Annotated in this window: 91 protein-coding genes and 6 tRNA genes (1 of these 97 running past the window's edge); 80 read left to right on the top strand and 17 right to left on the bottom strand. The window is 46.0% G+C overall.

Annotated features, from left to right (window positions below; genetic code table 11):
* Positions 1-1,449, top strand: partial view of a rubredoxin gene (locus ABIX36_RS01725; RefSeq protein ID WP_348080433.1) — the 3' portion only. The gene continues 24 nt to the left of window position 1, outside the view; 1,449 of the gene's 1,473 nt are visible here — the last part of the coding sequence; the start codon falls outside the window, past its left edge; its stop codon occupies positions 1,447-1,449.
* 11 nt (positions 1,450-1,460) lie between these two features.
* Here ABIX36_RS01725 and ABIX36_RS01720 read toward each other — a convergent pair whose 3' ends face one another.
* Positions 1,461-5,582, bottom strand: coding sequence for a two-component regulator propeller domain-containing protein (locus tag ABIX36_RS01720; protein WP_348080432.1), 4,122 nt, complete (start codon positions 5,580-5,582; stop codon positions 1,461-1,463).
* 323 nt (positions 5,583-5,905) lie between these two features.
* Here ABIX36_RS01720 and ABIX36_RS01715 point away from each other — a divergent pair, with 323 nt between their 5' ends.
* From ABIX36_RS01715 to ABIX36_RS01685, 7 genes are all read left to right on the top strand, one after another.
* Complete coding sequence (locus ABIX36_RS01715) at positions 5,906-8,878, top strand: SusC/RagA family TonB-linked outer membrane protein (protein WP_348080431.1); 2,973 nt, start codon at positions 5,906-5,908, stop codon at positions 8,876-8,878.
* Positions 8,879-8,886: 8 nt separating this feature from the next.
* On the top strand, positions 8,887-10,467 hold the full coding sequence (locus ABIX36_RS01710; RefSeq protein ID WP_348080430.1) for a RagB/SusD family nutrient uptake outer membrane protein: 1,581 nt from the start codon (positions 8,887-8,889) through the stop codon (positions 10,465-10,467).
* A gap of 19 nt (positions 10,468-10,486) precedes the next feature.
* The gene (locus tag ABIX36_RS01705; protein ID WP_348080429.1) at positions 10,487-11,560 is read left to right on the top strand and encodes a SusE domain-containing protein; all 1,074 of its coding nucleotides are present in this window, start codon (positions 10,487-10,489) and stop codon (positions 11,558-11,560) included.
* A 3-nt stretch (positions 11,561-11,563) separates the two neighbouring features.
* Entirely contained in the window at positions 11,564-12,598 is a 1,035-nt protein-coding gene (locus ABIX36_RS01700) for a glycosyl hydrolase 53 family protein (protein WP_348080428.1), read from the top strand.
* 180 nt (positions 12,599-12,778) lie between these two features.
* A complete protein-coding gene (locus ABIX36_RS01695) occupies positions 12,779-15,058 on the top strand; it encodes a membrane or secreted protein (protein WP_348080427.1) in 2,280 nt (759 codons plus the stop codon).
* A 9-nt stretch (positions 15,059-15,067) separates the two neighbouring features.
* A complete protein-coding gene (galA, locus tag ABIX36_RS01690) occupies positions 15,068-17,473 on the top strand; it encodes a beta-galactosidase GalA (RefSeq protein ID WP_348080426.1) in 2,406 nt (801 codons plus the stop codon).
* A gap of 130 nt (positions 17,474-17,603) precedes the next feature.
* A complete protein-coding gene (locus ABIX36_RS01685; protein ID WP_348080425.1) occupies positions 17,604-19,364 on the top strand; it encodes a DUF6377 domain-containing protein in 1,761 nt (586 codons plus the stop codon).
* A gap of 278 nt (positions 19,365-19,642) precedes the next feature.
* Here the strand turns inward: ABIX36_RS01685 and ABIX36_RS01680 are convergent, their stop codons facing one another.
* A complete protein-coding gene (locus ABIX36_RS01680; protein WP_348080424.1) occupies positions 19,643-21,001 on the bottom strand; it encodes an alpha-amylase family glycosyl hydrolase in 1,359 nt (452 codons plus the stop codon).
* Between the two features lie 687 nt (positions 21,002-21,688).
* Between ABIX36_RS01680 and ABIX36_RS01675 the strand changes: the two genes are divergently transcribed.
* The 6 genes from ABIX36_RS01675 (at position 21,689) to ABIX36_RS01650 (ending at position 29,994) form a co-directional block, all read left to right on the top strand.
* Entirely contained in the window at positions 21,689-24,640 is a 2,952-nt protein-coding gene (locus ABIX36_RS01675; protein ID WP_348080423.1) for a SusC/RagA family TonB-linked outer membrane protein, read from the top strand.
* 7 nt (positions 24,641-24,647) lie between these two features.
* Positions 24,648-26,132, top strand: a complete 1,485-nt coding sequence (locus ABIX36_RS01670) for a RagB/SusD family nutrient uptake outer membrane protein (RefSeq protein ID WP_348080422.1) — start codon at positions 24,648-24,650, stop codon at positions 26,130-26,132.
* 15 nt (positions 26,133-26,147) lie between these two features.
* Complete coding sequence (locus ABIX36_RS01665) at positions 26,148-27,224, top strand: SusE domain-containing protein (RefSeq protein ID WP_348080421.1); 1,077 nt, start codon at positions 26,148-26,150, stop codon at positions 27,222-27,224.
* 44 nt (positions 27,225-27,268) lie between these two features.
* Positions 27,269-28,663 (top strand): alpha-amylase family glycosyl hydrolase, encoded by a 1,395-nt coding sequence (locus ABIX36_RS01660; protein ID WP_348080420.1) that lies wholly within the window; start codon positions 27,269-27,271, stop codon positions 28,661-28,663.
* Positions 28,664-28,943: 280 nt separating this feature from the next.
* Positions 28,944-29,303: an RNA-binding protein gene (locus tag ABIX36_RS01655; RefSeq protein ID WP_348080419.1), complete on the top strand. Its 360-nt coding sequence runs from the start codon at positions 28,944-28,946 to the stop codon at positions 29,301-29,303.
* Between the two features lie 100 nt (positions 29,304-29,403).
* Entirely contained in the window at positions 29,404-29,994 is a 591-nt protein-coding gene (locus tag ABIX36_RS01650) for an RNA polymerase sigma-70 factor (RefSeq protein WP_348080418.1), read from the top strand.
* A gap of 9 nt (positions 29,995-30,003) precedes the next feature.
* On the opposite strand, the gene ABIX36_RS01645 is transcribed toward ABIX36_RS01650, so the two are convergent.
* Positions 30,004-30,801, bottom strand: coding sequence for an SDR family oxidoreductase (locus ABIX36_RS01645; RefSeq protein ID WP_348080417.1), 798 nt, complete (start codon positions 30,799-30,801; stop codon positions 30,004-30,006).
* Positions 30,802-30,894: 93 nt separating this feature from the next.
* Complete coding sequence (locus ABIX36_RS01640; RefSeq protein WP_348080416.1) at positions 30,895-31,449, bottom strand: dihydrofolate reductase family protein; 555 nt, start codon at positions 31,447-31,449, stop codon at positions 30,895-30,897.
* Between the two features lie 249 nt (positions 31,450-31,698).
* On the opposite strand from ABIX36_RS01640, the gene ABIX36_RS01635 reads away from it, so the two are divergent.
* The gene (locus ABIX36_RS01635) at positions 31,699-32,151 is read left to right on the top strand and encodes a VOC family protein (RefSeq protein WP_348080415.1); all 453 of its coding nucleotides are present in this window, start codon (positions 31,699-31,701) and stop codon (positions 32,149-32,151) included.
* Between the two features lie 96 nt (positions 32,152-32,247).
* Here ABIX36_RS01635 and ABIX36_RS01630 read toward each other — a convergent pair whose 3' ends face one another.
* A complete protein-coding gene (locus tag ABIX36_RS01630) occupies positions 32,248-32,601 on the bottom strand; it encodes a DUF4180 domain-containing protein (RefSeq protein ID WP_348080414.1) in 354 nt (117 codons plus the stop codon).
* 176 nt (positions 32,602-32,777) lie between these two features.
* Between ABIX36_RS01630 and ABIX36_RS01625 the strand changes: the two genes are divergently transcribed.
* The 6 genes from ABIX36_RS01625 to ABIX36_RS01600 all read left to right on the top strand — a co-directional run bounded on the left by ABIX36_RS01625 (position 32,778) and on the right by ABIX36_RS01600 (position 43,052).
* The gene (locus tag ABIX36_RS01625; RefSeq protein WP_348080413.1) at positions 32,778-33,707 is read left to right on the top strand and encodes a FecR domain-containing protein; all 930 of its coding nucleotides are present in this window, start codon (positions 32,778-32,780) and stop codon (positions 33,705-33,707) included.
* Between the two features lie 260 nt (positions 33,708-33,967).
* Positions 33,968-37,303 carry a TonB-dependent receptor gene (locus ABIX36_RS01620; protein WP_348080412.1) on the top strand — a complete coding sequence of 1,112 codons (3,336 nt, stop codon included), beginning with the start codon at positions 33,968-33,970 and terminating at the stop codon, positions 37,301-37,303.
* A gap of 11 nt (positions 37,304-37,314) precedes the next feature.
* On the top strand, positions 37,315-38,967 hold the full coding sequence (locus ABIX36_RS01615) for a RagB/SusD family nutrient uptake outer membrane protein (RefSeq protein WP_348080411.1): 1,653 nt from the start codon (positions 37,315-37,317) through the stop codon (positions 38,965-38,967).
* 40 nt (positions 38,968-39,007) lie between these two features.
* Positions 39,008-40,147, top strand: coding sequence for a SusE domain-containing protein (locus ABIX36_RS01610; RefSeq protein WP_348080410.1), 1,140 nt, complete (start codon positions 39,008-39,010; stop codon positions 40,145-40,147).
* Between the two features lie 63 nt (positions 40,148-40,210).
* Complete coding sequence (locus ABIX36_RS01605; RefSeq protein WP_348080409.1) at positions 40,211-41,371, top strand: glycoside hydrolase family 76 protein; 1,161 nt, start codon at positions 40,211-40,213, stop codon at positions 41,369-41,371.
* 268 nt (positions 41,372-41,639) lie between these two features.
* Positions 41,640-43,052, top strand: coding sequence for a glycoside hydrolase family 125 protein (locus ABIX36_RS01600; protein ID WP_348080408.1), 1,413 nt, complete (start codon positions 41,640-41,642; stop codon positions 43,050-43,052).
* Between the two features lie 213 nt (positions 43,053-43,265).
* Here ABIX36_RS01600 and ABIX36_RS01595 read toward each other — a convergent pair whose 3' ends face one another.
* Together ABIX36_RS01595 and ABIX36_RS01590 are read right to left on the bottom strand one after the other, a co-directional pair.
* On the bottom strand, positions 43,266-45,131 hold the full coding sequence (locus tag ABIX36_RS01595) for a sulfatase-like hydrolase/transferase (protein WP_348080407.1): 1,866 nt from the start codon (positions 45,129-45,131) through the stop codon (positions 43,266-43,268).
* A gap of 73 nt (positions 45,132-45,204) precedes the next feature.
* The gene (locus ABIX36_RS01590; protein ID WP_348080406.1) at positions 45,205-46,404 is read right to left on the bottom strand and encodes an aminotransferase class V-fold PLP-dependent enzyme; all 1,200 of its coding nucleotides are present in this window, start codon (positions 46,402-46,404) and stop codon (positions 45,205-45,207) included.
* Positions 46,405-46,489: 85 nt separating this feature from the next.
* Here ABIX36_RS01590 and ABIX36_RS01585 point away from each other — a divergent pair, with 85 nt between their 5' ends.
* From ABIX36_RS01585 to ABIX36_RS01570, 4 genes are all read left to right on the top strand, one after another.
* Positions 46,490-47,935 carry a PLP-dependent aminotransferase family protein gene (locus ABIX36_RS01585; protein ID WP_348080405.1) on the top strand — a complete coding sequence of 482 codons (1,446 nt, stop codon included), beginning with the start codon at positions 46,490-46,492 and terminating at the stop codon, positions 47,933-47,935.
* A gap of 162 nt (positions 47,936-48,097) precedes the next feature.
* Positions 48,098-49,453: an NHL repeat-containing protein gene (locus tag ABIX36_RS01580; protein WP_348080404.1), complete on the top strand. Its 1,356-nt coding sequence runs from the start codon at positions 48,098-48,100 to the stop codon at positions 49,451-49,453.
* 172 nt (positions 49,454-49,625) lie between these two features.
* Positions 49,626-50,597 carry a hypothetical protein gene (locus ABIX36_RS01575; protein ID WP_348080403.1) on the top strand — a complete coding sequence of 324 codons (972 nt, stop codon included), beginning with the start codon at positions 49,626-49,628 and terminating at the stop codon, positions 50,595-50,597.
* A gap of 6 nt (positions 50,598-50,603) precedes the next feature.
* Positions 50,604-52,208, top strand: coding sequence for an MFS transporter (locus ABIX36_RS01570; RefSeq protein WP_348080402.1), 1,605 nt, complete (start codon positions 50,604-50,606; stop codon positions 52,206-52,208).
* Between the two features lie 12 nt (positions 52,209-52,220).
* On the opposite strand, the gene ABIX36_RS01565 is transcribed toward ABIX36_RS01570, so the two are convergent.
* Entirely contained in the window at positions 52,221-53,216 is a 996-nt protein-coding gene (locus ABIX36_RS01565; RefSeq protein WP_348080401.1) for a hypothetical protein, read from the bottom strand.
* A 103-nt stretch (positions 53,217-53,319) separates the two neighbouring features.
* On the opposite strand from ABIX36_RS01565, the gene ABIX36_RS01560 reads away from it, so the two are divergent.
* The 8 genes from ABIX36_RS01560 to ABIX36_RS01525 all read left to right on the top strand — a co-directional run bounded on the left by ABIX36_RS01560 (position 53,320) and on the right by ABIX36_RS01525 (position 59,560).
* Positions 53,320-53,949 carry a hypothetical protein gene (locus ABIX36_RS01560; protein WP_348080400.1) on the top strand — a complete coding sequence of 210 codons (630 nt, stop codon included), beginning with the start codon at positions 53,320-53,322 and terminating at the stop codon, positions 53,947-53,949.
* A 15-nt stretch (positions 53,950-53,964) separates the two neighbouring features.
* On the top strand, positions 53,965-54,543 hold the full coding sequence (locus ABIX36_RS01555) for a TlpA disulfide reductase family protein (RefSeq protein WP_348080399.1): 579 nt from the start codon (positions 53,965-53,967) through the stop codon (positions 54,541-54,543).
* Positions 54,544-54,647: 104 nt separating this feature from the next.
* On the top strand, positions 54,648-55,025 hold the full coding sequence (locus ABIX36_RS01550; protein WP_348080398.1) for a transmembrane 220 family protein: 378 nt from the start codon (positions 54,648-54,650) through the stop codon (positions 55,023-55,025).
* 101 nt (positions 55,026-55,126) lie between these two features.
* Complete coding sequence (locus tag ABIX36_RS01545) at positions 55,127-56,113, top strand: aldo/keto reductase (protein ID WP_348080397.1); 987 nt, start codon at positions 55,127-55,129, stop codon at positions 56,111-56,113.
* A gap of 341 nt (positions 56,114-56,454) precedes the next feature.
* On the top strand, positions 56,455-56,808 hold the full coding sequence (locus tag ABIX36_RS01540; RefSeq protein ID WP_348080396.1) for a YciI family protein: 354 nt from the start codon (positions 56,455-56,457) through the stop codon (positions 56,806-56,808).
* Positions 56,809-56,936: 128 nt separating this feature from the next.
* Positions 56,937-58,172, top strand: coding sequence for a sigma-70 family RNA polymerase sigma factor (locus ABIX36_RS01535; RefSeq protein WP_348080395.1), 1,236 nt, complete (start codon positions 56,937-56,939; stop codon positions 58,170-58,172).
* Positions 58,173-58,264: 92 nt separating this feature from the next.
* Entirely contained in the window at positions 58,265-58,714 is a 450-nt protein-coding gene (locus ABIX36_RS01530; protein ID WP_348080394.1) for a hypothetical protein, read from the top strand.
* Between the two features lie 90 nt (positions 58,715-58,804).
* Positions 58,805-59,560, top strand: a complete 756-nt coding sequence (locus ABIX36_RS01525; RefSeq protein WP_348080393.1) for a DUF72 domain-containing protein — start codon at positions 58,805-58,807, stop codon at positions 59,558-59,560.
* Here ABIX36_RS01525 and ABIX36_RS01520 read toward each other — a convergent pair.
* Entirely contained in the window at positions 59,557-59,739 is a 183-nt protein-coding gene (locus ABIX36_RS01520) for a hypothetical protein (protein ID WP_348080392.1), read from the bottom strand. The genes ABIX36_RS01525 and ABIX36_RS01520 overlap by 4 nt on opposite strands.
* A 134-nt stretch (positions 59,740-59,873) precedes the next feature.
* On the opposite strand from ABIX36_RS01520, the gene ABIX36_RS01515 reads away from it, so the two are divergent.
* Positions 59,874-61,118: a DUF418 domain-containing protein gene (locus tag ABIX36_RS01515; protein WP_348080391.1), complete on the top strand. Its 1,245-nt coding sequence runs from the start codon at positions 59,874-59,876 to the stop codon at positions 61,116-61,118.
* On the opposite strand, the gene ABIX36_RS01510 is transcribed toward ABIX36_RS01515, so the two are convergent.
* Complete coding sequence (locus tag ABIX36_RS01510; RefSeq protein WP_348080390.1) at positions 61,115-61,420, bottom strand: hypothetical protein; 306 nt, start codon at positions 61,418-61,420, stop codon at positions 61,115-61,117. The genes ABIX36_RS01515 and ABIX36_RS01510 overlap by 4 nt on opposite strands.
* Positions 61,421-61,673: 253 nt before the next feature.
* Here ABIX36_RS01510 and ABIX36_RS01505 point away from each other — a divergent pair, with 253 nt between their 5' ends.
* The gene (locus tag ABIX36_RS01505; protein ID WP_348080389.1) at positions 61,674-62,387 is read left to right on the top strand and encodes a hypothetical protein; all 714 of its coding nucleotides are present in this window, start codon (positions 61,674-61,676) and stop codon (positions 62,385-62,387) included.
* 157 nt (positions 62,388-62,544) lie between these two features.
* On the opposite strand, the gene ABIX36_RS01500 is transcribed toward ABIX36_RS01505, so the two are convergent.
* Both ABIX36_RS01500 and ABIX36_RS01495 read right to left on the bottom strand, forming a co-directional pair.
* Positions 62,545-62,955, bottom strand: a complete 411-nt coding sequence (locus tag ABIX36_RS01500; RefSeq protein ID WP_348080388.1) for a DUF6691 family protein — start codon at positions 62,953-62,955, stop codon at positions 62,545-62,547.
* A complete protein-coding gene (locus ABIX36_RS01495; protein WP_348080387.1) occupies positions 62,952-63,512 on the bottom strand; it encodes a YeeE/YedE thiosulfate transporter family protein in 561 nt (186 codons plus the stop codon). Before ABIX36_RS01495 ends, ABIX36_RS01500 begins: the two co-directional genes overlap by 4 nt.
* Positions 63,513-63,691: 179 nt before the next feature.
* Here ABIX36_RS01495 and ABIX36_RS01490 point away from each other — a divergent pair, with 179 nt between their 5' ends.
* The 10 genes from ABIX36_RS01490 to ABIX36_RS01445 all read left to right on the top strand — a co-directional run bounded on the left by ABIX36_RS01490 (position 63,692) and on the right by ABIX36_RS01445 (position 73,220).
* The gene (locus ABIX36_RS01490; RefSeq protein ID WP_348080386.1) at positions 63,692-64,486 is read left to right on the top strand and encodes a HipA family kinase; all 795 of its coding nucleotides are present in this window, start codon (positions 63,692-63,694) and stop codon (positions 64,484-64,486) included.
* Positions 64,464-64,847 carry a DUF3037 domain-containing protein gene (locus ABIX36_RS01485; RefSeq protein WP_128531957.1) on the top strand — a complete coding sequence of 128 codons (384 nt, stop codon included), beginning with the start codon at positions 64,464-64,466 and terminating at the stop codon, positions 64,845-64,847. Before ABIX36_RS01490 ends, ABIX36_RS01485 begins: the two co-directional genes overlap by 23 nt.
* A gap of 95 nt (positions 64,848-64,942) precedes the next feature.
* A complete protein-coding gene (locus ABIX36_RS01480; RefSeq protein WP_348080385.1) occupies positions 64,943-65,410 on the top strand; it encodes a hypothetical protein in 468 nt (155 codons plus the stop codon).
* 304 nt (positions 65,411-65,714) lie between these two features.
* On the top strand, positions 65,715-66,617 hold the full coding sequence (locus tag ABIX36_RS01475) for a sugar phosphate isomerase/epimerase (RefSeq protein ID WP_348080384.1): 903 nt from the start codon (positions 65,715-65,717) through the stop codon (positions 66,615-66,617).
* A 14-nt stretch (positions 66,618-66,631) separates the two neighbouring features.
* Positions 66,632-67,480 carry a ThuA domain-containing protein gene (locus tag ABIX36_RS01470; protein ID WP_348080383.1) on the top strand — a complete coding sequence of 283 codons (849 nt, stop codon included), beginning with the start codon at positions 66,632-66,634 and terminating at the stop codon, positions 67,478-67,480.
* Positions 67,481-67,707: 227 nt separating this feature from the next.
* Complete coding sequence (locus tag ABIX36_RS01465) at positions 67,708-69,168, top strand: glycoside hydrolase family 30 protein (protein ID WP_348080382.1); 1,461 nt, start codon at positions 67,708-67,710, stop codon at positions 69,166-69,168.
* Positions 69,169-69,408: 240 nt separating this feature from the next.
* A complete protein-coding gene (locus ABIX36_RS01460; RefSeq protein WP_348080381.1) occupies positions 69,409-71,166 on the top strand; it encodes a family 43 glycosylhydrolase in 1,758 nt (585 codons plus the stop codon).
* Between the two features lie 18 nt (positions 71,167-71,184).
* Positions 71,185-71,625 carry a hypothetical protein gene (locus ABIX36_RS01455; RefSeq protein WP_348080380.1) on the top strand — a complete coding sequence of 147 codons (441 nt, stop codon included), beginning with the start codon at positions 71,185-71,187 and terminating at the stop codon, positions 71,623-71,625.
* A gap of 92 nt (positions 71,626-71,717) precedes the next feature.
* On the top strand, positions 71,718-72,218 hold the full coding sequence (locus ABIX36_RS01450; protein ID WP_348080379.1) for a hypothetical protein: 501 nt from the start codon (positions 71,718-71,720) through the stop codon (positions 72,216-72,218).
* Between the two features lie 45 nt (positions 72,219-72,263).
* Positions 72,264-73,220 carry an acetyl-CoA carboxylase carboxyltransferase subunit alpha gene (locus ABIX36_RS01445; RefSeq protein ID WP_348080378.1) on the top strand — a complete coding sequence of 319 codons (957 nt, stop codon included), beginning with the start codon at positions 72,264-72,266 and terminating at the stop codon, positions 73,218-73,220.
* Positions 73,221-73,318: 98 nt separating this feature from the next.
* Here ABIX36_RS01445 and ABIX36_RS01440 read toward each other — a convergent pair whose 3' ends face one another.
* The 3 genes from ABIX36_RS01440 to ABIX36_RS01430 all read right to left on the bottom strand — a co-directional run bounded on the left by ABIX36_RS01440 (position 73,319) and on the right by ABIX36_RS01430 (position 78,601).
* Positions 73,319-73,867 (bottom strand): hypothetical protein, encoded by a 549-nt coding sequence (locus ABIX36_RS01440; RefSeq protein WP_348080377.1) that lies wholly within the window; start codon positions 73,865-73,867, stop codon positions 73,319-73,321.
* 58 nt (positions 73,868-73,925) lie between these two features.
* Complete coding sequence (locus tag ABIX36_RS01435) at positions 73,926-75,308, bottom strand: serine hydrolase (RefSeq protein ID WP_348080376.1); 1,383 nt, start codon at positions 75,306-75,308, stop codon at positions 73,926-73,928.
* Positions 75,309-75,454: 146 nt separating this feature from the next.
* Complete coding sequence (locus tag ABIX36_RS01430) at positions 75,455-78,601, bottom strand: DUF2723 domain-containing protein (RefSeq protein ID WP_348080375.1); 3,147 nt, start codon at positions 78,599-78,601, stop codon at positions 75,455-75,457.
* 214 nt (positions 78,602-78,815) lie between these two features.
* On the opposite strand from ABIX36_RS01430, the gene ABIX36_RS01425 reads away from it, so the two are divergent.
* From ABIX36_RS01425 to ABIX36_RS01395, 7 genes are all read left to right on the top strand, one after another.
* Positions 78,816-78,886 (top strand) — tRNA-Gln (locus tag ABIX36_RS01425).
* 151 nt (positions 78,887-79,037) lie between these two features.
* On the top strand, positions 79,038-79,982 hold the full coding sequence (locus ABIX36_RS01420) for a ribose-phosphate pyrophosphokinase (RefSeq protein ID WP_348080374.1): 945 nt from the start codon (positions 79,038-79,040) through the stop codon (positions 79,980-79,982).
* A 139-nt stretch (positions 79,983-80,121) separates the two neighbouring features.
* Positions 80,122-80,706: a 50S ribosomal protein L25/general stress protein Ctc gene (locus tag ABIX36_RS01415; protein WP_348080373.1), complete on the top strand. Its 585-nt coding sequence runs from the start codon at positions 80,122-80,124 to the stop codon at positions 80,704-80,706.
* Positions 80,707-80,845: 139 nt separating this feature from the next.
* The gene (gene pth, locus ABIX36_RS01410; protein WP_348080372.1) at positions 80,846-81,406 is read left to right on the top strand and encodes an aminoacyl-tRNA hydrolase; all 561 of its coding nucleotides are present in this window, start codon (positions 80,846-80,848) and stop codon (positions 81,404-81,406) included.
* Positions 81,407-81,832: 426 nt separating this feature from the next.
* Positions 81,833-84,223 (top strand): TonB-dependent receptor, encoded by a 2,391-nt coding sequence (locus ABIX36_RS01405; RefSeq protein WP_348080371.1) that lies wholly within the window; start codon positions 81,833-81,835, stop codon positions 84,221-84,223.
* A 104-nt stretch (positions 84,224-84,327) separates the two neighbouring features.
* Positions 84,328-86,772, top strand: a complete 2,445-nt coding sequence (locus ABIX36_RS01400; protein ID WP_348080370.1) for an outer membrane beta-barrel protein — start codon at positions 84,328-84,330, stop codon at positions 86,770-86,772.
* Positions 86,773-86,926: 154 nt separating this feature from the next.
* Positions 86,927-87,271 carry a Spx/MgsR family RNA polymerase-binding regulatory protein gene (locus tag ABIX36_RS01395; protein ID WP_348080369.1) on the top strand — a complete coding sequence of 115 codons (345 nt, stop codon included), beginning with the start codon at positions 86,927-86,929 and terminating at the stop codon, positions 87,269-87,271.
* Between the two features lie 160 nt (positions 87,272-87,431).
* On the opposite strand, the gene ABIX36_RS01390 is transcribed toward ABIX36_RS01395, so the two are convergent.
* Positions 87,432-88,352, bottom strand: coding sequence for a sugar phosphate isomerase/epimerase family protein (locus ABIX36_RS01390; protein ID WP_348080368.1), 921 nt, complete (start codon positions 88,350-88,352; stop codon positions 87,432-87,434).
* Between the two features lie 458 nt (positions 88,353-88,810).
* Between ABIX36_RS01390 and ABIX36_RS01385 the strand changes: the two genes are divergently transcribed.
* The 4 genes from ABIX36_RS01385 to ABIX36_RS01370 all read left to right on the top strand — a co-directional run bounded on the left by ABIX36_RS01385 (position 88,811) and on the right by ABIX36_RS01370 (position 93,803).
* Complete coding sequence (locus tag ABIX36_RS01385; protein WP_348080367.1) at positions 88,811-89,629, top strand: SDR family NAD(P)-dependent oxidoreductase; 819 nt, start codon at positions 88,811-88,813, stop codon at positions 89,627-89,629.
* 76 nt (positions 89,630-89,705) lie between these two features.
* Positions 89,706-90,596 carry an AraC family transcriptional regulator gene (locus tag ABIX36_RS01380; RefSeq protein ID WP_348080366.1) on the top strand — a complete coding sequence of 297 codons (891 nt, stop codon included), beginning with the start codon at positions 89,706-89,708 and terminating at the stop codon, positions 90,594-90,596.
* 449 nt (positions 90,597-91,045) lie between these two features.
* Positions 91,046-93,010, top strand: a complete 1,965-nt coding sequence (locus ABIX36_RS01375) for a M1 family metallopeptidase (RefSeq protein ID WP_348080365.1) — start codon at positions 91,046-91,048, stop codon at positions 93,008-93,010.
* Positions 93,011-93,065: 55 nt separating this feature from the next.
* A complete protein-coding gene (locus tag ABIX36_RS01370) occupies positions 93,066-93,803 on the top strand; it encodes a hypothetical protein (RefSeq protein ID WP_348080364.1) in 738 nt (245 codons plus the stop codon).
* On the opposite strand, the gene ABIX36_RS01365 is transcribed toward ABIX36_RS01370, so the two are convergent.
* Positions 93,793-95,109, bottom strand: coding sequence for a HAMP domain-containing sensor histidine kinase (locus tag ABIX36_RS01365; RefSeq protein ID WP_348080363.1), 1,317 nt, complete (start codon positions 95,107-95,109; stop codon positions 93,793-93,795). The genes ABIX36_RS01370 and ABIX36_RS01365 overlap by 11 nt on opposite strands.
* A 151-nt stretch (positions 95,110-95,260) precedes the next feature.
* Here ABIX36_RS01365 and rpsU point away from each other — a divergent pair, with 151 nt between their 5' ends.
* From rpsU to rfbA, 24 genes are all read left to right on the top strand, one after another.
* Positions 95,261-95,452, top strand: coding sequence for a 30S ribosomal protein S21 (gene rpsU, locus ABIX36_RS01360; RefSeq protein ID WP_128531938.1), 192 nt, complete (start codon positions 95,261-95,263; stop codon positions 95,450-95,452).
* Between the two features lie 91 nt (positions 95,453-95,543).
* Positions 95,544-96,452, top strand: coding sequence for a tyrosine-type recombinase/integrase (locus tag ABIX36_RS01355; protein ID WP_348080362.1), 909 nt, complete (start codon positions 95,544-95,546; stop codon positions 96,450-96,452).
* A 12-nt stretch (positions 96,453-96,464) separates the two neighbouring features.
* Positions 96,465-96,812, top strand: a complete 348-nt coding sequence (gene raiA, locus ABIX36_RS01350) for a ribosome-associated translation inhibitor RaiA (RefSeq protein ID WP_348080361.1) — start codon at positions 96,465-96,467, stop codon at positions 96,810-96,812.
* A 128-nt stretch (positions 96,813-96,940) separates the two neighbouring features.
* Positions 96,941-97,168, top strand: coding sequence for a hypothetical protein (locus tag ABIX36_RS01345; protein WP_348080360.1), 228 nt, complete (start codon positions 96,941-96,943; stop codon positions 97,166-97,168).
* A 3-nt stretch (positions 97,169-97,171) separates the two neighbouring features.
* A complete protein-coding gene (locus ABIX36_RS01340) occupies positions 97,172-97,594 on the top strand; it encodes a putative toxin-antitoxin system toxin component, PIN family (RefSeq protein WP_348080359.1) in 423 nt (140 codons plus the stop codon).
* Between the two features lie 346 nt (positions 97,595-97,940).
* Positions 97,941-98,013 (top strand) — tRNA-Thr (locus ABIX36_RS01335).
* 68 nt (positions 98,014-98,081) lie between these two features.
* Positions 98,082-98,162 (top strand) — tRNA-Tyr (locus ABIX36_RS01330).
* 87 nt (positions 98,163-98,249) lie between these two features.
* Positions 98,250-98,322 (top strand) — tRNA-Gly (locus ABIX36_RS01325).
* A 94-nt stretch (positions 98,323-98,416) separates the two neighbouring features.
* Positions 98,417-98,488: transfer RNA gene (locus ABIX36_RS01320), tRNA-Thr, on the top strand.
* A 63-nt stretch (positions 98,489-98,551) separates the two neighbouring features.
* Positions 98,552-99,739, top strand: coding sequence for an elongation factor Tu (tuf, locus tag ABIX36_RS01315; RefSeq protein WP_128531935.1), 1,188 nt, complete (start codon positions 98,552-98,554; stop codon positions 99,737-99,739).
* Positions 99,740-99,862: 123 nt separating this feature from the next.
* Positions 99,863-99,933 (top strand) — tRNA-Trp (locus ABIX36_RS01310).
* A 17-nt stretch (positions 99,934-99,950) separates the two neighbouring features.
* Positions 99,951-100,145 (top strand): preprotein translocase subunit SecE, encoded by a 195-nt coding sequence (gene secE / locus ABIX36_RS01305; protein ID WP_348080358.1) that lies wholly within the window; start codon positions 99,951-99,953, stop codon positions 100,143-100,145.
* A 13-nt stretch (positions 100,146-100,158) separates the two neighbouring features.
* On the top strand, positions 100,159-100,701 hold the full coding sequence (nusG, locus tag ABIX36_RS01300; RefSeq protein WP_191188543.1) for a transcription termination/antitermination protein NusG: 543 nt from the start codon (positions 100,159-100,161) through the stop codon (positions 100,699-100,701).
* 192 nt (positions 100,702-100,893) lie between these two features.
* Entirely contained in the window at positions 100,894-101,334 is a 441-nt protein-coding gene (gene rplK, locus ABIX36_RS01295; protein ID WP_348080357.1) for a 50S ribosomal protein L11, read from the top strand.
* A 59-nt stretch (positions 101,335-101,393) separates the two neighbouring features.
* Complete coding sequence (rplA, locus tag ABIX36_RS01290) at positions 101,394-102,092, top strand: 50S ribosomal protein L1 (RefSeq protein ID WP_128531931.1); 699 nt, start codon at positions 101,394-101,396, stop codon at positions 102,090-102,092.
* Between the two features lie 2 nt (positions 102,093-102,094).
* The gene (gene rplJ / locus ABIX36_RS01285; protein ID WP_348080356.1) at positions 102,095-102,613 is read left to right on the top strand and encodes a 50S ribosomal protein L10; all 519 of its coding nucleotides are present in this window, start codon (positions 102,095-102,097) and stop codon (positions 102,611-102,613) included.
* A 61-nt stretch (positions 102,614-102,674) separates the two neighbouring features.
* Entirely contained in the window at positions 102,675-103,058 is a 384-nt protein-coding gene (gene rplL / locus ABIX36_RS01280) for a 50S ribosomal protein L7/L12 (RefSeq protein ID WP_128531929.1), read from the top strand.
* 204 nt (positions 103,059-103,262) lie between these two features.
* A complete protein-coding gene (gene rpoB, locus ABIX36_RS01275) occupies positions 103,263-107,066 on the top strand; it encodes a DNA-directed RNA polymerase subunit beta (RefSeq protein WP_348080355.1) in 3,804 nt (1,267 codons plus the stop codon).
* 114 nt (positions 107,067-107,180) lie between these two features.
* Entirely contained in the window at positions 107,181-111,467 is a 4,287-nt protein-coding gene (gene rpoC / locus ABIX36_RS01270; protein WP_348080354.1) for a DNA-directed RNA polymerase subunit beta', read from the top strand.
* A gap of 66 nt (positions 111,468-111,533) precedes the next feature.
* A complete protein-coding gene (locus tag ABIX36_RS01265) occupies positions 111,534-111,854 on the top strand; it encodes a DUF3467 domain-containing protein (protein ID WP_348080353.1) in 321 nt (106 codons plus the stop codon).
* Positions 111,855-111,930: 76 nt separating this feature from the next.
* Positions 111,931-112,314 (top strand): four helix bundle protein, encoded by a 384-nt coding sequence (locus ABIX36_RS01260; RefSeq protein ID WP_348080352.1) that lies wholly within the window; start codon positions 111,931-111,933, stop codon positions 112,312-112,314.
* A gap of 37 nt (positions 112,315-112,351) precedes the next feature.
* Positions 112,352-113,287, top strand: a complete 936-nt coding sequence (locus ABIX36_RS01255; protein WP_348080487.1) for a GDP-L-fucose synthase — start codon at positions 112,352-112,354, stop codon at positions 113,285-113,287.
* 56 nt (positions 113,288-113,343) lie between these two features.
* A complete protein-coding gene (gene rfbD / locus ABIX36_RS01250) occupies positions 113,344-114,207 on the top strand; it encodes a dTDP-4-dehydrorhamnose reductase (RefSeq protein WP_348080351.1) in 864 nt (287 codons plus the stop codon).
* Between the two features lie 13 nt (positions 114,208-114,220).
* Entirely contained in the window at positions 114,221-115,084 is an 864-nt protein-coding gene (gene rfbA, locus ABIX36_RS01245) for a glucose-1-phosphate thymidylyltransferase RfbA (protein WP_348080350.1), read from the top strand.
* Positions 115,085-115,343: the final 259 nt, after the last annotated feature.

The following is a 115,343-nucleotide window of genomic DNA, read 5'->3' as shown; positions in this document are numbered from 1 at the left end:
CAGATCAAAATAAATTTACCGGGTGGCGTAGTTGCCGCCGGTGATTTGTATGAAATATTGGTATTGGCCCAAAATGCTCATGCCACGCATATTCGGTTTGGCAACCGCCAGCAATTGTATTTCGAGATCGATGGCGATGAGCTGGAGGCTTTGGATACTGAACTGCTGAACGCCGGTGTTGATTATGAAGCGAACACCGCCGAATATCCCAACATTGTAAGCTCTTACATTGCCGACGGTATTTTTAACCAGGAGAACTGGTTGAAGGAGGGTGTTTACAAGGATGTTTTCGACTTGTTTGATTATAAGCCTCTCCTCAAAATAAACATTGTTGATAGCAGCCAAACCTTTGCTCCTTTTTTTACCGGCAACCTTAATTTTATAGCATCATCGGTAAGTAATTACTGGTATCTGCAGATCAGGTACCCTAAAACCAATGTTGTATATAGCTGGCCCTCTTTAATTTATTCTGAGGATATCCCCGCAGTAGCCAAAGCGATAGAGGAATTGATATTTGCCAATAAGCAGCTGTTTTATGATCAGCCTGAGATCAACTCATTGTTGCTGCATCAAATGGTAACTGCCGACCGTGATTTTGTGATCCAGCAGATAGATCAGCCGTTAAAACTGCCCGATTTTCAGTTACCGTATTACGAAGGTTTTAACAAGCAGGGCAACAAATACTGGCTGGGTATATATCGCCGCGATGAGCTTTTTGCTATTGAACTGTTAAAAGAAATTTGTAATTTATGTATGCAAACCCGTATAGGACAGTTATACATCAGCCCCTGGAAATCTTTACTGATCAAAAATATCGAACCCGCCGATCGCCCTTTATGGGGCAATATCCTTAATAAATACCGGGTGAATATCCGTCACGCATCCAACGAACTCAACTGGCAGGTAGAGGACCTGTGCAGCCAATGCCTGCAGCTTAAACAACAACTGGTGCGAGAATTTGAGGAGGCCGACCTGCGTACTTATCGCCTTAGCTTTGTAATAAAGCGGTCGCCAAAATCAGGTCTTTACGGGTCTATCATTATCCGCGTACGCGGCACCGATCTGTACGAAATATCCCATACGCAGGATTTTAACCCCAATACCAAGGAAGTGATCGTGTACCGCCAAGGGGTTCCGGCTAATGAACTCAGCGTACATCTGATGGCGCTTTGTAGTGAGTTTTATGCCAGGCAAAGTACGGAATTAAAGCAGGTAGCTACCATTCCCATCGACGAGGCACCCGAAGCCAAAGGTACCACCTTACATCAATGCAGCGATTGCCTAACCATTTACGATGAGGCCTATGGTGATGAGTACAACGGCATTTCGCCTGGTGTGCCATTTGCCGGTTTAACTAATTACGAATGCCCGGTTTGCGGATCGACGAAAGACGCGTTTAAACCGGTTTTAATAGAGGGAAACAAATTCTCGTATTCGGCTTCACTTTAGCGATAATACCCTTATCTCTTCAGGTCATTTAAAAACTGAGACGGCGTTTTACCAAACTCCTTTTTAAAGGCTTTGGTGAAGTAGGCCTGTGTTTGGATCCCAACGCGCATCATAATTTCGGTAAGGGAAGCATCCTCATGCGTCATAATATGGATGGCTTTGTTTAGCCTGATGGTACGGATGAATTCTACAATGGACTGGCCGGTGAGCCGCTTAATAAGCTCGTATAATTTGGTGCGGCTCATGTTAAGGTTGGCGCAGAGGTAATCAACATCCAGGTCGGGATTTTCTAACTGGGCCTCTATTACCGTCACCAGCTGGTCCATAAACTGTTTGTCTTTATTGGAGTGTACTGTTTCCTTTACTTCTGCCTGGTAATCGTGCGTGTAACGTTCTTTAAGCTGGTCGAGCTGTAGAAATACATTCCTGATGGTGAGCAGCAGCAGGTTAATGCTTACCGGTTTAGAAAAATAGAAATCGGCACCGCTTTCTATACCCTCCAGCTTTGCCTCCAGCGAATCTTTGGCGGTAAGCAGGATAAAGGGGATATGTTTGGTTTGCTCGTCCTGCTTTATCAGTTTACAAAGCTCAATGCCGTTCATATTCGGCATCATCACATCGCTGATGATCATATTTGGTGCCCGTTCATGCGCCATTGCCAGGCCTTCCTGCCCGTCTTTCGCTTCTATTACCTGGTAAATGCTGCCCAATATTTCTTTCAGGAAAGTTCGCAATTCAGTATTATCTTCCACCAGCAGGATGTACCTGACGGAAGCATTTGCACGGGGTTCAGCAACTTGCTCCTTGTGGTCGGTACCCTCTTCGGGCTGCTGCCATTCGGTGGTTACGCTTTCCAGCAGTACGGGTTTGTTTTCACTTATCCAGCGCTCGTTTGCATGGTAATCTGCTTCATCAATCGGTAGCGCTATCAAAATTTCCGTGCCCTTATTGCGTTCGCTATACACATTAATGCAGCCTTTATGCAGCAAGGTAAGCGTTTTTACAAATGCCAGCCCTATACCCGAACCCAGGTGCGTAGACGTAATGCGGTAATACCTTTGAAAGAGGTGTTTGATAGATTCGGCGGAGATACCAATGCCGGTATCGGCCACCAAAATATACATGTATTGCCTGGCCTGGTAGGCGTTGGTGATTTTCAGTTCGTTTTGGTAGGATGGCTTAAACTCACGCTCATCAAAAAATAGCTTCACGGTAATTTCGCCGCCATCGTTGGTGTACTTGAAAGCGTTATTGATAAGGTTCAGCAATATTTTTTCTAAGAGCTGCCTGTCGAAGAAGACCTCTTTGCCAGCAAGATCGAAATTTTGAAGTGTAAATTTAATATGCTTTTGTTCTGCCCAAAGGTCAAACTCGCCGGTTATCTCGTTCATAAAAACGGTGATATTGCCAGGGGTAACGTTCAGCTTCAGTACGCCAGCTTCTGCCTTGCGGAAATCCATCAGCTCGTTTATCAGGTTCATCAGGCGGGTAGCATTGCGGTACATCAGCTGGTAGGCGCGGCTTTGTTCAGGCTGGGCGCCATTCCCCATCAGTTTTTCCAGCGGGCCAAGCAACAGCGTAAGCGGAGTACGGAACTCGTGTGAAATATTGGTGAAAAACTGTAGCTGTAGTTGGTGCACCTCCTCCTTTTTCTCTTCCTCCAGTTTTTTGAGTTGCAGGTTTTGCCTGTAACGGATAACGGCATACGCTATGCCGACACTTAATAATACAACCAATGTGCGAAACCACCAGGTTAGCCACCAGGGTGGTGTTATAGTAATGGTGATAGATCTGCCGACATTGTTCCAAACACCATCGTTATTGGCCGCTTTCACGGTGAAGGTATAATCACCGGGATCGAGGTTGGTGTAGGTGGCCTGCGGTGCCGTGCCGCTGTAGTTAAAGTTTTTATCAAAGCCGGTTAGCTTGTAGGCGTATTTGTTATTCTCGGGAGCGAGGTAATTTAGCGCGGCAAAGCTGAACGAAATGCTGGATTGCAGATAATTGAGTTGGATGTGCTGCGTTAGGCTGATGTCTTTTTCCAGTGTTGAATCTTTCCCGGGTAACATCGATTTATTGAAGATCTGAAAATCGGTAATGTAAACCGGCGGCACGTAATGGTTGCTTTTAATATCCCGGGGATAGAAGGCGTTAAAACCGTTAATGCCACCGAAGAACATTTGCCCGTCCTTGGTTTTCATATAGGCGTTCACTTCAAACTCCATCGCCTGCAGGCCATCGCTGGTGTTGAATTTATTGGCGTGGCGGGTCGCTGGATTCAACTTAACCAGGCCATTAGATGTAGATACCCAAAGGTTGCCCTCCCCATCTTCGGTAAGGCCTTTTATAAAATCGTGGGCCAGGCCGGCGTCGGTAGTAAAAAGTGAGAACGCGTTTTTCTGTTTATCGTATTTGTATAAGCCGGATTGCCCTATCCATAACCCGCCGGAATGGTCGGTAAATATCACGCGTATATCGGGTTTCTTGCTCTCCTTATCAAAGTAATGTTCAAATTTCTGGCTTTGCTTACGGTAACAGTTAAGTCCGCCGTCATCAGTGCCTATCCATAAATTGCCATCAATATCTTCATTAAGGGCGACTATATTATTGCCCTGTAGTTTTGTTTTGCCTGCCGGGTCGGTTATCACACGGGTAAACTTTTTAGTTATTGGATCAAAACGGTTCAAACCGCCAAAATAAGTGCCCACCCACAACACGCCGGCCTTATCCTGGTAAACGCTCTGCACAAAATCTGAGGAGATGGAGGCGGGGTTCGCCGGGTTGTTTTTAAAACTCGTAAATGTACCAAAGGCTGCCCCCATCAGGTTTAGGCCGCCACCCCAGGTAGAGATCCAAAGGCGGTTCTGCTGGTCTTCGGTAATATCCAGCACGGCATCGCTGCCCAGGCTGGTGCCATCATTAACCCGGTGGCGATAGGTGGTAAAAGTTTGTTGCTGCTGGTTAAACAGGTTCAAGCCGCCGCCATCGGTACCCACCCATATCCTGCCGTAATGGTCTTCTTCAAAGCATTTTACATCGTTATAGCTCAGGCTGTTCGCGCCAACTTCCTGCCGGTAAACGTTGAATTTTTTAGCGCCCGGGTTATATAAGTTTACGCCGCCGCGGTGTGTGCCTATCCAGAAGTTGCTCTGCCTGTCTTCAAATATGGCAGATATGGTCCGTTGGCTCAGGCTGTAGGGTTTGGCAGGCTGGTAGGTGTATTTGGTAAAGTCCTCCGTATCGCTGTTGAACAGGTTTAAGCCACCGTTAATGGTCCCAGCCCAAATATGGCCGGCCTTGTCGCGCAGCAGGCTTAAAACCTGGTCGTTACCAAGGCTGGCAGCGTTAGCATCACTATGGCGGTAGGTTTTATACTTGCCATCCGGGTTTAACACCATTAATCCTTTGCCTTTTGTGGCAAGCCACACCTGCCCGTTTAGTCCGTCTTGAATAAAATTAATGCCCAGGCCACTATCCTTTATTTGCATGGTGAAGCTTTTGGTGCCTGGCAGGTATTTTACCAATCCGCCATCAGTCGCTATCCAAATGTTTTTTTGGTGATCCTGCAGGATGTAATTGATAGAACCCTGCAGCATGGGGCTTGTAATGTGCGAGAATTTTTTGCTGCCGCGATCAAATATATCCAGGCCTTTGTTGGTGCAGATCCAGAGGTTTTTATCCGCATCTTCTATTACAGCGTTGATGGTATTACCTGTGATGCTGTTTGCATTAGCCTGTTTTACGTAGGAGGTGAAAGATTTTGTGGTTTCGTCAAACCGGTTGAGCCCGTTTAGTGTGCCTATCCAAAGGGTGTTTTGTTTATCGGTATAGAGGCAGGTGATGTAATTATCGCTTAAGGTGCCGGTGTTGCCTTTTTCATTCCGAAATACCGTCATCCGGTAACCATCGTAGAGGTTCAGCCCGTCGCGCGTGCCTATCCAGATAAAGCCCCGGCTATCCTGGGTAATGGCTTCGATGGTACTATTTGATAAGCCCTGCTCGTAATTAATATGCTTAAAAGTGATGCCCGATGCCTGAGCAAAAGAGGAGGTTTCAGAAAACAACAATACACAGCTGGTCACTGCCACAATGCGCAGGCAAAAGCAAACTAACCGGGCTAAAATTTTAGTCATGATTTATTCTTAGTAATTGCTTTTAAGGCTAACGGGCAATCCCCATAATGGTTATTCAATTATAGGCTTTATTGCTTGATTTATTTTGAAACAGGCCCAATTAATGAACTTTTGCCGCATAAAAATGCTGATTTGGACAATTTTTAAGCTGATTTGCACAAAGCCCCGGGCATAAAGGCAGCCTATCTTGCAACTGTTTTGTAACACGCCAATTGTACCGATTTTCTTGTTTGACAATTTTTGCCGGCAATGCCATTGTTAATGCGGGGGATGAGTTCGCGGCGCTTGTTTATAAGCCGAACCAAACCAATTAAACCAATTAAATGAAAAAACTTTATCTAAAACTAACACTTTTATTAGTGTTTATTTTCACGGCGCTGTGCGTTCATGCGCAAACCGGCAGCATCAGCGGGCAGGTGCTTGATGAAACTGGGCTGCCCTTACCGGGTGCAACCGTTTCGGCGGGCGACAAGGCCACCATTACCAATACTGATGGTAAATACACGCTGACAGGTTTACCCGCCGGGAGTATTTCCGTGTCGGTAAGATTTGTGGGTTACCAGGTTTTGCAGCAAGTGGTTACCGTTAGCGGCGATACCAAATTCAACGCAAGCCTTAAGCCATCGTCTACAGGCCTTAACGAGGTAGTGGTGATCGGTTACGGTACCGTACAGAAGAAGAATCTAACAGGTGCCGTCTCTACGGTAACCTCAAAAGATTTCCAGAAAGGGAGTATCACCACGCCCGAACAACTAATAGCCGGTAAAGTGCCGGGTATCAGCATTACTTCGAATGGTGGTTCGCCGGGCTCTGGTAGTGTTATCCGGGTACGTGGCGGGGCTTCGCTATCCGCAAGTAACGATCCCTTGATTGTGATAGATGGCGTGCCGTTGAGCAACAATAGCATCTCGGGTGCATCTAACCCGTTGAGTTTGATCAACCCGAACGATATCGAAACCTTTACCGTGCTTAAAGATGCATCTGCTACGGCCATCTACGGTTCGAGAGCATCAAACGGTGTAATTTTAATTACCACTAAAAAAGGTACATCGGGTGCGCCTAAGTTTAACTTCAGCACACAGCTATCAGCCTATAAAGTTGGCAAAAAGTTGGATGTGCTTAGCCCATCTGCGTTTCGCGATTATGTAAATACCAACGGCTCTGCCGCGCAGATAGCCATGCTTGGTACAGAAAATACCGACTGGCAGGATAAGATCTACCAAACCTCATTGGGTACCGATAATAACCTGAGTGTTGCGGGTACTTATAAAGCTATCCCATTCCGTATCTCGGGCGGCTATTTAAGGCAGGTTGGTGTATTGGTTACCGATAAACTGCAACGTACCACAGGTAGCATTACTATTAACCCAAAACTGTTTGATAACCACCTGAAGATAGATGTGAACCTGAAAGGCGCTTTAACCGAAAGCCGCTTTGCAAACCAGGGCGCCATTGGCTCAGCCGTCTCCTTCGACCCAACGCAGCCGGTATACGTAAAAAACTCATTTGGTAACTATTACGAGTGGGCAAACACCAGCAGCGACGGCTCGGTTATTCCTAACCCCAACGCCCCCCGTAACCCTATCGCCTTATTAGCTCAGCGCAGCGATAACAGCCAGGTAAAACGCAGCTGCGGCAACGCCCAGTTTGATTATTCGATGCATTTTTTACCCGAGCTACATGCCAATCTAAACCTTGGGTATGATATCTCAAACGGTAAGGGTACTACCTACGTACCAGCTAACGCGGCGCAGAGTTTTGCCGTGCAGGGCCTGGATAACAACTATCAGCAAAACATCAGCAATAAAGTAGGGGAGTTTTACCTGAACTACATTAAAGATCTGAAAGGCATCAACAGTAACATTAACGTAACCGCGGGGTATGGTTACTATGACTTTTTAACCAAGATATTTTATTACCCAAGCTATAATGCCAACCATGTTGTAGTAGCGGGTTCTGAACCAGCCTTCGCGTTTGATAAACCACAAACCACGCTCATCTCTTACTATGGCCGTGCCATTTATACGTTCAATAACAAGTATATCCTGGCAGGTTCGGTACGTACCGATGGTTCATCGAGGTTTGCACCGGAGAACAGGTGGGGCGTATTCCCGTCGGCAGCTTTCACCTGGAGGATAAACCAGGAGAACTTCCTGAAGGAATCTAAAACCATCAGCGACCTGAAACTTCGTTTAAGCTACGGTGTAACCGGTCAGCAGGATGGCATTCCATACTACTCTTACCTGCCTACTTACGCGCTGAGCGTTGCCGCTGCCAAATACCAGTTAGGCGATACGTTTTACGGTATGTATGCGCCGCAGGCATACGATAAATCGATCAAATGGGAGCAAACAGCTACTTACAACGCCGGTATGGATTTTGGCTTGTTTGATGGCCGTGTAAATGGTAGTGTTGACGTTTATTTCAAAAAAACAAAGGACCTGCTGAACAATATCCCGATTCCTTTAGGTTCAAACTTTAGCAATACCATCACTACCAACGTGGGTAATATTGAAAACAAAGGTGTTGAGTTTGCCATCAACGGAGCGCTGGTAAAAAGCAGCAGCTTTAGCTGGGATGCAGGGTTTAACTTTACCTACAACGGCAACAAGATCACCAGGCTTACTAATGTAGAAAACCCTACTTACCCGGGTGTGTTAACCGGCGGTATCTCCGGCGGAACGGGCAATACGGTACAGATCAACTCGGTAGGTTATAACACTTATTCGTATTACCTGTACAAACAAGTTTACGATGCGGCGGGCAAACCCAAAGAGGGTATATATGAAGACCTTAACGGCGATAACATCATCAACGAGAAGGATCTGTACCGCTTCCAGTCTGCCGTACCTAAGTATATCTTAGGTTTCAGCACACAGTTGAGCTACAAAAAATGGTCGCTCTCTACCGTGTTGCGCGCAAACCTGGGCAACTATGTTTATAACAACGTAAAGGCCAACATCGGGGTGACACGCAACCTGCTTAACCCGGCCGGGTTCCTGGGTAACGTAAGCACCGAGATCTTTAAATCGGGCTTTGATAACAACCAGTACCTCAGCGATTATTATGTAGAGAACGGCTCGTTCCTGCGGATGGACAACTTAGGGCTATCGTACAACGCGGGTAAAATATTCGGGCCAACCAGCAAAGTTGGGCTGCGCCTGAATGCCAATTGCCAAAACGTGTTCATCGTTACCAAATACTCCGGCCTCGACCCGGAAATAAGCAGCGGTATCGATAACAATTTTTACCCGCGCCCGCGCACATTTGTATTAGGTGTTAACCTTGATTTTTAATTACGACCATGAAAAAACTTAATTATATAATAGGCTTATCCGCGCTGATCATTTTATCGGCCGGGTGCAAAAAGGACCTTAACCGGACGCCAACCAACGCCATTACTGCGGATGTGGCTTACAATACCCCAGCCGGCTACAAGCAGGTATTAGCCAAAATGTACGGCGGCTTCGCCCTAACTGGCAACGGCGGCCCCGATGCATCTGTAGGAGATGTTGCAGGGATAGACCAGGGTTCGTCAGATTTTTTACGCTTGTTTTGGAACCTGCAGGAACTAACTACAGACGAGGCGGCCATTGTTTGGAACGACCCCGGTTTGCAGGATTTCCATGTGATGAACTGGACATCCACTAACATCATGATCCGTGGCTTGTATAGCCGCAGCATGTACCACATTACAGCATGTAACGAGTTTATCCGCGAATCGGCAGAGGCAAAACTGAGCAGCCGTAATATCACCGGGACAGAGGCGGATAACATTCGCCATTACCAGGCCGAGGCACGGTTTTTACGGGCCTACGAGTATTGGGTGTTGCTGGACCTGTTTGGCAACCCGCCATTTGTAACCGAGAACGACCCGATCGGTAAATTTATCCCTTCGCAGATAAAGCGTGCAGATTTGTTCACCTATATCGAATCGGAACTGAAAGCTATTGAACCCTTATTGGTTGATGCAAAGCAAAATGAGTATGGCCGTGCCGATAAAGCCGCCGCCAACGCATTGCTGGCAAGGCTTTACCTCAATGCCGAAGTATACACCGGCCAGGCGCGTTACACCGAGGCCATTACCGCCGCGCAAAAAGTGATCAGTTCGGGTTATACTTTAAACCCCAAGTATGCTAACCTTTTCCTGGGGGACAACAACGTAAACAACCCCGAAACCATATTGGCGCTTAACTACGATGGCGTAAACTCGCAAACATACGGTGGCACCACTTACCTAATAAACGCGGCTATCAGCGCGGCGCTCGATCCAAAAACCTTCGGCGTGCCCAACGGTGGCTGGAGCGGGATGCGTGCAACAAAAAACTTACCTCTGCTATTTGCTGATTATAGCGGCGCTACTGATAAACGCGCCATGTTTGCCGCAGGCAGCATCGAGATGAACGACATTACAGTTTACACCGATGGGCTTGCGGTAACCAAATTTAAAAATATCACTTCTACGGGTACTATCCCAGCTTCGGCAAATGGCGTGTATGCCTCTACCGATTTCCCGCTGTTTCGCCTTGCGGAAATGTACCTGGTTTATGCCGAAGCGGTAAAACGCGGCGGTACCGGTGCAGAAGGGCAGGCTATTACCTACCTTAACCTGTTGCGCACCCGTGCTTATGGCAATGCCAGCGGCAACATAACCAGCTATACCCTAAACGATGTTTTGGATGAGCGTGGCCGCGAATTGTATTGGGAAGGCTTCCGTCGTTCGGATCTGATCCGTTACGGTAGGTTCACCGGTGATAATTACCTGTGGCCATGGAAAGGTGGTGCCAAAGCAGGTAAAGGTGTTGAAGCCTTCCGTGTGCTTTATCCGTTGCCTTCAACAGATATTATTGCCAACCCCAATCTTGTACAAAACGCAGGTTATTAATATTTACAGATCATAAAAGATGAAAAAGAATATATCAAAGGCATTATTTGGCGCGCTGGCGCTGCTGATTATCATCAGCGGCTGCAAACGGGACGATATACTGGTTAAATCGTCAGACGGGACAGCGCCGGCACTTACCGCTACCGCGAGCACCGTGGTGCTTAGCAGCGATAAAGCAACCACCGAAGCCGTAGCTTTCAGCTGGAACAAGGCCGATTACGGCTACAACGCGGCGGTGCAATACACCCTGCAATTAGATAAGGCAGGCAATAACTTTGCCGCACCAAAAGAGTTCTCAATAGACGCGGCGGCCAGCGTGCAAAAATTTAACGTTGCCGATCTTAACAACGCCCTGGCATTAATGGGTTATTCGGCAGGTACGGCTTCCGGCCTGGAGGTAAGGGTTAAAGCAGAACTTCGACCCGGCGTAAACACGCTTTACAGCAATGCATTAAACCTCACGGTAACCACTTATCCCATCATCATTGTTTACCCGGGGTTGTTTGTGCCCGGTTCGTACCAGGGCTGGGCCCCGGCTACCGCGCCAAAAGTGGCGTCGGTAAAAGATGACAAGGTGTACGAAGGTTATGTCGATTTCAATAACGCTACCGACTTCGCTTTCAAATACACCGAAGACGTGGAGTGGAAAGTGAACTACGGCTGGGCAAGCAGCACCAACACCGACAGCTATGCCGGCGGTACATTTGCTGCCGGTGCCAGCGGGAATTTATTTGTACCTTCTAAAGGCTATTACCTGTTAAAGGCTAACGTAAATAACAGCACCTGGAGCGCCACCAAAACATCGTTCGGTATTATTGGCGATAGCACGCCGGGCGGCTGGGATAACGATACGGACATGACTTTTAGTTCTGCCACACAAGAGTGGAAGATAACTACTAACCTTGTTGGCGGTAAAAAGATAAAATTCCGCGCGAATGACAGCTGGGATATCAATTATGGCGATAATGCGCCTGCGAATGGTTTCCTGAAGCTGAACGGCGCTGATATCACCGTGCCTGCCGATGGTAACTACACCGTTGTTTTAAATTTATCAAACCCGGGCAATTACTCGTACACCATCACCAAAAACTAAGTAATGAAGAAACTATTTATAGGAATTAGCATCATAAGCACCGCCCTTTTTGCGGGCTGCACCAAAGATATTACCGCTCCCGATTTCCCGGACGCGCCGCTTGCTGCCAACTACGCAAAAGGGGCCGACGTAAGCTGGGTAAGCCAGATGGAAGCCGGCGGCATCAAATTTTATAACAACGCCGGCACCCAGCAGGACCTGTTCCAGATCTTGAAGAATAAAGGCATCAATTCCATTCGCCTGCGGGCGTGGGTAAACCCGGCCGATGGCTGGTGCAATACGGCCGATGTGGTAGCCAAAGCACAACGAGCAAAGAACGCGGGCTTCCGTATTTTGCTCGATCTGCATTACAGCGATATCTGGGCCGATCCGGGTCACCAGGCAAAACCTGCCGCATGGGTTGGGCAGGATATTACCGCCTTAAAAGTATCTGTAAGCACTTATACCGTGAGTATAATGAACGCGTTGAAAGACAAAGGCATTACACCCGAGTGGGTACAGGTGGGTAACGAAACCAATAACGGCATGCTTTGGGAAGAAGGTAAGGCATCTGTTAACATGAAAAACTATGCCGATTTGGTACAAGCCGGCTACGCGGCGGTTAAAAGCGTAAGCAGCACCAGCAAAGTTATGGTACACGTATCTAACGGGTATGATAATGGCTTGTTCCGCTTTATATTTGATGGGCTGAAGGCAAATGGTGCCAATTGGGATGTTATCGGTATGTCGCTTTATCCAACCGCGGCCAACTGGCAAACCCTTAATACGCAATGCCTCACCAATATGAACGATATGGTAACCCGTTATGGTAAAGAGGTAATGCTGGCGGAAGTAGGGATGCCCGTTGCCGAAGCTACGGCAGCAAAAGCATTTTTAACCGATATCATTACCAAAAACAACAGCCTTGCCGGTGGTAAGGGGCTGGGTGTTTTTTATTGGGAGCCACAAGCTTACAACGGTTGGCAGGGTTACCAATTAGGCGCTTTTGATGCCACAGGTAAGCCAACAATTGCAATGGATGCATTTTTAATAAAGTAAGTACCCGCGGTATTTTGGGCATTGTATTTTTAGCATTTCAACCAACATAAAACGTTCCGATGGAACGATGGAAGCAGACCGGTATCCCAGCGGGATACATTATGGGTAGAAAAAATTAAATGATGCAGTAGCGTTCCATCGGAACGCTTTATAAATTCTTGTATTACATATAATTGGTTGATGAGATTTAAGGCTTTAATAATTGTAACCTGCTTTTACCTGCTTGGCGCGGCCACTGTTGGCCGCGCGCAAACAGGCGTGCCTAAAAATAAGGCGAACGAAATTTATATCGATGCCAACGGCGTTATCCGCTTGCAAACGGATGATAGCGAGGCAAGCTTTTTCGGCGTGAATTATACGGTACCTTTTGCATACGGCTACCGCTCGCATAAAACCCTGGGCGTAGATCTTGAAAAAGCGATAGATGCGGATGTTTATCATTTAGCCCGGCTTGGCGTAACAGCCTTTCGGGTGCATGTTTGGGATACCGAGATCAGCGATTCGCTGGGGAACCTAAAAAATAACGAACACTTACGTCTGTTTGATTACCTTCTTGCCAAACTGGAGGAGCGTGGTATCCGTACCATTATTACGCCTATAGCTTTCTGGGGTAACGGCTATCCGGACAAAGATGAGCACACCGGTAGTTTCTCTGATGTTTATGGAAAGGACAAAGCCCTCGTTAACCCAAAAGCTTTTGAAGCGCAGGAGCGTTACCTGCTGCAATTTTTTAAGCACGTAAACCCCTACACCCATAAAACATACGGGGCAGACCGCTTTGTTATTGCTACCGAAATAAACAACGAGCCGCACCACAGCGGGCCAAAAACACTGGCTACAAGTTACATTAACCGCATGATGGCGGCCATCAAAAGTACCGGTTGGACAAAGCCCGTATTCTACAATATCAGCGAGTCGCCCTGGTATGCAGATGCTGTGGCGGCCTCTACGGCCAATGGTTTCAGCTTTCAATGGTACCCAACTGGGTTGGTATCCGGGCATGAGCAGCTCGGCAACCTGTTACCGCAGGTGGATCGTTATCATATCCCTTTCGATACTATCCCGGCGTTTAAAAATAAGCCGCGCATGGTTTACGAGTTCGAATCGGGCGATGTGCTGCAACCTTATATGTACCCGGCAATGGCGCGGAGTTTTAAAACGGCGGGCTTCCAGTGGGCCACGCAGTTTGCTTACGACCCTATGGCAACCGCCTATGCCAACACCGAATACCAAACACATTATTTGAATTTGGCCTATACGCCTTCAAAAGCCATTAGCCTGCTGATAGCCGGCAAGGTGTTTAGGCAGGTGCCCATATACAAATCGTATGGAACATACCCGGCGGATACCGTTTTCGCGGCGTTCCGCGTAAGTTATAAGCAGCAACTCAGCGAAATGAACGCGCCGACGGAATTTTACTATTCTAACACTACGTCGTCGGTGCCGGTACAGGCAAAATCCCTAAGGCATGTGGCCGGGGTAGGTTCTTCTCCGGTTATAAAGTACTCTGGCAGCGGCGCTTATTTCATGGACCGTGTTTCGCCAGGCGTATGGCGGTTGGAAGTAATGCCCGATGCGGTTCGACTTCGGGACCCTTTTGAACGGACCTCTTTGGATAAAAAGGTAACTGCTATAGTTTATGGTCAGGGGCAGATGCAGATAAGTCTGGATGATTTGGGTGCTGCGTATAGCTTCGTACAAATTAATGTACCCGGCACTTCGGCTATTGCAAACGGCAAGGCTATCATGGTAAAACCCGGCGTTTACCTGCTTAAAAGAAAAGGGCTCGCGCCTACCACATTCGCTGCGAATATGAAGGTAGGTACCCTGCGGATGAACGAGTTTTACGCGCCTGCATCTCAAAATGATGGCAGCACCAAAGCAGCAAAACCCCAAAACGGGTTTTCGGCATCGACGCCCAATAATGGCTTGCAACTTTACGAACCTACCGCCAACCGCGAAACCGCTACCATCTATTCACCCGAATGGAAGAGCGATACTTATGACTATATCACCGGGCAGCAAGGTAAAAAAGTGCTCGATCTTAAACACCTGTCTGGTGCCAAAGCCGGCGGGATGGAAGTTTTTGTAAAACCGGCATTGATGGCACACAAGTCCTATTTGCAGGGGTACAGATCGATCATAATAACCGCAGGGGCGGATACGGTGATGGACCTTAAAGTTACCCTGGTGGATGAAGACGCCAATGCCTATAGCGCCATAGTGAAAATTGATAAGCAGTTAAAAGAGATCAGGGTGCCGTTAAGCTCGCTTAAGAAAGATGAGATGGTGCTGCTGCCACGGCCTTATCCCGGTTTCCAGGCATTCAGCTTCAGGTCGCCCGGCGATGCAGGTTTGCAAATCCATAAAATAGAAAAACTACAGGTGACCATTCCGGGCCTATTTCAACATAAATTTTCCGTTCAACTCGGCGAAGTACGCTTAGAAACAACCAACTAAAACCAATTAATGAATTTTTTATCACGCTGCATTTTAGGGTGCTTAGGCACTTTTTGCATCCTTACCACATCTTTCGCGCAGCAAACTACCGGGCGCAAACGCGAATCATTTAACGATGGCTGGAAGTTTCAGTTGGGCAATGCCGCTGATGTAGCTAAGGACGCCAACTATGGGTTAGCAGTCATCTTCTCCAAATCAGGAAAAGCAGAAAACACGGCTATCGCGCCAAAATTTAACGACTCTGCCTGGCGAAATGTACAGTTACCACACGATTGGGCGGTTGAACTTCCCTTTGTAAATAAAGATAACGAGAACCTGAAAGATCATGGTTACCGCCCGGTAGGCGGGCTTTTCCCGCAGAACAGTATAGGCTGGTACCGTAAAAAGTTCAATGTGGCTGCGACAGATTCGGGGAGGCGTTTCAGTATTACTTTCGATGGCATCTTTCGCGATGCCAAGGTTTGGGTGAATGGTTTTTATTTGGGCGGAAACGAAAGCGGTTACGTTGGCTTCACCCGCGATATTACCGACTACGTTAACTTTAAAACGTCAAACGTAATTGTAGTACGTGCCGACGCCACCCAGGCCGAAGGCTGGTTTTACGAAGGTGCCGGCATCTACCGCAATGTATGGCTCAACAGTTACAATAACCTGAGCATTGCCGATGATGTATTTGTGCATACCGTGGTAAACGGCAATAAGGCCAATGTTAACATTGACGCTACCGTACAAAACCAGGGGCTTAAACCAACTACAGGCAGCTTTTATGCAGAAATAACCGACAGGAACGGCAAGCTTGTGGGTAAAACGCAGCCGCAGCAATTCTCGATAGCACAATCAGTCGGTCAGTTGATCAGGCAGCAGCTTACTTTAAACGACCCTAAACTCTGGTCGATAGAACAACCTTATTTATATCACGTTAAACCCATTGTAACGGTGGATGGCAGGCAGGTTGATAGCCGCGATATCCGTTTCGGCGTACGCACAGTTGAAATAAAGGCAGACGGGGTTTTCCTAAACGGAAAATCCATCAAGATAAAAGGGACCAATAACCACCAGGATCATGCAGGACTGGGTGCGGCTTTGCCTGATTATTTGCAATATTACCGCATCGGGTTATTAAAACAAATGGGGGCGAACGCTTACCGCACCAGCCACCATGCGCCTACACCCGAATTACTGGATGCCTGCGACAGCCTGGGAATGCTGGTGCTGGATGAACAGCGTTTGCTCAACAGTTCGCCGGAGTATCTGGATCAGTTTGAAAGGTTGTTAAAGCGCGACCGCAACCACCCAAGCGTGTTTCTGTGGTCGATAGGTAACGAGGAAGGCTACGCGCAAACCAACAGCTTTGGCAAGCGTATAGCGCAAACCTTACTGGCCAAACAGGTTCAGCTCGATCCCACCCGTACAAGCACTTACGCTGCCGATCTTGCGAACGTGTACACCGGAGTTAATGAAATTATCCCGGTTAGAGGTTTTAATTACAGGCAATTCGCGGTGGCAGATTATCATAAAGACCATCCAACCCAACCTATACTCGGTACCGAAATGGGGAGTACACTTACCACAAGGGGCATTTATGTAAAAGATACCATAACAGGCTACCTGCCCGATGAAGATATCACCGCCCCATGGTGGGCCAGCAAGGCCGAAGAATGGTGGCCGCTTGCCGCTAAAAACAACTATTGGCTGGGTGGTTTTGTATGGACGGGTTTCGACTATCGCGGCGAGCCAACACCTTTTAAATGGCCAAATGTAAACTCTCATTTTGGCTTGATGGATGTTTGTGGCTTCCCCAAAAATCTTTATTACTACTACCAATCGTGGTGGAAGGATGAGGATGTGCTGCACGTTTCGCCGCATTGGAACTGGAAGGGTAAAGAGGGGCAGAAAGTGAACGTATGGGTAAACTCCAATGCCGATGATGTAGAACTGTTTTTGAATGGTAAAAGCCTCGGCAAAAAAACAATGCCCCGTAACAGCCACCTCGAATGGGATGTTGCCTATCAGCCTGGGACTTTAAAGGCTGTGGCTACCCGCAAAGGCAAAAAGATAAGCAGCCAGGTAAAAACTACGGGAGAGCCTTATCAAATTAAACTCTCACCATCTAAAAATGTGTTGCTTGCCGACGGGCGCGACGCGGTTGTAGTGAACGTAAGTGTGCTGGACAAAAATGGGCTGGAAGTGCCTGATGCCTCCAACCTGATCGAGTTTCTCTGCGAGGGCGCTACCATCATAGGCGTAGGTAACGGCGACCCCAGCAGCCACGAAGCCGACAAAATGGACGGGCAATGGAAGCGAAATTTATTTAGCGGTTATTGCCAGGTAATTATACGGGCGGGGAATACCCCGCAAAAAGTAAGCATCAAAGCAGCATCAAAAAATCTGCTGAGTGCCGAGCTTCACTATTAACCCAAAGGCATCTTACTATACTTTAAATGGTTGGCAGGCTATAATTTATTTATAGTTCGCCAGCCATTTCTGCAATTTTTAAATCGTTGCACGGCCGCGTAAATATCTCCGTAAGATTTAACTAACTTTGATGTTACAGCAAAAAAAGATGCAGCGCATAGGAAGGAAGGAAAGTCTCTTTGGAGCATATCAGCATAAGCTTATCTTATTATTTTCTTCTTTGTGTTTTATAGCTGCTACGTTGTGGGCCGGCCCCGCCAGCGCGTCCGGTGATATTGATAGTCTGCAAAAAGTATTGAACCAGGCCATCGAAAACAAAGCAAAGTACGAACAGGCCAAGCTGCGCGATATTCAGCATTTCAAAAAGGAACTGGCGGCCAACTACTCATCCTTAACGGCACGCTACAGCAATTATCAAAAGCTGTTTAATGCCTACAAATCTTTCGTACACGATTCTGCTTACGTGTATTGCCAAAAGCTGAACAACGTTGCCCACCTGCTGAACGACCCGGAGAAGGTAAATTACGCCAAGGTAAATATGGGCTTTGTGCTGGTATCTGCCGGGATGTTTAAAGAGGGGCTGGATACCCTGAATAAAGTAGACCCCAAGAAGTTAAGCGAAAGTCAGCGATACGAATACCTGTTTCTGCAGGCCCGCAGCCATTTTGATTTGGGCGATTACGATAAGATAAACGATTACTACCAAAAATACAGCACCATAGGCCTGAAGTATTGCGATTCTATCATCAGCAGTACTAAGCCGGATACTTATGAAAATTTGTCGGCCGTTGGTTTAAAGGCGTTGCGCACCGGCCAGTATAAGGCGGCGCTGGATCCCTACACCAAAATTATGCGCATTCCGCAATCGTACCAGGATAGCGCCATTAATTATAGCTGTTTAAGCTATATCTACAAGGAAATGAGCAAGCCGGAGCTATCATTAACCAATCTGATGAAGGCGGCTATTATCGATAACACGCACTCCACCAAAGAAGCCGTAGCCCTCACTAACCTCGCCGAATATTACTACCAACAAGGTGATGCCAAAACGGCGTTCACCTATATCAACAGCTCGATTGATGATGCTAATTTTTACGGGGCGAGGCATCGCGAGGCGCAGATCAGCAGTATTATGCCCATCATTCAGGCAGAGAAAATAAATGGTATAGAAAAGCAAAAGAGATCGCTCACTATATACGCGTCCATCATTACCTCGCTTATTGTGGTCGTGATTATATTTAGTTTTATTACCGCAAGGCAGCTAAAGAAACTGAGAATTGCCGACCAGGTGATCGTCAATAAAAACCAGGATCTGAATGTGGCCAATGATTCCCTCACTAAGGTGAATAAAGTGCTGGATACCACCAACCGCTCACTTTCGCGCATTAATACCAAACTGGATGAGGCGAATATTATTAAGGACGAGTACATCGGGTACTTTTTTAATATCCATTCAGATTATATTGAGAAGATAGACCGCCTGAAACGCAGTATAGACAAAAACCTGAAGGAAAAACGTTACGAAGAAGTTATGCTGGTGCTCAACCGCCTAAACACCAACTTTGAGCGCGAGAACCTTTATCACAGTTTTGATAAGGTATTCCTCAACATCTTCCCCAATTTTATTGATGATTTTAACGCGCTGTTTGATGCAGATCACCAAGTGCGTTTCCAGGAAGACCATTTGCTGAATACCGAGCTGCGCATCTTCGCCCTTATCCGCCTTGGGATAGACGAGAACGAAACCATCGCCAAGATCCTCAACTACTCTGTAAACACTATCTACACCTACAAAACCAAGGTGAAGAACCGCTCCTTTGTTCCGAACGATGAGTTTGAAGAGAAGATTATGCTTATAAAAGCGGTTAAGGAAGTACCGGATTTGAGTTGATAATCTTTTAAACTTTTTATGTAAAGACGCAATACTTTGCGGTATCTCGCTTTTGGTGCCGGAATGGATGGCAGGAGCCGTTTCAAGCGTTCCTGTGGCTGCAGTAACCCCATCGGGGTTCAAGGTCGGTAGCAGATAGATCACAGATGTTATAATCGTGCCGTAGGTACGAAACTCGCGACGTAGCGCACGTATGGCACACGAAATTTTTACCTTGGGTATTTTTACCGACATTTTGCACCTACGGCGCAACGAACTGTGGCGGTTAATCGCTGTTCCTAATTTTTCATCACCAAATAGGAGTAAGGCTCAAGCGTAATGATGCTACGTGTCGACACTTTTTTACCTGTAAAAGCATCCTTCCAGCTACTTTTCATTAAGCTTGCCGGTAGGGTATAGGTTACCGCTTTGTTGCGTAAATTACTCATCACAAATGCCTTCTCTTTACCATCCTCTTTGGTAAAAGCACAAACATCCGCGTTGCTGTACGAAGTTAAAGCACCCCTGCGGATGGCAATGCTGCTGTTTCTAAATCCTATTATTTTTTTATACTCGGCGGTTACATCGGGGTTTAGGGTCCAGTCTATTTTTTTGGTGGTAAACGGGAATAGTAAGCGGTAAGGCGTGCCTACTTCCTGGCCGTTGTATATCATGGGCACGCTTTTCATGTAGGCCACTACCACAAAGGCCGCCATCGAACCTTTTTTACCGCCAAATAGTTCCAAGGGAGTTCCGTCCGATCCATTAACATCATGGTTGGTTATGTACCGCACCATTTGCTGGCCATCTGCGGTGCTTTTATAATCAGTTTTGTTGAGGCTGTCGATAGATAGTACCGAGCGGTTATGCTCGTATATCGCTCTTAAATTGCCGAAGAAGTTAAACCCGAAGTTATAATCGAAACCGGCTTTGTAATGATCGTTTCGACCGCCTTCGGATAGCAGGAGCAGCTTATGGTTTGGAATGAGTTTCAGGGTATCAAATGTCTCTTTCCAAAAATCAAAAGGCGGCCCGTCGGCGTAATCGCAACGAAAGCCGTCCACGTTGGCGGCGAGCACCCAATATTTCATATCGCTGATCATGGCCCGTCGCATATCCTGGTTCTTAAAGTTCAGCTGTGCTACGTCGCACCAGCCCATATTCGGTGGGCTGATAATGTTACCTGTACTATCCTGCACGTACCAACTTTTGTTTTTGATCCACACATGGTCGAACGAGGTATGGTTGCCTACCCAATCCAGGATTACCGCTAAATTGCGGCGGTGCGCGCCATCTACCAGTTGGCGCAGATCGTTTAGAGGGCCAAATTCTTTGTTGATGTCCGCATAATCCCGAATGCAGTAAGGTGAGTTAACAGCCTTAAATACCCCGACCGGGTAAATGGGCATCAGGTAAATTACGTTTACACCAAGTGCTTTTATCGAATCTAAACGTTCGGTAACACCTTTAAAGTCGCCGTTTTTGCCAAATGTGCGCATGTTTACCTGGTAGATGGATACATCGCGCCTGTCGGGCACATTTTTAAAGGGCTTGCCGTATTGTGTAGGTGTTGTAAGGCTTGCCTGTGCAAACAACGCGGGTTTTGGTAAGCAAATAAATGCCGCGAGGCAGAATAGTATAAGTAAGTTTCTTTTCATAAACGTTTTGGTTGGCCGGCGCTTGCTTTACATCCGTTTTGGGGTATCGCGGTGATATTTGGTATGCCCGGCTTTAATTTAAAATGGTAATTATTGGTTATGCGATTGGATAGCGTGATACAAATGAACCGTTCAGCCAGGCAAAAATCAAGACTCGGGAAAGCCGATATAGAAATTCATGATCGAACTATAATTTCAACGTGTTGAATTATAGTGACTTATAAAAAGATTATTGATAGATTAATATGGACGATTTTTGGAGAAGCATAACACCCGGTTCGAGGAAAAACTAAAAAAGGCACTAAAAAGCCCGAAAAATCATCAAATAGACCTCGGTTCACCCAAATCGTCGGAAAACGACCGAATCCTCATCAAAACTCCCGTCAAACCACATAATAAATGATGGTTTGGGTGCCCGAAACTTATTAATATGCCCTGTTTTTTGACTATTTAAAGGATAAAAATGGGTGGTTTTATCTATATCCCGTCTGCAATTATCTATATAAATATTCATTCCGAAAATTTATAAATATTTGATTGTTAGATATTTATGGAGAAGTATTTTTCACTTTTTTTAATATCGGCTTTCCGCACCAGCGCTATTAGCTGATGCGCCCATCTATATTTGAATAAGCCGCACTGACCCAATCAGAAGGTTTATCAAACCAATTACTAAAACCAATTTCTATGAACAAAGTTTACTTATTTAAGTATGGCCTTACCGTGCTATTCCTTATTTGCACCTTAACAACTTTCGCCCAAAAAGCACGCTTTAGCGGTATTGTTGTAGATGAGCATAACCTGCCATTGCCGGGCGCTACCGTTGCGGTAAAAGAAACCGGCCAAACAACGGCTGCCGACAAAGATGGTGCCTTTGCTACCGCGAACACTACTTTACAATCCCTGACGGTAACTGTTAACTTTTTAGGGTACGATGCCGCCGAGCGTGTGCTGGTTGCCGGCCAATCTTTAAGGATCGCGCTAACCCCTAATTCGCGCTCATTGGCCGAGGTTGTGGTTGTTGGTTACGGTACGGTTAAAAAATCGGATCTCACCGGTGCTGTTTCTACCATCGGTAGTAAAGATCTTAACCCCGGGCCTATCACTAACCCTTTACAGCAATTGGCCGGTAAGGCAGCTGGTGTAAACGTTACCCAAACAGGCAGCGAGCCGGGTACTGCGCCAAACGTGCGTATCCGTGGTATTACGTCGCTTATCGGCGGTAACGATCCCTTAGTGGTGGTTGACGGTGTGCAGGGCAATATGGACCTGTTTAAACAAGTCCCACCAAGCGAAATTGAATCGGTAGATGTGCTGAAAGATGCATCTGCTACCGCTATTTACGGTTCGCGCGGTGCGCCCGGTGTTATCATTGTAACTACCAAGAAGAACCGCAACGGTAAGTCTACGGTGGAATATTCCACCAATGCATCTATCGACGTAATTGGCAAAAAGCTGGAACTGCTTAATGCTACCCAATGGTGGGAGCAGGCTCAGAATTACGGCGTACCGGCATCTGCCAATCACGGTTCCAATACCGATTGGTTTAGCCTGCTTACCCGCAACGGTTACACGCAAAACCATACCCTGGCCTTTGGCGGTGGTGCAAATAGCTTTAATTACCGCGCATCGTTAACGGCTATTTTGCAAAATGGTATTGTTATCAACTCCAACTACAAAAACTACATCGGCAGGATAACCGCTACCCAGAAAGCGTTGGACGACAGGCTTACCCTAACCATGAACCTGAACAGCGGTATTGATAATGCCCGTTACAGCCCACCAAGTATTGGCCGCGCGGCGTTTACGTCGAATCTCGTCAGCAATGCGTACGTTTCAAAACCTACCGACCCGGTGCTGAACGCGGATGGCTCGTACTATTCAGATCCTAACGTGTTCCAATACATTAACCCTTACGCGGTTGCACAAACCGTAAAGAACGATGTAAAGGCAAACAGCCTGTTTGGTAGTTTACGTGCAGATCTGCAGATCTACAAAGGCCTATCTGCCGGTTGGTTTGGTAGCTGGAGAAAAGTTGACGGCAACACAGGTTACTATTTACCGGCAGCTTCCACGGTTTCTACCGCTATAGATAACCAGGGTATTGCCAACATCAGCAACTACCACCAGGACGAAAAGCTGAACGACATTAGCCTGAGCTATAAAAAGGATTTCGGTAAGCACCATTTAGACGCGATAGCGGTTTATGAGTACCAAATCCAAATTTACAACGGTAACTTCTCGCAGGCTAAAGGTTTTATCAATGATATAGCCACCTACAACGCTTTGCAATTAGGCGACCTGAGCAAAGTTACCCCCGGCGATTTTTCTTCTTACAAGAACGATCGCAGCCTGGTATCGTACCTGGGCCGTGTAAACTACTCATTCAACAACAAATACCTTTTAACGGCCAGTTTCCGTAGGGATGGTTCATCGGTATTTGGCGCGAACAACAAGTTTGGTAACTTCCCTTCGGCTTCATTAGCCTGGAGGATTGACCAGGAAGGTTTTATGAAGAACCAGCGTGTGTTTAGCTCCCTTAAACTGCGCGGCGGTTACGGTGTTACCGGTAACCAGCAGGGCCTTGCCCCGCAAAACTCGCTGCAGTTGGTGGGCTACTCGGGCGTTACTTACTTCGGTGGGCAAAGTATCACCAACTTTGTTATCAGCCAGAATGCAAACCCCGATCTGCGTTGGGAAACCCGCAAGCAAGCCAACATCGGTATCGATTTTACCACTTTAAACGACAGGCTGAGCGGTACTATTGACGCCTACACCGCGAAAACCGATAACCTGTTATTTTACTACGCGGTACCACAGCCGCCATATCCTTATGGCAGCATCGCGGCAAATGTGGGTAGCATCCAAAACCGTGGTATCGAGCTTACTTTGAGCTACACCGCTATCAAAACAACAAATACCACGTTAACCCTTGCCGGTAACGCCTCGTACCTTAAAAATAAGGTGCTCAACTTAAGCGGCTCGATCAATGGCGTACCATTGAATACAGATTACGTGGGCTGGGGTGCAAACTCCTACCTTATAAAAGATAAACCAATTGGCAGTTACTACATTTTGCAGCACAGCGGCAAAGACGCGTCCAATGCAGAAACCGTTGTCGACCAAAATGGCGATGGCATCATCGATCAGGGGAGTCAAAGCCCGGATAGGGTGCTCGAAGGTTCGGCCTTGCCAACCTATACTTACGCGTTCACACCAAGCTTCAGGTACAAAAACTTTGATGCTTCGATGGTATGGCGTGGTTCGGGTGGTAACAAAATTTACAACGGTATCCGCCCAAGCTTCAGCTATTTCGAAAACCTTGGTAAATCAAACGTACTGGCAAGTGCCGTACCGCTTGGTTTGTTCACCTCGCAATACGGGTCCGACCTGTGGTTAGAGAATGGCGCGTTCCTGAGGTTTGAGAACTTATCCTTTGGGTACAGCATCAAAACCGATAGCAGGTTCATCAGCTCACTTCGCGTATCGTTAACCGGCCAAAACCTGGCGCTCATCACCGGCTATACCGGTGTGGATCCGGAGATCAATCTGAGTGGCGGTAACGGTTCGGGCTATGATGGCGGTATTTACCCGCGTACCCGTACTTTCTCTATTGGATTAAATGTGGTTTTTAAATAATACGATCATGAAAAAAATATTAACAGGCATTTTAATCATCGGGCTTGGTGCAGGTTGTACCAAGGTTAATGAAAATGTTTATGATAAATATCCGGCCACCACGTTTTACGGTTCTGCAAAAGGAGCAGATGTAGCGCTGGCGAATGTATATTCACAGGTTGGTGGTAACTGGGGTGGGGTTGGATATGCCGGGGCTGATAACGGCTGGTATGATCTGAACGCCATGAGCAGCGACGAACAGGTGATCCCGCACCGTAACACCGGCGATTGGCAGCTTGATTTTGCACAGCTTTACCGGCGCCAGTGGCTGCCAAACATGGGCATCATCAACAACACCTGGAACTGGCTGTATAAATCTATCTACACTGCAAATTTGGCGGTCGACCAGTTAACCAGTTCCGGCGCCGACGCTTCCAAAATAGCGGAGGCAAAAACTTTGCGCGCGTTTTTCTATTACCTGCTGATAGATGATTTTGGTTCGGTGCCTTTTTATACCGATAACAACATCACGGTTGATAAAATACCGCAGGCCAGCCGTACCGACGTGTACAATTTTGTGGTGAAGGAACTTACCGAGAACATCGATAAGCTCTCCGAAACAAAAGGCGGGGAGTATTACGGCAGGTTTAATAAATGGGCGGGCTATGCACTGCTTGCAAAAGTTTATCTGAATGCCGAGGTGTACACCGGTACCGCGCATTGGCAGGATTGCCTTAACGCCTGTAACAAAATAGCAACCGGTGGTTTCAGTTTACACCCGGGTGGCGCAAGCGCTACGAGCCCGCTGGGTTACCAGTATTACGAGCTTTTTGGCAATGTAAACCCTACAGATGAAACCATATTTTCTATCTATGTAACGGTTGATATCGTTTCGCGCAATATCCTCAGCATCCGCAGTTTGAACGGGCCGAACTTCCAGGCAACGTTTGGTTACAGCGGCTGGAATGGCTCGGTAATTCCGCAGGAGTATTACAATAAATTCGATAACGCCGATATTCGCAAAAAGCAGTTCCTGGTAGGTGCGCAATCAGGCGGTGTTAATTACTCCGAAACGGTAAGCTCTCTGGATGACCCGGGCGCTGCACCAAACGAAGGCGTGCGCGATCTGAAGTTTTATCCCGTAGCTCCAATGAACGGCGGCGGCGCATCAAACGATTTCCCAATTTACCGTTACGCCGATATTATACTGATGCAGGCCGAATGTAATGTGCGTTTAGGGAATGCTGCTGCAGCCAAACCTTTTATAGACCAGGTAAGGCAGCGTGCAGGTTTAGGCGCTTTAGCCGCTAACCCCACACTTACCGATATCTACAACGAACGAGGTTTTGAGTTGAACTGGGAAGGCCACCGCAGGCAGGATATGATACGGTTCAACACCTTCACGCTGGCACATGGTTTTGTGCCGGCCGTAGCAGATTTTAGGAAACTGTTCCCCATACCTACCGCCGCGCTGAACACCAATTCGTTGTTAAAACAAAACGCAGGTTATTAATCCCATGATATGATTATGAAAAAGTTTATATACCTCTCATTAGCAATTATTTGCTGTTTGGCTTATGGCTGTAAAAAGGATGCGGCCCTAACAAAGCTGCAAGCGGTGGCGTTTCCGTCTACCCTTACAGCATCAACAAACGCGGTAATGCTTAGCAAGGCCAACGATACCACATCGGTAGTTACGTTTTCCTGGCCGGCAGTTGCTTATCCTATTAAAGCTTCTGTTACTTATACTTTACAGATAGATGTCCCTGCCGATACCGTGGGTACGGCAGCCTGGGGAAATGCTACCAACATTACCGTTGGTAACGATGCCCTGAGCAAATCCTACAAAGGTAAGGACCTTAACGCGCTGGCCATTTCCAAAGGATTGGCAACAGGCGCGGCGGGTACGCTGGTTTTCAGGGTGCACGCTTACCAGGACCAGTACGCTTTTACCAAACCGGTTATTGTAACGGTTACGCCATACGCGGCGGCGCCTGTTATCCCGGTGCTATACATCCCGGGTGCATACCAGGGCTGGTCGCCGGGTACGGCGCCGGTTGCAGCAGCTTTAAAACCGAAGATTTACGAAGCCTATGTATACATGCCATCGGCAGATAACTACTACTTTAAGTTCACCAGCTCGCCGGATTGGGACCATATTAACTATGGCGATGCAGGCGGCGGTGCCATTACCGAAGATGGTTTGGCAGGTGGCCTGGTTTCGCCGGGGCCGGGTTATGTGCAGGTGTCTATCAACCTCAATACCAAAACATGGTCGGCAGTGCCAACTACCTGGGGCATCATAGGAGATGCAACCCCGGGCGGCTGGGGTGGCGATACGCAGATGACGTACGACCCTGCCAAGCAGGTGTGGACGCTTACCTGCGATATGCTCTCTACCGGCTCGTTCAAATTCAGGGCGAATAACCAGTGGGCGATAGATTTTGGAGTGACCAAAGAAGGCAAATTAGCTTACGCGGATAACCCGGTATTTGGTTACGACGGTAGTTTAGATAACCTCAGCGTGCCAACAAGCGGTAATTACACCATCACGCTGGATCTGCACGACCCAACCAATTACAATTACAAGCTAAAGAAAAATTAACAAACGGGGCCGCCGGTAAGGTGGCTCCTTAATTGATCAAAGAGATGAGATATACAATCAATCAAAAGATAAAAAGCGGGTTGTTGTTGCTGATGATCGTTTTCTTTAGCTTTTGCAAAAAGAACGATTACTCTACCCCGGCAATTGTACCCGATGCATCGTACCCGCAGGTTGGCACGCCTTTTACCGGCGTTGTTAACTCGCAGGATGCCATTATTTACCAGGTTAATCTGCGTGCCTTTAGTGCCGATGCCAGCTTTAAAGGCGTAACGGCAAGGTTAGATGCCATTAAGGACCTGGGCACCACCGTGCTATACCTGATGCCGGTTTATCCGGTTGGCGTGTTAAAATCTGCCGGTGGTTTGGGTTCGCCGTACTCGGTAAAAGATTACAAGGGCGTAAATACCGAATTTGGTACCCTTGCAGATCTGCAAGCCTTAGTTACCGGCGCCCACGAGCGTAACATGACCGTAATACTGGACTGGGTGGCAAATCACACCAGTTGGGATAACGCCTGGATAGCCAACAAAAGTTGGTACAAGCAAAACGCCAAAGGCGAGATCATAGAGCCACCGGGCACCGGCTGGACGGATGTTGCCCAATTAGATTACGGCAACAAGGACATGCGTGCCGCCATGATAGATGCCATGAAATATTGGGTGTACACCGCCAATATAGATGGTTTCCGTTGTGATGCCGCCGACTTTGTGCCCTTCGATTTTTGGAAACAGGCGAATGACGCGCTAAAAACCATCACCAGCCATAAACTGCTGATGCTGGCCGAAGGTACCCGCAACGACCACTTTAAAGCAGGCTTTAACCTGGTTTATGGTATGGGCTACTACTCGGGGCTGGAAAGCAAAGTGTTTGGTACCGGCGCGTCTGCTACCATGCTGCAGGATTTGAACACCAGCGAATATGCAACCTCGTTCCGTGGCTCGCAGGTAGTTAGGTACACCACCAACCACGATGTTTACAACAGCGATGGCAGCCCTGTTAATTTGTATGGTGGTAAGTCGGGCTCGCTGGCGGCATTTGTCGTAACCGCTTACATGAAAGGTGTTCCGATGATCTACACAGGCCAGGAAGTGGGCAACACCGCTGGTATGGATTTCTTTTATCACACCCCGGTAAATTGGAGCCAAAACGCGGATATTACGGCAGCTTATAAGGCTATACTAAACTTTAGAAAAGGCAGCGACGCGTTAAAGAACGGCGACCTCTCTGTAATGAGCAGCGACGACGTGGCAGCGTTCACCAAATTTACTGATAAGGAAAAAGTATTAGTGATTGATAACCTGCGCGGCACCAATGTAACCTACAGCCTGCCGGCAACCTTAAGCACCACCGGCTGGAAGGATGCCTTTACCGGTGCATCGGTTACCTTAACAAACAAAATATACCTGCAGCCATATAAATACATGGTGTTAACGCAGTAATTATTAAAGATACGATCGACGGGTTAGTTGGTTTGATTTGTAATATATAGTGCTTAATTGGTAACGCCCCGGGATGAGATCCGGGGCGTTTTTTGCTTAATTAATACTCATTGAGTTTTTTTAGCGGTCTGCAGTAAATATTTTCAATCAAACAACCGCTGATTTTGAGGATAATGCAAATACTAATAGTAAATTTGCTGCCATAACCCCCCTAATTGCACAATATGGCGCCGTACCCGGCGTATTATTTCTTTCATTTAATTGTATACGCGCTCTAAAAATGGTTAAATTATTTGTTGGCGGTTTTTCACTTGATATAACCGAATTAGAATTGGTTCAGATATTCGACCCGCATTGCAGCGTGGTTACCATCAAGATCGTTCGCGATAAAAAAACGCGCGTCTGTAAAGGCTATGCATTTTTGGAGGTTGCCACTATGGACGATGCCGAAAACGCGGCAATTCAGCTCGATGGCACCGAAATTGGCGACCGCACACTCACGGTAAATATTGTAAGGGAAGAAGATATAAAAAAGAAACCCGCGCCATCATCCTTTACCCGCAGGCCCATGTCTACCGGTTACGCCAAAACAGCGGAGAGCCAGCCGGCTGGCTTAAGACCAAGGCGCCCGAGGAAATAACTGGTGGTGCCGGTGAGGCTATAATTACAAAAATTTTCCTTTCTCAAAATAAACTTGTAATTATGCTGTACCAATTCACCAACCGTTTTTTCGTCCATTTATGCTTCCACAACAGGAATATCAAATGTGGCCCGATGCAAAATTATTAGAGTTGCTCAGGCTGGATGACCGCAAGGCATTTGAAATACTGTACAATAAATATTCGCCAAAGCTTTACTACGCCGCCTACAATTTATTCAGGGATAAAGATGTGTGCGAGGACCTGGTGCAGGAATTGTTTATAGACCTGTGGACAAAACGGAACGAGCTTAGCATCGCCTCGCTGGAGTGGTACTTAAAAGTGGCCATCAAAAACCGGGTGCTGATGTATATTCGTACGCAAAGGGCCACGCTGGATGTATCCGCCATAGAAGTACTCGCCGAGAAATACAGCGCCGACAGCAAGCTGCTGCAGCACGACATTAGCCGGGTGCTGGAAGATAACGTTGCCCAGCTGCCCGAGAAATGCCGCCAGATCTTCACCCTTAGTCGCAAAGAATACCTTAGCAATAAAGAGATAGCAACCCGCCTGGGCATCTCCATAAAAACGGTAGAAAACCAAATGACAATAGCCCTGCGCTATCTGCGCACGGGGTTAACAGATTACCTGCCGTCAATAGTGGCGATACTGATGGTGCATAAGATAAAATAAGGTTTTTATTTACAGTCTCGGCACCCTATAATTCAACCCTGCCGTTGTTCCACTGGTTACATCTATAGTTACCCCGGTAATTTTCCCCGCCATATCCGATGCCAGGAAAACGGCGGTATTGGCAATATCCGCCATTAGGGGCATCGCTTTCAGCATGGTGTCGTTTTCCATCTGGCTCAGTACGCCGCCCATCTCATCGGGGATGCTTTCGAGGGCATCTTTAAAAACTTTTGAGTCTGGCGAGCCGCCTGAACGGATATTCACCACCCGCACACCATATACGCCCAGTTCGGCAGCAAGGTTGGCCGAAAAACATTCTACAGCGGTACAGGCGACCGCGAAACCCGCGGTGAACGGATAACCTATTCCGCCAGGCGTTGCGGTAAGCGAGAGTATTACCCCGCTGCCTTGCTTCATCATGGCATTCCCCGCAGCTTTTGCGGTGAGGAAACGGGTCTGCAGGGTTTGAGTTACGGGCAGTACAAATTCATCCGTGCTGAGGCTAACAAGGGGCACACCCTGCTTTACATCTACACCCGCTAAGTTGAATGAGATATTAACTGTGCCTGCTTTTTGTATAACCGCATCCAAATGGCTGTTGATAGCGCTTTCGTCAAAGGCGTCAACCTGCGCGGCCTCGGCAAGGCCTCCCAATGCAATTATTTCGTCTGCTATTTTTTGCACCGAAGCAAGGTTACGGCCGGTTAAGAATACTCGGGCACCCGCAGCGGCAAAGGCTTTGGCTACTGCGCCACCCAGCGAGCCGCCCGCGCCGTATATTACCGCATTTTTATTTTGAAGCATCATGGTTATTGGTTTATACGAACCTAAATTAAATAATCTGTTCAAAGGGGGGCCACAGCCGATAGTAGGCGGCGGAATGTACCTCAATAATCCAAATTACTGTTTTACGTATTTAAGCGCTACACAGCCCGATTTAAAGATCTTCGACTCCACCAATTTTAAACCTAATGTCTCGGGCAGGGTAATTCCTTTTAACAACCGGGTACCTTCTCCCGCTATAAAAGGCTGAACAACAAAATGGTACTCATCAACCAGGCCAAGCGCTATAAGGTGCGAAGAAAGCGCCACGCCACCGAGCGAAATAGGCTTGCCTTCACCCTGTTTTAACTTCAATATTTCTTCCTCCGGCTTCGCCCGGCTGAGGGTGGTGTTTATGTCGTCGACGCTCTCCAGTGTTTGCGAGAAAACAAGCTTTTCTATCGAATCGAATACTTTCGCAAACTCATTAGTGGCTTTGCCCATTGATTGGGTTTTTGCAACCTCGGGCCAAAAAGGGACCATCAATTCATAAGTTTTACGCCCGTAGGCCAGCAGCCCCGTGCCCCTCAGGAGTTCTGTAAAATACTCATGTAGTTCATCATCAGCAATTCCTTTAGTGTGGTCGCAGCAGCCATCTATGGTGATGTTGGTGGCATAGATTACTTTTCTCATTTTGGTTTGATTTTGGGTGTTTGTGTAAATATCAAAAATAAAAAACTGCATCCATTGCAACGAGGGTAAACCGCGCCAAAAAAAGGGGCGTTTTAAGCCAAATTTCTTTAAGAATAGCTGTTAGTACAACGTTAGGGATGTTGTTTTGAATGATGAGTACATGGTTGCTACTTTTTCATCAGATCCTTACACCGCTTAGGCGTAAACTTTGAATAGAAATGATGACTTTTGATATAAAAAGATAAACCGATGGCAAAAAACAGGTTACTACGAATGGACAATATCGGCATCGTTGTAGAATCCCTCGATGACGCGATATCTTTTTTCACGGAGATAGGTTTGAAGCTCGAAGGGCGGGCCACGATCGAGGGAGAATGGGCCGGCCGCGTTACAGGATTGGGTTCTCAGCATGTAGAGATCGCGATGATGGTTACCCCCGATGGCCATAGCCGGCTGGAGCTCTCGCGATTTTTAACTCCACCTGTTATTTCAGATCACCGCACCGCCCCTGTGAACGCTTTGGGTTATTTACGCGCTATGTTCACTGTTGAAGACATTGACGAACTGGTGGCCAGGCTCATCAAACGTGGCGCACAACTTGTTGGCGAAGTGGTTAGGTACGAAAATTCGTATAAACTCTGCTATATCCGCGGAACCGAAGGATTGCTGATCGGTCTGGCAGAAGAACTCGGTAATAAATAAGAAGCAACTGCTTCTATCTGCCCCCGGTTTCAATTCCTTTGAAGCGGTCTCAGTAGGTTCATGTAAATTCCTGTGGCACATCGTGCCGGGCGATGGTCAGGCTATTTTAATCACTTCAGCTACGGAACTTAAAAAGTTGACCAGTTTGCCTTTATTACTTTCTAAAATGAAATCATGCATGCTTTTGCTGGAAAGCTGACTAAAATCGCCAATAATAGCAAACCGAATACGCCAATTAGAGCACTTCTGCAAAACCTCGCCTGCCAGCCCTGTTTTTAGTTCAAAAAAAGACGGAGCTAATTGATACGCGTGTATGATGATCAGATCAAAGCCCTGGTAGTAAAGGTCGGCTATAAGTTGTGCGCCATCTTCAGGCGTTTGTATCAGAATAGCATCCGAAACTAATTCAGCTATTTGGGTGCCGTTTTTGTTGTGCGTGATAATTTGCATATTAGTATTATGGTGTATTGGATGGAACGAAACTAAATAAAAATCAACAGTACCGTCAAAAGATATGATGGTAAGTGTACCATCACATCCCTACCAAAAAATATTTTAATTCTCTTTGGGGGGTAACCCTTCCAATTGCATCCTACATATATAAACCACCAATAAAGTTTACATTCTTGAAAAAACGTAACCAGGCCAGCGATAGCTCGCTGCAGGAAAAACTTGTAGAAAAATACTTTGACGGGCTGAACCTTGACGAACAAAAGGCAGCGGATCATGGTGTGGCGTTTGAGAAAGACAAAGTATACAGCCGCATCATAGCGGCTATTGATGAGCCCGTGCAACAACGCGGTTCGTCAAAAAAATGGATGGTGGCGGCATCGGTCATCGCCATTATAGGTCTGTCGGCCATCGTCTATCAATTCAGCAGTAATATTGTCAACTATCTCGACCCCATAAAAAACAAGCAGCTTATCGCTGCCAATGGCCAGGTAGTGAATTACACCCTGGCAGATGGTACCAAAGTTTGGCTTAACGGCGGCAGCAAGCTTACTTATCCCGCTAAATTCCGCGGAAACCTGCGCGAGATAACCCTGGAGGGTGAAGCGTTTTTAGAAGTTGCGCACGATGCCGAAAGATCATTCATTGTACATACAGGCGGTATCCGTACCCAGGTATTGGGTACCAGCTTTAACGTAAAAGCTTACCCCGAAGATGCTTTTGTAAAAGTTGATGTAGTTACAGGTAAGGTGGGCGTTATCCCCGCAACTGCACAAACCGTTTTCCTTACCCCGGCCGAAGAGGTTTTTATCAATAAAAAAGATAATACAGCGCTAAAAACAACGGGCGTGGATATTGCCGCACTGACCGACTGGAAAGACGGCGGGCTGGTGTTTAAAAATATGGCTCTGCAGGAAGTTTTAAATGCGTTGCAGCATCGCTACAATATCAAAATTAAGGCTGATGATAACCTTGCTAAATGTTCTATCTCGGCAAATTTCACAAATGTTTCCCTGCAGAATATCATGGTCATTATCTCTAAACTGGTGAAGGGCAAAGTTGTGCAGGAGGGCCAGGTGTACCACTTTAAAGGTAAAGGCTGCTAAAAAATTAAACCAATAATAAAAAAGTATAACCAATGACCTTTAACCTAAAAACTATGAAGACGCCAATGACATAAAAAAATAAAAAAACCCTGGTCAAAGGGATTTGAACAGGGTTGATTAAAATGCCGGGTTATTATTAAGTGTACCGTTTCGAGGTCCAATTCAGAACGATACGCTTGAATTTCAAACACTTTAATTTTCTCAAATTTATGAATATATCTCTATTTTCAAATGGAGTAGTTCGTTATGTTTTTATATTAATGAAATTTACCTCGCTTGCCTGTTTTGTTGTGTGCTTAATGTGCCTCTCGGCCATTGCAAACGACTCTTTCGGCCAGAGATTTATGGAGCAGCCGGTAACGCTTAAGTTGAAGAACGATAAGCTTACCGATGTGCTTGAGAAGATCTCTGCCGATAAACAAGTAAAATTTGCCTACGCCGATAACGTGCTGAAGCCAAGCTTCAGGGTAAATGTTAATGTAACCAACAAAAGCATTAAGCAAGTACTTGATGAGGTTTTAACTCCATTTAACCTCTCGTACAAAATTATTGACGACGTGATCGTCATCAGCGAGCGTACCGAAGCCGACGCGGTGATTGCCAAACAGGCGGCAAAGCAATTTGCCAAAATAAACGGTAAAGTAACCGACGAAACCAACCAGCCATTACCGGGCGTAAGCGTTAGGCTAAAAGGTACCAATATTGCCACCGTTACAGATATCAATGGGAACTTTGTTTTAGATGCCCCTGATGCAAACGGCACACTGGTATTCACCTTTATTGGTTTTACTGCCAAGGAAGTTCCACTTAACGGGCAAACTAATGTTAATACACAATTATTGCCGGAGCGTACTTCTCTTAATGAGGTAATTGTTGTGGGTTACGGTACGCAAAAGCGGGTAAACGTAATTGGCGCGGTAGACCAGGTATCCTCTGCAGCTATTGAGGGTAAGCCATCGGTAAACCTTACGCAGGCATTGCAGGGTACATTGCCCAATTTAACCATTCAGCAAACCAGTTCAGAACCGGGCGCATACCAAACCATCAACATTCGTGGAGTAAGCACACTGGGTAACAACAGCCCGCTCATTGTTATTGATGGTATCACCGGCGGTGATATCAACCTGCTTAACCCGCAGGATATCGAAAGCGTGTCGGTACTGAAAGACGCGGGAAGCGCCGCTATCTACGGTTCGCGCTCTGCCAACGGGGTAATTTTAGTTACCACCAAAAAAGGTAAAAAGAATTCCGGTGCAACTATCGCTTACAACGGGCAGGCAGGCGTGCAATCGCCGCATGTGGGTTACCGCCCGGTGCATAGCTTTGAGAATGCTATCCTGCGTAACGAAACCGTAGTGAACGCAGGTTTGCAGCCTATTTACAGCCCGGCCCAGATCCGCACTTACCAGGAGGCTGGCGATAACGAATGGTTTTTAGATGCTATCCTTAAAAACGCTGTGCAGCAAAGCCACAACCTCGCGCTAAGCGGTGGTGCGACTAACACAACCTACCTGGTTTCGGCCGGTGTTACAGATCAGCGGAGCAATTTGGTAGGGCCTAACTATGGTTTAAGGCGTTACAACTACCGCATGAATCTCTCTACCGAGTTCGGCAAGCTGAAATTAACCAGCATATTAGCCTACGCACGTACCGAGATAAAAGAACATTCGTACAACACTTCCACCCTGATAGTGGATGCAGGCCGTACGCCAACCTATTACAAGATCCGGGATGATAACGGCAACTACCTCACCAATGATGTATTGCAGGAATTTAATCCGCTGGGGATCCTGGAGAAAGGCGGCTACCGTAAACGCGATAACGACAACATATTTGGTAACCTGAACGCCGAACTGGCCGTGACTAAAGACTTTAAGATAAAAGGTGTTTTTGGCGGTACCTTATTGGCTAACCATGCGTTTGCCCGCGTAATACAGGTTAACTACCTGCCAAAAGGTACCTACGGTGCCGACAGGAACACGGATGATGATAACAACAAGAACCTGTTCATCAACACCCAGTTTTTGGCGCAGTACACCAAAACTTTCGCTAAGAACCATAATGTAGATGTGCTGGTAGGCGTGGCTAATGAGTCTACTAACAACACCAGCAATTTTCTGCACCTTAAATTTACCGACCCTGAATTGGGTACCCCAACAACAGGTACCATTATCGATCCATCCTCGTCGGCAAGTAATAACAATACCAACGAAAGTAGCCTGAACTCTCTTTTCGGCCGTGGAAGTTATTCGTACAAGAATAAATATTATGGCGAGGTCGATTTCAGGTTAGATGCTTCGTCACGCTTTGCCAAGCAAAACCGCAATGCATTTTTCCCGTCTATTTCCGGTGGTTACCGCTTAACCGAGGAAGACTTTATGGAAAACTACCGCAGCAAGGTGGGCGACCTTAAACTGCGTGCATCCTACGGTATTTTGGGTAACCAAAACGTTGGCGATTACCAGTTTTTGAATACCTACCAGGCATCTGCAGGCAACTATTATGGCTTTAACAACGCTGTGGTAGGTACAACCGAAATCAGGTTTGCCAACCCGGATATTCGCTGGGAGCGGGCCGCCACCTTCAATGTGGGGGTAGATGCAACCTTTTTTAATAGCGCTTTAACAGTTTCAGTAGATTACTTTAACAAAATAACCCGCGATATTTTGCTGCCACCGCGCGTACCGGGTGTTTATGGCGCGGGCCTGCCCGATTATAACGCCGGTAAGGTGCAAAACCGCGGCTGGGAGCTGAATGTGAACTACCGTGCAAAAACGGGCAACTTCAACCACTCGTTTTCCTTTAACCTGGCCGACTCTAAAAACAAAGTGCTCTTCCTCGAAGGTGGCGACCAGTTGCGCAGCTACGACGAGATGCAGATCATCAACAAAGTTGGGTTGCCTATCGGCTCGTACGTGGGTTACAAACGCGATGGTTATTTCCAGAATTTGGATGACGTTAATAACGGGCCGAAATTCTCGGGCGTAAATGTAGTCCCCGGCGATAACCGCTACGTGGATGTAAACGGAGACGGTGTTATTGATGATAACGATAAGTTTGTTTTAGGCAACGGTTTCCCGCGCTTAACATTTGGCTTTACCTATAATGTTACCTACAAATGGTTCGATCTGAACATATTTATGCAGGGGGTAGGTAAACGCAGCATGTTTGTACGCGGCGAGCAGGTAGAGCCTTTTCACTTTGGTTACTCGCAGGTAATTTACCAGCACCAGCTGGATTACTGGACCCCACAGAACCCCGATGCACGCTACCCACGCGTTGCGGCAAACGGAAGCCAAAGCAACGAGAACAACTTCCGCCGCGGCTCTGATATGTACCTGTTTGATGGTTCGTACCTGCGTGTAAAGAATGTACAATTGGGTTACACCCTGCCCGGCGGCATCGCCAAAAAAATAGGGATGAAAAAGGTTAGGGCATACCTTACCGGGCAAAACATTCTTACTTTTTCGGGCATGAAGTTCCTCGACCCCGAAACTACCGAGCTTAACGGCAACGTGCAGGCAAACGGCGCAAACAGCGGCAGGGCATACCCTACGCCAATTTATTACGGGTTTGGAATTGATGTAACGTTATAAATATTGTTATCATGAAAAAGATTAGAAATTACAATAAAACCGCGTTTTTCATCATGCTGATCATCTTTTTGTCAGCCTGTAAAAAACTCGACCTGGCACCTGCAAACAGGTTTACAGATACAAATTACTGGACCACCACCGATAAAGCCAACAGTGTTTTAAATACCGCCTATTACCAAATGTACCCCAATGATTGGTTCTTTTACAACGAGGGCGCATCTGATAATGCTTACAACGGCCGCGGTGATGCCAGCGGCGTTGCATCACTTGCAGCAGGCACTTATGATGCCTCTCTGGGTCGTTTGCGCGATGAGTGGAACTACCACTACTCGGGCATTAAAACCTGTAACATCTTTTTAGAGAATGTGGATAGGGTAACAACAATGGATGCCGCGCTTAAAACCCGCATGAAGGGCGAAGCGAGGTTTATCCGCGCTTTCCATTACTTTCAGTTAGAAACCTGGTACGGTGATGTGCCCTTGTTTGATAAGGATATATCGCTGGATGAAGCCAAAACCATCGGCCGCACGCCCAAAGCACAAGTAGTAGATTTTATATTGAAGGAGCTTGACGAAATTGCCGCAGCATTGCCGGTGAACACCGCTTACGCCGCTGCCGACCGTGGCCGCATTACTAAAGGCGCTGCTATAGCCTTAAAGGCAAGGGTATTACTTTACGATAGCCGATGGGCCGAGGTTGCCGCAACCTGCGAGCAGCTGATAGGCAATACCACCAATGGTACCTACGGTTTGTTTACTTCTTACGAGGGTTTGTTCCTTTCGCAGAACGAATACAATAACGAAGTGATATTGGATCTGCAGTATGTAGGTGGCGCGCCAAACCGCTCTTACAGCAATTTCTTTGATTTTGCACCGCTTGCCGTAGGCGCAAGGCTTAACGCGCTTGCTCCAACACAGGAGTTGGTAGACAGCTACCTGATGGCAAACGGTAAAAAACCAACGGAAGCAGGCAGTGGTTACGATGAGAACAACCCATACGTAAACCGCGACCCGCGTTTAACCAACACCATTGTGTACAACCTGTACAAATGGAAAAAACCGGACGGCTCGCTTCAAACCATTTATACCAAACCCGGCTCAGACCCTAATCCCGATGCTAACACAGGGCGTGGAACAGACGAATACGCTTCGGGCGCGGTTAGCTCGCCAACAGGTTACTACATCCGAAAGTATTATGATCCAACCGCGCTTACCAATTTCCAGTCGGGTTTAAACCTCATCATGATCCGCTACGCCGATGTGCTGCTAATGTATGCCGAAGCCAAGAACGAGCTGGGCCAGATGGATGCGGGCATTTGGGATAAAACCATTAAACCTATCCGCAACCGCGCGGGCTTTACTGATGCGGCCGCGCTTAACTTCCCTGGCGGCGCGCAAACCGCGCTGCGCGATGTGGTGCGTAACGAACGCCGCAGCGAGCTGGCTATGGAAGGCCTGAGGGTGTTTGATATCCGCAGATGGCAAACTGCCGAAGTGGTATTGAACGGCTGGGCGCATGGCGCCAAATTTGGCCCGGCATCGGTTGATAACGGTTACATCCGGGCAAACATCAGGAGCTTTGATAAAAGCAAGGCTTACTTATGGCCCATCCCGCGCGATGAGCGTAACGTTAACCCAAACCTTACACAAAACCCGGGTTGGTAATTCTTAATTATTTATAAAAACATTTATAATCGATAAGATCATGAAAAAGATATTCTATAGCCTTTTGGCTTGTATAGTTGCGGTGTTGGTGATATCAGGCTGCAAAAAAGATAAAACATTAAACCACACAAACGTATCGGCGGTAAGTACACTTTTCGCGCCGGAGAATAACAAATTTGTAAAGATAGCTTCAGGTGCATCCGGCGCGGTATCCTTTGAGTGGGAGCAGGCACATGCCGAAGATAACGGCCTTGTTTTATACGAAGTTGCCTTTGATAAAGAGGGTGGCGATTTCTCGCACCCGCTTTATTCGGCACCATCTGATGGTAACGGTTTGTACAACAAGCTAAGTCTTACTTTTAGCGACCTGAACAAGATTGCCACCAGCGCCGGTGTAAAACCACAGGAATCGGGCAAGGTGATCTGGACGGTGATGTCGTCTAAAGGTATCAACGTGCAAAAATCTGCCCAGATCCGTACCGTGGAGATCCAGCGCCCTGCCGGGTTTACCGATATCCCAACGGAATTATACCTTACAGGTACCGCTACAGAAGGCGGCGACGACCTTACAAAAGCGATTAAGATGAAACTTACCGCTCCCGGTAAATTCGAAGCATTTACTTCGTTAAAAGCGGGTACCTACCACTTTGCAGATCGTAACACAGGTACGCCGTCAACCTATTCTTACGACGGTACCAAACTAACCGAAGCGGGCAACACCACTGTAGCCGGTGCTATCAAAGTGCAGCGCATAGAGGTTGACTTTAACGTAGCATCCTTTAAAACTACCGAGGTAGTATCGGTAGGTTTATGGTTTGCTGCCGATAACAAGATCTGGTTCGACCTGCCTTACAAAGCAGCGGGCGTATGGGAAATTGATGGTGCGTCTGTTGTATTCCACCAGGAATCGTGGGGTCGCGACGAGCGTTACAAGTTCCGCTTCACCTTTAAGGATGGCGCGGGAACAAGCAGCACCCAATATTACGGCAGTACCAATTCTGATAACAACAGGCCGGATGCAGGTACAGCGGCATCGTATTTTTACATGGTGCCGGTTAACAGTAATCAGTACGATAACTGCTTTAAATTTAACGGCACTGCCGATAATAAAACCGCCGATATTAAGGTGGATTTTAGCGGTGCAGCAGGTGCTTACACCCATTCGGTTAAGGTTAACTAATTAAAGGTATTGTGTCACCAGTCCCCGGTTGCTTTATGCAATTGGGGACTTAACATCAAACAAATGAAAAATATTACCCAACATATAAGCAAACTGGCGTTGGCGGCTATAGTGCCACTGATGCTTACGTCCTGCCTCAAGGATAAGCCTTTCCCGCTGTATGGCAACAAGGCGGCGGCGGTTATAAATTACACCTGGGCCGAAACGGCCGATTCATTGCAAACGGCTACTTATACCAATTACATATCGGCCAACGGTAACTATTTTAAGCAGGATAACGGCGGTAACACCAATTACAACTATTGGCCGCAGGCGCACACGCTGGATGCTTTTACAGATGCTTACCAGCGCACCAAGAACGATATCTATAAGCAAAGGATGAAATCGTTACTGAACGGTACGCGCATTACCAACGGTAACAAATACCAGAACGAGTATTATGACGATATGGAATGGCTGGCATTGGCAAGTCTGCGCGCCTACGAGGTAACCAACGATAACGATTACCTGGATGCCGCTAACATATTGTGGACAGATATAAAAACCGGCGTGAACACCAACCAGGGTGGTGGCATAGCCTGGCGCAAGAGTCAGTTGGACTACAAGAACACCCCGGCCAATGCGCCGGCAATTATCTTCGCCTGCCGACTGTACCGCTTAAAAAACAACGCAGCCGATCTGGCTTTAGCTAAGGAGCTGTATACCTGGATGAAGGCAACCCTGGTAGACCCTGCAACGGGCATTATTTGGGATGGCATCAACGGCAACCACGATGGGCAGATCAGCAAAAACGAGTTTACCTATAACCAGGGTGTTTACATAGGCGCGGCTTTGGAATTATTCAACGTGACCAAAGACGCCAGCTATTTAGCCGATGCAACCCGTAATGCGAGCGCGACCATTGTTGATACCGATATCTCGCCGGGTGGCTTGCTGCGTTCGGAAGGGCAGGGTGATGGCGGATTATTTAAAGGTATTTTGGTACGATACCTTACCCTGTTAACGCAAAGCCCGGATATTACCCCGGCAAATAAAGATGCTTACGTAAAGTTTTTAAAATACAACGCGCAAACGCTATTTACAAAAGGTATCAAGCGCCCCGTTATGGCGGTTAGTCCCGACTGGAAATCGGCACCCCCTGCAACGGTAGACCTTACCACGCAAATTAGCGGGCTTACCATGATAGAGGCTGCGGCGAAGCTAAAGGCTGCGGGATTGTTTTAAAATATAACAAACCGCTGCCGTGAGTTTTCAACTCGTGGCGTGCATGGCCGAAGCTTTCAGCTGACGTAAGCTGGAAGCTTCGGCCATGCCAACCACGAGATACGCTATCGCTAATCACACGGTAGCAAAAAAGAACCCTCTCCTTTGGAGAGGGCAGGGTGAGGCTTCTAAAAAAGCGACTTTATTTTAAACATGGAGATTCTTCCGGGATTTGATTAATTTTCCCGGAAGTTTTTTACCCTGATAATTACTGATACATATCTATTCTATGAAAAGAAGGCAATTTATAGGCAGCACAGCCATGCTAAGTGCAGGTGTTTTAATGAGTAAGCTCTCGCTTGCCGCAGAGGCGTACCCCGTAGTAAGGGTGCCCGCATCGCAACGCAAATTTACCAGCAAAGCGGTAGAGGCAGCGATAAAGGAGTTTAAAGCAAAAGTGAAGAACCCCGAGCTGGGCTGGCTGTTTGAGAACTGTTTCCCCAACACGCTGGATACAACGGTAACTTATAAAACCGAAAACGGCAGGCCGGATACCTATGTGATAACCGGCGATATTGATGCCATGTGGCTGCGTGACAGCAGCGCCCAGGTTTGGCCTTACATTTCTTTTATTAATAAAGATGCGGAACTGAAAAACCTGGTGGCCGGTGTAATTAACCGCCAAACAAGGTGCATCAATTTCGACCCGTATGCAAATGCTTTTTACGATGATACCACCAAAGAAAGCGAGTGGAAGGATGATGTAACCAAAATGAAACCGGGGCTGCACGAACGCAAATGGGAGATCGATTCGTTATGTTACCCCATCCGCCTTGCCTATAAATACTGGAAACTAACCGGTGATACCTCACCCTTTGATGCCAACTGGAAAAAGGCAATTCAAAACGTTTTAAAAACCTTTAAAGAACAGCAGCGCAAGCACAGCGACGGGCCATATTCTTTCCAGCGTAAAACATCATGGGCAACAGATGGCGTGCCGATGAATGGTTTTGGCTACCCCGTAAAACCCGTAGGTTTGATCTGCTCATCCTTCCGCCCCAGCGACGACGCTACAGTTTACTCGTACCTTATCCCCTCCAACTTTTTTGCGGTGGTAAGCCTGAAGCAAGCTTCGGAAATGGTGAAGGTGATATCAAAAGATACCGTGTTATCGGCAGAACTTCTTGCCCTGGGCAACGAGGTAAATGCCGCGCTAAAAAAACACGCGGTAATAAACACGCCGCAATACGGCAAAGTGTATGCCTACGAGGTAAACGGTTTCCGCAGCTTTAATTTGATGGACGATGCCAACGTGCCAAGCCTGCTGGCCATGCCATATCTGGATGCCATTAAAAATACCGACCCGATTTACATCAATACCCGCAAAATGCTGTGGTCGCTCAATAACCCCTTCTTTTTTAAAGGGACGGCGGGCGAAGGCATTGGCGGCCCGCACGCGGGCAAAGATATGATATGGCCGATAAGCATTACCGTGCTGGCTTTAACCAGTAACAGCGATGCCGAAATAAAAGCAGCGATTGAGCAATTGCGCAAAACGCACGGCGGTACCGGCTTTATGCACGAATCGTTTAACAAGAATGACGCGAAGAATTTCACACGTAAATGGTTTGCCTGGGCCAATACCTTGTTTGGTGAATTACTCTGGGAAACCTACACGACCAAGCCCCGGCTACTGGCTTAATAATTAGTAACATACCCATGAACAGAATATCATTTTTAATGATACTTGGCTGTGCCTTGGCCTTTTGCGCTGGCTATGTTGGAGACCTACGCGAGGCTGGCAAATTTGAGATGAAAATAAACAGATTTAAGAATTTATAATTGGTTGGTTAATGGCGCTTTTGTGATTGGGAGCGTCCACGCTCAGGGGTGGTTCCCGGGGCGTTTTTTGTTTTTAGAATTTCATATACTCCGTAAAAACCTCCTGCAAAAAGGCTTTGCCTAACAGCAGCGTTTCATCGGTCTTAGCTTTTGGAGCTTTGGGGTTTTTAATAAAGCTGACCCGTTCACCTGCATTGTCATACGATACCGCCTGGTTGGGCAATATAAAGCCCATACCGTTATCCCAATCGAAGAAGGCAAAATCCTTTGTATACGGGTTCAGCAGGTTTTTAGACCATTTAAACTCCTTATGCGGCAGTTCTAACTGTGCCAGCAGGGTGGTGATCATATCGGTTTGATTACCCAGTTTGCTGATTTTTTTACCGCGGTATTCGGGTTTTATTGCGTCCCCAAAAAACAGCAGCGGGATATGGTATTTTGTTGGATTATAGGGTTCTGCGTTATTTAGCGGCAGGCGGTGGCCATGATCCGCCACTAAAATAAACAGGGTGTTTTTGTACCAGGGTTGCTTTTTAGCCTCATCAAAATACTCCTTCAGGCTGGCATCAGTATAGTAGGCCGTACTGCGGAATTTGTTGGGCAGGTCCTCCCCCGGGAAATGGGCTTTCACCGGCACCTCAAAAGGCTCATGGTTGCTCAGCGTTTGGATATAGCTAAAAAATGGCTCTTGTTGCTGGTTAAGATATTTAATATTGCGCTTCAGTACAATATCATCATGCGCGCCCCATTTCGAGTTCATTTCGCTGGCGGCAAAATTTCCTTTGTCAATAATATCGCTGATGCGGTGGCTCAGTAAATAGGCCTTAAAGTTCATAAAATCGCTTTCACCGCCATAAAAATAGGAAGTATGGTACCTTTTCTCCGCCAGTACATCGCTTACCGCCGGCAGGCGCTCCTGTTTAGAGTTATCGATCACCATGGTACGCGAAGCCTGTGAGGGGAAAGCACTTAATATAGCTACGATGCCCTTATCAGTACGGTCGCTGGCAGCATAAATGCTATCGAATAGAACCCCGTTTTTGATGAAATCTTCAAAGTTCGGGGCGTCTCCCTTTTCGCCGCCGAGCGATTCAATTACATCGGCTGTAAAGCTTTCTAACTGGATGATGACAATATTGGGGCGGGTGGTATTGAGGATGCTGATGGTGGTGTCTTTTTCTACCGAGTACATGCTATCCACCAGGGCGTTAGCACGGGCGGCAGGCATAAACAGGTAAGGATTACTTTGGGTTTTAACGCTTTCGAATGTGTTTTGCAGCAGGTTCCATTCGGTATTCAGCGCGCCCTGGTTAAGGATGGGTTTGTCTGAAAAGTAAACCGAACTTTGGCTGATGGGCACTAATTGCACCCCGCTGCGCACAATAACAAAGTTGATCCCAAACAGCAACAGGAAAATAAAGGGTTTGGCTATACTTGGCACCTTTGGTTTCCTGAAATTATAATCAATAATAAAATGCGACAAAACAATACCCACAATAAACAATACCGCGCCTATGGATAAGCTGATGCCGATAGGCGAGGAGCCCGTAGAGGCCATCGCTTCCGAAGGGGAAGTATATACGTTGGCAAATACCCTGAAATTTACCTTGGTACCCCACTCGCGGAAAATATTGAAATTGAGGATAGTGATGAAGCAGATGAGGAAGAGCATAAAGTACACGTAGCCCCGCAGCCAAATGGGTTTGATGTGGTATTTGGTAAACCAGTTCACGCCAAAAACAAGCAGGGGGATCAATGCAATATACCCTGCGGCAGACGCATCCATGCGGGAGCCGTACCAAAAGGTTTGTAAAATTTGGTATGGGGTGCTGCCCGTAAATTTTTCATGAAAATAAAGCTCGAACACCGCACGCGTGATGATGGCAAATACGATCCAAAAGAGGAGGAAGCGGCAAAAACTAAAAATGCTTTTTAACATCGGGCCTCAAAAATAAGTATTTAAAGCGGATGTTAAAAAGCGGTTAAGTTAAGTCCTAACTTCGTCGTGGCGATTATGACTTTGCAATGCTCTTCAACGCAGCACACATTGTCGCTATTTCTTCCTCGGTATTATAGTAATGCACCGATGCCCGCACAATGTTTGCCAGTTTATTCTTATTCATATAGATAAGCGTGGATATGGCTTTGGCCAGCGATACATTAATGCCCTGCTCCGCCAGTTTGCTTTTTACGAGGGCGCTCTCTATGCCTTCAACAGAAAAAGTTACAATCCCGCATTGCTCCGCGCCAAAATCGTGTACGGTTACACCTTCAATGTTACTAAGCTGTGCGCGCATCGTATTCGCCAAGTACTGTACCCGCTGCCATATCCTGTCGACACCGATATTTAAGGCGTATTCAATGGCTTTGCCCAGGCCAAGAGTTAAAGCGCGGTTCTTTTCGTAAAGTTCAAAACGGCGGGCATCGTTGCGGATCTTAAAATCGGTTTCGCTCACCCATTCGGCGGCAAAGCTATCCATCAGTATCAGCCTCAGTTTATTCTGCACTTCTTTTCGCACAAACAAAAAGCCTGTTCCACGAGGTGCACGCAGGTATTTACGCCCGGTTACCGATAGCATATCGCAGCCAATTTCCTTTACATCGATAGGCACCTGCCCTGCACTCTGGCAGGCATCTACCAGGTATAAAATATCGTGCTTGCGGGCTATCTTACCGATCGCCACTATCGGGATCATGCCGCCCGCAGTAGAAGGGATCTGCGTAATAGCTATCAGTTTTGTTTGTGCCGAGATCAGTTCCTCCAAAGCCTGCAGCGAAAAATTCCCCTGCTCATCGTTCGGCACCACTTTAAATACAACGCCGTGGTTTTTCCTGGCGTTCATAAAACCCATCAGGTTGGTTACATACTCCATTTCGGAGGTGATGATCTCGTCGCCGGGTTTAAAATCTATACCGTTAAATACCAGTCCCCAACCTACACTGGCACTTTCTACAATAGCAACCTCGTCCCGGTGTGCATTAATAAGCCGGGCGATGAGGTCATAAGTATTATTCAAAGTCGCCTGGTATTTGGCTTCGGTTTCGTAGCCCCCGTATTGGGCTTCTTCTTTCAGGTAATTGATCACAGTATCCGGCACCACATCGGGCGGTAATGACGCGCCGGCATTGTTAAAGTGGATAAGCGCGGCAGCGCCTTTAGTTTCTGCGCGGTATTGTTGTACTTCCTGTTTGTTTATGGGTGTAATTTTCATGGACATTAATTAAGATACAAAGTAAAGTGATGCAGGTTTGGTAAAACAGATGCAGATTTGTTAATTTTGAGCATAACAGATTCTAATGGAAATGATTATTGCTACCCCGGATGACGACTTTTTGTACGAGAAGATTGCCGCCCGTTTTGAGAATCAAGTAAAAAAAGGCTTGCTAAAACCGGGCGACAAGCTTTTGTCTGTCCGTGCGCTAAGCCGCGAGCAGGGTATCAGCATCAGCACGGCCTATAAGGCTTATGTGGAGCTGGAAAACATGGGCATGATAGAGGCGCGCCCAAAATCGGGCTACTATGTAAAATTCTCATCAGCAAGGTTCAGCAACTCCCCGGATATTAAACCCCCGCTGAAAAATACCGGACAGGTGAGCGTTACCGAAATGATAGCCATGGTGTACCAGAATATGCCCGGGGAAAGTGTTTTAAAATTATCGCGGGCGGCACCGCCATTAAACCTTATCCCGCTGGCAAAGCTAAACCGGTCCATGATCGAGGCCATCCGCAAAAGCCCAAGCGGAAACAGCAATTACGAAACCCTGCAGGGCAATATCGCTTTGCGCAAACAAATTGCAAAAAACGCTTTTAACTGGGGCGGTAATATTACCGAAGAGGATGTTGTTACCACGCAAGGCTGTATGGAAGCACTCATATTTTGCCTGCGGGCGGTTACCAAACCCGGCGATACCGTGGCCATTGAAAGCCCTACCTATTTCGGTATTTTTAATGTGATGCTCAGCCTCGACCTGAAAGTGCTGGAGATACCCGTGGCCCCCGAAACCGGGTTGGATATTGAATACCTGGAGCAGGCCATGAAAAACGTGGAAATAAAGGCCTGCCTGTTTGTAACCAATTTTAGCAACCCGGTAGGCAGTTGTATGCCCGATGAACGTAAGCAACAATTGGTTACGCTGCTCACAAAAAAGCAGATCCCCCTGATTGAGGATGATATTTACGGCGAGATCTATTTTGGTAAAACCCGCCCGCATACCTGCAAAAGTTTTGATACCGAAGGGTGGGTGATGTTGTGCTCATCGGTATCTAAATCGCTGGCGCCGGGTTACCGGGTCGGCTGGTGTATCCCGGGCAGGTTTAAAGAGCAGGTTGTTAATATTAAAATGATGCACACTATCAGCTCGGCCACGCCCACCCAGGCGGCTATCGCTTTGTTTTTTGAGGCCGGCCGCTACGATCTGCATATGCGCAACCTGCGCCGGGCCTTACACACGCAATGCCTGCGCTACATGCAGGGCATAGCCGAACATTTTCCGGCGGATACTAAAATAAGCAGGCCGCAGGGAGGCTATGCTTTGTGGATAGAACTTGATAAAGGCATCAATGCGTTTGAATTGTACCAGGCCGCTATGAGGCACAACATCAGCATTGCGCCGGGGCAGATCTTTAGCACCGATGCCCGTTTCTCAAACTTCATCCGTATCAGTTTCGGGATGCCTTATGATGAGGTAGTGGACAACAGTTTTAAGGTTTTGGGGCGACTTGTAGCTGAGAGAACAGGTTAGCGCCGTTGTGGTATGGCCGTGTGAGTTGGGTTCATAAATCTGTCATTAAATCTTATCGTCTCTCTTTAATCGACACAAAAGCCGGATTTATCGATACCAAGCCAGCGGGGTGACTGCAATCGCTTTTATTTACGCCAAATAATAAAAGCCACTACCCCCGCAATGAAAAAACTATCTACCCTTTGCAATTTCCTTATCGTAATACTAATTGCCGCACTGAGTGCGTGCAGTAAAAGCAGTGATACAGCCGTTACCCCGCCCGAACTGGTTACGGCTCCCGTTATTGTGGACGCTGCCGGTACTACGGCTTTAACCGGCGGATTTATCACAAGCGGCAGCGCAACCGCCTACGGTGTTTGCTACAGCACCAGCCACCCTCAGCCTACCCTTAGCGACCTCAATACTTCCGAAACGGTAGCTTATTCCTCATTCAGCAGCAATATTACGGCGCTTACACCCAATACCACCTATTATTTAAGAGCATATGCTACCTACGCGGGTGCTACGGCATACGGCAATGTAATACAATTTAGCACCGGGGCAGATCTGTCTGGCACATCCGGAACGGTAAGCACTTTTGCCGGCGAGGTGGCGGGCGGCTTTCTGGATGGTAGTGGGGCCGCGGCATTATTTGGCAACCCAATGGGGATTGCCACCGACGCGGCAGGTAATATTTATGTAGCCGATTCTTTTAATTCCGCTATCCGCAAAATAGGCACCGATGGTAAAGTTACCACCATAGCAGGTAACGGCAATTTAGGTTTGGTGAATGGTACCGCCGAAGTTGCGCAATTCTATTCGCCATCTGCCTTAGCGGTAGATGCCACGGGGAACGTTTATGTAGCCGATCGCGGTAACAACGCTATCAGGAAAATAACCCCGGCAGGGGTTGTGACTACCTTTGCCGGTAACGGCGAGGCCGGTTATACCGATGGTACAGGCTCCGCCGCGTATTTTAATACCCCGACAGGCATTGCGGTTGATGCAGCAGGCAATGTGTACGTCGCTGATAATGGCAACAACATCATCCGTAAAATAACCCCTGCAGGCGTGGTAACTACCATTGCGGGGAGCCGTACGGTGGGTTATGCCAACGGCGTGGGTATTTTGGCTAATTTCAACAAGCCAACCGGCATAGCGCTGGATGCCACGGGCAATATATATGTTACCGAACCACTTAACCACGCCATCAGGAAGATAAACGCGGATATGCTGGTAACCACTTTTACGGGTAGCCCTACCGGTGGTACTGTGGCATCCGCATGGCTGGGCGACCCAAATGCGTTGACCATTGATGTGAGCGGAAACTTTTGGATAAGCGATGCCAACGGGCGGATATTAAAAATAGATACCAGCAATAAAATGACGGTTGTGGCCGGCACATCGGGCACAACAGGTGCCACCAATGGCGCGGGTACTGCCGCTTTGTTTAACAACCCAACCGGCATAGCCGCAGGCACGGGCGGCAATATTTACGTAGCCGATTTTGGCAATAACCTTATTCGCCAGGTAAACTAAGTAGCCTGAAGAGCTCTAAGCGGCCTGAATGATAAGTTACCCCGTACAAAGGCAGGCCACTTATTTTTTAAATACGGTTGCTGCCTTTTATCATCTGTTTTAATAGCTATATTGGGACTTTAATTCACCCCGGTTAGGTGGCTTTTTGATAGTGCGCTATAACCGCTAAGCCATGAAAAGAAAAACGATACAAGCAGAACGATTAAATACCATTTGTTGGTTGAGTGATGATTTGGTTGACTGGATATCCGGACGTGTTTTTTACCTGGCAACCGGGGAAATTAAAAGCCTTGGGCGGTACTATCCTTTTGGCGCTGATGCCGCAATTAGTTCTTCAGATAACCAGTACACGTTTGTATATCAGCGGTTAGGAACTAAGGGCTTATTATTGAAGAACGGCGAATTAGTGAGAGAGATAAATCGCTCTTATTATTTTGCGGAGTCTTACGAATACCCGGCGGTATTTTTAACTTTTAACGGAGTAACCTACCTGGCACATTGCCCCAAAGAATATTGCCGAATAGATTTTGAAAATGCAGAAACAGGTGAACTCATTACCGATGTGCCGGGCAGAGAACCTGCAGATACATTCCATTCCCGATTGGAAAGTAGCCCCGACGGGCGCTATTTAATGACTAAAGGATGGGTTTGGCATCCGGTGGATATTGCTGAGGTTTTTAACGTAGCTGACTGTTTGCGCAACCCCTTACTATTAGACAAACCAATGTTAAGCCCAGATGTGTCTGTTGAAATAAATTCCGCGAGCTTTATAAACGATTCCCTGGTTGTTATTGGCTCTTCCGATGAATCTTTCGACGATGATCGGACAGATTTTCCTACAAAACATATAGGGATCTGGAATCTCAGCACCGACAGAATTACCTCAAAATCTAAAGTTAATGGAGAGTTCGGTAATCTCTTTGCTATTAATGAACGCTACACATGGGACTTATTCAAGTATCCAAAAGTCATTGACATTACAACCGGCGAAATTGTAGACAAAGATGATTCTGTATTTTCAGGTGAGCAAAATTCCAGCATCATAAATGAGGGCCTTCCCAAGATAGCTTATAACCGCGAAAACAAACAGATAGCTATCGCGCATAATAATACTTTAGAAATCCTCTCCACAGATTTCCGTTAAAGTAAGGTGAGCAAACCTTTATATCCTACCTTTGTACTACATATTCACCTGCCAACCAAGCATATGGCTACTGTTGCGTTAAAAAGTACCGAAGGTAAATGGATAATGGCTTCCACCATATTGGCCTCGGCAATGGCCTTTATTGATGGTACGGCCCTCAATGTAGTGTTGCCGGCCCTGCAGCAAAGCCTTAATGCCAGCGGTGCTGATCTTTTCTGGATCCTGAACGCCTACCTGCTGATATTGGCCGCCCTCATCCTCATTGGCGGCTCATTAGGCGACAGGCTGGGCCGTAAAAAGATCTTTATGATAGGCATTGCCATCTTCATAGTGGGCTCTGCCGCCTGCGGACTGGCCCCGGGTGTAACTTTTCTCATCATCTTCCGCATTATACAGGGCGTTGGCGGCGCGCTGATGATACCGGGGAGTTTATCGCTCATCTCCTCATCCATCAACCCAAAGGAACGAGGTAAGGCTATTGGTACGTGGTCGGCAGTTACTACAGTGGTAACCATGGGCGGTCCCATTTTGGGGGGTGCTTTGGCCGATGCCGGTTTGTGGCGGTATATATTCTTTATCAATATCCCCATAGGCGTGGCCGCGCTCATCTTCCTCGCCCTAAAAGTTAAGGAAAGCAGGGATGAGGACAACAATCAACCGCTCGATTTCCCCGGCGCTATCACTATAGCATTGGGTTTGGCTGCGCTTACGTTCGGTTTCCTACGCATCCCAGCCACCGGGTTCAACTGGCAGGTAGATGCCGCCTTAGGTATAGGCGTAGCAATGCTTGTGGCTTTTATCATCATCGAAAAAAAGAGCAAACACCCCATGATGCCGTTGCAGTTGTTTAGCAACCTAACCTTTAGCGGGGCCAATTTGCTGTCATTTTTCCTGTACGCCGGGCTGGGGGCGGGTATGTTATTTTTGTCGCTGAATTTGGTGCAGGTACAAGGCTACAGCCAATTACAATCGGGTCTTACCTTTTTGCCTTTTACCATCATGATGATCACCATCGCCCGCTTTGCCGGTGCGCTGGCAGATAAGCATGGCCCTCGGTTATTGCTCATTGTTGGCCCGGCTATGGCGGGCGCAGGCTTGCTCATCCTCTCTTTTGTAAAGCAAACCAATGGCCCCGGCGATTATTGGACGAGCTTTCTCCCCGGCGTTATCGTCTTCGGGCTGGGTATGTCGTTCACAGTGGCACCGCTTACCGCTTCGGTAATGGGTTCGGTAGATGATCACTTTTCGGGCACTGCATCCGGGGTGAACAACGCCATCACCCGCATTGCCAATGTTTTTGCTAACGCGATATTTGGGGCGCTGGCCGTGCTATTCTTTACGGGTGCATTGCAAAACGAAATAAACGGCATCCCGTTAAAGGCAAAAGAAAAGCAGGAGATAATAGCCGCAGGCAAAAACCTGGGCAATGCCGAAGTGCCTGAAAGTGTATCGGCCAATGATAAAAAGCGCGTTGAGCAGGCGTACCACCAGGGTTTCATCAGCGCCTACGCCAAAATTATGCGGATCTCTGCCGGCCTTGGTTTTATGGGCGCGCTGATGTCAGTAATATTCATCAGGAATAAAGCGGTGAAGAAAAGGAAAGCGGCGTAGGGTTCTGAGCGCCTACCACAACTTATCCACCATATCATACCTTTCCAGGTAATTTTCGCTGGTTGGCTGCTGGTTATAGGCCAGGTAATAAATATATTGGTTGTTTTTGTCTATCCCCGGCATCAGTTTAATAAGTGCCTTGCGTATCAGCAGGTTTTCGGCTTTAATGGCGGCGGTATCTTTCAGCTTTACCTTGGTCACATAAGTTATCTGCGGAAAGCTTCCTTCGCGTGTAGTTTTATTATTAATGCTGATGATATATGGCCGGCTGAGCAGGTCATCCACAGGGGTAGGGAATTTGTAGACCTTCGCGGCATCAACGGTTACTTTATTGTAAAAGCGGTGTACCTCTGCTTCGTTATCATAAACCCATAATTCGCTTGGCCTTAAGCTAACGATAGCCAGGTTCATGTTATTTAAAGCATCTATCAACTGGCCTTTGTTGTACTGCTCTTGGGCGGTCTTATAGAGCTCCTGGGCGTTTTTGCCATTAAACCCATAAGGCTGCATATCCATAAAGCCTATTTTCCATCCATAGCTATATTTGGCGTAGCCTATTGTTATTATCTGCTTATTAGGCACCTCCTTTTTGGCTTGGATGAAATGCATAAAATACATCTCTTGCGTCACAGCCGGGTAAATGAGGCTGTAAGCATTTACATCCTTTAATTGCGATTTAATGGTATCCGCGCCTAAGTATTTGTTTACCACATAGTATTCATCTATGCGCTTAAAGGTATCGGTAACCAGGGCGTGGCCTATGTTTTTCACCCGGGCATCGGTGCTGTTCTCAGCGATTAGTTCTTTAGAAAGTAAGCTTTCCAGCACTTCGGTATCACCCTTTTTTATGAGATCAAGGGCTTTGTCGTTCAGCTCGTGCATATCATCGCGCTTGCCCTCGCTTATATCGTTGTTTTTCCAGTAGCCGGGTTTGCTGCAACCAAGTAAAAAAATAGCCACAAACGCCATAACAAGGCGTCCGTGTAAATTAGGGGTTACGCGTATCATGTCGCTAATGTAAATAAAGGGGCGCAAACAATAAGTTTTAATTAAATAAAGGGTAGGCCTTTGGATGGCTATGGTTTCTGCCTTATCTTAGGCCTATCAAACCATGAAAAAAACACTCATCACCCTATGCCTGGCGCTTTGCTGCGTTATGGCATTCGCCCAAACTTTTGAAGGCACTATTGTTTACAAAAACAGCTATAAAAGTAAAATGCCCACGGTAACCGACCAGCAGTTTACCGATATGATGGGCACTACACAAACCTGGTCCATCAGCGGCGCGGCCTACCGGGCCGAGTTGAACGGTCAACTGGTGCAATGGCAAGTGTATGTGCCTGCCGATAATAAACTCTACACCAAAATGGCCAACTCCGCAGATGCGCTGTGGAACGATGCGGCTGAAAATAAAGATGAAGTGCTGAGTTCTGAATTACACAAGGACGTAATTGAAGTATTGGGCTACAAATGCGATGAGTTGGTGCTTACCTGTAAGTCGGGCGTGCAAAAATATTACTTCAGTAAAAAACTGGGGATAGACGCGCGTCTATTTGCCAATCACAAGTTTGGTAACTGGTACGCCATGCTAAGCCAAGCCGGTGCAGTGCCGTTGAAAACCATTGTGGATAGTCCGCAGTTTACTATTGAAAGCATCGCCACCGAAATAAAGCCTGCCAAATTAGATAACGCATTATTTGTTTTACCGGCAGGCACAACCACTTCTAAAAACCCTTATTAATAACCAGCATACAGCATGCGGAAGTTGTTAACTAAAGGGAACCTCATCAACGGGGTAATTATTATTGCCTTGTTGGTTGTTGTTTTTGTACCGCCTGCAAAAGCACTACTGATGCGGGGACTCATGAGCATCGGTTTTTTTAAGGCGGATGTTATGCAACAGGCACCAGCCGTACCTGTAATTGCCGATATAGCTTTTCAAAACGCAGCAGGGCAAACCGTTCATCTCAACCAGTTAAAAGGCAAGGTTGTTTTCCTCAATTTTTGGGCCACCTGGTGCCCTCCCTGTCGTGCCGAAATGCCATCCATCAATACCCTACACCAAAAACTTAAGGCCGATAGCAGCATTGTTTTTATAATGGTAGATGCCGATAGCCAACTGAATCTTGCCGCGCAGTTTATGACGAAATATGCCTATGACCTGCCTTTGTACCAGGTTGTAAGCGACGTGCCGCAAAGCATTTACAGCGGCAGTTTGCCAACAACCGTTATATTTAATAAGGCCGGGGAAATGGTGTTTAAACACGACGGTATGGCCAATTATGACAGCGGCGAGGTGGAAGAGTTTTTGACGAAGCTGGCCGCTGCAAAATAATAGAGCGATTACTTATCCCCGCCGGGCTATTATAAATCGACAAGGTTTGTGATAATTCGCCTTAATTTATGAAATTCGTGTCTCTTAAATCAACACCAATTATCATGAAGATATTCAACCTTGTATTCGTTTTCATATTCATCGTTTTCGCGGCCCTGCAATACAACGACCCCGACCCTTACATCTGGGTGCCTATTTATTTGTATAGCGCCGCGCTTTGCTATTTAGCTGCTCAAAAGAAATTCTACCCTAAAGCATATTTGGTTGGCGTTATTGTTTACGGCCTATACGCCGCCTACCTGTTTTTTGATAAAACCGGCGTTATCGACTGGATAACCGAGCATCACCACGAAAGCATGGTGCAAACCATGAAAGCCGAAAAACCCTGGATAGAAGAAAGCCGCGAGTTTTTTGGCCTGGTGATATTGATCGTAGTGATTGCCATTAACTGGGCGTATATGAAGCGGGTGCAAAAGCATTAGATATTTTCGGTGAGGACACCGAAAATGGGGGAGTAAGTAGCCCGTGTTCGGTGTCCTCACCGAACAAACCGATTTTTTTTATAATAACAAAATCATCTACCATGGAATACAGAGCTTTAGGAAACACAGACATTAAACTATCGGCAACCGGGCTGGGCTGCATGGGCATGAGCCATGCCTACGGCGAACCCGACGATGCGGAATCTATAGCCACATTAAACCTGGCGCTTGACCTGGGCATCAACTTTTGGGACACTGCCGATGTTTACGGAAACGGCCAAAACGAAAAACTCATTTCGCAGGTGCTAAAACCCAACCGTGATAAAGTATTCCTGGCTACCAAGTTCGGGTTCAGGGCCACGGCGGATGGTAAGCTGAGCACTTTTGACGGTTCGCCCGCTTACCTGAAAACCGCGGTAGAAGCCAGTCTTAAACGCCTGCAAACCGATGTGATAGACCTTTACTATGCCCACCGCATAGACCCGAACGTACCCGTGGAAGAAATGGTTGGCGCCATGGCCGAACTGGTGAAAGAAGGCAAGGTGAAATACATTGGCTTATCAGAGGCATCGGCGAACAGCATTCGCCGTGCACATGCGGTGCACCCTATATCTGCACTGCAAAGCGAATACTCATTACTCACCCGCGACGTGGAGGCGGAGATCCTACCGCTTTGTAAAGAGTTGGGAATCTCCTTTGTGCCTTTTAGTCCGCTTGCGCGCGGCCTAATCACCAATACCCTAAACGTGGCTGACCTGAAAGACGGCGATTTTAGAAAATCTTTACCACGTTACCAGGAGGGCCATGCCGAAAACAACCAAAGCCTTGCGCAGGGTTTCGCCCGGATTGCCGAAGGTATAGGCTGCTCGCCGGCACAACTGGCAATTGCCTGGGTACTGGCGCAGGGCGATAATATTATCCCCATCCCTGGCACCAAAAAGCGTAAATATTTGCAGGAGAACGCTGGCAGCGTAGAAGTAGAATTATCAGCCCCAAATTTAGAAGCGATAGAAGACCTGTTAAAGAAATTCCCCGATACCGGTGCGAGGTATAACGAGGGGTATTTTAAGTTTGTAGATAAGAATTGAGTGAACACGAATTTCACGAATGAGGTGAATTTTACGAATTTATTTATAGCGGTTTTTCGCGTTAGGGGTAGTAGCGGATACCGGCCCCGCGCCTAAGGCCTGTGCAGTATGAGCGGATGACCCGGCCGCAGGCAACGCCATTATTGGACGAAAGAGGAAAAACATAGGAGCAAGGACTGCTGTTTAACCGAAAGTAGACATGAATAAAGGAACAAGAACAAACAACTCAATAATTAACCACTCACCACGCAACTAATTCACCATCTCCTGTCCAATCCGGAAAAACTCACTTGTTATTGGGGTATAAACAAATATTCAAATAACATTTAAAATTAAAGATCATGAACGAGTACGCATTAATTATGAGGCACGAGGACGGGAGCAAAATTGCATCGCCCGAGCAAATGCAGGTATGGATGAAACAAACGATGGATTGGATTGGCACTATTGCGGCACAAAACAAATTTGTTGGTGGCACGGGGCTTCCTTTTGATGGCGCAAGCGTGGTGGGCCACAATGGTGTAGTAACCAACGGCCCCTTCGGCGATATTAAGGAAACCATAGGCGGTTTGATCACCGTAAGGGCAGAATCGTTGGAGGAAGCGATTGAATTTGCCAAAGGTTGCCCGGTACTGCAAGGCGAAGGCAACACCGTTGAGGTGCGAAGGATCGCAAAGAATGACGGAACGCATTAAAGAATTCCGGAGCCTCACCCTGCTTTCTCCAAGGGAGAGGGTTCTTAAGATTTTAGAGTTACAAGAAATAGAATATTAAACAACATATTTAAGTCCTCTCCTTTGGAGAGGATTTAGGTGAGGCCCTTATGCAGCAACCAGAGATCATCCCTCATCTTTTCCGTACCGAGTTCCGCAAAATAACGGCGGTACTTTGCAAGCGCTTCGGGATGGAGAATGTGAATATAGCCGAGGATATTGCAAGCGAGACCTTCCTATCCGCGCTGGAAACTTGGCCCTATAAAGGGTTGCCCGAAAACCCTACCGCCTGGCTGTACACCGTTGCCAAAAACAAGGCTAAGAATATGCTGGCGCGAAACGAGGTATTTCATAATAAAATAACGCCTTTTGTACAAGCAGAAAGGCCGGAGGGGCAGGAGCCGGAGATAGATCTTTCTCCCGAAAATATTGCCGATAGTCAGCTGCAAATGCTGTTTGCCATTTGCCTCCCGTCCATCCCGCCCGAAGCGCAAATAGGGCTGGCGCTGCGCATCCTCTGCGGTTTTGGCATAGATGAAATTGCCACGGCCTTTTTAAGTAATAAGGAAACCATTAACAAGCGCCTTTACCGCGCCAAAGAAAAGCTGCGTACCGAAAAGGTTGCCATGGAGTTCCCGCCTGAAAGCGAGGTGGCCGGCAGGCTGCAGCCTGTGCTCACCACCCTGTACTTGTTGTTTAACGAGGGCTATTATTCCGAAAGCAGCGATGAGGTCTTGCGAAATGATCTTTGCCTGGAGGCTATGCGCCTCACCCAAATGCTGGTAGCATACCCGCCTACCAACCTGCCCGATGTAAATGCGCTGTTGGCGCTGATGTGTTTCCACGCCTCGCGGTTTGACGCGCGCAGGAACAACAATGGCGAAATGGTGCTTTACCACAACCAGGATGAATCGCTGTGGAACCAGGAATTGATCAGCAAAGGCGTTTGGCATTTACGCAAAGCATCCACTGGCGACAAATTATCTAAATACCACTTCGAGGCAAGCATCGCTTACTGGCATACCATCAAAGAAGATACCGCCGAAAAATGGGAGAACATTCTGCAATTATTTAATCAACTGCTGATGATGGAGTATTCTCCCATCGCGGCGCTAAACCGTACTTACGCGCTCTCCAAGGTTCGCGGCAACGAGGCTGCTATTATGGAAGCCGAAAAGTTGCAGCTTAACAATAACCAATATTACTTTACTCTGCTGGGTGAGCTCTATAAAAGTATCGACCCGCAAAAAGCCCTTGAAAATTTACAGCAGGCCTTAAAGCTTGCCAAAACACAGGCGGATAAGCAACTGATACAGGAGCGGATCGATTATTTAGCGAGCCATTGAGCCATTGAGCCATTTACAGCAGGCAATAATTACACAGCGCTTAAAAACCTTCAAAAGCTATTTTGTACTTTTGGCGCATAACGTCATCGCCCATGAACCACTTTTTTATTCGCTCCGGTAAACTATTAGCTGTTACCGCTCTTATTGCTGTTTCGGCATGTAATAACGCATCAAAAACCGCCGAAACCAAAACCGATAGCACTGCAGCCGTTGCTACGGTGCCTGCCGCTACAGGCCAAACAGGAACACTTATCGGGGCATGGCATGATGAAGCTATTAAATCAGAAAAAGGCGAATCGATAGCTTATGAACTCATCAGCTCGGGCGATAAAACGTATATACAGGCCATTACCTTTGTAGGTAATAATTTGAAACTGAACGATACCCCGCCCATCACCCCATCGGCCTCTGAATTAAAAAAGGACGGCGATAAATATACCAGTGTTGAACGCCCATCCGAATACTACCAAATAGATAAAGCCGGCGACCTACTCATTTACGACGGCACCGAAATGGTGGCCAAGTGTAAAAAGTTGATATAATGGCTCCGGATTTTACGAGTAGGCTGCGGGCGTAATTTCCGAAATTAGCGTCCGTTCCAAACAAAACGCTGCCGCCCTTATTAATCTTAAATGGAAAATAAGGGTAAATACTATTCTGGCACCAGCGGGCTGGTATTGCCGGTACCTAATAAACTATCGTATCCACCCGGGTATCAGGACAAAAGCAGGCTCGCCTATTACGGCTCACTATTCAACAGCATAGAGGTAAACAGCTCTTTTTATAAAGTACCCATGGCTGCTACCGTGCGCAAATGGGCAGAAAACGTGCCCGACAGGTTTAAATTCACCTATAAACTTTGGCGCAATATTACCCACAATAAAGCCCTTGTATATAACCCGGTAGATGTTATCCGCTTTATGCAGGTTATCGGCCAGACCGGCTCCAAAAAAGGGAGTCTGCTGGTTCAGTTCCCCGCCAGTATTACCGTTGCCAGCCGTGCACAGATGCAAATGCTGTTGCAGGACATCTATAACGCCAATACCGATGGCTGGCATATAGCGATAGAATTTCGCAGCAATACTTGGTACCGCGATGATATTTATAGCCTGTTGCGTGGTTATCAAATGGGCCTGGTGCTGCACGATATGCCAAAATCGGCACCACCAATGCTGGAGCAGGACGTGCCCTTTGTTTATCTGCGGTTCCACGGACCTGGTGGCGGCTACCGGGGGAGCTACAGCGACGAGATCCTATCTGAATACGCCGGATACATAACGGAATGGCAAGAGGAAGGCAAAACTGTTTACACCTATTTTAACAACACCATGGGCGACGCGCTGAAGAATTTGCTTACGCTGAACGACTATGTGGCCGCAATGGGTTAATTGCTGCTGAACTCTTTTAGCAATGCGGCGTTCGCTTCCTCGTCGTCCAACCTGCGGGAGTTTAACACCATGAAGATCCCGATGGGCCAGATCAACAGGCAATACATAAAGTTTGTGAAACCGCCTATTACTCGTTTCGAGCCAATTTTATAAAATATTATCGCGAGAAAAAGCCCCATCAGGTTTGTTTTATTGGCTTAAAGATACAAACATCGGTGATATATGGTGCTTATATTTACGGTGCTATTGGCTTTTTATATACGGTGGAAATGTTGTATATTGATGGACTTCAAAGCTTTACCTAATCCAGCTAATGAGTCAATCACTATCTTTGCCCGTAAATTTATCCGAACGAGCCGGTATCCTGGATGCCTTGCGCGGCTTTGCCATCCTCGGCATATTTTTAGATAATGTTTTCAGCTTTACCGGTTACGGCTTTTTTTCCATGGCGGAACGAGAGGCCCTGCCTACCTTTTATGCCGACGGGGTTTTAGGCGCATTGGAAATGGCCTTCGTCCACGGGAAATTCTACAGTATTTTTTCCCTGTTATTTGGTATCGGGTTTTCTATCATCCTGGTGCGTAACCAGCAAAGAGGCATCAATCCGCTCAAAGTATTTTACCGCCGCCTGTTTATATTATTGTTGATAGGATCGGCGCACCTGTTTTTACTTTGGGAGGGCGATATTTTACTGCTTTACGCGCTCATTGGCTGCCTGCTCCCCCTGTTTCGTAAATGCAGCGACAAAAGCGTGCTGATCTTGGGCGTCGCCCTTATTGCATCGCCAATTGTTATAGACGTTGTAAAAGTGCTGTTGAATGCGCGCCCATTTGAATTTATAAACCAACTTGGGCAAAGCATCGACAAAAGTAACGGCTTACCCGGCAATAGCAGCCTTTCCCAATACTTATACCGAGACGGCGCGGGGTGGAAGGAATGGCGCAACTGGCAGGCCTCTGCCTGGGCTTATCGCTTTTGGTACCTGCTCACAACTAACCGTATCCCCAAAGTGCTGGGCATGTTTTTATTCGGGCTGTATGCCGGGCGTAAAATGATCTACGCCAACCTTGCAGATTATACCGGCATGTTTAAAAAGCTGCGAAAATGGGGGTTTATGGTGGGTATCCCCGGCAGCATAGCCATGACTCTGTTTGAGTTTGACGAAAAGAACATCCCCAATGCCTGGGGATTGGTGGATTCGGTGCTGTATGCCATAAGTGTTGTACCTCTTTGCCTGGCCTATGTATCGGCCATCTGCCTGTTTTGGATCAGGACAAAAGGCAGCAATAAATGGCAGTTGCTTGCACCCGTTGGCCGTATGGCGCTTACCAATTACCTGATGCAAACCATATTGTCCATCATTATATTTTATGGGCTTGGGTTTGGTGTGGCCGGTAAAATTGGCCCCGCAGTATTTTTCCCTATAGCTTTTGCGATTTACATTGGCCAGGTTATCTACAGTAATTGGTGGTTCAAACACTTCAACTACGGCCCAATGGAATGGTTGTGGCGACAGTTAACGTATGGCAAGAGGTTACCGTTTCGAAAGGTAAACTAAACCATTTTCAACGTCCCCTTTAAGTTATTAAATTCCCCACCCGGTGATGTCCAGTTAGAATAGACGGTTTCATTTTCATAATCGTGTACTTGGGTTACCGTAGTTCCGCTTGCTTCCTGCCAGGTAATTAAATAAAGTTGCGGGCGTAACTCAGTCATTTTGGTTTGCACGGTTTCTACCACGTTTACTTGTTCGTCACCCTTTTCGGTAATGGTGAAGGTAAGCCGGTTCTCGCTTTCGATATGCAGGATGGCTTTAGCCATACCGAAATCTACTTCGAATTTATTGCCTATGATGTTCATAATTTAGCTTTTGATATTACAAAGCTGGTAAGAATCTACCGAAACTGTAGGGTGTAAAAGCGGCTGTTTATCGGGGCATTTGCGCCATGTTAAACAATTCGTGCAATTCGCATCTTTCGTGAAATTCGTGTCCCATTGTAACATTTTTATACCTTTTATGTATAAATCCTTCCGGTGTCTAACCCCCCGTTAAACCATCCCCAGTCACCGCCGTCTATCCTTACAAACAACATAAAAATTAAAAAAAGAAAACATGAAAAAGATACTATTGATGGTTACCATGGTGCTGGGATTAAGCGTATTAGCCCAGGCACAAACAAAAGAAAGACAACATAAAACCCCTGAGCAGCGTGCAGAACGCGTCACCGGGATGTTGCAGAAAAAGCTAAGCTTAAGTGCAGAGCAATCTGCAAAAGTGAAAACCATTATGTTGGCCCAGGCTACGCAAATGGAAAGCTTAAAAGCCAATAAATCGGACGATAAAAAGGCCAATCGCGAAGCCTTTAAAACCCAGCTGCAAAAAACCGACAGCGAGCTTGCCGCCGTGTTTACTGCCGACCAGAACAAAACCTACAGCGAGTTTAAAGCAAAGTTAAAAGAGCGGTTTAAAGGCGGCCACGGGATGATGGCGCATAACCGCAAAGGTGGTATGAAAAACCCGGCACAACGCGCCGAGCGTATGACAGGTATGCTGCAAAAGAAGCTGAACCTGAGCGACGACCAGTCGGCCAAAGTGAAAGCGATATTTGTAGCCCGTGCCGCACAGGTAGATAGCCTTAAAGCTAAAAACCCCGGCGACCGCAAAGCAAACCGCGAAGCATTTAAAGCTTTGAAACAAGATACAGATAAACAACTGCAGGCAGTATTAACCGCCGATCAGCAGAAAACTTACATTGAGCTTAAAGCGCAAATGAAGGAGCGCCATAAAGGTAAAAGAGACGGCGTAACCACGCCAAAAGAAGGCTAAGATATTAATTGCCGATACATAGTTTAAAGAGAGGGCGGACGACCAGTTATGGTCGTCCGCTTTTTTTGTAGCCTCATCCCAACCCTTCTCCAAAGGAGAAGGGCTTTCAAAAGTCCTCTCCTTTGGAGAGGATTAGGTGAGGCCAATTGGATGCTTTTTAATGCGGCAGCTTATCGCGCAGCAAGCCATACACCCACGTACCAGCAATGGCGCTCAATAAAGTAATTGTTACCACTGCAAAGCCGCTGCCTATTTGGGCGAACAAAGGTCCGGGACAAGCGCCGGTGATGGCCCAGCCAAGGCCGAATATTAAGCCACCATAAACATTACCCCAATGGAAAGTTTTTTGAGGGATAATAACGGGTTCGCCGCTGATGGTTTTAATATTGAAGCGCTTGATCAGCATAATGGAGAGCATAGCTACCACAATGGCGCTGCCAATGATGCCATACATATGAAACGCCTGTAGGCGGAACATCTCCTGGATCCGAAACCACGATACCACCTCAGATTTGATCAGGATGATACCAAACAGCAGGCCGAGGATAAGAAATTTAAGGTTCTTCATAGCGCTAACAAATAAGGTAATATTAACCAAGCCATTACAAAGCCGCCTACCATAAAACAGCATGTTGCCACCAATGATGGCCATTGTAAAGATGAGATGCCCATAATAGCATGCCCCGATGTACAGCCTCCCGCATACCGTGTACCAAAGCCTACCAAAAAGCCGCCGATAACGATAAACACAAATCCGCGAAGCGTAAACAAAGCGCTGAAGCTGAAAATATCCTGTGGCAGCAGTCCGCTAAAATCTGTCACGCCTTGTTTTTGTAGTAGGGCCGTGGTTGCCGGGTTAATGGCAACAGGTGCAGGGTTGGACAAGAAGTGAACGGCAATAAAACCACCCAGCATTATCCCCGCAACAAAAAACAGGTTCCAGCTTTCTTTGCGCCAGTCGTATTTAAAAAAGGAGATATTGGCGGGCAGGCAGGCCGCGCAAATATGCCGCAGCGACGAAGAGATGCCAAAGGCTTTGTTGCCGAGTAACAACAAGGCAGGCACAATTAAGCCTATCAAAGGGCCGGCAACGTACCAGGGCCAGGGTTGTTTTATCCATTCCATCGGTACAAATATAGTTTGTTTTATTTCTCAAAAGTTGGGATACCCGTGGCGAGTCAACTTGACATGGGGCGATTGTATTTCAGTAACGGAAAGCCGCAGCGTTAACTCTCCATCCCCTTTAGAATTTAGATTTTCGGTTTTAGAATTTCTCCTCCTATCTTAGTGCTTCTAAATTACCAATGAATTACACGCCGCCACAATTACGCACCGTAAACGTTACCCGCTATGTCACGCCGCTTCGCGAGGGTGGCTCGCTGCCGGCCATTGCCGAGGCCGATGACGGATTTTTATATGTTCTCAAATTTCGCGGAGCCGGGCAAGGCCCTAAAGCGCTTATTGCTGAGTTGATTGGCGGCGAAATTGCCCGCACGCTCGGCTTTAAAATGCCGGAACTGGTTTTTGTGAACCTCGACGAAGCCTTTGGCCGTACCGAGGCCGATGAAGAGATCCAGGATCTGCTGAAATTTAGCGTTGGGCTAAACCTGGCGCTGCATTACCTACAGGGCGCCATCACTTTCGACCCAACGGTTACCGTTGTTGAACCAAAACTGGCTTCGAAAATTGTTTGGTTGGACGCCCTGCTCACCAACGTAGACCGTACCGCCCGCAACACCAATATGCTGATGTGGCATAAAGAACTTTGGCTGATAGACCATGGTGCCGCCCTGTATTTTCATCATAGTATGGATAACTGGGAGGAGCAGGCCCTGCGCCCCTTTGTGCAGATAAAAGACCATGTGCTGCTCAGGGCAGCATCGGATCTGGAACAAGTAGACGAGGAATTTAAAGCCATACTAACACCGGAGCTGATCAACGGCATCGTATCCATCATCCCGGACGCATGGTTGGTGGACAGGTCGTTTGAAACGGAGGACGAGCAACGGAAGGTATATGCGCAATTTTTAAACAAACGCTTAGCAAATTCCGCTATTTTTCTAAAGGAAGCACAACATGCAAGATCGCAACTTATTTGAGTATGCCGTTATCCGCGTGGTGCCCAGGGTAGAACGCGAGGAGTTTATGAACGTTGGGGTGATACTGTATTGCGCCAAACACAAGTACCTTAAAATGGTGTATCAGGTAGACAAGGAACGCCTGCAGGCTTTTTTTAAGGATATTGATACAGATGGAGTAGAGGAGAATCTGCGCTCATTTCAGCGTATTTCCGACGGTGGTAAGGATGCAGGGCCGATAGGTTTGCTGGATGCGCCATCACGCTTTAGGTGGTTAACCGCTACACGCAGTACGGTGGTGCAAACTTCCAAAGTACACCCTGGCTTTTGTATTGATGGGGACGAAACTATCGGGCGGCTGTATAAGCAGCTGGTATTATAATTATTAAGCTTTCTCAAATTCTCTCCATTGGAAAGGGTTTAGATGAGGCTACCGAATTGAACCTCACAAATAAACACTATAAATCTCTCAAAACAATGAAAATTAAATTCCTGTTTATCCCGCTTTTGGCATTGGCCTCCTGTAAACAACCTGCTGCTGAAACTGCTGTTGCAGAAGTGCCGATTGCACCAATACAAGGCACCTGGAAATTGATCTCTGCCGTAAAAATTATCAAAGGCGATACCGCTGTTACCTATCCCGAAAAAGGGCAGGAAGACGAAATGATCAAAGTGATCAACGGCGACCACTTCGCCTTTTTTAAACACGATTTGAAAAAGGGCGGCAAACCAATATTTGATTCTGGCGCGGGTACTTACTTACTCACCGGCGACAACTACACCGAAAACCTGCAGTACTGTAACTACCGCGAATGGGAAGGCCATTCCTTCAATTTTAAAGTAGTTTTTAAAGGTGATACCCTGGAACAAAAAGGCATCGAGAAGATAGATAGCCTTAAAATAAACCAGGAAATAGTGGAAACCTACATCAAGATAAAAAAATAGTGCCCGCTAACCATAAATAATTGGTTGCGGTTAAGGCGCATCGTTATTAACTCCCGTTTTATCGCTTGTTTGATAACCGGCTGAGTACGAATAGCGTTGTGTAAATTAGGTTTGGTATCATAGCGTATCAAAATTAAATTAACTAACTAATTATCAGTTATTTATGTTTTATTTTCTTGCGTAATTCGTTTAAACTTTAATAGCTTTGGTTTTATAATTCGGTATAAGCCCGCGGTAGCGATCCTCATCAGTCGGTAGATAGCGGTGCTTATATTCAATTTGTAAACACCTAAAACCAAACCAATTGAATTCGAGAAGAAAATTTTTGCAGCAGGCCGGCCTGGTATCGGCAGCCCTGGCTGTACAATCATCACTATTTGCTAACGCGAAACCAAAATTTAAGCTTGGCCTGCAACTCTACACCATCAGGGAAGCCATGGAAAAAGACCTCGGCGGTACCTTAAAGCGTGTTTCGGGCTTTGGTTACCAGGAGGTAGAAACCTATGGTTTTAACTACGGCAGCAATAAGTTTTACTGGGGCTTACAGCCTAAGCAAGCCAAACAGCTCTTAGATGATTGTAACCTTACCACTTCGGCCGGGCATTATGACCTGGATAAGTTTTTTGCGAAAGGCAACGAAGCCGCGCTGGAAAAGTATGTAGACGAATGCATTGCCGGCGCCCTCGTGCTAAACCAACAATACATAGTATGGCCCTGGCTGGCACCAGCCTACCGCACCATGGATGAGTTTAAACGACTATCGGCCACACTCAATAAAATTGGGGAGCAGATCAAAAAAGGCGGGCTGCAACTTGCTTACCACAACCACGATTTTGAATTTATAGATCATGACGGTAAAATAGGGTACGATCTTATCCTGAACGAAACCGACCCCAAGCTCGTAAAACTGGAAATGGATCTTTACTGGCTGTCTCACTCCTCGGCCCTGAAACCGCTGGATTGGTTTAAAAAACAACCTGGCAGGTTTGCAATATGGCATATTAAGGATATGGATAAAATCGACAGGGAACTGCATACAACCGTGGGCGACGGCGTGATTGATTTTAAAAGTATTTTTAAAGATTATAAAATTGCCGGCGTACAGCACATGTTTGTTGAACAAGGCAACAATTACATACCGGATGCCCTTACCTGCGTGCAGCGCAGTGCCGGTTACGTGAAAAGTAACCTGTTAACATTAGTATAAATAGATATCAGCACATGTTCTCTCCATGTAAAATTAAAGCGTTTGCCATTGTTCTGCTGTGCCTTTGCATGGCAGGCAACAGCTACGCACAAAAAAAGCCAAGGTTTAGCGTAATAGCTTTCTACACCGCCAAAAACGACCAAGCACACATCAGTTTTGTGCATGAAGCCAACAAATGGTTCCCGTTGATGGCAGAGAAGTATAATTTTGGTTACGATTCTACCAGTAACTGGAGTAATCTGAACGAGGCTTACCTCGCTAAATACAAGGTGGTTATCTTTTTAGATACCCGTACAGAGGACCCCGCGCAGCGTGCAGCTTTTGAAAGTTATATGAAGAACGGCGGCGGTTGGATGGGTTTCCATTTCTCGGCATTCGCGCTTACCCCGTCGGATTTTAATGAAGATTGGAGTTGGTACCACAACGAGTTTTTGGGCTCGGGGCAATATGGCAGCAATACCTGGCGACCAACATCGGCCATTTTAAGGGTGGAGGACAGAACGCACCCGGCTACCCAAAACCTGCCCGAAACTTTTAAAGCTTCGCCAAACGAATGGTATCGCTGGGAGAAAGACTTGCGCAAAAACCCGGACATCAGGATACTGGCTTCGATAGATTCCAGCAGTTTTCCCTTAGGCACGGGCCCAAAGCAGCACGAGATCTGGCATAGTGGCTACTACCCTGTAGTGTGGACGAACAATAATTACAAGATGATCTACTTCAATATGGGACATAACGATATTGATTATGAACGTAAAACCAATAAAGACCTCTCGCATACGTTTGGCAACCCCGTTGAAGACAAGCTGATATTGGATGCTCTTGAGTGGATGGGCGCCGGAAAAAAGGTTGGCGGCAAATAAAATGGCTTGCGGGCGAAGCGCATTACTATTTTAAGTTGTTTTTAAAACAAACGCGGAATTGATTGATGCAGAGCCTTTTCTTTATTTATAGGCTTGGTATTAAACCGTATCAATTTGTTCGCAAGCGGTTAAAAATCAGTTATTTATAAAATTTTCTTTGTGTATTTAAACGAAACTTTAATAGATTTGGTTTTTGTAACCAACAAAATAAACCTCTTTCAACCCTAATGATGAAGAAAGGACTCTTTTTAGCTGGATTCGTTTGCTTTTCGGCAGTCGTTTTCGGTCAGTCGGCTAAGCCTAAAATGCTTTATTCGGCTAACAATAAAACGGTAAAAGTATATGTTACCGAAAAGGGCTCCGATAAACGCCTTGCCCCGGCAGGTACATTAACCTTTACCGATAGTCCGCAACCACCCGAAACCGAAACACTGGTATTTGTAGATCCCACAAAAACATTCCAAACCATGCTGGGCATTGGTGGTGCATTAACAGATGCCGTAGCCGAAACTTTTTACAAGTTACCTAAAGAGAAACAAAGGGAATTTTTAGCCGCTTATTATGATAAGAACATTGGCATAGGCTATACACTGGCCCGCACCAATATCCAAAGCTGCGATTTTAGCAGTGGCAGCTATAGCTACGTGTCCAATAGTGATAAGGCGCTTAGCAGTTTCGATATCGGCCACGATAAAAAGTACCGCATTCCTTTTATAAAGGAGGCTACAAAAGCCGCCGGCGGTAAACTTACCATGTTTGTATCGCCATGGAGCCCGCCTGCTTTTATGAAGGATAATAATGACGTATTGCACGGCGGCAAGCTTAAAGCCGAATACGCGCAAAGCTGGGCAAGTTTCTACGTGAAATTCATTAAGGCTTACGAGAAAGAAGGCATCCCGGTTTGGGGCTTATCGGTGCAAAACGAGCCAATGGCCACCCAAACATGGGAAAGCTGCAAGTACACTGCAGAGGAAGAACGCGATTTTGTGAAGAACTATTTAGGCCCAATACTGGTAAAAGGCGGCATGGCTGCTAAAAAACTCATCGTTTGGGATCATAACCGCGATTTGCTTTACCAGCGCGCAAGCACCATCCTGGAAGACCCTGCCGCCGCCAAATACATCTGGGGTATAGGCTTTCACTGGTACGAGACCTGGACAGGTGCCGGCCAGAATTTTGAGAACACCCGCCTTACTCATGCTGCCTTCCCGGGCAAGAACCTGATCTTTACTGAAGGCTGTGTAGAAAAGTTTGACTTTAACCGCCTTGGCGATTGGGCACTGGGCGAACGCTACGGCCTATCCATGATGAACGATTTTAACGCCGGAACCGTAGGCTGGACCGACTGGAACATCCTGCTGGATGAAAAAGGTGGGCCGAACCACGTGGGTAACTTCTGCTTCGCACCGGTACATGCAGATACCCGCACGGGCGAGCTCATTTATACCAACTCATATTATTACATGGGGCATTTCTCCAAATTCATCCATCCCGGCGCAAAAAGAATTGCCAGTGCAGCCAGCAGGGATAAACTTTTAACCACCGCTTACGTAAACACGGATGGTAAACTTGCGGTTGTGGTGATGAACCGCACCGACGAAAAAATTGAATACAGTTTGTGGATAAAAGGCAAAGCCGCCAAAACATCCGCCGAACCGCATTCCATAGCAACGCTCATCGTACAATAAATAATAATCAACTAATCTCTCTAAAAGGGGTGCCGGTTTCCGGTGCTCCTTTTTTATTTTGAAAGCCCCCTCGTCATGCTGGTTTATTTCAGCACCGCATCATAAATTAACCACAATACATAGCCGTTAGCACAGTTTGCCATCTTGCATGTGGGGTGCCGAAACAAGTTCGGCAAGACGTGAGTATTGAACTATCCTCAAAAAAACAGATATTTGAAACAACCAACTATCTTTCCTGAAATGAAAACAGCAATCCGTTTATTGTTAGCAACCCTGTTTTGTTTTATCGCGCTCGGCTCATCGGCACAAACAAAAAGGCTCACTTATTGCAACCCGCTGAACCTTGATTATGGCTATACGCCCTTTGAAACCTTCGCCACCTGGGGTAAACACCGCGCCACTGCCGACCCAACCATGACCTTTTTTAAAGGCAATTACTATCTCTTCAGCACCAATCAGTTTGGTTACTGGTGGAGCCCCGATATGCTGAGCTGGAAATTCGTTTCGCGCAAGTTTGTGCGCCCTTATAACGAGGTAAAAGGCGATGAGCTTTGCGCACCCGCAACATTGGTTTTGGGCGATACCCTGCTGGTGATCGGCTCTACCTACAATAAAGATTTTACCCTATGGATGAGCACCGACCCAACGCATGATACCTGGAAAGCGGCAAAAGATTATTTCCAGGTAGGTGCCTGGGATCCGGGCATGTTTGCCGATGACGACGGCCGCGTGTACATTTACCATGGCAGCAGCAATACCTTCCCGATGTATGGGCAGGAGATAGACCGCAAAACATTCGAGCCCATCGGCCCGAAAAAGGAGATGATCAAGCTCGACTGGAAAGAACACGGCTGGGAGCGTTTCGGCGAGAATAATGATAACGTTTTCCTCACCGGCTTTATGGAAGGCGGCTGGATGAACAAGCATAAGGGCAAATACTACCTGCAATATGCAGCGCCCGGCACCGAAGGCCGCGGCTATGGCGATGGCGTTTACGTGGGCGATAAGCCGCTTGGCCCGTTTAAATATCAAAGCCATAACCCGTTTAGCTACAAACCCGGCGGCTTTGCCAAAGGCGCGGGCCACGGCGCAACCTGGGCAGATAAATACGGCAATTACTGGCACATTAGTACTATGGTAGTTGATGTAAAGAACAACTTTGAACGCCGCATTGGCTTTTGGCCCGCAGGCTTTGATGATGACGGTATCCTGTACACCAATACCGCCTACGGCGATTACCCGCATTATTTATCGGCGGGTAATGAGGACCACCTGAAAAGTAATTTTACCGGCTGGATGCTGCTGAACTATAACAAACCGGTGCAGGTATCATCAACCCTCGGCGCCTATGTGCCCAATTTAGCGGTAGATGAGGATATTAAAACCTATTGGAGCGCCAAAACTGCCAACAAAGGCGAGTGGATGCAAACCGACCTGGGCGAAGTAAGTACCATAAAAGCCATCCAACTGAATTATGCAGATCAGGATGCTACCTTTTTAGGCAAATCGTTAGGCGTATATCACCAATACCTAATATCGTCTTCTATTGATGGTAAAACCTGGAAACAGTTGGTTGATAAACGCCAGAATAAAACCGATGTGCCGCATGATTATATAGAACTGAAAACTGCCGCTAAAGCGCGCTATCTTAAAATAACCAACTACCATATGCCAACAGGCAAGTTCGCATTATCGGGCTTCCGGGTGTTTGGGAAGGGGGCCGGTGCTGCGCCCGATAGCGTTCGCAATCTGATCGTGCTACGCGGTAAGGAAGAGAACCGCAACTCCTGGCTACGCTGGCGCCAAACCGACGGCGCGGTGGGCTACACCATTTACATGGGCATAGCGCCCGATAAATTGTACAACAACATTATGGTATACAATGTAAATGAATACTATTTTAACGGAATGGAGAAAGGTGTGCCCTACTACTTCCAGATAGAGGCCTTTAATGAAAATGGGATAAGTAAGCGGGCTAAGGTGATAAAGGTGGAATAGAATAAATTGAAAGTTACAATGAAAATATTGAGGATGTTATCGGCAATTGTAGTTCCTTGTGTACTCTTTTGGGCATTAAACTCGCTTATCATAAAGCTGGATGGTGCCTTTATATCAGAACTAAAAAAGTCAAATTTTCAATTGTTCCTCGTATGTCATATAACCGAAATGGCGGTTATGATTTTCTTAGTGCTTTTTTCAAGTTGCCTGGTCGCGCCTGCGCCAAAAAAAAATGCTGCTATTGTTATAACAGTTTGTGCGTTTGCCATGATTGCCTGGGTAATCTACTACTTTATCAACATTGGCAGTTTGTCCTCCTTTACCTTAACTATTGTGGCAAGCAGCTTCGCGGGGCTCTTTATTGGTTTAAGCACCGGGATATTATTAAGCTATTTTATATTTAAAAGAAGAGGCTGGGAGAAGCCTAAGGTAATTGTTGAACTTGAGGAAATGTATTAATCTTCGCGCAGTGCTAAAAATGTGCTATAGGACAATCGGAAACAGATTCAACCTTTGGCGTAATAATTGACGAATTTTACAAAAACAATCTTATGCCGAGAACTTACCTGCTTGTGCTTTTATTATTCATCAGCCTGAATGGCTTCGCCCAAACACCCGATAGCCTACTTAAGCCATCACCCGTAAAAACCATCAGCAATACGCAATACGATGCGCTGATGAAAGGGAGGGACCAATACAAGATGAGCCTGGTTGCTGATCTGAACGGCTACCCATCGGCACAAAAAGCGCTTAAATACAAAAAGGAACTCGACCTGAGCCCTAACCAAACTGCCGCGCTCACCAAAATAAATACCGAGTTGCAGCGTAAAAAGATAGAGATGGGAGGCTTTATTCTGAAGAACGAAGCCAAACTGGACGAACTCTTTCAATCTAAAAAAGTAAACGAAGGCGACATCCTGTTTTATGGTAACCGCAGCGGATTATACCATGGTGAGCTCAGAAACGCCATTTTGCTGGCTTCATACAACACCTATAGGCTTCTTGCGCCGGCACAAATAAATAAATTGAACTCATTCAAAAATGATAATTGACAATATGCCGTTTGATTTTTTTAATTTAGCGCCTCAATAAATTGTATGAAGATTACATTTGATTTTGAAAAACCACTGGCAGAGCTTCAGGGGCAGATAGAAAAGGTGCAGCAGGTAGAAGAGAAGAACAAACTGGACATGAGCGCCACCGTTGCCGAACTGGAAGCCAAACTGGAAACCGCCAAAAAAGAAATATACAGCAACCTTACCGGCTGGCAAAAGGTGCAGATCTCCCGCCACCCCGAGCGCCCATACACCTTACAGTACCTCGAACTGATGTGCGATGATTTCATCGAAATGCATGGCGACCGGACCGTGGGGGATGATAAGGCAATTATAGGCGGCTTTGGTACATTGAACGGGCAAACTGTAATGTTCATTGGCCACCAAAAGGGGCGTAACACTAAGGAACGCCAATACCGTAACTTCGGTATGGCCAACCCGGAAGGTTACCGCAAAGCCTTAAGGCTGATGAAAATGGCCGAAAAATTTGGTAAGCCTGTAGTTACCCTGATTGATACTCCCGGAGCATTCCCTGGTTTGGAAGCTGAGGAACGCGGACAAGGCGAGGCTATAGCCCGTAACCTGCTGGAAATGTCGATACTGAAAGTACCTATCATCTGTGTGGTAATTGGCGAAGGCGCATCGGGCGGTGCATTGGGCATTGGTATTGGCGATAAAGTAATGATGCTGGATAACTCCTGGTATTCGGTTATTTCGCCGGAGAACTGCTCTACCATCCTGTTTAAAACATGGGAGCATAAAGAGCGTGCCGCAGAGATGCTGAAGCTTACCTCTACCGAAATGCTGAAGAATAAGCTTATTGACGGTGTAATAAAAGAACCCCTTGGCGGTGCCCACCAGGACCCGGTTGCTATGGCTGCAACGCTTAAAAAACAACTTCTTAAGGAACTTAAAACCCTCGGCGAACGTAACGTAGACGAACTGGTGGCAGAACGTATAGAGAAGTTCTGCAATATGGGTGTGGTAGTGGAAGACTAAAGACGGAAAGAACAAAGATAAAAGATTGAAGAAAGCGGCGGGGTGCCGCTTTTTTTGTTTGCCTAATTGCCATCCTGAGCGATAGTGGGTCAGGTATATCAATGATGTATCTGAAATAATCGAAACGCAACGATAGCGACAAATAAGGCCAAACCTGAATACGTCCAACCTTTCCATTTTGAAAACGCCGGGTTATCATCCAAATATGGCAGCGGCTCGGGTAGAAAGATGAATTTCAACTTATTCCAATCCCATAAAAGCAAATACACATTTGAAAGCAGCATTAAAAACGTTATAAGCAGAATGTTCGGAGACTGGAATGAAATGGTGATGACAAAAATATTGAGCATAATCGGGAAAAATGCCACTGCCCCTAAAGTGCTGAAAGTTTGCGACATGAGCAGAAAACCTGCAATCAACTGTCCCCATCCAATAAAATGCCAGTAAATATCTGCCTGGTACATCGCTTCAAAAAAGTGCGGGAGCGAGCCGGTGGGTACATTTTTACCTGGTTGAGGCATAAATCTGATCCCTTCAATTTTAAAGATGCTCGCAAATACAAAAGAAGACCCAATGAGGTAGCGCAGGTTAATCGTAAAAAGTTGCAACAAAAGATTTTGTTTTAACCTCGAAATTGATTTTTCCATATTTGTGACTGCTGTAATGGCCTGCTAAATAGCTATGTTATCAAACATATTGAATATACTACTTCTCCAACTCCGCAATGATCGCTTTAGCCGCCCCATTTGTTGGGTCAAGTTTTAAGGAGCGCTTGTAGTTTAATAACGCTTTAGCCTTATCGCCTTTATTGTAATAAGCCTCGCCGAGGCTGTCGAACACGTTGCCGGATGTTGGGAAGATGGTGGTATTGTACTCAAACACTACTATCGCGTCATCCAGTTTTTTGGCGTTCATGAGCGAGTAGCCGATCTCGTTGAGGGTTGACTCGCTCCCGAAACCGTATTCGTTGGGGTGTTTTGCTTTCAGATCTTTGTAGAAGGCCAGCACCTGTTTGCCGCTCAGCGTATCCAGTTGTTTTTGAAAATCTGCCAGTATTGATCTTTTTGGCTGCCTATAGGGTTTGCCGTCGAGGATGTTTTGGATAGCGTTATCTATATCAAATATATTGTTCTGCCTGTTGTTCGTCATCAGGATCACCGTTCTGCCTTTTAAAGGGCTGCCAACCACCAGGGCCTGGTAATAAACACTGCTGCCATCGTGTTTGTGGAATACCAGTTTGTTACCCTCCATAGTGCCGCCGCCAAGGCCGCATTGGTTATCCAGGCCAAATGGCGTAACAAGTATTTTGGTAGATGCCGGGCTGATGAGTTTAAAATTCTCAAGCGCCTGTTCCCATTTATAAAAATCATCCAGGGTTACGGCCACCCAACCAGTGATAGGGTAAACCAACGGACCTTGTTTACCTTCGTTGGTATATGATTTTGCCATCATGGGCGTATTATCGTCCGGGTCAATTACTGCGGATGACATACCTGCAGGCTTTAGCAATTTTTCTTCCACGAATTTATTGAAGGGTATGCCGGTCACCTTTTCGATGATACGGCGCTGCATAAATACGTTGTTGTTATTGTAGGCGTATTTGGTGCCGGGCTCAAAATCGAGCTGCTCCAGCTTCATCAGGTCGGCCATGTTATCGGCATCGCCTTTTACGGTTTTCCATTTTACATCGGGGATGCCGCTGGTATATTGCAGCAGGTTTTTGATACTCACCTTATTTGCCCAGGCGGGCAGTTCCGGAAGGAATTTGGAGACCTTATCGTCGATGCTGAGTTTACCCTGCTCCTGCAGCATCATAATGCCCACCGCGTTAAACTCCTTGGCTATCGAACCAATATGGAAACGGTATTTGTCAGTCAGTTTCTCCGTTTTTGATGCATCGGTAAAACCAATAGCATTGCGGTAAACTACTTTGCAGCCGTCAACTACCAAAATATTACCGCTGAACAAACCAAGCCGATTGGTGCGATGGATCATTGTATCGATGGTAACAGCTTTGCTTTGTCCAAAAACGGTTACAGTGATAATAAAAAAAGAAAAAAGGAGGGATGCGGTAGCGTATTTTTTCATCAATGGTTGTTTGTATTGATAGGACATCCAACCTTAACCATTGTTACGAAAATATAGGCAACAAAAAAGCCCCCGCAAAAAGGGGGGCTTGATATATGCAAAGATTTGACAAATTTAAAAAGTTGTAAGCCTGATTCCCTGGGCAGTTATTGCCCCTGGCTTTGGTTAATCAAAGCGGCAAACTTGGTACTGTAATCTTTTAACTGAGCGGCAGTTTTATCAGCCCACGCTTTTTGGTTAAAGTTTTCAGATAGGATTTGCATATTGTTAAGTAAGTAAAGCCCTATTTGTACACTCCGTCTGTCTATCTGGCTTTCATCCTGCTGATATACCTTGTAATTAAAGCTAAGCTCGTTTATAACGTAATCGTCAATCGTTTTTACCGTCTTGGTAGCCAATTCGGTTTCCCCTGCCTTAAAAAAGCTTTTTGCTATGTCAAATTGGGGTAAGGCCAATTCTGGAGATGTTATTTTCTCCGGCATATTGTCGCGATATTTTTTTAAGGTGTTTTTGGCCAGGTCTACATGCCCTTCTGTTACCAAAGCATCAGACAAGCGGGAGAACATACGGGTAATAACCGGCTCAAACAGCGTGGTAGAAGTATTATCCAGGTTTTTAGCGGTTTTAAGATTGCCGTATTTAAACTTGTTTACCACGTTATTGTACATAATTAAGGTGTTGTTTGCCTCTAATCCCTGCGCGGTGCTGTCAGGTTTTAAAGGCATTAAGCGGTAGCAAAAACCTTCGCTGTACATATATTTATCAAGACCGAGCATGTATTCGTTGCCGGCGGTTACGGTAAAGTATATCGGGCGTTTCCAATTGTTGTGTGCAAGGATATCCATAATGGCCAGGTTATCCTTGGTTACGTATTTGCCGGGGTAGGTAAAATCAAGCTCGCTTGCAATTTTATCTTTTTCGCCTGCAGCCACCGCGCCATTTTTAATAACCTCATCGGTATTAATGGTCATTTTAAAGTTCTTGGTTGGCAGGTAGTTCGCGCTTTCGCCGTTCTCGTAAGTAACCTTGGTTTGCGGGTCATCAGAGGTTAAAAAGTCGAACAGTTCCTTCAGCTCAAATGCGCCCGCAATCTTGGCATCGTTGTAATAAATTACGTCGCGCACGCCTGTTTTAAACTTATCGTTGCTCATGGTAATAGGCAAGGGCGCCGAATCGTTCATCTTTTGCTTCATCTGGCGGATATACCAATCGGTGCCCAGCAGGCTCAGGTTTACAATACGTACATCCGGGCGAACGCCTTCCACTTCCTGTATATACCAAAGCGGGTAGGTGTCGTTATCGGCAAAACAAAACAAAATTGCGTTTGGTGCGCAGGAGTTGAGGTAGTTGTAAGCCATATCGTGCGGGGTAAGCTTGGTAGAACGGTCGTGATCGTCCCATTCCTGGCTGGCCATTAACACCGGCGCGGCTAATAAGCATACTACGCTGGCAATAATAGCGCTGTTTTTGCCATTTTTTAGTGCCTTGCTAATCAGCTCGGCTATCATCAGCACACCCAGGCCTATCCAAATGGCAAAGGCGTAGAATGAACCCGCGTAAGCATAATCACGCTCGCGTGGCTGTAAAGGGTCCTGGTTAAGGTAAAGCACGATGGCCAAACCGGTGAAGAAGAACAATACCACTACCACACCTGCATCGCGCTGATTGCGTTTAAAGTGGTATATCAATCCCAGAATACCGATGATAAGCGGAAGGAAATACAGCCTGTTATAAGCATTGCTTTCTGTAACTGAAGCAGGCAGATCCTTGCCAAAGTTTAGTCCGCTTAGCCAGCTACCGTCGATAGTGTTGTTTTGGCCATCCAGGTCGTTAGCGCGACCGGCAAAGTTCCATAGGAAGTAACGTGTATACATCTGGCTCACCTGCCAGGTAGCAAAAAAGCCCAGGTTGGTAGCCATGGTCGGCTGGTCCTGCGGACCCATTTTCATCCAGTCGCGGTAAAATTCCGGGTGGTTTTGCTTTTGGCTAAACATGCGCGGAAATAAGGTGTTTCGGTCGTAAGTAGTGATGAGTTTTTTACCGGCAACCTCGTATTTGGTAGCGCCGCGGCGGTATAGGGTAGCCCCATCGGTCTGGTCGGTAGCTTTCGAATCGAAGAACTCGCCGTATAACAATGGCGTATCGCCGTACTGGTCGCGGTTAAGGTAGCTATTGAGGGCAAATGCATCCTGCGGATCGCTGTTGTTTAAGTTGGTACCCGCCTTGGCGCGGATAACGATCATCACAAACGAGCTGTACCCAAACAAAATGAATACCGCGCAAATAAGGATGCGGTTAAGCGCGACTGGTTTTTCGCGCACTTTTAAAGCATATTCCAGCGCAGCCAACACAACGGCAGCGCCAATAAAACCAGCGATGCCCGCGCTGAACGTCATCAATAATATAAAGGCTATTGCTGCTACTATAATAAAGGTGTTCTTTTGGTTAACGGTGTAATAGATGCCCGCCGCCAGTGTAACAGCTACCAACAGGAAGAACACGATAGCGCCGCTGCCGAAACCCATGTTAAGGGTGTTTACGAAGAACAGATCGGAGAAGGCCGCGCCTTTCACCGTAAACTGGATAACACCCCAGAGGATAACCGCTACGGTGATAACACCGAGAACGAAAGTCCAAACGGTGCCGCCGGTGCTAACTGCTTTAGCGCGTTTAAAGTAAATAATAAGCGCTATTGCCGGGATAACCAGCAAGTTTAATAAGTGGATACCGATGGAGAGGCCCATTACGTAGGCGATAAAGATGATCCATTTATCGGCATGGGGCTCATCGGCGTGAGCTTCCCATTTTAATATCGCCCAAAAAACAATGGCGGTACAAAGTGACGACTGCGCATAAACTTCCGACTCGACAGCCGAAAACCAGAAGGTATCAGAAAAGGTATAAGTTAAAGCCCCAACAAGGCCCGAGCCGATGATGAGTATGAGGTTGGTTATGCTAAGTTCTTCGCCCGCTTTTACCAGCATTTTTTTAGCCAGGGCGGTAATGGTCCAAAACAGGAACATGATGGTAGCCGCGCTGGCCAGTGCCGAGGAAAGGTTGGTGAAATAAGCCACCTTGTTTCTATCGCCCATAGAGAGCAGCGAGAATACTTTACCTATCATGGTAAATAACGGTGCACCGGGTTGGTGGGCCACTTCAAGGCGGTAAATACAGGCAATAAACTCGCCGCAATCCCAAAAACTGGTAGAGGGCTCCAGCGTTAAAGTGTAGGTTATGGCGGCTATAAAGAAGGTTGCCCAGCCAAAAATATTGTTGTACTTGTTATAGTTCATAGCTTAACGTGCTGTATGATCAGGTTTTTGAAGAGTCGAAAGTAGTAAAAGTATTAGGCTTTTTAATCGAAATAGCTAATGATTAACACTTTTTAACGATTGGCAGGGGCGTGTTTAGCTGTTTAAAATACTTTTTTAAATTTTGCTTTTGAGTTCCGAAAAATCGTCCTATATTTGCATTCCTTTTCGGAGCGGATAACGCGACGTAGGAGATTGCCTGATAGTATAATGGTAGTACGACGGTTTTTGGTACCGTTTGTCTAGGTTCGAATCCTGGTCGGGCAACATTAAGATTTCGGATTTCGAATTTTCAATTTCGGATTTATATCTGAAGGGAAATTAGAAATCCGAAGTTTTTTATACAGGTTGCTAAGTTTACCGGGTATCGGCGAGGAGTAACATCCGAGATCGAACATCCGACATCCCAAATCAAAAGATGCCTTTACAGTTTAATACAGTTAAGCTATTTGCAGGTTCCGGTTCAATGGACCTGTCGAAACACATCGCTGCATCTTATGGACAGGAACTTGGCGACGTTGTTTTATCGCGTTTCAGCGATGGCGAATTTCAACCACACTTTAACGAATCTATCCGCGGCTGCGATGTATTTTTAATACAAAGCACCAACCAGCCTACCGATAACCTGATGGAACTGCTGATGATGATTGATGCCGCCCGCCGTGCATCTGCCCATTACATCATCGCGGTTATCCCTTACTTCGGTTTGGCCAGGCAGGACAGGAAAGATAAACCACGTGTAGCCATCGGTTCAAAACTGGTAGCGAATTTATTGGTAGCAGCAGGCATTAACCGCATCATGACGATGGACCTGCACGCAGCGCAGATCCAGGCGTTTTTTGATGTACCGGTAGATCACCTGGATGCCTCCATCATATTTGTGCCGTACATTAAAAGCCTTGGCTTGGGTAACCTTACCATCGCGTCGCCGGATATGGGTGGCTCGTACAGGGCACGCAGCTTTGCCAAATTCTTTAATGCTGAGGTGGTAATTTGCGATAAACGCCGTAAACGCGCCAACGAAATTGAGAGCATGACCATTATCGGTGATGTAACCGACCAGGACATTGTACTGATAGACGATATATGCGATACGGCAGGTACGCTTGCAAAAGCTGCCGGCTTAATTATGGAACGTGGTGCACGCAGTGTACGCGCGGTTTGTACCCATCCGGTATTATCCGGCAAGGCGTACGAAACTATCGAAGCATCGGCATTAACCGAGCTGATAGTGACCGATACCATACCGTTGAAACACAGCAGCCCTAAAATAAGGGTACTTACTACTGCCGAGCTGTTTGCAAAAGCAATAAGCAACGTAAACGAACATGGCTCGATAAGCCAGCTGTTTAGGGTAGATTAATAAAGAGTGTATAGTTCATGGTTGATGGTTCGTAGCCGGAACGGTGAATGATAAAAGAGATTTAAAATATCCTCTTCAAAGCCCCTCTCCAGAGGAGAGGGGTTGGGGTGAGGCTTAACAAACAATTAAATAAATAATAATGAAATCATTTGCTATTAGCGGTTCTCCAAGAGAGAACGTAGGGAAACGTGACGCTAAAGAACTGCGCTACCAAGGTTTGGTGCCTGCAGTGCTTTACGGTGGGGCTACCCAAACCCACTTTTCTGTGTCCGCAGCTGATTTGAGGAACGTAGTTTATACTCCGGTTGTTCATTTCATCGACATTACTGTAGACGGTGTTACTTCACAGGCTATCATTAAAGATATGCAGTTCCACCCTTTAACAGAACAACTTATCCACATCGACTTTTTGTTGTTAGATGAGAAAAAACCTATCACTATCGAGATCCCTGTAAAATTAACAGGTACTTCTCCGGGCGTAAAGGTGGGTGGTAAATTGGTACAGAAACTACGCAAACTGCGTGTTAAAGCTTTACCTAAAGACCACTTAGATAACATCGAAGTGAGCATCAGTGCATTAGAAGTTGGTAAATCAGTAAAAGTTAGCGAGATCAGTTTGCCAAACTTAGCTATCACCAACGCGCAGGAAGACACCATTGTATCGGTAACTACTTCACGTGCATTGCGCCAGGCAGAACAAGAAGCTGCTTCAGGTAAAAAATAAGCCCCCTAACCCCCTGAAGGGGGAACAATGGAGTATTAAAACAGCGATAAGGTAACTTATCGCTGTTTTTGTATAAAAGCAATATCTTCGCGTCAAAATAAGCAAATCAAAAGTTCCCCCTTCAGGGGACGGAGGGGGTATGAAATATTTAATAGTTGGTTTAGGAAACATTGGGCCGGAGTATGCCGATACGAGGCATAACATCGGCTTTATGGTGTTGGATGAACTGGTGAAACAAGAAAAGGAAAAGTTTTATAGTATGCGCCACGCGTATTATGCCGAAGTGCCTTACAAAGGCCGCATGCTGCACCTCATTAAGCCAACCACCTACATGAACCTGAGCGGCAAGGCCCTTAATCACTGGATGAAGGAACTGAAGATACCCGTTGAGCATGTACTGGTGATTGTTGATGACATTGCACTGCCGCTGGGCACGCTGCGCCTTAAACCCAAAGGCAGCGCCGCCGGGCATAACGGCTTAAAGCATATCGAAGCTACCTTAGGCAATAACGAATACGCGCGCCTGCGTTTTGGTGTTGGCGATAACTACCCCAAAGGCCGCCAGGTGGACTACGTGCTAAGCGGTTTTGATAAGGAAGAACAACCGGAACTCCCCGCGCTGATCGATCGCTCCATCGAGATGGTAAAAAGTTTTGCCACCATTGGTACCGAACTGACGATGACGAAGTTTAATAAGTAGAAAGTGGGGATAGTGCGATCCCTGTAAAACAAATACGGGGCGTTCCGATGGAACCGTTGTTATGCAGCTGGTTTCAACCGGTGAACAAATAATCAGCACTGACAATATGTTGACACCATTCATGTATTTGCAATTAACTTATTATGAGTTATTTGTATTTGTTCACGATGTTCACGTGTGTGGCGTGAACGGTTGGGGCTATCATCCGTGAACCAAAAACCTCTATAAACAAGTAAACCCCTTCGTCGCACGACGCATAATTAAGGTACGGGCACATCTGCAATTCCCGTAGGAGAGAATTAAAGAAATCCAAATCCTGCCAACAGTAATATCTTTGTTACCTAATTTCTTAGTTTAAATACCGTGAAAAACGCCTTTTAACTGCAACGAAACGTACTTTTGTGCGTCTTATTCCAAAACTATTACATGAGAAAACTTTTATTGGCAGCATTTGGCTGTTTCCTTTGTGCGGTATCTTTTGCGCAAACCAGTCAGCCAACTATTACGGTTAAAGGTATCGTTATCGATTCGGCGGTGAACAAGCCCTTAGGTTATGTAACCATTGCGCTAAGCGATATCGCCACAAACGCTCCTGTAAAAAGCTCTCTCAGTAAAGACGACGGCTCATTCGAGTTCGGCAACCTCCCCGCAAAGGCTTATAAACTTTCCTTAATATCAGTAGGGTATAAAACCAATGTTATCGAGCTTAAGAGCGCAGGCACCGTTAACTTGGGCAGGCTTATGATGGCGCCTTCGAGCCACCAGTTAAAAGAAGTATCGGTAACGGCCGACAGGCCGCTGATGAAACAAGAGGTAGACCGCCTGAGTTACGACGTACTGGCCGACCCGGAAAGCAAAACCCTTACCGCCCTGGATATGATCCGTAAGGTGCCCCTGCTTTCAGTAGATGCAAACGACGCCATTAAACTCCGAGGCAGCGGCAATTATAAAATCTTGCTGAACGGTAAGGAATCGGCTATTATGGCGCGCAATCCCTCGGATATTTTGAAAGCGATGCCCGGTGCCAATATTATAAAAATAGAAGTGATCACCACGCCGCCGGCCAAGTATGATGCGGAAGGACTGGCCGGTATCATCAATATCATCACCAAAAAAAATGCCGATCAGGGATATAATGTGGGGATCAATTCCAACTACAATACCGCCTATGGAGCGCGTGCCAACCTGAATTTTACCGTAAAACAGGGCAAGTTTGGCCTAAGCGGTTTCACCGGCACCGGTAAACGCCCCGAACGCAGCACCGCCTTTTTCAACCAGACGGATTTTTTGCAGCAGCCATCGTCAATCACGCAAAACGGTACAAGGTTCAATGGCGGTACCAATAACTATGTAAGTACCGAACTGAGTTTTGAAGCGGATAGCTTGAATTTGCTCACAGGCTCTTTCAATTACTACAATAATGCCAACACAACAGGTAGCAACCAGCTTACGCAGCAGCTGGATAATGGCGTAGAAACCGATTTTACCACAATCAACATGGGGAACGGCAATTTTGAAGGAAAAGATTTTGGCCTGAACTACCAGCTTGGTTTTAAAGGTAATAAAGACAGGTTACTTACCGCTTCCTACAAATTCAGCGATAATGGTAACAACACCCTGAATACGGTTGACCCTGGCAATACAAATAAATATCGCCAGTTCAACAGTTCGGGTGCTAAAGAGCATACTACGCAGTTGGATTATATCCATCCGTTAAAAGCAATTACTATTGAGGCGGGTGGTAAACTGATAGACCGAAAGAACTATAGTAATTTCCGCACCAACCTGTACGATGCCGTATCGAAGGAGTACCTGCCCGATGCCACGCAGGACAATGTTTTTGATTACCGCCAGGATGTTTATAGCCTCTACAATTCATACACGCTGAAATTCACCAAATGGACCTTCAAAAGCGGCGTGCGGTACGAGCGTACCAATATTGATGCTAATTTCTCTTCGTCACAAACCACGCTCGATCAAAATTTCACCAATGTGGTGCCCTCGTTATCTATTCAGCGCAGCCTAAAAAGCAGCAGCCTTACTTTTGGTTTTACCCAGCGCATCCAGCGCCCGGGTATTTTTCAGCTGAACCCCTTTGTGGATAGGAGCAACCCTAATTATATTACCACCGGTAACCCCGATTTGCGCCCCGCCGTTAACAATAACTTTGAGCTGAGCTACGGTAATTTCGCGAAAGGCTCGGTTAATATCAGCACCAGTTATTCCTTCGCCAATAATACTATACAACAACTGGCCAGCGTAAACGGCACTGTTACCACTACCACTTATGCCAACGTGGGTAAAAACAAACAACTGGGCGTCGACCTCAGTTTGAACTACCCACTCACCAAAAAACTGAACCTTAATGTTAACGCCGAGCTGCTGCACATTTGGCTGGAAGGCTTTTACAGCAATCAATTGTTTAAAAACCGCGGTTACCAGGGGCATGTGTTTACCAACAGCAGTTATAAGTTTGATAACGGGTACCGCATAGGCCTTAACGTAGGCTTCGATAGCCGTTATGTATTGCTGCAGGGTACCGATAATTATTACCTGGGCTATGGTGCCAACGCGTCAAAGGAACTCTTTAATAAAAAAGCCAGCATATTTGTGTACACCAACGGGCCTTTCAAACAATTTATTAAGCTCGATTTCTCTACCCGCACGCAGGATTTTATCACCTCATCCTATAATTACCAGCTCTTCCGCACGTTTGGCATCGGCTTTAATTATAAATTCGGTAAGTTGAACAGCGAGCTTAAAAAGAACAAGCGCGGTATCAATAACGACGATACCAGCGGAGGCGGCAGGAATTAAATGCCACCACTGTATCAAACTCGTTACCTAAAATTTAGTTAAATAATACCATCCGGTGCAACGCAAGGCCGCTCGCCTGCGTCTTGTGAAGCAAAACTATTATAATGAAACTATTTTTATTCGCGGCTATCGCTTGTTTCTTTTGTACACTATCCTTTGGGCAAGCTACAAATACCATAATGGTACAAGGTGTTGTTATCGATTCGGCTGTAAACAAACCATTGGGATATGCCACCATTGCCCTAACCGATGCGGCAACCAACGCGCCTGTAAAAAGTACGCTGAGTAAAGATGATGGTACATTTTCGTTCGCCAATTTGCCCGCGAAGGCCTATAAGCTGTCCCTTATCTCCATGGGTTACCGTACTAAAACCATCGATATAAAAGGTGACGTGAACGCGGTTCTCGGTAAGTTATTAATAGCCCCCGGCAGCAAACAATTAAAGGAAGTGGCCATAACGGCCGCACGCCCCTTAATGAAACAAGAGGTAGACCGCATTAGCTATGATGTGCTGGCAGACCCGGAAAGCAAAGCCATTTCCGCACTGGATATGATGCGTAAGGTGCCTATGTTGTCGGTAGATGCGGACGATAAGATCCAACTGAAAGGCAGCGGAAATTATAAGATCCTTATCAACGGTAAGGAATCGGCATTGATGGCTAAAAGCCCTTCAGACGTGCTGAAGGCAATGCCTGCAACCAATATCGAAAAGATTGAGGTGATCACCACCCCGCCTGCCAAATACGATGCAGAGGGACTTGCCGGTATCATCAACATCATCACCAAAAAAAATGGCGACCAGGGCTACAACGGTAGCTTAAACTCGCGCATCAACAGCGTATTTGGGCCGGCAATAAATATCAACGGTACTATGAAACAGGGCAAATTTGGCTTGTCGCTCTTCGGCGGTGTAGGCAGCAACGGGCATAATACCAATCCGTTCAGCACCTCGCAAACGCAGTTCGCGCAAAATACCACCATCCTGCAAAACGGCGACAATACCTTCGGCGGGCACTTTAAATACGCCAATGCCGAACTGAGCTACGAGATAGATTCATTGAACCTCATCACCGGCTCGTACCAGTTGTTCCAGGGCGATTTCGACCAGAACAGCAGTCAGCTCTCGACACAAACAAACGGAGCAGGCGTGTTGACGCAAGGCTACAATTTGTTAAGCACAGGTATTAACCACGATAAAGGAATGGACCTGAGTCTGAACTACCAGCTCAGCTTTAAAAAACACAAAGATGAATTGCTTACCCTGAGTTATAAATACAGCTACGGCCCCGGCAGAAACAATGCCGATAACATATTCAGCAACCGTTTTAACTATCCGGAGAGCCTGCAGCCCAACTATCGCCAGTACAACGAGGCCGGTAACCGCGAACACACCTTTCAACTTGACTACGCCTACCCGGTAAAAAAAATAAGCATAGAGGCTGGCGCAAAGGCTATTCTCCGTAATAACTTCAGCGATTTCCGTCGCGAGGATTTCGACCCGGTTACCAGCGCTTATGTGGTGAACGAAAACCAAACCAATATATTTAACTATCACCAGGATGTGTACAGCTTTTACAACTCTTACCAGCTAAAGTTCACCAAGTTTACCGCCAAATTTGGGGCGAGGCTGGAGCGTACCCAGGTGAATGCCGATTTCTCGGGCACACCGCTGGATAAGGGTTACAGCAATCTTATCCCATCCATTTCGGTACAGCGCAGCTTTAGTAAAAGCAGCATGAGCCTGGGCTTTACCCAGCGCATCCAGCGCCCGGGCATCTATCAGCTGAACCCGTTTATTGATAGGAGTAACCCCAAATTCATTAACACCGGTAACCCTGATTTAAAACCCGAATTGAACAACACTTTCGAGTTTACCTACAGTAATTTTTCTAAAGGTTCTATCAATGCCAGCCTAAGCTATGCATTTTCCAATAACTCTATCCAGAACGTTACCAGTATCAATATAGAGAACGCCGGCACCGCCAACCCCGATACCGTTACCACCACCACTTACCAGAATTTGGGCAGTAACCAAACACTGGGTTTAAACCTCAACAGCAACTATCAGCTCAGTAAAAAGATCTCGTTTAGCTTAAACGCGCGCATCAGTCACGTTTGGTTGAAAGGCACCTACAATGGTCAGTTTTACAAAAACGACGGCTTCACAGGTAACGTATTCACCAACCTGGGTTACAAATTTGCCGAAGGCTACCGCTTTGGTATTGACGCGGGATATTTTAGCAGCAATGTTTTGCTGCAGGGCAAAAATGGAAGCGGGATATTCTCATCATACGTATTGGGCAAAGAGTTTTTCAAGAAAGCGTTCACCGTATCGCTGGTGGCTAATAATCCTTATGCTAAGTTCCGCACGTTCAAGTCGTACACCAACACACCCGATTTTGAGCAATCGTCGTTCTTCAGTAACCGTTACCGCAGTTTAGCCATCCGCTTAAACTACAAATTCGGCAAGCTGAACGCTAATATTAAAAAGAACCAAAGAGGGATCAATAATGATGATACCCCGGGGAAGAGCGCACCATCGAATTAGCAGACATTTGTCTGAATCAGGATTTACAGAATTTTAGAATTTTCAGAATGATAAAAGCAAGATGACTAACTACGATTAGCAGACCAGCTTACCTATAAATTCTGCTCATTCTAAAATTCTGTAAATTCTGATTCAGAAACCTACCTTTACCCCTATGAAAGTTTACGGCATCACCAATTGCAATACGGTAAAAAAAGCACTCGACTGGCTTAAAGCCAATAACGTTCCTTACGAGTTTCAGGATTTTAAAAAACTGGGCGTAAGCGCCGAAAAACTACAGGAATGGGATGCCAAAGCCGGCTACGAAAAATTCCTGAACAAACAAGGCACCACCTACAAACAACTGGACCCCGAAGTGAAAGACAGCATCAAAACCAAAGAAGATGCCCTTGCCCTGCTGCAGCAAAAAACCAGCATGATCAAACGCCCCGTGATAGAAAAGGACGGCTTTTTGTTTTTTGGGTTTGATGAAGGGGTATATAGTAAGGAGTTGTTGTAAGCGCGAATATCCCGGTTGCGATTTTTCGGCTGAAGCCAGGAGTTTGTTGTGGTAATCCGTCCCATAAATGGGACGGCAATATTAATTGTATTCCCCAACATTGCCGTTGGCTTTAGCCAACGGATAGCAAAGAAAAAAAATTGGCTTTAGCCACAAACATCTACGCAAAATGCGCCTTCATCACTTTAGCATAATCGGCCAGGGCAACTGCCGGATCACCCAATTCCGGGTGCCATAGTTTTTCCCATTCGAAGCTGTAATAGCCTGCGTAGCCGCCCTTGGCCAGCGCATCTATCGCCTCAAAAATGGGCACATCGCCCTGCCCTAAAAGCACATATTTCGGCTCGGCGCCGGTAACTACTTTGGCATCTTTTATATGCGTATGCCTGATGTAAGGATGTAAAGTTTTGTAGGCTTCAGCAGGTGCCTCGCGGGTTACCGACCACATATTCACCACGTCCCAAATCAGCCCGGCGTTGGGGTGCGTGGCAGCCTTCATCACCATTTCCAGGTCGCTTATTTTCACCAGGTCGCCGTGCGATTCTAACAGGATGCTCACCTTGCTGCCTTTGGCATGTTCGGCCAGTTCCAATAAACCTTTTGTGATCAGGTCCATCGTAGCGGCTTTATTCTGCCCTTTGGGGATAATATTGGGGAAGGCGCGCACAAAAGGGCAATCCAGATGCTGTGCCAGGTCGATAAAGCGCTTGCCTTCATCCAAATTTTTAATCCTCTCGGGCCCTTCCGTAAAATGTAGGGTGGCTGATGAGCCAAGATCAACAAAGCGCAGGTCTTTGTCTTTCATCAGTTGCTTGGTATCCTTCCGGCTTTGTTCAGTAGCAAATTCTTTAACCTTGGTCAGATCCATTTCGCGCAGAATGCCCCGTAGTTCCAGGCCGGTATAGCCATGCTGGGCAGCAAAATCTATAATTTGGGTGAAAGTCCAATCCGGGCAGCCCAGGCTGGAGAACGACAAATGCGGCGTATATTTTTTTGACGTGAAAGAGGACGAAACAACCGCGCCTGCTACCAGCAGCGATGAGGTTTGCAAAAAATGACGGCGCGAATATGGTTGTAGCATAGGTACAGGGAAATAATTGGTTAAGCATTGCCGTAGGACATGGCAGTTATATAATTAAAGGTAGGTAGAAATTGTGGTTTTGGTATGGTGAATCTATCTGAATCTTGATTTACGTGTTTTAAGAATTTCTTGATTTTGAGTCCGACAGCCCCAACGAAGCCCAAAAAAACCGGCATCAGGAACGTTCGGGTAGTACAGGCATTGAATTACCACTAACTTTCACAGAAGGTAACGTGGCCGGCAGTTTCTTTTGGTTACTTTTCTTTGCTGTCAAAGAAAAGTGACATCCACAGGCTGAACAATGATTACTACCTCACCTAACGAAGCACTAAAGAACCCTCGCCTACTCAATATCCATTAAAGCATCCCCTGCATCTGTACCAATCATCCCGTGTTTTGTATAAATCCCCCTGGCTAAGCCGCCATACCTTTGTTATCAACAAATAACAAAACACAACATGTCAAAAATAATTTTAATTACCGGTGCCTCACGTGGCTTTGGTAAAATTTGGGCAAAGGCCCTTTTAAAACGTGGCGATAAAGTTGCTGCAACTGCCCGCAACACCGAAAGCCTTAACGACCTGGTAGCCGAATTTGGCGATGCCGTTTTACCTATCCAACTGGATGTTACCGACAGGCTGGCCAGCCTTGCTGCCGTAAATAAAGCGAAAGAACATTTTGGCCGTATAGATGTGCTCATCAACAATGCAGGGTTTGGCTTATTTGGTGCTATAGAAGAAACAACCGAAGAGCAGGCACGCCAGCAAATGGAAACCAATTTCTTCGGGCTGCTTTGGGTAACACAGGCGGTGCTGCCAATTATGCGCGAGCAAAAAAGCGGGCACATTATCCAGGTATCCAGCATCCTTGGTTTGGTAACCCTACCTGTACTGGGCCTTTACAATGCATCCAAATACGCGGTAAATGGTTTAAGCGAAACCCTGGCAGCAGAGGTAAAAGGCTTTGGCATTAATGTAAGCTTAATTGAGCCAAACGGTTTTTCTACCGATTGGTCGGGCGCTTCGGCCGCGCAAACAGAGGCTATTGAAATTTACGCGCCCGTTAGGCAGGCCTTTGCAGAAGCTGCTACGCCGGATGGCTGGGGTAATCCCGATGCTACTGCCGATGCCGTACTCGCCTTAATAGATAGCCAGAACCCACCGTTGCACTTCTTGTTGGGCAAGGTAGCTTATCCGTTTATCACCAGTGTTTATGCCGACCGCATTGCGCAGTTTGATGAGTGGAAAGAAGTTTCTGCCGCGGCACACGGTCATTAATACATCATTTAATACTTTACGCCACAAGCTGCACCATCAAATTGTGTAGCTTGTGGTTTATTAATTTATACCGGCCATGAAGCACTATAAAAACTTAACCGAACTGCACCGCGAGAACGGCTTCCCCGCACCCGAGAATCCGCTTTTCAGCGCTTATCATTGCAACCAAAGCTGCGCCATTGGCAACCGCGAGTTCACCAGCGATTTTTATATGATCGGGTTTAAAAAGATCAAGTCGGGCGTAGTGCTGTATGGCCGCACCCGGTACGATCATGAGGCCGGTTCCATGATGTTTTTTAAGCCCCGCCAGGTTATCGAAATGAAGAACCTCGAGTTTGAGGAAGACGGTTTCCTGATGTTTATTCATGAGGACTACCTCAACGGCCACCCGCTGCATGCCGACATCAAAAAGTACCACTACTTCGATTACGAAACAAACGAGGCGTTGCACCTCTCGCCCCGCGAAGAAAAAACCACCTGGGAGCTGTACAACATCATCGAAGCCGAGTACAACAACAACCAGGACGAATACAGCCGCGAAATTATCCTCGCCAATGTAGATACCATGCTCAAATACGCTCAGCGTTTTTACAAAAGGCAGTTCATCAACCGCGCCGAGATCTCCGGCAAAACCGTTACCCGCTTTAACCAGGAGATCAGCAAGTACGCCTCCGCCGGGCTGCTGGGCGTAAAGGGGCTACCCTCGGTACACGATATGGCCGGGCGCCTCAACATATCGCCCGGTTACCTTACCGATGTATTGAAACAGGAAAGCGGCAAAACCGCGCTGGAGCATATCCACATTTACCTCATCTCCGAGGCCAAAAACCGATTGCTGGGCGAAGACCTGTCGGTATCAGAAATTGCCTACGAATTAGGTTTCGAGAACCTGTCGTACTTTTCCCGCCTCTTCAAAAAAGAGGTAGGTATCAGCCCTAATACGTTTAAAAAGCAGATGCTGAATTGATGTGCCCGGTGAGGCTGTAGAAACACATGCACCTGCAACCACTTAGCATATTGCTCTTAGCTTAATAAATTAAGATGATCAAGCGTGACAAGGGTTAACATAGCTTAACACAATTCGAATTTTATAAAAATAAATATTTGATAATCAATTAGTTATATTTTTACAGGGTTAACATAAATTTAAGTATATTTTTTTTCTTATTGGTTAATACCTCGGGGTTTCTCCGCCCGGTCGGGTGTCCGCGCCTGGTTGTAGGTAATTTGTAAGCGTCTACGCTTAATTTACTCTTTTGCAATTCATCCGGTAGCGGAAGAAAAACCGGCCATATACAACGCACACCCCGCACACCCTTAACATTTTAGTAACTTCCTCATTACAACCAGGCAATAAATTTAATCAGTAATTCATAATTACTATACTTGCATAATATTATAAATACTGATTTTATTATGAGATTTAACCTGATAGCCGGCTGCGCGCTGGCGATGATGGCCGTTGGCAGCGCCGCGCAGGCACAGCAAACACCGCCAAGCCCCCCGGTTTCTAACTACAACTACCACGATGCCTTTGCGCCTTTGTTCTATACCAAAAACGGCAGTGAGTTCCGCGCGGCGGATGGCCAGCCGGGCCCAAAATACTGGCAAAACCGTGCCGACTACCAGTTAGCCGCCCACCTGGACGACCAGACTAACGAAATTACCGGTACAGAACTGCTTACCTATACCAACAATAGCCCACAGAGCCTTGGCTTTTTGTGGATGCAGCTGGATCAGAACCTGTTTAAGGCAGATTCGCGCGGTACTGCTATCATCCCGCCAAGCGGAAGCCGTAACGGTGGCCGCGGCCAAATGCCCGATGGTGGGTATAAGATCAAGTCGGTAAAAGTTGCTGGCGTGGATGTAAAATACGCTATCAACGATACCCGGATGCAGATCTTCCTGCCCGAATCGGTAAAGCCAAACGGCGGCGTAATAAAATTGAACATTGAGTATTCGTACATCGCGCCAGAGTATGGTTCGGACCGTACCGGTATCCTGAATACCAAAAATGGGAAGATATATACCATTGCCCAATGGTACCCGCGCATGTATGTGTATGATGATATCATGGGCTGGAACGCCCTGCCATATACTGGCCCAAGCGAGTTTTACCTGGAATACGGCGATTTCGACCTGAGCATTACCGCCCCTGCAAACCACATTGTGGTAGCATCTGGCGAGTTGCAAAACCCAACAGAAGTTTATACCGCTGAGCAGCAAAAACGCTGGGTAGCAGCTGAGAAAAGCGAAACAACCGTTATGATCCGCTCTGCGGATGAGGTTACCAGCGCCGCATCGCGCCCGGCAGGTAAAAAAGAACTGACCTGGAAATTCAAGATCAAAAACGCACGTGATGTATCATGGGCATCATCAGCGGCATTTATTGTGGATGCTGCCAAAATGGATCTCCCAAGCGGCAAAAAATCTATCGCTATCTCTGCCTACCCGGTAGAAAGCAATGGTAACGATGCCTGGGGCCGATCTACGGAATACGTTAAAAAATCTGTGGAGTATAACTCAAAAAAATGGTTTGAATACCCTTACCCGGCTGCTACCGCCGTTGCCGGTAATGTTGGTGGTATGGAGTATCCCGGTATTGTATTTTGTGGCTACCGCGCTAAAAAAGGCCAGCTTTGGGGTGTTAACGACCACGAGTTCGGCCACACCTGGTTCCCGATGATCGTTGGCTCAAACGAGCGCCTTTACGGCTGGATGGACGAAGGTTTTAATACTTTCATCAATACCCTGTCATCTGCAGATTTTAACAAAGGCGAGTACGCACCGCGTAAAATTGATATGCAACGTACCAGTGCTACCATCACCAACCCAACACTGGAGCCTGTATTAAGCAACCCGGAGAATTTGAAAGAAGCCAACAACGGCATATTGCTATACTTTAAACCTGGTATGGGCTTAACTATGCTGCGCGAGCAGATCTTAGGCCCAGAGCGTTTCGACTTCGCCTTCCGTACATATATAGCACGCTGGGCATTTAAACACCCAACCCCGGATGATTTCTTCCGCACCATGGAAAATGCGTCGGGAGAAAGCCTGCAATGGTTTTGGAGAGGCTGGTTTGTAAACAACTGGCGTTTGGATGTTGCTGTGAACGATGTGAAATACGTGAACGGCGACCCGGCTAAAGGTGCTTACATTACCGTTACCAATATGGAAAAAATGGCTTTGCCAACCCCATTGGAGATAAAATTCAAAAGCGGTAAAGTTGAGCGTATAAAATTACCGGTAGAAATATGGGAACGTAATAACAGCTTTGTAGTAAGATATGCTTCTACAGAAGAAATAGAATCGGTTACCTACGACCCTGATAAAGTAATGCCGGACTTTAACCCGGATAACAATGTCTGGAAAAAGTAATAAACAACACAAGCCCGGTTAACAGCCGGGTTTTTTGTTTGCTTAACTGTTAAAAATGCAAACCTTTACTGCCATAAGCAAGTTAAACACTTATACACCCGCCGCCATGAAAAAAATATTTGCCGTTATAACAGTTATTTTGCTTGCGACCGGCCTTGCCAGCGCACAGGAGGTTTTAAAAGGAACGGTTTATGAGAACGGCACCAATGTAAAACTCGACAACGTATTCATCCGCGATAACAATAATAAGCAGATAACGCTGACCGATAAAAACGGCGATTTCAGTATCAAAGCGGCTACCGGGCATATCCTCATTTTTACGTCGCCCGGCTATAACCCGGATACACTGTACCTGATAGATCTTCGCCCTAAGAAAGTAATGCTGAGTCCGCAATTTATTGCGCTGAACCAGGTGAATGTACGGTCTACCCGCCTTGCGTTCGATCCAAGGAAAGAATACCCCGATGTTTATCAAAAGAGTAAAGTGTACGCTTTTTCGCCATCTACCTGGTTTAGTAAAGAGGGGAAGGATGCTCGCCGGTTAAAGAAATTCTTTCAGCGCGAGGCACAGGAGCGGCATGTGGATGAAGTATTCAGTAAAGCTTATGTGGGCAGTTTAGTGCCGCTAAAAGGGCAGGACCTGGAGAATTTTATCACGCTATACCGCCCAACCTACGCCTTCCTGCGCAGCAATAATGCCGAATCGTTAGTGGCGTATGTTAGTGATAGCTACAAGAAATTCCAGGCGCTGCCGGCGGATAGACGCACGCTGCAGCCGCTTACTACTCCGTAAATAACCTTAGCTGTACAAGCGGCAGCAAAATGTAAAACGTGGTGCCCTGTTTTTCTACACTGCTGAACCAGATGCGGCCGCCCTGCAGTTCGGTATAATCCTTACATAAAACCAACCCAAGGCCTGTGCCCTGCTCGTTTTGGGTGCCGTGGGTGGATGTGGTATTCATCGAGAATATATCAGCCTGCCGACTTAGCGGGATTCCCTGCCCGTTATCAGCTATCGAAATAAGGCAATTATTGCCTTCGGCTACAGCCTTTAGTTCTACATGGCCGCCGTTTTGGGTGAATTTCACCGCGTTATTCAGCAAATTCCTGATCACTATCTGCAACATATCCGGGTCGGCTCGTACGGTGACGGTTTGGTCGGCAGTGGCGGTGAGCGTGATGTCCTTTTTGATGGCAATGGTTTGGAACAGTTCGGTAGTTTCCTGCAAGTACGAGCTTAGCTGCACCGCCTGCAAATGCGCGCTTGTGCCGTCCATCTGGTTTTTGGCCCATTTTAGCAGATTGGTTAACAGGTCCTGCGTTTTGCCAATGGTTTCTACCAGGTTCTTCTCCATTTCGGCGCGCTCATGGGCGTCTATAGTTACTTCAGACATTACGCTGAAATATTGCTGCACCGATGCCAGCGGCGTACGCAGGTCATGCGCTATGATAGAGAATAGCTTAACCTTTTCGGCATTCAGCAATTCAAGCGCAAGAGCTTTCTCGTCGGCCAGGTTTTTTTGACGCGTGTAGCTTTGCCGTATGGCAGCAGTGCCTACGTATAATAATATAACTGTAACCAGGTACGATACTATATTATCGGCAAACTGCTCACCGCGTGTTTCGTAATGTTTTTTAATAACATCGGGGTTTATATATTCTGTTATAATAACAGATACCACCACCAATACATTAAAGCCCAGCAGAAAGGGCCAGAGTTTTTTATGCGATACCGACATCAGTATAAATAACGACGCGGCGAAAAGCAGGAGGGTAGCGCCCGTTATACCATCGTTGTAATAATAGCCAAAGCCTTTAATAACGTTAACCTCAACCGCCGAGAGGATCACAGCAAGCTGCAGTTTGTTTTTGCTGCGCGAGAGGTAATAAAAAAAGCTCTGCGTAAGCAGCACGCCAAAGGCCAGCGCTGCCGAAACATACATATGTATGAAGATATTGAAGAATACTTCAAATACCAGTATGAGCAGCACAAAAAAGGAAAACGTATGGAATATTCTGCTTTCGAGCGAGAACTTTTGCGGGTCGCCGATGACGATAGCACGGTACCTTTTTAAACGATGGATAACAGCAGGGGACATTTAGATTTAGGGTTCAATAGTTGCTCAAATTTATAATAACAAACGGGATTTGGATGGAGATTTTAGGGGGTAAAATAATTTAAAATATTGTATTTCAGATTTTAAAACAAATTGCTACCTTTGACGTCCCTGAAAGGAGGTATTTGGGATTATGATCATTATCAACGTAAAAGACGGCGAATCATTAGATAAAGCATTAAAACGCTTCAAAAAGAAATTTGAGAAAACAGGTGTATTAAGAGAACTGCGCAGTCGCCAGGCTTTCGAAAAGAAATCTATTACTCGCAGGCACGAAATTAAGCATGCCATCTACAAGCAGAATATGAATATAGAAACTGTTTAATTTTTTCTACGGAAAGAATTTTAAACATTTTCTTGTCAACATAAAAAAACTATTTGTACATTTCAATTCTTGAGGTGTATAAATAGTTTTTATGTTTTTAGGCAAGTTCATACAGTATATACAGTACGAAAAGCGGTACTCGCCGCACACTGTATCCGCCTACCAGTCGGACCTGGAACAATTCATGCGTTTTCTGAACCCTCCGGACGAAGAAGCAACCATCACACACCCTGAAGAAATTACCCATCACGATATCCGTAACTGGATGGTAGCTGATGAAACCCTTGCCCCACGCAGCGTAAACCGCAAGCTGGCCACCCTGCGCAAGTACTTCAAATTTTTACTGCAGGAGGGGGATATTAAGGCGAACCCCACATCGCGCCTCACCGCGCTTAAGGCCCCAAAGAATTTGCCAAGCGTGGTGGAAAGCAAAAAGCTGACAGATATGCTCGACGGTAAACTGGATAAGGAGCAGCTGCCTGTTTTTTCTGATGATTTTGAAGGCATCCGCGATAAAACCGTTATCGAACTCCTTTTTGGTACCGGGATGCGCCTCGCCGAAATTGTGGGCGTAAAAGAATCAGATATAAATTTTTACGAAAACACCATAAAAGTTTTAGGTAAACGCAACAAGCAGAGGATAATACCCCTCAATAACGAGCTGGTAACCCAACTGAAAGCCTACATAGCGGCAAAGGAAAGTGAAAATTTTCATAACAATTCCTTAACTTTTCTCGTTACAACTAAAGGCGATAACGTATATCCGAAGCTTATTTATTTAATAGTGCAGAAATACCTCTCCAACATATCAACCCAGAACAAAAAGAGCCCTCACGTACTGAGGCACACCTTTGCTACAACATTATTAAACAACGGCGCCGATCTGAACGCCATTAAAGAACTTTTGGGCCATGCTAACCTAAGCGCAACCCAAATTTATACACATAATTCAGTTGAACGTTTAAAGTCTATTTACAAACAAGCCCATCCAAAGGGTTAAAAAGGAGGAAAAATGAAAATTACAGTGCAATCAATTCACTTTACAGCAGACCAGAAATTGCTGAATTTCATCCAAAAAAAGGTTGACAAGCTGGAGACATTTTACGACCACATTATTAGTGGCGAGGTTTATTTAAAACTGGAGAATGTAAAAGACGAAGCAAATAAGATAACGGAGATAAAACTGCTGTTGCCGGGCAACCAGATTTTTGCCAAAGAGATGTGTAAAACTTTTGAAGAGGCTACAGATGCCGTGGTAGAAAGCCTGCGCATGCAGATAGAGAAGCATAAAACTAAAAAAGCGATAGCTGCCGAAGCTGCTAAAAAAGCAGTACTGTTGCCGGCAGAAGACGATTTTTAACATTATAAAAAGGAAGCTATAATTTCCGGGATCGGCAGGTGAGAACCTGCCGATTTTTTTTGTGGGTATTACAACACGCAAATACCTTAAAGTATAAATTGTTATATTTGTTAAGTAATTATTTTGTTATGAAAAATGCAATTAAAGCACAGCCATTAAGCGATGCCCAAATTATGGTTTTGCAAATAGTTAAGGAGCAATATGACGAAGATGACCTGGAAGATCTGCGACGTTTATTGGTGGAGTTTAACAGTGATAAAATGCAAAAGCATTTAGATAAAACTGTTACCGAAAAAGGGTATCAACAAGGCGATTTTGAAAACATGCTTCAAGGCCATTCGCGAAAAGCGCGGTAATTTATGTTGCGCATAGTTTTAGATACCAATGTGCTTGTTGCAAGTATCTCCCGTCGTTCTCCTTATCATTGGGTGTGGAAGTCATTTTTACAGAGCAAGTATAAATTATGTATTACTACTGATATACTTGACGAGTATGCGGAAATAGTGGAGCGATTTTTTTCGGTGGTTGACGCAGAGCACACCCTCACACAAATTATGCTGCAGACGAACGTAGTAAAGATCATTCGCTACTATGAATGGAATATAATTGAAAAAGATCCGGACGATAACAAGTTTTTTGATTGCGCAGTAGCCGCCAATGCTGATTATATTGTTTCCGAGGATAAGCACTTCGAGATATTAAGGCAGATTCCCTTTCCCTCCGTTACTTTGCTTAAGGTTGCTCAATTTAAGCAGTTGTTAGATGCTGGCGTGGTCGATTAGCAAAAGTAATTCACGGATCACTATTCAAAAACGCATTTTTTATGCTAATCATCTCATCGTATTCAGTAGAAGGGTGCTTTTGAGGCGCGGTTACAATAGTCATTGGGGCCGTTTACAAAGCTAAAATTTAATTAATTCCGTGTGTTTTAAGCCTCTATATTTTTTTTGAAAAATAATTTTGTGGGGCTTTAAATTTTTGTAGATTTGCAATCCGTTTCAGAGAGGCTTTTAACGCAGCCAATCGAAGGAAAGGGAATGGTTCTTTAAAATAAAAAATAGCGCAATATTAATTTGCCGCCAATTTTGGGAAAGCTACAGGTGAGTACTATGAATTGGTAACAATTAAGCCTCCTTAGCTCAGCTGGTAGAGCGACTGACTTGTAATCAGTAGGTCATTGGTTCGATCCCGATAGGAGGCTCTGTTTATTTCGGGAGTGTAGTGTTTAGCTTCAACTTTGAACATTATTAATTCCCGGAATCAACAATTGGGGGGATACCAGAGCGGTCAAATGGGGCGGACTGTAAATCCGCTGCTTCGGCTACGAAGGTTCGAATCCTTCTCCCCCCACAATTGTGAATTAGTGAGTTAGCGAATGAGTGAATATTGAGAGATCAATTCACTAATTCGCTAACTCACTCATTCACTAATTATTTTGCGGAAGTAGCTCAGTTGGTAGAGCGATAGCCTTCCAAGCTATAGGTCGAGAGTTCGAACCTCTTCTTCCGCTCGGTTGGTTCAATGGTTAATTAGTTCAATGGTTCATTAGTAACTAATTATATAAGACCAATGAACTGATGAATACATGAACCAATGAACAAAAAGCCGACGTAGCTCAGGGGTAGAGCACTTCCTTGGTAAGGAAGAGGTCATGGGTTCAAATCCCATTGTTGGCTCATTATATTAGTACAGTATAATACATTTTAAAGTATAAATTAACCTACAAACAAATATAAATCATGGCAAAAGAAAAATTTGACCGCAGTAAACCGCACTTAAACATCGGTACTATCGGTCACGTTGACCACGGCAAAACAACCCTTACTGCAGCTATCACTAAAGTATTAGCTGATGCAGGTTTATCAGAAGCTCGTTCATTCGATTCAATTGACTCAGCTCCTGAAGAAAAAGAACGTGGTATAACTATCAACACAGCGCACGTTGAGTACTCAACTGCAAACCGTCACTACGCTCACGTTGACTGTCCAGGTCACGCGGATTACGTGAAAAACATGGTTACTGGTGCGGCTCAGATGGACGGTGCAATTATTGTTGTTGCTGCTACAGATGGTCCAATGCCACAAACTCGTGAGCACATCCTTTTGGCTCGCCAGGTAGGTGTACCTTCATTGGTTGTATTCATGAACAAAGTGGATATGGTTGATGATCCAGAATTATTAGAATTAGTAGAAATGGAGATCCGCGAACTATTATCGTTCTACGATTTCCCAGGTGATGATATCCCGGTTATTCAAGGTTCGGCCTTAGGTGGTTTGAACGGCGATCCACAATGGGTTGGCAAAATTATGGAGTTGATGGATGCTGTAGATAGCTACATCCCTATCCCTCCGCGTTTAACTGAGTTACCTTTCTTGATGCCTGTTGAAGATGTATTCTCGATCACTGGTCGTGGTACTGTTGCAACTGGTCGTATCGAGCGTGGTGTTATCAACTCAGGTGAGCAAGTAGACATCCTTGGTATGGGTGCTGAAAACTTAAAATCAACCGTAACTGGTGTTGAGATGTTCCGCAAGATCTTAGATCGTGGCGAAGCTGGTGATAACGTAGGTTTATTGTTACGTGGTATTGAAAAAACTGATATCCGCAGGGGTATGGTTATTTGCAAACCAGGTTCAGTTAACCCACACACAGATTTCAAAGCAGAGGTTTACGTATTATCAAAAGCTGAAGGTGGCCGTCACACGCCGTTCTTTAACAAATACCGTCCTCAGTTCTATTTCCGCACAACAGACGTTACAGGCGAAATCAGCCTGGCAGAAGGTGTAGAAATGGTTATGCCTGGTGATAACGTTACAATCACTGTAAAGTTGATCAACGCTATCGCAATGGAAAAAGGCTTACGTTTCGCTATCCGTGAAGGTGGCAGAACAGTAGGTGCCGGCCAGGTAACTGAAATTTTAAAATAATTTCTTACCCTTAAATGGGTAGCAAAACGGTTAATTTTTGTGTAAAGTACCGGAGCTTTAGCTTCGGTACTTTATTCACAATATAAGTAACACACAAATTTCTTCAGGGAGATTTAATAATACACGGGAATAGTTCAACGGTAGAATAGAGGTCTCCAAAACCTTTGATCAGGGTTCGAATCCTTGTTCCCGTGCTTAAGTATTAATAAATATGGCTGGCGTAGCTGAGTATATAAAAGAATCATACATCGAGTTGACCGAGAAAGTAACCTGGCCAACATGGAAAGAGCTGCAAAGCAGTGCAGTACTGGTATTGGTAGCTGCTATGATCATAGCTATGGTGATTTTTGGTATGGACCAGATCATCGGTTATGTACTTAATCAGTTTTACACATCGTTAGCCTAATTATATATAATAGATGAGCGATCAAACTAAATGGTACGTAGTAAGGGCTATCAGCGGTAAAGAAAAAAAGGTAAAGCAATACATTGATGCCGAAGTAAACCGCTTAGGCATTACTCACCTTGTACCGCAGGTATTGATCCCTACAGAGAAATATTACCAAATGCGCGACGGGAAGAAGATCGCTAAAGAGCGCAACTATTTCCCGGGCTATGTATTGATGGAAGCTGCGCTTGATGGCGAATTGGAGCACATCATTAAAAACATAAACAGCGTAATTGGTTTCCTTGGCGATAAGCAAGGTAATGCTATCCCACTTCGCCAGGCAGAAGTTAACCGTATTTTAGGTAAGGTTGATGAGATGAGCGCACAGGGCGAAACCATGAATGTACCGTATTACGTTGGCGAAAACGTTAAAGTAATGGACGGGCCTTTCAACGGCTTTAGCGGTGTGATTGAAGAAGTGAACGAAGAGAAAAAGAAACTAAAGGTAATGGTAAAGATTTTCGGGCGCCGTACGCCGCTTGAATTGAATTACATGCAGGTAGAGAAAGAATAGTTTGGTGAGTAGGAAGTGGTGAGTAGCGAGTTTCATTTGCAGCCGGCCCCAAAATCCAGATAATAAAAATATATAATACGTGTTGAGGTTTTGAACGAGTAACAACTTACTATTCACAACTCACCACTCACAATCTTAAATGTTACTTAGCTTCCACTTACTAACATTGAGTTATAATTAAAACAAAGTAAAATGGCAAAAGAAGTCGGTGCGATGGTAAAGCTACAGGTAAAGGGCGGCGCTGCAAACCCATCTCCACCAATTGGCCCTGCATTGGGTGCAAAAGGTGTGAACATTATGGAGTTTTGCAAGCAGTTCAACGCACGTACCCAGGATAAACCTGGTAAAGTGTTGCCGGTGCTTATTACTGTTTATGTCGACAAGTCTTTCGAATTTATTATCAAAACCCCTCCGGTAGCTATACAGCTTTTAGAAGCAACAGGCTTAAAGAGTGGTTCGGCAGAGCCCAACCGTAAGAAAGTTGCCAATGTAAATTGGGAACAGGTTGAAACTATTGCCAAGGATAAAATGGTAGACTTGAATGCATTTACAGTAGAATCAGCCATGAAAATGGTGGCAGGTACTGCCCGCAGTATGGGAATCACCGTATCAGGTACGGCTCCCTGGAACTAAATTGATCTGGAACATCGGGATCAAAAAATTAATTAATTTATACAAATCAGTTTAAGACAGTGGCAAGATTAACAAAAAATCAAAAAGCGGCACTATCCAAAATTGAGGCGAACAAATCGTACTCATTAGAAGCAGCATCAGCTTTGGTGAAGGAATTAACCTTAACCAAGTTTGATTCATCTGTTGATATTGATGTACGTTTAGGTGTAGATCCGCGTAAAGCCAATCAAATGGTGCGTGGTATTGCAACCTTACCTCATGGAACCGGTAAAACTGTACGTGTATTAGTGCTTTGTACTCCTGATAAGGAACAAGAAGCAAAAGATGCAGGTGCGGATTTTGTAGGTTTGGACGAATATATTGCCAAGATTGAAGGTGGTTGGACCGATGTCGATATTATCATAACCATGCCAAGTGTTATGGCTAAAGTTGGTCGTTTGGGTCGTATTCTCGGTCCACGTAACTTAATGCCTAACCCTAAATCAGGTACAGTAACGCCAGAAGTTGGTAAAGCTGTAACTGAGGTAAAAGGCGGTAAGATCGATTTCAAGGTTGATAAAACCGGTATCATCCATACCTCAATAGGAAAAGCGTCTTTCTCTGCCGATAAAATTTACGAGAATGCATTAGAAGTATTGCAAACAATCTCTAAATTAAAACCATCAGCAGCAAAAGGTACATATTTTAAGAGTATACATATCTCTTCAACCATGTCGCCGGGTATAACAGTTGAAACTAAATCAGTAGCGGGAATTTAATCATGAATAAAGAAGAAAAATACGACTTGGTTCTTGCTCTTACTGAGCAGATGAAAGAGTATGGTAATTTCTATATTACTGATACTTCTGATCTGACGGTTGCAAAAGTTAACAATATCCGTCGCCAGTGCTTTGATGCTGATATCACCATGCAGGTAGCAAAAAACAGCTTGATCAAAAAAGCTATGGAAGCAGCCGGCGGCGATTTCAGCCCGATATATGATGTATTAAAAGGTTCATCATCAATCCTTTTTTCTAAATCAGCAACCGCTCCGGCCAAGTTGATCAAACTATTAAGGAAAAAAAGTGATAAACCACTTTTAAAAGCAGCATATATTGATTCAGCGATATTTATTGGTGATGACCAATTAGATACCCTGACCAAGCTAAAATCAAAAGAACAATTGATTGGCGAGATAGTAGGCTTACTGCAATCACCGGCAAAGAACGTTATTTCTGCATTACAATCAGGCGGAAATATACTGGCAGGTGTTGTAAAAACATTACAGGAAAGAGGTTAACGAACACCTCATTTAAAGTTCGATTTAAACAAAAAAGCATTAAGTAAAAATTAAAATAAAAATGGCGGATTTAAAAGCGTTTGCTGAACAGTTGGTAAACTTAACAGTAAAAGAAGTAAACGAATTAGCTCAGATATTAAAAGATGAGTACGGTATCGAGCCAGCTGCTGCAGCTGTTTCTGTTGCTGCTGCTCCTGCTGGTGGCGATGACGCTCCAGCTGCTGAGGCAGTTCAAACTGCATTTGACGTTATCCTGAAAGAAGCAGGTGGCGCTAAATTAGCAGTTGTTAAATTAGTAAAAGATCTTACAGGCTTAGGTTTGAAAGAAGCTAAAGACTTAGTTGACAGTGCACCTAAAGAGGTTAAAACTGGCGTAACTAAAGAAGAAGCTGAATCTCTGAAAAAACAATTAGAGGAAGCCGGAGCAGTAGTTGAGGTTAAATAATTTAACCTACACCAAATAGCATCAGACTCCGACCGTTTAGGTCGGGGTCTATTGCTGTTTATATCCGTTAGATTTTTGGCGCGGGATATGAGATATGATATTCTTGCGTTCATACAATGCACGAGTTTACACGTCAGCCTTAAATCTTATTATCAAAGTATCTCATATCAAAATATAGGTTTAATAAACTAAAATTATAATACCTTGGCAAACAATAATAACCAAAGAGTAAACTTTGCAACCAGCAGAAAGGTACTTGATTACCCCGACTTTCTGGATGTTCAGTTACAATCTTTCCAGGAATTTTTTCAATTGGAAACCACGTCAGACAACCGCTACAAAGAAGGGTTGTTTAAAGTATTTGCCGAAAACTTTCCAATATCAGATTCAAGGAACATCTTCGTTTTAGAGTTTCTTGACTACTTTATTGATCCGCCACGTTACGATATACGCGAGTGTATTGAGCGCGGTTTAACTTACAGTGTGCCATTAAAAGCAAAACTTCGCCTATCATGTAACGATGCTGAGCACGAAGATTTTGAAACCATTGTACAGGATGTTTATTTGGGTACCATCCCTTATATGACACCTAAAGGTACATTTGTTATTAATGGTGCCGAGCGTGTAATTGTATCGCAGTTACACCGTTCGCCAGGTGTGTTCTTCGGCCAAAGCCGCCACACCAACGGTACAAAATTATACTCTGCCCGCGTTATCCCGTTCAAAGGATCGTGGATTGAGTTTGCTACAGACGTTAACAACGTGATGTATGCATACATTGACCGTAAAAAGAAATTCCCGGTTACAACCTTGCTTCGTGCAATTGGCTATGATTCTGATAAAGATATATTAGAATTATTTGAGCTGGCTGATGAAGTAAAAGTTAGCAAAAGCGGCCTGAAGAAATTCATCGGTCGTAAACTTGCTGCAAGGGTGCTTAAAAAATGGGTAGAAGATTTTGTGGATGAGGATACCGGTGAAGTGGTATCTATCGACCGTAACGAGATCATCCTTGAGCGCGAAACCGTTTTGGAAGACGACCATATTGATATGATCATTGATGCAGGTGTTAAAACCATCATCCTGAACAAGGAAGATGCTGCCACCAGCGGTGATTATACTATTATATATAACACGTTACAAAAAGATACTTCGAACTCGGAGAAAGAAGCGGTGGAGCATATCTACCGACAATTGCGTAACGCCGAACCACCTGATGAGGAAACTGCACGTGGTATCATCGATCGTTTATTCTTCTCTGATAAAAGATATGACCTGGGCGATGTGGGCCGTTACCGCATCAACCGTAAATTAAAGCTGAACACCTCTGATGAAACTAAGGTTTTAACCAAGCAGGATATCATCGCGATTGTTAAGTACCTGATCAAATTAATCAACTCAAAAGCTGAGGTGGATGATATTGATCACTTGAGCAACCGTCGTGTTCGTACTGTTGGCGAGCAGCTGTACGCACAATTTGGTGTAGGTTTAGCGCGTATGGCACGTACCATCCGCGAGCGTATGAACATTCGTGATAACGAGGTGTTCACACCAACCGACCTGATCAACGCGCGTACACTTTCATCGGTGATCAACTCGTTCTTCGGAACAAACCAGTTGTCACAGTTTATGGACCAAACCAACCCACTGGCAGAGATCACGCACAAGCGTCGTCTGTCAGCCCTTGGGCCCGGCGGTCTGTCACGTGAGCGTGCCGGTTTCGAGGTTCGTGACGTACACTACACCCACTACGGTAGGTTATGTACTATCGAAACTCCGGAAGGCCCGAACATTGGTTTGATCTCTTCACTTTGCGTACACGCCAAGATTAACAACTTAGGCTTTATCGAAACTCCGTACAAACGTGTGGTTGACGGTAAGGTACAGGTTGATGAGGCCGTTATCTATTTATCTGCTGAAGATGAAGATGGTAAAACCATAGGCCAGGCCAACGCGCATTATGATGATAAAGGTGTATTTGCTTTACCAAAAGTAAAAGCACGTTTTGAAGGTGACTTCCCTATTATCGACCCGGAAAAACTGGATCTGATGGACATCGCTCCAAACCAGATCACGTCTATCGCGGCATCATTGATTCCGTTCTTAGAGCATGATGATGCTAACCGTGCCCTGATGGGTTCGAACATGCAACGCCAGGCTGTACCATTGTTACGCCCTGAGGCGCCAATTGTAGGTACAGGTTTGGAAGGCCGTGTAGCAAAAGACTCTCGTACCCTTATCAACGCCGAAGGCGATGGTGTGGTTGAGTATGTTGATGCTAACGAGATCAAAATTAGATATGACCGTAACGATTTGGATCGTTTGATCTCTTTCGATGGCGATACACGCAGTTACCTGTTAACTAAGTTCAAGAAAACCAACCAGAGCACTACCATCAACTTAAAGCCGATTGTTAAAAAAGGCCAGCGGGTTACTAAAGGTGAAGTGCTTTGCGAAGGCTACGCTACACAAAACGGCGAGCTTGCATTGGGTCGTAACCTTAAAGTGGCATTCATGCCTTGGCAAGGTTACAACTTTGAGGATGCGATTGTAATATCTGAGCGCGTTGTGTCTCAGGATATCTTTACATCATTGCACGTTGAAGAGTTTGAGCTTGAAGTACGCGATACCAAACGTGGTGAAGAAGAGTTAACACCAGATATCCCTAACGTTTCTGAAGAAGCTACTAAGGACCTGGATGAAGACGGTATCATCCGTGTTGGCGCCGAGGTTAAAGAAGGCGACATCCTGATCGGTAAGATCACCCCTAAAGGCGAATCTGACCCTTCACCGGAAGAAAAATTACTGCGTGCCATATTTGGCGATAAAGCAGGCGACGTTAAAGATGCATCGTTAAAAACTCCGCCGTCTATAGCGGGTGTTGTTATCGATACCAAATTATTCAGCCGTGCTAAAAAGACTACTAAGGCAGAAGAAAAAGCACAGATAGAGAAGCTTGATATAAAACATGATAAAGCTGTAAAAGATCTTAAAAACACGCTCATCGAGAAGTTATTTGAGATCGTGAACGGCAAAACATCACAAGGTGTTTACAATGTTTACAAGGAGTTGTATGTAGCTAAAGGTGTTAAATTTACTCAGAAAATACTGACTGAACTGCACTACGAGAACATCAACCCAACCAAGTGGACCACTGATGACGATAAAAACGACCAGATAAAAACTTTGCTTCACAACTATAACATTAAAGTGAACGAAGAACTTGGCGCTTACCGCCGCGATAAATTCGCGATCAGCGTGGGTGATGAGTTACCATCAGGTATTGTACAAATGGCTAAAGTTTACATCGCTAAAAAGCGTAAGCTTAAAGTGGGTGATAAAATGGCAGGCCGCCACGGTAACAAAGGTATTGTTGCACGTATTGTACGTGACGAGGATATGCCTTTCTTGGAAGACGGAACACCGGTTGATATTGTGTTGAACCCACTGGGTGTACCATCACGTATGAACCTGGGCCAGATCTACGAAACCGTATTAGGCTGGGCTGGTAAAGAGCTGGGCATTAAATTCGCTACTCCAATTTTTGATGGTGCAAGCCATACCGAAGTGGAAGAGTGGGTTAAGAAAGCAAACTTGCCAGAATCGGGCCGTACTTACCTTTACAATGGTTTAACCGGCGATCGTTTCGATCAACAGACAACTGTAGGTATTATCTACATGCTTAAACTGGGTCACATGGTTGATGATAAGATGCACGCACGTTCTATCGGGCCGTACTCTCTTATCACACAACAGCCATTGGGTGGTAAAGCACAGTTTGGTGGTCAGCGTTTTGGTGAGATGGAGGTTTGGGCACTGGAAGCATTTGGTGCATCAAACATACTGCAGGAGATATTAACCGTTAAATCGGATGATGTTATCGGCCGTGCCAAAACCTACGAAGCTATTGTTAAAGGTGAAAATCTGCCAACACCATCAGTTCCGGAATCATTCAACGTATTGGTTCATGAATTAAGAGGTTTAGGTTTGGATATCACGTTAGAATAAGGTTGAAAGAGTTTAAAAGGTTGTAAAGGTTGAAGTAGTTGACGCTGCAAACCTTTACAACCCTTACAACATTTCTAACCCTTATAACTTTCACAACAAAAAACAAAGGAGACTATGTCTTACAAAAAGGATAATAAAATCAAAAGTAATTTCACCACAATTACGATCAGTTTAGCTTCTCCGGAATCTATCCTTGAGCGTTCGAGCGGTGAAGTTTTGAAACCGGAAACCATCAACTACAGGACCTACAAGCCTGAGCGCGATGGTTTGTTCTGCGAGCGTATATTCGGTCCGGTAAAAGATTACGAATGCCATTGCGGTAAATACAAACGTATCCGTTACAAAGGTATCGTGTGCGACCGTTGCGGTGTTGAAGTAACCGAAAAGAAAGTACGCCGTGAGCGTATGGGCCACATCAATTTGGTGGTGCCTGTTGCGCATATCTGGTACTTCCGCTCGTTGCCAAACAAAATTGGCTACCTGTTGGGCTTGCCAACCAAAAGGCTCGACCTGATCATTTATTACGAAAGATATGTAGTTATACAGCCGGGTATTAAAGAAGGCGATGGAATCTCCAGAATGGACTTCCTTACCGAAGAAGAATACCTGGATATATTGGATACCTTACCAAAGGAAAACCAATACCTGGATGATAAAGATCCACAGAAATTTGTAGCTAAGATGGGTGCCGAGGCTTTGGAAGATCTTCTGAAACGCCTTGACCTTGACCAGTTATCATACAACCTGCGCCACCAGGCTGCAAACGAAACTTCACAGCAACGTAAAAACGAAGCTTTGAAACGTTTACAGGTTGTAGAAGCTTTCCGTGACGCTAAAACAAGGATTGAGAATAACCCTGAGTGGATGATCGTTAAGATCGTTCCGGTTATCCCACCAGAATTGCGCCCATTGGTACCATTGGAAGGTGGCCGTTTTGCTACTTCCGATTTGAACGACCTTTACCGCCGTGTAATTATCCGTAACAACCGTTTAAAACGTTTGATCGAGATCAAAGCACCGGAAGTGATTTTACGTAACGAAAAACGTATGCTGCAGGAAGCTGTGGATTCGTTATTTGATAACTCACGTAAAGTTAACGCAGTAAAAACTGAAGGTAACCGTGCATTGAAATCACTTTCAGATATCCTGAAAGGTAAGCAAGGCCGTTTCCGTCAAAACTTACTGGGTAAACGTGTGGATTACTCTGCACGTTCGGTAATTGTTGTAGGCCCTAACCTTAAATTGCATGAGTGCGGTTTACCAAAGGATATGGCTGCTGAATTATTCAAACCATTTATCATCCGCAAGATGATTGAGCGTGGTGTGGTTAAAACAGTAAAATCTGCCAAGAAAATTGTTGACCGTAAAGACCCCTTAGTTTGGGATATTTTGGAAAACGTATTAAAAGGCCACCCTGTATTACTAAACCGTGCGCCTACGCTGCATAGGCTGGGTATCCAGGCTTTCCAACCAAAATTGGTAGAGGGTAAGGCTATACAATTGCACCCGTTAACCTGTACCGCCTTTAACGCGGATTTTGACGGTGACCAGATGGCTGTGCACGTACCACTTGGTAACGCAGCAATTTTGGAAGCCCAGGTATTAATGCTTGCATCGCACAACATCTTAAACCCTGCCAACGGTACCCCAATTACAGTACCTTCTCAGGACATGGTGCTTGGTTTGTACTACATAACCAAAGGCCGTAAAACAGATGAAGGACGTATTGTAAAAGGACAAGGTTTAACTTTCTATTCTGCCGAAGAGGTAATTATCGCTTATAACGAAAGAAAAATTGACCTGCACGCCTTTATCAAGGTTAAAGGAAAAATTAAAGAACGCGATGGCATCATCGTTTCTAAAATAATTGACACTACTGTAGGCCGCGTGTTATTTAACCAGCACGTGCCCGAAGAAGTTGGTTACATCAACGAATTGCTGACCAAAAAGTCGCTTCGTGATATTATCGGCGAGGTTGTTAAAAACACCGGTATGGCCCGCGCGGCACAATTCCTTGATGATATTAAGGAATTAGGCTTTAAGATGGCATTCCAGGGTGGTTTATCATTTAACCTGAAGGATATCAACATCCCTGAGGAAAAAGTGACACTGATTGCCCAGGCTTCTAAAGAAGTGGAAGATGTTATGGGTAACTATAACATGGGTTTCATTACCAACAACGAGCGTTATAACCAAATCATCGATATCTGGACACGTATCAACAACCGTTTAACCGCGAATGTGATGAACATCCTGAGCAACGATAACCAGGGTTTCAACTCTGTTTATATGATGCTTGACTCTGGTGCGCGTGGTTCTAAAGAGCAGATCCGTCAGCTTGCAGGTATGCGTGGTTTGATGGCTAAGCCACAGAAATCAGGCTCGGGTGGTGAGATCATCGAAAACCCGATCCTTTCTAACTTTAAAGAAGGTTTGTCGGTATTAGAGTACTTTATCTCTACCCACGGTGCGCGTAAAGGTTTGGCAGATACGGCGTTAAAAACAGCGGATGCTGGTTACTTAACCCGTAGGTTGCATGATGTTGCGCAGGATATGATCGTTGGTTCGGTAGATTGCGGTACTTTAAGAGGTATCTACACAACAGCATTAAAAGATAACGAAGATATTGTTGAGCCATTATACGATCGTATTTTGGGTCGTACAACCCTTCATGATGTTCATGACCCTATTACCGGCGAACTGTTGGTATCTGCAGGGCTTGATATCACCGAAGAAATTGGTAAGAAAATAGAGAACTCACCTTTAGAAGGTATCGAAATACGTTCGGTATTAACTTGCGAAAGCCGTAGAGGTGTTTGTACATTATGCTACGGCCGTAACCTTGCAAGCGGTAAACGCGTGCAAAAAGGCGAGGCAGTGGGTGTAATTGCAGCACAGTCTATCGGTGAGCCGGGTACGCAGTTAACACTGCGTACATTCCACGTGGGTGGTACCGCATCAAACATCGCGGCTGAATCTCAGATAAACGCAAGGTTTGATGGTATCATTGAATTTGAGAACGTACGTACGGTTGATTACAAAAACGATGAAGGAACTGTTGAAGTGGTACTTGGCCGTTCTGGCGAGTTCCGCATCATTGAAGCGGGTAGCAACAAGGTTATCGTTACCAACAACATTCCATACGGTTCATACCTGTATGTAAAAGATGGTGCGAAGATCACTAAAGGCGACCGTATCTGTTCATGGGATCCGTACAATGCGGTTATCATATCAGAGTTTGCCGGTATCACCACTTTTGAGGCGGTATTGGAAGGCATCACTTTCCGCGAGGAATCTGATGAGCAAACAGGTCACCGTGAGAAAGTTATTATTGATACCAGGGATAAAACAAAAAACCCTGTTATCCAGATAGCGGATACAAAAGGTAACATCATTAAAGGATACAACATCCCGGTAGGTGCCCACATTTCTGTTGAAGAAGGTGAAAAACTGCAAACCGGACAAGTTATTGCTAAAATTCCTCGTTCAACCGGTAAAACGCGAGATATTACAGGTGGTTTGCCACGTGTAACCGAGTTATTCGAAGCACGTAACCCATCTAACCCTGCGGTAGTAACCGAGATTGACGGTGTGGTAACTTTAGGTGGCGTGAAACGTGGTAACCGCGAGATCACTATTGAAAGTAAAGATGGCCAGGTTAAAAAATACCTGGTGCCTTTATCTAAACACATCCTTGTACAGGATAACGACTTTGTTAAAGCAGGTATGCCATTGTCTGATGGTTCTATCTCTCCGGCAGATATCCTTGCTATTAAGGGCCCTGCGGCCGTGCAAGAGTACCTGGTTAACGGTATACAAGAGGTTTACCGTTTACAGGGTGTGAAGATCAACGATAAACACTTTGAGGTTATTGTTCACCAGATGATGCAGAAAGTTGCCATTGAAGACGCAGGTGATACCCGTTTCCTTGAAAGGGAAGCAGTTGATAGCTGGGACTTTATGATAGAGAACGACGAGATGTTTGATAAGAAGGTTGTAACCGAATCAGGTGATTCAACCAACTTAAAAGTAGGTCAGATCGTATCTTTAAGGAAACTACGCGACGAAAACTCTATCCTGAAACGTAAGGATGCGCAACTGGTTGAGGTAAGGGATGCAATTGCTGCAACTTCGAGCCCGATGCTGCAAGGTATCACAAGAGCATCGTTAGGTACCAAATCGTTTATTTCAGCGGCATCGTTCCAGGAAACTACAAAAGTACTGAACGAAGCAGCCATAGCAGGTAAGAAAGATAACATGCTGGGCTTGAAAGAGAACGTTATTGTTGGTCACTTAATTCCTTCCGGTACGGGTTTACGCGAGTACGAAAATATCCGCGTAGGTTCTCAGGAAGAATTTGATCGCCTGATGGCTTCAAAAACTGAGGAAGTAGAAGCTTAATCAGATTTTTTTAAATACTTTTGCAAAGCCTTCTATGAAAATGGAAGGCTTTGCTATTTTAGTACCATGGAAGAACAACAAAACGAAAACCAGATAAACATTGAGCTTTCTGAAGAAGTTGCAGAGGGCGTTTACGCAAACCTTGCTATAATCACCCATTCCAGTTCGGAGTTTGTACTCGATTTTATCCGCGTAATGCCGGGTATCCCAAAGGCAAAAGTAAAATCGCGCGTGATACTAACGCCCGAGCACGCCAAAAGGCTGCTAACCGCGCTTGAGGACAACATAGAGAAATTTGAGGCCGTAAATGGTCGCATCAAAATAGGCAACGATCCAACTGGCGGCGCTTTCCCTATCACCTTCGGGGGACCTATAGGGCAGGCTTAATTGGTTCATTAGTTCACTGGTTCATTAGTTCATTGGTGCATAGTTGGATAAGCATCGGCTAAATAAAATCTTAACAATGAGTTACCATCGCCTGGAAGATTTAGAAGTTTACCAGTTAGCCGATCATTTTGGCAATGAGATTTGGGATGCTGTTATAAAATGGGAGATTTTTGCGCGGGATACTGTAGGCAAACAATTCACCAGGGCCGCCGATTCGATAGGGGCAAATATCGCCGAAGGATATGGGCGCTATCATTACAAAGAGAATAGAAATTTCTGCTTTTTTAGCCGCGGCTCATTGTTAGAAACGAAGAGTTGGCTTAAAAAAGCGAGGTATAGAAATTTAATAAGCGAAGAACAGTTCACCGAACTGTATGAAAAGCTTGAAACCATTCATATTAAGTTGAACGCATGCATAAAATTTATTGGCAAACCCGGTGAAAAGAAGCTTTATCAATAGTGACTAACACACCAATGAACCAATGACTAATGAACCAATGAACAAACAAGCTAAAATATATATCGCCGGGCATCGTGGGATGGTGGGTTCTGCTATACACCGCAAGCTGCAGGCAGAGGGCTACACCAACTTTATTTTAAGAACTTCTGCTGAGATAGATCTGCGCGACCAGCAACAGGTGGCCGCTTTCTTTGCCGCTACAAAACCCGATTACGTTTTTTTGGCAGCAGCAAAAGTTGGTGGTATAGTAGCCAATAACACCTACCGCGCCGATTTTTTGTACGAAAACCTGCAGATCCAAAACAACGTTATTCATAACTCTTATTTAAACGGGGTTAAAAAGCTGATGTTTCTGGGCTCCAGCTGTATCTATCCAAAAATGGCCCCACAGCCGTTGAAGGAAGATTACCTATTGACTGGTTTGCTGGAACCAACTAACGAACCATACGCCATAGCCAAAATTGCCGGCATCAAAATGTGCGATGCATACCGTGCGCAATATGGCTGCAACTTTATATCGGTAATGCCTACCAACATGTATGGCTATAACGATAATTACCACCCGCAAAATTCGCACGTGTTGCCGGCCATGATCCGCAGGTTTCATGAGGCTAAGGAGCAGAATTTACCAACAGTTACCATTTGGGGAACAGGCACGCCGCTGCGCGAGTTTTTGTTTGCCGATGATTTGGCCGAAGCCTGCTATTACCTGATGCAGAATTACGATGAGCCCGGCCTGGTAAACATAGGCAGCGGCACCGAGATTACCATCAAAGACCTTGCACTGTTAATAAAAAAGGTAACCGGTTACGAGGGCAATATAGACTTTGATACCAGCAAACCCGACGGTACTCCGCGCAAGCTAATGGATGTAACCAAGCTGGCCGAAAAGGGCTGGAAATACTCCACGCAGTTAGAAGACGGTATCCGCCTGGCATACGAGGATTTTTTAATAAAGCATGTTGAGCGGTAAGGCAAACAATATTACACCAAAATATGTTAGCACAGCGCTAACACAAATTAATATAAATGAGTAAAACCATCATATTCGGCGCTTCGGGCCAGTTAGGGCAATGTTTTAAAAAATTAGCCGCGGATAAAGGGCTCGACTTCTTTATTTTCCCGGATGAGACTGAAGCTAATATTTTGGATGTTGAAGGCTTAGGGAAACTCTTCGCTAAATACAAGCCAGCTTATGCCGTTAACTGCGCTGCATATACCGCGGTTGATAAAGCCGAAGACGACATTGAGCTTGCCGAAAAGATCAACAAAACGGGGGTAGAGAACATTGCCAAATTGTGTGGAGAACACGGCACAAAATTGATCCAGGTTTCTACAGATTTTGTATTTAAGGGGGATATCTCGTCGCCATTAAACGAGGATGATGAAACCCTGCCCATCAGTGTTTACGGCCAAACCAAACTGGATGGCGAGAAAGTTATCCCACCTCTTTTGAATGAATACTTTATCGTTCGCACGGCATGGCTTTATTCGGAATTTGCGAACAACTACGTTAAAACAATGTTGAGACTGGGCAGCGAACGCCCCGAACTAAAAATAATTGCCGACCAGGCGGGTACACCAACATACGCTATCGACCTGGCAGATTGCATCATCACCATCATCCAATCGGGCAGTACCGCTTACGGTATTTACCATTACAGCAACGAAGGGATAGCATCCTGGTACGATTTCTCCAAGGCGATATTTGAAATTGCCGGCACCCAGGTAAAGGTTATCCCAATCCCAACCAGTGATTACCCAACCAGAGCAGTTAGGCCGCCGTATTCGGTAATGGATAAAACTAAAATAAAGAAAACTTTCGGCATCGAAGTTCCGTATTGGAGGGAGAGCCTGCAGGTTTGCATTGTTCAAATTAAAAAACAAAACTAAGTACATCACAACCATGAAAGGTATCATATTAGCAGGCGGATCGGGCACAAGGCTTTATCCTATCACCAAGGCAATTAGTAAACAACTGATGCCTATTTATGATAAGCCGATGATCTACTACCCGCTATCGGTATTGATGCTGGCCGGTATCAACGAGATCCTCATTATTACCACCGCTGAAGATAACCCCGGTTTTGTGCGCTTGTTGGGCACCGGCGAAGAATTGGGCTGTAAATTCCAATACGCTATACAAGAAACACCAAACGGATTGGCACAGGCCTTTGTTATTGGTGCCGATTTTATTGGTAAGGATAAAGTAGCTCTGGTATTAGGCGATAACATTTTCTACGGTTCGGGCTTTAGTAAGCTAATACGGAGCTTTAACGATGTAGATGGCGCTGCCATATTTGCTTACCCCGTTGCCGACCCGGAGCGCTATGGTGTGGTAGAATTTGACTCAGAATTCCGCGCCGTATCAATAGAAGAGAAACCAACAGCGCCAAAATCCAAATACGCTGTACCTGGCTTATACTTCTACGATAACAGCGTAGTGGAGATAGCCAAAAACATTGCCCCATCCCCACGCGGCGAATATGAAATAACTGATGTTAACCGTGTTTACCTGGAACAAGGCAACCTAAAAGTAGGCGTAATGGACCGCGGCACCGCCTGGTTAGATACCGGCACATTTGATTCTTTAAGCGATGCTACGGAATTTGTACGTGTGATAGAAAAACGCCAGTCGCGCAAAATAGGGTGTATTGAGGAGGTTGCCTATGCGATGGGCTTTATTGATGATGAGCAATTGAAGGTTTTGGTGCAGAAATACATCAAAAGCGGTTATGGTGCTTACTTGCAAAGTCTGTTGAATCAATAGGGTCGGTTGGCGGTTAGCAGTAAAGCCGCCGCCGCAAGCGTCCCCGGCTTGTGGCCCACATGGAAGGTAGCCATCATGTAAACTGTGCAGAGTAAAAACAACGCTGCTCTGCTAACTGGCCACAAGCCGGGTGTGGCCGTTGCACAACGAGGACTTTGATAACCATAAACTGAGCTATACGGCCTAGGTATACGATTTTAAGAATAGTAAAATTCACCTGCTTTCAAAGGCTCCGATAGGCTTAAAAGTGCCCACCAAA

The sequence above is a fragment of the Mucilaginibacter sp. genome (assembly GCF_039925265.1).
GTDB lineage: Bacteria > Bacteroidota > Bacteroidia > Sphingobacteriales > Sphingobacteriaceae > Mucilaginibacter.
This window is presented reverse-complemented; position numbering and strand designations above follow the sequence as displayed.

What these genes read in the sequence shown, in the direction of transcription:
- ABIX36_RS01720 (WP_348080432.1), bottom strand. Translation starts at nt 5,582, where the DNA reads ATGACTAAAATTTTAGCCCGGTTAGTTTGCTTTTGCCTGCGCATTGTG.
- ABIX36_RS01715 (WP_348080431.1), top strand. Translation starts at nt 5,906, where the DNA reads ATGAAAAAACTTTATCTAAAACTAACACTTTTATTAGTGTTTATTTTC.
- ABIX36_RS01710 (WP_348080430.1), top strand. Translation starts at nt 8,887, where the DNA reads ATGAAAAAACTTAATTATATAATAGGCTTATCCGCGCTGATCATTTTA.
- ABIX36_RS01705 (WP_348080429.1), top strand. Translation starts at nt 10,487, where the DNA reads ATGAAAAAGAATATATCAAAGGCATTATTTGGCGCGCTGGCGCTGCTG.
- ABIX36_RS01700 (WP_348080428.1), top strand. Translation starts at nt 11,564, where the DNA reads ATGAAGAAACTATTTATAGGAATTAGCATCATAAGCACCGCCCTTTTT.
- ABIX36_RS01695 (WP_348080427.1), top strand. Translation starts at nt 12,779, where the DNA reads ATGAGATTTAAGGCTTTAATAATTGTAACCTGCTTTTACCTGCTTGGC.
- galA (WP_348080426.1), top strand. Translation starts at nt 15,068, where the DNA reads ATGAATTTTTTATCACGCTGCATTTTAGGGTGCTTAGGCACTTTTTGC.
- ABIX36_RS01685 (WP_348080425.1), top strand. Translation starts at nt 17,604, where the DNA reads ATGTTACAGCAAAAAAAGATGCAGCGCATAGGAAGGAAGGAAAGTCTC.
- ABIX36_RS01680 (WP_348080424.1), bottom strand. Translation starts at nt 21,001, where the DNA reads ATGAAAAGAAACTTACTTATACTATTCTGCCTCGCGGCATTTATTTGC.
- ABIX36_RS01675 (WP_348080423.1), top strand. Translation starts at nt 21,689, where the DNA reads ATGAACAAAGTTTACTTATTTAAGTATGGCCTTACCGTGCTATTCCTT.
- ABIX36_RS01670 (WP_348080422.1), top strand. Translation starts at nt 24,648, where the DNA reads ATGAAAAAAATATTAACAGGCATTTTAATCATCGGGCTTGGTGCAGGT.
- ABIX36_RS01665 (WP_348080421.1), top strand. Translation starts at nt 26,148, where the DNA reads ATGAAAAAGTTTATATACCTCTCATTAGCAATTATTTGCTGTTTGGCT.
- ABIX36_RS01660 (WP_348080420.1), top strand. Translation starts at nt 27,269, where the DNA reads ATGAGATATACAATCAATCAAAAGATAAAAAGCGGGTTGTTGTTGCTG.
- ABIX36_RS01655 (WP_348080419.1), top strand. Translation starts at nt 28,944, where the DNA reads ATGGTTAAATTATTTGTTGGCGGTTTTTCACTTGATATAACCGAATTA.
- ABIX36_RS01650 (WP_348080418.1), top strand. Translation starts at nt 29,404, where the DNA reads ATGCTTCCACAACAGGAATATCAAATGTGGCCCGATGCAAAATTATTA.
- ABIX36_RS01645 (WP_348080417.1), bottom strand. Translation starts at nt 30,801, where the DNA reads ATGATGCTTCAAAATAAAAATGCGGTAATATACGGCGCGGGCGGCTCG.
- ABIX36_RS01640 (WP_348080416.1), bottom strand. Translation starts at nt 31,449, where the DNA reads ATGAGAAAAGTAATCTATGCCACCAACATCACCATAGATGGCTGCTGC.
- ABIX36_RS01635 (WP_348080415.1), top strand. Translation starts at nt 31,699, where the DNA reads ATGGCAAAAAACAGGTTACTACGAATGGACAATATCGGCATCGTTGTA.
- ABIX36_RS01630 (WP_348080414.1), bottom strand. Translation starts at nt 32,601, where the DNA reads ATGCAAATTATCACGCACAACAAAAACGGCACCCAAATAGCTGAATTA.
- ABIX36_RS01620 (WP_348080412.1), top strand. Translation starts at nt 33,968, where the DNA reads ATGAAATTTACCTCGCTTGCCTGTTTTGTTGTGTGCTTAATGTGCCTC.
- ABIX36_RS01615 (WP_348080411.1), top strand. Translation starts at nt 37,315, where the DNA reads ATGAAAAAGATTAGAAATTACAATAAAACCGCGTTTTTCATCATGCTG.
- ABIX36_RS01610 (WP_348080410.1), top strand. Translation starts at nt 39,008, where the DNA reads ATGAAAAAGATATTCTATAGCCTTTTGGCTTGTATAGTTGCGGTGTTG.
- ABIX36_RS01605 (WP_348080409.1), top strand. Translation starts at nt 40,211, where the DNA reads ATGAAAAATATTACCCAACATATAAGCAAACTGGCGTTGGCGGCTATA.
- ABIX36_RS01600 (WP_348080408.1), top strand. Translation starts at nt 41,640, where the DNA reads ATGAAAAGAAGGCAATTTATAGGCAGCACAGCCATGCTAAGTGCAGGT.
- ABIX36_RS01595 (WP_348080407.1), bottom strand. Translation starts at nt 45,131, where the DNA reads ATGTTAAAAAGCATTTTTAGTTTTTGCCGCTTCCTCCTCTTTTGGATC.
- ABIX36_RS01590 (WP_348080406.1), bottom strand. Translation starts at nt 46,404, where the DNA reads ATGAAAATTACACCCATAAACAAACAGGAAGTACAACAATACCGCGCA.
- ABIX36_RS01585 (WP_348080405.1), top strand. Translation starts at nt 46,490, where the DNA reads ATGGAAATGATTATTGCTACCCCGGATGACGACTTTTTGTACGAGAAG.
- ABIX36_RS01580 (WP_348080404.1), top strand. Translation starts at nt 48,098, where the DNA reads ATGAAAAAACTATCTACCCTTTGCAATTTCCTTATCGTAATACTAATT.
- ABIX36_RS01575 (WP_348080403.1), top strand. Translation starts at nt 49,626, where the DNA reads ATGAAAAGAAAAACGATACAAGCAGAACGATTAAATACCATTTGTTGG.
- ABIX36_RS01565 (WP_348080401.1), bottom strand. Translation starts at nt 53,216, where the DNA reads ATGATACGCGTAACCCCTAATTTACACGGACGCCTTGTTATGGCGTTT.
- ABIX36_RS01560 (WP_348080400.1), top strand. Translation starts at nt 53,320, where the DNA reads ATGAAAAAAACACTCATCACCCTATGCCTGGCGCTTTGCTGCGTTATG.
- ABIX36_RS01555 (WP_348080399.1), top strand. Translation starts at nt 53,965, where the DNA reads ATGCGGAAGTTGTTAACTAAAGGGAACCTCATCAACGGGGTAATTATT.
- ABIX36_RS01550 (WP_348080398.1), top strand. Translation starts at nt 54,648, where the DNA reads ATGAAGATATTCAACCTTGTATTCGTTTTCATATTCATCGTTTTCGCG.
- ABIX36_RS01545 (WP_348080397.1), top strand. Translation starts at nt 55,127, where the DNA reads ATGGAATACAGAGCTTTAGGAAACACAGACATTAAACTATCGGCAACC.
- ABIX36_RS01540 (WP_348080396.1), top strand. Translation starts at nt 56,455, where the DNA reads ATGAACGAGTACGCATTAATTATGAGGCACGAGGACGGGAGCAAAATT.
- ABIX36_RS01535 (WP_348080395.1), top strand. Translation starts at nt 56,937, where the DNA reads ATGCAGCAACCAGAGATCATCCCTCATCTTTTCCGTACCGAGTTCCGC.
- ABIX36_RS01530 (WP_348080394.1), top strand. Translation starts at nt 58,265, where the DNA reads ATGAACCACTTTTTTATTCGCTCCGGTAAACTATTAGCTGTTACCGCT.
- ABIX36_RS01525 (WP_348080393.1), top strand. Translation starts at nt 58,805, where the DNA reads ATGGAAAATAAGGGTAAATACTATTCTGGCACCAGCGGGCTGGTATTG.
- ABIX36_RS01520 (WP_348080392.1), bottom strand. Translation starts at nt 59,739, where the DNA reads ATGGGGCTTTTTCTCGCGATAATATTTTATAAAATTGGCTCGAAACGA.
- ABIX36_RS01515 (WP_348080391.1), top strand. Translation starts at nt 59,874, where the DNA reads ATGAGTCAATCACTATCTTTGCCCGTAAATTTATCCGAACGAGCCGGT.
- ABIX36_RS01510 (WP_348080390.1), bottom strand. Translation starts at nt 61,420, where the DNA reads ATGAACATCATAGGCAATAAATTCGAAGTAGATTTCGGTATGGCTAAA.
- ABIX36_RS01505 (WP_348080389.1), top strand. Translation starts at nt 61,674, where the DNA reads ATGAAAAAGATACTATTGATGGTTACCATGGTGCTGGGATTAAGCGTA.
- ABIX36_RS01500 (WP_348080388.1), bottom strand. Translation starts at nt 62,955, where the DNA reads ATGAAGAACCTTAAATTTCTTATCCTCGGCCTGCTGTTTGGTATCATC.
- ABIX36_RS01495 (WP_348080387.1), bottom strand. Translation starts at nt 63,512, where the DNA reads ATGGAATGGATAAAACAACCCTGGCCCTGGTACGTTGCCGGCCCTTTG.
- ABIX36_RS01490 (WP_348080386.1), top strand. Translation starts at nt 63,692, where the DNA reads ATGAATTACACGCCGCCACAATTACGCACCGTAAACGTTACCCGCTAT.
- ABIX36_RS01485 (WP_128531957.1), top strand. Translation starts at nt 64,464, where the DNA reads ATGCAAGATCGCAACTTATTTGAGTATGCCGTTATCCGCGTGGTGCCC.
- ABIX36_RS01480 (WP_348080385.1), top strand. Translation starts at nt 64,943, where the DNA reads ATGAAAATTAAATTCCTGTTTATCCCGCTTTTGGCATTGGCCTCCTGT.
- ABIX36_RS01470 (WP_348080383.1), top strand. Translation starts at nt 66,632, where the DNA reads ATGTTCTCTCCATGTAAAATTAAAGCGTTTGCCATTGTTCTGCTGTGC.
- ABIX36_RS01465 (WP_348080382.1), top strand. Translation starts at nt 67,708, where the DNA reads ATGATGAAGAAAGGACTCTTTTTAGCTGGATTCGTTTGCTTTTCGGCA.
- ABIX36_RS01460 (WP_348080381.1), top strand. Translation starts at nt 69,409, where the DNA reads ATGAAAACAGCAATCCGTTTATTGTTAGCAACCCTGTTTTGTTTTATC.
- ABIX36_RS01455 (WP_348080380.1), top strand. Translation starts at nt 71,185, where the DNA reads ATGAAAATATTGAGGATGTTATCGGCAATTGTAGTTCCTTGTGTACTC.
- ABIX36_RS01450 (WP_348080379.1), top strand. Translation starts at nt 71,718, where the DNA reads ATGCCGAGAACTTACCTGCTTGTGCTTTTATTATTCATCAGCCTGAAT.
- ABIX36_RS01445 (WP_348080378.1), top strand. Translation starts at nt 72,264, where the DNA reads ATGAAGATTACATTTGATTTTGAAAAACCACTGGCAGAGCTTCAGGGG.
- ABIX36_RS01440 (WP_348080377.1), bottom strand. Translation starts at nt 73,867, where the DNA reads ATGGAAAAATCAATTTCGAGGTTAAAACAAAATCTTTTGTTGCAACTT.
- ABIX36_RS01435 (WP_348080376.1), bottom strand. Translation starts at nt 75,308, where the DNA reads ATGAAAAAATACGCTACCGCATCCCTCCTTTTTTCTTTTTTTATTATC.
- ABIX36_RS01430 (WP_348080375.1), bottom strand. Translation starts at nt 78,601, where the DNA reads ATGAACTATAACAAGTACAACAATATTTTTGGCTGGGCAACCTTCTTT.
- ABIX36_RS01420 (WP_348080374.1), top strand. Translation starts at nt 79,038, where the DNA reads ATGCCTTTACAGTTTAATACAGTTAAGCTATTTGCAGGTTCCGGTTCA.
- ABIX36_RS01415 (WP_348080373.1), top strand. Translation starts at nt 80,122, where the DNA reads ATGAAATCATTTGCTATTAGCGGTTCTCCAAGAGAGAACGTAGGGAAA.
- pth (WP_348080372.1), top strand. Translation starts at nt 80,846, where the DNA reads ATGAAATATTTAATAGTTGGTTTAGGAAACATTGGGCCGGAGTATGCC.
- ABIX36_RS01405 (WP_348080371.1), top strand. Translation starts at nt 81,833, where the DNA reads ATGAGAAAACTTTTATTGGCAGCATTTGGCTGTTTCCTTTGTGCGGTA.
- ABIX36_RS01400 (WP_348080370.1), top strand. Translation starts at nt 84,328, where the DNA reads ATGAAACTATTTTTATTCGCGGCTATCGCTTGTTTCTTTTGTACACTA.
- ABIX36_RS01395 (WP_348080369.1), top strand. Translation starts at nt 86,927, where the DNA reads ATGAAAGTTTACGGCATCACCAATTGCAATACGGTAAAAAAAGCACTC.
- ABIX36_RS01390 (WP_348080368.1), bottom strand. Translation starts at nt 88,352, where the DNA reads ATGCTACAACCATATTCGCGCCGTCATTTTTTGCAAACCTCATCGCTG.
- ABIX36_RS01385 (WP_348080367.1), top strand. Translation starts at nt 88,811, where the DNA reads ATGTCAAAAATAATTTTAATTACCGGTGCCTCACGTGGCTTTGGTAAA.
- ABIX36_RS01380 (WP_348080366.1), top strand. Translation starts at nt 89,706, where the DNA reads ATGAAGCACTATAAAAACTTAACCGAACTGCACCGCGAGAACGGCTTC.
- ABIX36_RS01375 (WP_348080365.1), top strand. Translation starts at nt 91,046, where the DNA reads ATGAGATTTAACCTGATAGCCGGCTGCGCGCTGGCGATGATGGCCGTT.
- ABIX36_RS01370 (WP_348080364.1), top strand. Translation starts at nt 93,066, where the DNA reads ATGCAAACCTTTACTGCCATAAGCAAGTTAAACACTTATACACCCGCC.
- ABIX36_RS01365 (WP_348080363.1), bottom strand. Translation starts at nt 95,109, where the DNA reads ATGTCCCCTGCTGTTATCCATCGTTTAAAAAGGTACCGTGCTATCGTC.
- rpsU (WP_128531938.1), top strand. Translation starts at nt 95,261, where the DNA reads ATGATCATTATCAACGTAAAAGACGGCGAATCATTAGATAAAGCATTA.
- ABIX36_RS01355 (WP_348080362.1), top strand. Translation starts at nt 95,544, where the DNA reads ATGTTTTTAGGCAAGTTCATACAGTATATACAGTACGAAAAGCGGTAC.
- raiA (WP_348080361.1), top strand. Translation starts at nt 96,465, where the DNA reads ATGAAAATTACAGTGCAATCAATTCACTTTACAGCAGACCAGAAATTG.
- ABIX36_RS01345 (WP_348080360.1), top strand. Translation starts at nt 96,941, where the DNA reads ATGAAAAATGCAATTAAAGCACAGCCATTAAGCGATGCCCAAATTATG.
- ABIX36_RS01340 (WP_348080359.1), top strand. Translation starts at nt 97,172, where the DNA reads ATGTTGCGCATAGTTTTAGATACCAATGTGCTTGTTGCAAGTATCTCC.
- tuf (WP_128531935.1), top strand. Translation starts at nt 98,552, where the DNA reads ATGGCAAAAGAAAAATTTGACCGCAGTAAACCGCACTTAAACATCGGT.
- secE (WP_348080358.1), top strand. Translation starts at nt 99,951, where the DNA reads ATGGCTGGCGTAGCTGAGTATATAAAAGAATCATACATCGAGTTGACC.
- nusG (WP_191188543.1), top strand. Translation starts at nt 100,159, where the DNA reads ATGAGCGATCAAACTAAATGGTACGTAGTAAGGGCTATCAGCGGTAAA.
- rplK (WP_348080357.1), top strand. Translation starts at nt 100,894, where the DNA reads ATGGCAAAAGAAGTCGGTGCGATGGTAAAGCTACAGGTAAAGGGCGGC.
- rplJ (WP_348080356.1), top strand. Translation starts at nt 102,095, where the DNA reads ATGAATAAAGAAGAAAAATACGACTTGGTTCTTGCTCTTACTGAGCAG.
- rplL (WP_128531929.1), top strand. Translation starts at nt 102,675, where the DNA reads ATGGCGGATTTAAAAGCGTTTGCTGAACAGTTGGTAAACTTAACAGTA.
- rpoC (WP_348080354.1), top strand. Translation starts at nt 107,181, where the DNA reads ATGTCTTACAAAAAGGATAATAAAATCAAAAGTAATTTCACCACAATT.
- ABIX36_RS01265 (WP_348080353.1), top strand. Translation starts at nt 111,534, where the DNA reads ATGGAAGAACAACAAAACGAAAACCAGATAAACATTGAGCTTTCTGAA.
- ABIX36_RS01260 (WP_348080352.1), top strand. Translation starts at nt 111,931, where the DNA reads ATGAGTTACCATCGCCTGGAAGATTTAGAAGTTTACCAGTTAGCCGAT.
- ABIX36_RS01255 (WP_348080487.1), top strand. Translation starts at nt 112,352, where the DNA reads ATGAACAAACAAGCTAAAATATATATCGCCGGGCATCGTGGGATGGTG.
- rfbD (WP_348080351.1), top strand. Translation starts at nt 113,344, where the DNA reads ATGAGTAAAACCATCATATTCGGCGCTTCGGGCCAGTTAGGGCAATGT.
- rfbA (WP_348080350.1), top strand. Translation starts at nt 114,221, where the DNA reads ATGAAAGGTATCATATTAGCAGGCGGATCGGGCACAAGGCTTTATCCT.